95 protein-coding genes, 1 tRNA gene, 5 pseudogenes and 1 riboswitch (1 of these 102 only partly in view) are annotated in these 96,446 nt (G+C 49.8%); of the genes and pseudogenes, 83 read left to right on the top strand and 18 right to left on the bottom strand.

The genetic code is table 11. The features are described 5' to 3' along the window. Positions 1 to 145 precede the first annotated feature (145 nt). Genes B5F07_RS07595 through B5F07_RS07585 form a run of 3 tightly spaced genes read right to left on the bottom strand, consistent with a single transcriptional unit; the run spans position 146 to position 2,411 of the window. Positions 146 to 706 carry a hypothetical protein gene (locus B5F07_RS07595; protein WP_087160661.1) on the bottom strand — a complete coding sequence of 187 codons (561 nt, stop codon included), beginning with the start codon at positions 704 to 706 and terminating at the stop codon, positions 146 to 148. Beyond that, positions 693 to 1,796, bottom strand: coding sequence for a DUF262 domain-containing protein (locus tag B5F07_RS07590; protein WP_087160660.1), 1,104 nt, complete (start codon positions 1,794 to 1,796; stop codon positions 693 to 695). The genes B5F07_RS07595 and B5F07_RS07590 overlap by 14 nt, the downstream gene beginning before the upstream one ends. 36 nt (positions 1,797 to 1,832) lie before the next feature. Then, on the bottom strand, positions 1,833 to 2,411 hold the full coding sequence (locus B5F07_RS07585) for a helix-turn-helix domain-containing protein (RefSeq protein ID WP_087160659.1): 579 nt from the start codon (positions 2,409 to 2,411) through the stop codon (positions 1,833 to 1,835). Positions 2,412 to 2,651: 240 nt separating this feature from the next. Here B5F07_RS07585 and B5F07_RS07580 point away from each other — a divergent pair, with 240 nt between their 5' ends. Both B5F07_RS07580 and B5F07_RS07575 read left to right on the top strand, forming a co-directional pair. Beyond that, complete coding sequence (locus tag B5F07_RS07580; protein WP_044986770.1) at positions 2,652 to 2,840, top strand: transcriptional regulator; 189 nt, start codon at positions 2,652 to 2,654, stop codon at positions 2,838 to 2,840. A gap of 15 nt (positions 2,841 to 2,855) precedes the next feature. Then, a complete protein-coding gene (locus B5F07_RS07575; RefSeq protein WP_330397761.1) occupies positions 2,856 to 3,497 on the top strand; it encodes an Arm DNA-binding domain-containing protein in 642 nt (213 codons plus the stop codon). On the opposite strand, the pseudogene B5F07_RS23545 reads toward B5F07_RS07575, so the two are convergent. Then, a pseudogene (locus B5F07_RS23545) lies at positions 3,430 to 3,600 on the bottom strand (plasmid recombination protein); the annotation flags it as partial. The gene B5F07_RS07575 and the pseudogene B5F07_RS23545 overlap by 68 nt on opposite strands. 13 nt (positions 3,601 to 3,613) lie before the next feature. On the opposite strand from B5F07_RS23545, the pseudogene B5F07_RS23540 reads away from it, so the two are divergent. The 3 genes and pseudogenes from B5F07_RS23540 to B5F07_RS07565 all read left to right on the top strand — a co-directional run. After that, positions 3,614 to 3,769: pseudogene (locus B5F07_RS23540) on the top strand (plasmid recombination protein); the annotation flags it as partial. Then, the gene (locus B5F07_RS23535) at positions 3,755 to 3,931 is read left to right on the top strand and encodes an Arm DNA-binding domain-containing protein (RefSeq protein WP_334293368.1); all 177 of its coding nucleotides are present in this window, start codon (positions 3,755 to 3,757) and stop codon (positions 3,929 to 3,931) included. The pseudogene B5F07_RS23540 and the gene B5F07_RS23535, both read left to right, overlap by 15 nt. A gap of 1 nt (position 3,932) precedes the next feature. Then, the gene (locus B5F07_RS07565; protein WP_087160658.1) at positions 3,933 to 4,112 is read left to right on the top strand and encodes a hypothetical protein; all 180 of its coding nucleotides are present in this window, start codon (positions 3,933 to 3,935) and stop codon (positions 4,110 to 4,112) included. Positions 4,113 to 4,165: 53 nt separating this feature from the next. On the opposite strand, the gene B5F07_RS07560 is transcribed toward B5F07_RS07565, so the two are convergent. Continuing rightward, positions 4,166 to 4,354 carry a hypothetical protein gene (locus tag B5F07_RS07560; protein ID WP_087160657.1) on the bottom strand — a complete coding sequence of 63 codons (189 nt, stop codon included), beginning with the start codon at positions 4,352 to 4,354 and terminating at the stop codon, positions 4,166 to 4,168. A gap of 190 nt (positions 4,355 to 4,544) precedes the next feature. On the opposite strand from B5F07_RS07560, the gene B5F07_RS07555 reads away from it, so the two are divergent. From B5F07_RS07555 to B5F07_RS07530, 6 genes and pseudogenes are all read left to right on the top strand, one after another. After that, positions 4,545 to 5,564: a WYL domain-containing protein gene (locus B5F07_RS07555; RefSeq protein ID WP_087160656.1), complete on the top strand. Its 1,020-nt coding sequence runs from the start codon at positions 4,545 to 4,547 to the stop codon at positions 5,562 to 5,564. Between the two features lie 13 nt (positions 5,565 to 5,577). After that, positions 5,578 to 7,311, top strand: coding sequence for a hypothetical protein (locus B5F07_RS07550; protein ID WP_087160655.1), 1,734 nt, complete (start codon positions 5,578 to 5,580; stop codon positions 7,309 to 7,311). A 32-nt stretch (positions 7,312 to 7,343) separates the two neighbouring features. Then, positions 7,344 to 8,819, top strand: a pseudogene (locus B5F07_RS07545) (DEAD/DEAH box helicase); the annotation flags it as partial. A gap of 64 nt (positions 8,820 to 8,883) precedes the next feature. Further along, entirely contained in the window at positions 8,884 to 9,354 is a 471-nt protein-coding gene (locus tag B5F07_RS07540) for an LURP-one-related/scramblase family protein (protein ID WP_087160653.1), read from the top strand. Between the two features lie 13 nt (positions 9,355 to 9,367). Continuing rightward, positions 9,368 to 9,937, top strand: coding sequence for a class IV adenylate cyclase (gene cyaB, locus B5F07_RS07535; protein WP_162613067.1), 570 nt, complete (start codon positions 9,368 to 9,370; stop codon positions 9,935 to 9,937). After that, positions 9,934 to 10,386 carry an 8-oxo-dGTP diphosphatase gene (locus tag B5F07_RS07530; RefSeq protein ID WP_087160651.1) on the top strand — a complete coding sequence of 151 codons (453 nt, stop codon included), beginning with the start codon at positions 9,934 to 9,936 and terminating at the stop codon, positions 10,384 to 10,386. Before cyaB ends, B5F07_RS07530 begins: the two co-directional genes overlap by 4 nt. A gap of 27 nt (positions 10,387 to 10,413) precedes the next feature. Here B5F07_RS07530 and B5F07_RS07525 read toward each other — a convergent pair whose 3' ends face one another. Beyond that, positions 10,414 to 10,896 (bottom strand): GNAT family N-acetyltransferase, encoded by a 483-nt coding sequence (locus B5F07_RS07525; protein ID WP_087160650.1) that lies wholly within the window; start codon positions 10,894 to 10,896, stop codon positions 10,414 to 10,416. Between the two features lie 270 nt (positions 10,897 to 11,166). Between B5F07_RS07525 and B5F07_RS23530 the strand changes: the two are divergent. After that, positions 11,167 to 11,322 (top strand): annotated as a pseudogene (locus tag B5F07_RS23530) (DUF2992 family protein); the annotation flags it as partial. Between the two features lie 10 nt (positions 11,323 to 11,332). Here the strand turns inward: B5F07_RS23530 and B5F07_RS07515 are convergent. Beyond that, complete coding sequence (locus B5F07_RS07515; RefSeq protein ID WP_087160648.1) at positions 11,333 to 12,202, bottom strand: MerR family transcriptional regulator; 870 nt, start codon at positions 12,200 to 12,202, stop codon at positions 11,333 to 11,335. 201 nt (positions 12,203 to 12,403) lie between these two features. Here B5F07_RS07515 and asnS point away from each other — a divergent pair, with 201 nt between their 5' ends. From asnS to B5F07_RS07415, 20 genes are all read left to right on the top strand, one after another. Then, on the top strand, positions 12,404 to 13,795 hold the full coding sequence (asnS, locus tag B5F07_RS07510; RefSeq protein WP_087160647.1) for an asparagine--tRNA ligase: 1,392 nt from the start codon (positions 12,404 to 12,406) through the stop codon (positions 13,793 to 13,795). A 166-nt stretch (positions 13,796 to 13,961) separates the two neighbouring features. Next, the gene (locus tag B5F07_RS07505; protein WP_087160646.1) at positions 13,962 to 15,044 is read left to right on the top strand and encodes a metallophosphoesterase family protein; all 1,083 of its coding nucleotides are present in this window, start codon (positions 13,962 to 13,964) and stop codon (positions 15,042 to 15,044) included. Next, complete coding sequence (locus B5F07_RS07500; RefSeq protein ID WP_087160645.1) at positions 15,038 to 16,630, top strand: ATP-binding protein; 1,593 nt, start codon at positions 15,038 to 15,040, stop codon at positions 16,628 to 16,630. Before B5F07_RS07505 ends, B5F07_RS07500 begins: the two co-directional genes overlap by 7 nt. A 43-nt stretch (positions 16,631 to 16,673) precedes the next feature. After that, the gene (locus B5F07_RS07495; RefSeq protein ID WP_087160644.1) at positions 16,674 to 18,008 is read left to right on the top strand and encodes a CCA tRNA nucleotidyltransferase; all 1,335 of its coding nucleotides are present in this window, start codon (positions 16,674 to 16,676) and stop codon (positions 18,006 to 18,008) included. 65 nt (positions 18,009 to 18,073) lie between these two features. Next, the gene (locus B5F07_RS07490) at positions 18,074 to 19,084 is read left to right on the top strand and encodes a CotS family spore coat protein (protein WP_087160643.1); all 1,011 of its coding nucleotides are present in this window, start codon (positions 18,074 to 18,076) and stop codon (positions 19,082 to 19,084) included. 260 nt (positions 19,085 to 19,344) lie between these two features. Next, positions 19,345 to 19,617, top strand: a complete 273-nt coding sequence (locus B5F07_RS07485; RefSeq protein ID WP_087160642.1) for an HU family DNA-binding protein — start codon at positions 19,345 to 19,347, stop codon at positions 19,615 to 19,617. 141 nt (positions 19,618 to 19,758) lie between these two features. Then, positions 19,759 to 19,998, top strand: coding sequence for an RNA-binding S4 domain-containing protein (locus B5F07_RS07480; RefSeq protein WP_087160641.1), 240 nt, complete (start codon positions 19,759 to 19,761; stop codon positions 19,996 to 19,998). 76 nt (positions 19,999 to 20,074) lie between these two features. Beyond that, the gene (gene yabP, locus B5F07_RS07475) at positions 20,075 to 20,359 is read left to right on the top strand and encodes a sporulation protein YabP (protein ID WP_087160640.1); all 285 of its coding nucleotides are present in this window, start codon (positions 20,075 to 20,077) and stop codon (positions 20,357 to 20,359) included. Between the two features lie 12 nt (positions 20,360 to 20,371). Next, positions 20,372 to 20,701, top strand: coding sequence for a spore cortex biosynthesis protein YabQ (gene yabQ / locus B5F07_RS07470; RefSeq protein ID WP_087160639.1), 330 nt, complete (start codon positions 20,372 to 20,374; stop codon positions 20,699 to 20,701). A gap of 60 nt (positions 20,702 to 20,761) precedes the next feature. Continuing rightward, positions 20,762 to 21,100 carry a septum formation initiator family protein gene (locus tag B5F07_RS07465; protein ID WP_087160638.1) on the top strand — a complete coding sequence of 113 codons (339 nt, stop codon included), beginning with the start codon at positions 20,762 to 20,764 and terminating at the stop codon, positions 21,098 to 21,100. An 86-nt stretch (positions 21,101 to 21,186) separates the two neighbouring features. Continuing rightward, entirely contained in the window at positions 21,187 to 22,584 is a 1,398-nt protein-coding gene (locus tag B5F07_RS07460; protein WP_087160637.1) for a SpoIIE family protein phosphatase, read from the top strand. A 91-nt stretch (positions 22,585 to 22,675) separates the two neighbouring features. After that, positions 22,676 to 24,184 carry a tRNA lysidine(34) synthetase TilS gene (gene tilS, locus B5F07_RS07455; RefSeq protein WP_242972460.1) on the top strand — a complete coding sequence of 503 codons (1,509 nt, stop codon included), beginning with the start codon at positions 22,676 to 22,678 and terminating at the stop codon, positions 24,182 to 24,184. Beyond that, the gene (hpt, locus tag B5F07_RS07450) at positions 24,096 to 24,623 is read left to right on the top strand and encodes a hypoxanthine phosphoribosyltransferase (RefSeq protein ID WP_087160635.1); all 528 of its coding nucleotides are present in this window, start codon (positions 24,096 to 24,098) and stop codon (positions 24,621 to 24,623) included. The genes tilS and hpt overlap by 89 nt, the downstream gene beginning before the upstream one ends. Before the next feature lie 17 nt (positions 24,624 to 24,640). Then, positions 24,641 to 26,482: an ATP-dependent zinc metalloprotease FtsH gene (gene ftsH / locus B5F07_RS07445; protein ID WP_087160634.1), complete on the top strand. Its 1,842-nt coding sequence runs from the start codon at positions 24,641 to 24,643 to the stop codon at positions 26,480 to 26,482. A gap of 63 nt (positions 26,483 to 26,545) precedes the next feature. Continuing rightward, positions 26,546 to 28,600 carry a glycoside hydrolase family 13 protein gene (locus B5F07_RS07440; protein WP_087160633.1) on the top strand — a complete coding sequence of 685 codons (2,055 nt, stop codon included), beginning with the start codon at positions 26,546 to 26,548 and terminating at the stop codon, positions 28,598 to 28,600. A gap of 48 nt (positions 28,601 to 28,648) precedes the next feature. Next, positions 28,649 to 29,518 (top strand): pyridoxamine kinase, encoded by an 870-nt coding sequence (locus B5F07_RS07435; protein ID WP_087160632.1) that lies wholly within the window; start codon positions 28,649 to 28,651, stop codon positions 29,516 to 29,518. 83 nt (positions 29,519 to 29,601) lie between these two features. Beyond that, positions 29,602 to 30,207: an FHA domain-containing protein gene (locus B5F07_RS07430; protein WP_087160631.1), complete on the top strand. Its 606-nt coding sequence runs from the start codon at positions 29,602 to 29,604 to the stop codon at positions 30,205 to 30,207. Between the two features lie 195 nt (positions 30,208 to 30,402). Beyond that, the gene (locus B5F07_RS07425) at positions 30,403 to 30,780 is read left to right on the top strand and encodes a hypothetical protein (protein ID WP_087160630.1); all 378 of its coding nucleotides are present in this window, start codon (positions 30,403 to 30,405) and stop codon (positions 30,778 to 30,780) included. A 116-nt stretch (positions 30,781 to 30,896) separates the two neighbouring features. After that, the gene (locus tag B5F07_RS07420) at positions 30,897 to 31,415 is read left to right on the top strand and encodes a shikimate kinase (protein WP_087160629.1); all 519 of its coding nucleotides are present in this window, start codon (positions 30,897 to 30,899) and stop codon (positions 31,413 to 31,415) included. A gap of 105 nt (positions 31,416 to 31,520) precedes the next feature. Continuing rightward, complete coding sequence (locus B5F07_RS07415; protein ID WP_087160628.1) at positions 31,521 to 32,813, top strand: UDP-N-acetylglucosamine 1-carboxyvinyltransferase; 1,293 nt, start codon at positions 31,521 to 31,523, stop codon at positions 32,811 to 32,813. Between the two features lie 103 nt (positions 32,814 to 32,916). Here B5F07_RS07415 and metK read toward each other — a convergent pair whose 3' ends face one another. Then, the gene (gene metK / locus B5F07_RS07410) at positions 32,917 to 34,104 is read right to left on the bottom strand and encodes a methionine adenosyltransferase (protein ID WP_087160627.1); all 1,188 of its coding nucleotides are present in this window, start codon (positions 34,102 to 34,104) and stop codon (positions 32,917 to 32,919) included. Between the two features lie 105 nt (positions 34,105 to 34,209). After that, positions 34,210 to 34,307, bottom strand: a riboswitch (SAM riboswitch). Between the two features lie 169 nt (positions 34,308 to 34,476). Between metK and B5F07_RS07405 the strand changes: the two genes are divergently transcribed. From B5F07_RS07405 to B5F07_RS07390, 4 genes are all read left to right on the top strand, one after another. Beyond that, the gene (locus B5F07_RS07405) at positions 34,477 to 35,532 is read left to right on the top strand and encodes a sensor histidine kinase (RefSeq protein WP_087160626.1); all 1,056 of its coding nucleotides are present in this window, start codon (positions 34,477 to 34,479) and stop codon (positions 35,530 to 35,532) included. Next, a complete protein-coding gene (locus tag B5F07_RS07400; RefSeq protein ID WP_087160625.1) occupies positions 35,525 to 36,217 on the top strand; it encodes a response regulator transcription factor in 693 nt (230 codons plus the stop codon). Before B5F07_RS07405 ends, B5F07_RS07400 begins: the two co-directional genes overlap by 8 nt. A 254-nt stretch (positions 36,218 to 36,471) precedes the next feature. Then, positions 36,472 to 36,975: an RNA polymerase sigma factor gene (locus B5F07_RS07395; protein WP_162613066.1), complete on the top strand. Its 504-nt coding sequence runs from the start codon at positions 36,472 to 36,474 to the stop codon at positions 36,973 to 36,975. Beyond that, a complete protein-coding gene (locus B5F07_RS07390) occupies positions 36,972 to 38,360 on the top strand; it encodes an anti sigma factor C-terminal domain-containing protein (protein ID WP_087160623.1) in 1,389 nt (462 codons plus the stop codon). Before B5F07_RS07395 ends, B5F07_RS07390 begins: the two co-directional genes overlap by 4 nt. 112 nt (positions 38,361 to 38,472) lie before the next feature. Here B5F07_RS07390 and B5F07_RS07385 read toward each other — a convergent pair whose 3' ends face one another. Together B5F07_RS07385 and B5F07_RS07380 are read right to left on the bottom strand one after the other, a co-directional pair. Continuing rightward, positions 38,473 to 39,042, bottom strand: coding sequence for a 4Fe-4S binding protein (locus B5F07_RS07385; RefSeq protein WP_087160675.1), 570 nt, complete (start codon positions 39,040 to 39,042; stop codon positions 38,473 to 38,475). Positions 39,043 to 39,053: 11 nt separating this feature from the next. Next, positions 39,054 to 39,263, bottom strand: a complete 210-nt coding sequence (locus B5F07_RS07380; protein WP_087160622.1) for a 4Fe-4S binding protein — start codon at positions 39,261 to 39,263, stop codon at positions 39,054 to 39,056. Between the two features lie 201 nt (positions 39,264 to 39,464). On the opposite strand from B5F07_RS07380, the gene B5F07_RS07375 reads away from it, so the two are divergent. The 16 genes from B5F07_RS07375 to B5F07_RS07300 all read left to right on the top strand — a co-directional run bounded on the left by B5F07_RS07375 (position 39,465) and on the right by B5F07_RS07300 (position 54,547). Further along, entirely contained in the window at positions 39,465 to 40,040 is a 576-nt protein-coding gene (locus tag B5F07_RS07375) for an ECF-type riboflavin transporter substrate-binding protein (RefSeq protein ID WP_204248828.1), read from the top strand. A 9-nt stretch (positions 40,041 to 40,049) separates the two neighbouring features. Then, a complete protein-coding gene (locus B5F07_RS07370; RefSeq protein ID WP_087160621.1) occupies positions 40,050 to 41,762 on the top strand; it encodes an ABC transporter ATP-binding protein in 1,713 nt (570 codons plus the stop codon). Next, positions 41,755 to 42,606: an energy-coupling factor transporter transmembrane component T family protein gene (locus B5F07_RS07365; RefSeq protein WP_087160620.1), complete on the top strand. Its 852-nt coding sequence runs from the start codon at positions 41,755 to 41,757 to the stop codon at positions 42,604 to 42,606. Before B5F07_RS07370 ends, B5F07_RS07365 begins: the two co-directional genes overlap by 8 nt. 65 nt (positions 42,607 to 42,671) lie before the next feature. Beyond that, a complete protein-coding gene (locus B5F07_RS07360; protein WP_087160673.1) occupies positions 42,672 to 43,520 on the top strand; it encodes an SAM hydrolase/SAM-dependent halogenase family protein in 849 nt (282 codons plus the stop codon). Positions 43,521 to 43,535: 15 nt separating this feature from the next. Beyond that, on the top strand, positions 43,536 to 44,486 hold the full coding sequence (locus B5F07_RS07355) for an SAM hydrolase/SAM-dependent halogenase family protein (RefSeq protein WP_087160619.1): 951 nt from the start codon (positions 43,536 to 43,538) through the stop codon (positions 44,484 to 44,486). After that, positions 44,479 to 45,306 (top strand): GNAT family N-acetyltransferase, encoded by an 828-nt coding sequence (locus tag B5F07_RS07350; RefSeq protein ID WP_087160618.1) that lies wholly within the window; start codon positions 44,479 to 44,481, stop codon positions 45,304 to 45,306. The genes B5F07_RS07355 and B5F07_RS07350 overlap by 8 nt, the downstream gene beginning before the upstream one ends. A gap of 12 nt (positions 45,307 to 45,318) precedes the next feature. After that, on the top strand, positions 45,319 to 46,062 hold the full coding sequence (locus tag B5F07_RS07345) for a GntR family transcriptional regulator (protein ID WP_087160617.1): 744 nt from the start codon (positions 45,319 to 45,321) through the stop codon (positions 46,060 to 46,062). A 142-nt stretch (positions 46,063 to 46,204) separates the two neighbouring features. Continuing rightward, entirely contained in the window at positions 46,205 to 47,578 is a 1,374-nt protein-coding gene (locus tag B5F07_RS07340; protein ID WP_242972462.1) for a TrkH family potassium uptake protein, read from the top strand. A gap of 61 nt (positions 47,579 to 47,639) precedes the next feature. Beyond that, positions 47,640 to 48,293, top strand: coding sequence for a potassium channel family protein (locus B5F07_RS07335; protein ID WP_087160671.1), 654 nt, complete (start codon positions 47,640 to 47,642; stop codon positions 48,291 to 48,293). A gap of 50 nt (positions 48,294 to 48,343) precedes the next feature. Beyond that, positions 48,344 to 49,123: a TrmH family RNA methyltransferase gene (locus B5F07_RS07330; RefSeq protein ID WP_087160616.1), complete on the top strand. Its 780-nt coding sequence runs from the start codon at positions 48,344 to 48,346 to the stop codon at positions 49,121 to 49,123. Positions 49,124 to 49,287: 164 nt separating this feature from the next. After that, the gene (gene argF, locus B5F07_RS07325; protein ID WP_087160615.1) at positions 49,288 to 50,280 is read left to right on the top strand and encodes an ornithine carbamoyltransferase; all 993 of its coding nucleotides are present in this window, start codon (positions 49,288 to 49,290) and stop codon (positions 50,278 to 50,280) included. Between the two features lie 481 nt (positions 50,281 to 50,761). Next, complete coding sequence (locus tag B5F07_RS07320; protein ID WP_087160614.1) at positions 50,762 to 51,742, top strand: biotin--[acetyl-CoA-carboxylase] ligase; 981 nt, start codon at positions 50,762 to 50,764, stop codon at positions 51,740 to 51,742. 19 nt (positions 51,743 to 51,761) lie between these two features. Beyond that, positions 51,762 to 52,118, top strand: coding sequence for a DUF6145 family protein (locus B5F07_RS07315; protein WP_087160613.1), 357 nt, complete (start codon positions 51,762 to 51,764; stop codon positions 52,116 to 52,118). Between the two features lie 45 nt (positions 52,119 to 52,163). Further along, positions 52,164 to 52,811: an ABC transporter permease gene (locus B5F07_RS07310; protein ID WP_087160612.1), complete on the top strand. Its 648-nt coding sequence runs from the start codon at positions 52,164 to 52,166 to the stop codon at positions 52,809 to 52,811. Then, positions 52,808 to 53,773 (top strand): glycine betaine ABC transporter substrate-binding protein, encoded by a 966-nt coding sequence (locus tag B5F07_RS07305; RefSeq protein ID WP_087160611.1) that lies wholly within the window; start codon positions 52,808 to 52,810, stop codon positions 53,771 to 53,773. The genes B5F07_RS07310 and B5F07_RS07305 overlap by 4 nt, the downstream gene beginning before the upstream one ends. A 36-nt stretch (positions 53,774 to 53,809) precedes the next feature. Next, positions 53,810 to 54,547 carry an ATP-binding cassette domain-containing protein gene (locus B5F07_RS07300; RefSeq protein ID WP_191403235.1) on the top strand — a complete coding sequence of 246 codons (738 nt, stop codon included), beginning with the start codon at positions 53,810 to 53,812 and terminating at the stop codon, positions 54,545 to 54,547. A gap of 39 nt (positions 54,548 to 54,586) precedes the next feature. On the opposite strand, the gene lon is transcribed toward B5F07_RS07300, so the two are convergent. Beyond that, on the bottom strand, positions 54,587 to 56,857 hold the full coding sequence (lon, locus tag B5F07_RS07295) for an endopeptidase La (RefSeq protein WP_087160609.1): 2,271 nt from the start codon (positions 56,855 to 56,857) through the stop codon (positions 54,587 to 54,589). Between the two features lie 255 nt (positions 56,858 to 57,112). Then, the gene (locus B5F07_RS07290; protein WP_087160608.1) at positions 57,113 to 57,724 is read right to left on the bottom strand and encodes a TetR/AcrR family transcriptional regulator; all 612 of its coding nucleotides are present in this window, start codon (positions 57,722 to 57,724) and stop codon (positions 57,113 to 57,115) included. 228 nt (positions 57,725 to 57,952) lie between these two features. On the opposite strand from B5F07_RS07290, the gene B5F07_RS07285 reads away from it, so the two are divergent. From B5F07_RS07285 to B5F07_RS07265, 5 genes are read left to right on the top strand one after another with little or no spacing between them, the layout of a single operon-like run. Further along, on the top strand, positions 57,953 to 58,285 hold the full coding sequence (locus B5F07_RS07285; protein WP_087160607.1) for an SCP2 sterol-binding domain-containing protein: 333 nt from the start codon (positions 57,953 to 57,955) through the stop codon (positions 58,283 to 58,285). A 29-nt stretch (positions 58,286 to 58,314) separates the two neighbouring features. After that, a complete protein-coding gene (locus B5F07_RS07280; protein WP_087160606.1) occupies positions 58,315 to 59,259 on the top strand; it encodes an alpha/beta hydrolase in 945 nt (314 codons plus the stop codon). Further along, a complete protein-coding gene (locus B5F07_RS07275) occupies positions 59,259 to 60,662 on the top strand; it encodes a condensation domain-containing protein (protein ID WP_087160670.1) in 1,404 nt (467 codons plus the stop codon). The genes B5F07_RS07280 and B5F07_RS07275 overlap by 1 nt, the downstream gene beginning before the upstream one ends. A gap of 12 nt (positions 60,663 to 60,674) precedes the next feature. Then, positions 60,675 to 60,902, top strand: a complete 228-nt coding sequence (locus B5F07_RS07270; protein ID WP_087160605.1) for an acyl carrier protein — start codon at positions 60,675 to 60,677, stop codon at positions 60,900 to 60,902. Positions 60,903 to 60,927: 25 nt separating this feature from the next. Continuing rightward, on the top strand, positions 60,928 to 62,436 hold the full coding sequence (locus B5F07_RS07265) for an AMP-binding protein (RefSeq protein WP_087160604.1): 1,509 nt from the start codon (positions 60,928 to 60,930) through the stop codon (positions 62,434 to 62,436). Positions 62,437 to 62,515: 79 nt separating this feature from the next. On the opposite strand, the gene B5F07_RS07260 is transcribed toward B5F07_RS07265, so the two are convergent. The 3 genes from B5F07_RS07260 to B5F07_RS07250 all read right to left on the bottom strand — a co-directional run bounded on the left by B5F07_RS07260 (position 62,516) and on the right by B5F07_RS07250 (position 65,448). Then, positions 62,516 to 64,231 carry an AAA family ATPase gene (locus B5F07_RS07260; protein WP_242972459.1) on the bottom strand — a complete coding sequence of 572 codons (1,716 nt, stop codon included), beginning with the start codon at positions 64,229 to 64,231 and terminating at the stop codon, positions 62,516 to 62,518. A 187-nt stretch (positions 64,232 to 64,418) separates the two neighbouring features. Next, positions 64,419 to 65,039: a CatB-related O-acetyltransferase gene (locus B5F07_RS07255; protein WP_087160603.1), complete on the bottom strand. Its 621-nt coding sequence runs from the start codon at positions 65,037 to 65,039 to the stop codon at positions 64,419 to 64,421. 145 nt (positions 65,040 to 65,184) lie between these two features. Beyond that, on the bottom strand, positions 65,185 to 65,448 hold the full coding sequence (locus tag B5F07_RS07250) for a CD3324 family protein (RefSeq protein ID WP_191403231.1): 264 nt from the start codon (positions 65,446 to 65,448) through the stop codon (positions 65,185 to 65,187). A gap of 212 nt (positions 65,449 to 65,660) precedes the next feature. Between B5F07_RS07250 and B5F07_RS23670 the strand changes: the two are divergent. Next, a pseudogene (locus B5F07_RS23670) lies at positions 65,661 to 65,741 on the top strand (helix-turn-helix domain-containing protein); the annotation flags it as partial. A 138-nt stretch (positions 65,742 to 65,879) separates the two neighbouring features. Here B5F07_RS23670 and B5F07_RS07240 read toward each other — a convergent pair. Further along, positions 65,880 to 65,951: transfer RNA gene (locus tag B5F07_RS07240), tRNA-Cys, on the bottom strand. Positions 65,952 to 66,271: 320 nt separating this feature from the next. Here B5F07_RS07240 and B5F07_RS07235 point away from each other — a divergent pair. From B5F07_RS07235 to B5F07_RS07195, 9 genes are all read left to right on the top strand, one after another. Continuing rightward, the gene (locus B5F07_RS07235) at positions 66,272 to 67,144 is read left to right on the top strand and encodes a LysR family transcriptional regulator (RefSeq protein WP_087160601.1); all 873 of its coding nucleotides are present in this window, start codon (positions 66,272 to 66,274) and stop codon (positions 67,142 to 67,144) included. A gap of 184 nt (positions 67,145 to 67,328) precedes the next feature. Further along, a complete protein-coding gene (locus tag B5F07_RS07230) occupies positions 67,329 to 67,871 on the top strand; it encodes a flavin reductase family protein (RefSeq protein WP_087160600.1) in 543 nt (180 codons plus the stop codon). A gap of 33 nt (positions 67,872 to 67,904) precedes the next feature. Continuing rightward, the gene (locus B5F07_RS07225) at positions 67,905 to 68,438 is read left to right on the top strand and encodes a flavodoxin family protein (protein WP_087160599.1); all 534 of its coding nucleotides are present in this window, start codon (positions 67,905 to 67,907) and stop codon (positions 68,436 to 68,438) included. Positions 68,439 to 68,501: 63 nt separating this feature from the next. Beyond that, positions 68,502 to 69,506, top strand: a complete 1,005-nt coding sequence (locus tag B5F07_RS07220) for an aldo/keto reductase (protein ID WP_087160668.1) — start codon at positions 68,502 to 68,504, stop codon at positions 69,504 to 69,506. 14 nt (positions 69,507 to 69,520) lie between these two features. Next, positions 69,521 to 70,231: a LytR/AlgR family response regulator transcription factor gene (locus B5F07_RS07215; RefSeq protein WP_087160598.1), complete on the top strand. Its 711-nt coding sequence runs from the start codon at positions 69,521 to 69,523 to the stop codon at positions 70,229 to 70,231. Beyond that, on the top strand, positions 70,232 to 71,638 hold the full coding sequence (locus B5F07_RS07210) for an ATP-binding protein (RefSeq protein ID WP_087160597.1): 1,407 nt from the start codon (positions 70,232 to 70,234) through the stop codon (positions 71,636 to 71,638). Positions 71,639 to 71,705: 67 nt separating this feature from the next. Continuing rightward, a complete protein-coding gene (locus B5F07_RS07205; protein WP_087160596.1) occupies positions 71,706 to 72,440 on the top strand; it encodes a hypothetical protein in 735 nt (244 codons plus the stop codon). Beyond that, complete coding sequence (locus B5F07_RS07200) at positions 72,437 to 75,598, top strand: glycoside hydrolase family 3 N-terminal domain-containing protein (RefSeq protein ID WP_087160595.1); 3,162 nt, start codon at positions 72,437 to 72,439, stop codon at positions 75,596 to 75,598. Before B5F07_RS07205 ends, B5F07_RS07200 begins: the two co-directional genes overlap by 4 nt. A 350-nt stretch (positions 75,599 to 75,948) precedes the next feature. Next, positions 75,949 to 77,313 carry a PD-(D/E)XK nuclease domain-containing protein gene (locus B5F07_RS07195; protein WP_087160594.1) on the top strand — a complete coding sequence of 455 codons (1,365 nt, stop codon included), beginning with the start codon at positions 75,949 to 75,951 and terminating at the stop codon, positions 77,311 to 77,313. Here B5F07_RS07195 and B5F07_RS07190 read toward each other — a convergent pair. Beyond that, positions 77,307 to 78,140 (bottom strand): helix-turn-helix domain-containing protein, encoded by an 834-nt coding sequence (locus B5F07_RS07190; protein ID WP_242972458.1) that lies wholly within the window; start codon positions 78,138 to 78,140, stop codon positions 77,307 to 77,309. The two genes, B5F07_RS07195 and B5F07_RS07190, sit on opposite strands and share 7 nt — an antisense overlap. A gap of 270 nt (positions 78,141 to 78,410) precedes the next feature. Between B5F07_RS07190 and amrA the strand changes: the two genes are divergently transcribed. The 16 genes from amrA (at position 78,411) to B5F07_RS07110 (ending at position 95,129) form a co-directional block, all read left to right on the top strand. Beyond that, the gene (gene amrA, locus B5F07_RS07185) at positions 78,411 to 79,829 is read left to right on the top strand and encodes an AmmeMemoRadiSam system protein A (protein ID WP_087160592.1); all 1,419 of its coding nucleotides are present in this window, start codon (positions 78,411 to 78,413) and stop codon (positions 79,827 to 79,829) included. After that, positions 79,826 to 80,749 carry a radical SAM protein gene (locus B5F07_RS07180; protein ID WP_242972457.1) on the top strand — a complete coding sequence of 308 codons (924 nt, stop codon included), beginning with the start codon at positions 79,826 to 79,828 and terminating at the stop codon, positions 80,747 to 80,749. Before amrA ends, B5F07_RS07180 begins: the two co-directional genes overlap by 4 nt. A gap of 73 nt (positions 80,750 to 80,822) precedes the next feature. Beyond that, on the top strand, positions 80,823 to 81,683 hold the full coding sequence (locus B5F07_RS07175; RefSeq protein ID WP_087160591.1) for an AraC family transcriptional regulator: 861 nt from the start codon (positions 80,823 to 80,825) through the stop codon (positions 81,681 to 81,683). A gap of 109 nt (positions 81,684 to 81,792) precedes the next feature. Continuing rightward, positions 81,793 to 82,866 carry a uroporphyrinogen decarboxylase family protein gene (locus B5F07_RS07170; RefSeq protein WP_204248827.1) on the top strand — a complete coding sequence of 358 codons (1,074 nt, stop codon included), beginning with the start codon at positions 81,793 to 81,795 and terminating at the stop codon, positions 82,864 to 82,866. A gap of 200 nt (positions 82,867 to 83,066) precedes the next feature. Next, positions 83,067 to 83,462 (top strand): hypothetical protein, encoded by a 396-nt coding sequence (locus B5F07_RS07165; RefSeq protein WP_087160589.1) that lies wholly within the window; start codon positions 83,067 to 83,069, stop codon positions 83,460 to 83,462. A gap of 19 nt (positions 83,463 to 83,481) precedes the next feature. Then, entirely contained in the window at positions 83,482 to 84,048 is a 567-nt protein-coding gene (locus B5F07_RS07160) for a flavodoxin family protein (protein ID WP_087160666.1), read from the top strand. A gap of 37 nt (positions 84,049 to 84,085) precedes the next feature. Continuing rightward, a complete protein-coding gene (locus B5F07_RS07155) occupies positions 84,086 to 84,997 on the top strand; it encodes a substrate-binding domain-containing protein (RefSeq protein WP_242972456.1) in 912 nt (303 codons plus the stop codon). Positions 84,998 to 85,086: 89 nt separating this feature from the next. Beyond that, the gene (locus B5F07_RS07150) at positions 85,087 to 85,812 is read left to right on the top strand and encodes an ABC transporter permease (RefSeq protein ID WP_087160588.1); all 726 of its coding nucleotides are present in this window, start codon (positions 85,087 to 85,089) and stop codon (positions 85,810 to 85,812) included. Positions 85,813 to 85,828: 16 nt separating this feature from the next. Beyond that, a complete protein-coding gene (locus B5F07_RS07145) occupies positions 85,829 to 86,533 on the top strand; it encodes an ATP-binding cassette domain-containing protein (RefSeq protein ID WP_162613065.1) in 705 nt (234 codons plus the stop codon). A gap of 1 nt (position 86,534) precedes the next feature. After that, entirely contained in the window at positions 86,535 to 87,761 is a 1,227-nt protein-coding gene (locus B5F07_RS07140; protein ID WP_087160586.1) for a molybdopterin molybdotransferase MoeA, read from the top strand. Continuing rightward, positions 87,758 to 89,683: a molybdopterin biosynthesis protein gene (locus B5F07_RS07135; RefSeq protein ID WP_087160585.1), complete on the top strand. Its 1,926-nt coding sequence runs from the start codon at positions 87,758 to 87,760 to the stop codon at positions 89,681 to 89,683. Before B5F07_RS07140 ends, B5F07_RS07135 begins: the two co-directional genes overlap by 4 nt. Further along, entirely contained in the window at positions 89,670 to 90,362 is a 693-nt protein-coding gene (locus B5F07_RS07130; protein WP_087160584.1) for a HesA/MoeB/ThiF family protein, read from the top strand. Before B5F07_RS07135 ends, B5F07_RS07130 begins: the two co-directional genes overlap by 14 nt. Positions 90,363 to 90,367: 5 nt before the next feature. Then, a complete protein-coding gene (locus B5F07_RS07125) occupies positions 90,368 to 92,320 on the top strand; it encodes an aldehyde ferredoxin oxidoreductase family protein (protein WP_087160583.1) in 1,953 nt (650 codons plus the stop codon). A 21-nt stretch (positions 92,321 to 92,341) separates the two neighbouring features. Next, complete coding sequence (locus tag B5F07_RS07120; RefSeq protein WP_162613064.1) at positions 92,342 to 92,575, top strand: MoaD/ThiS family protein; 234 nt, start codon at positions 92,342 to 92,344, stop codon at positions 92,573 to 92,575. Between the two features lie 2 nt (positions 92,576 to 92,577). Beyond that, a complete protein-coding gene (locus B5F07_RS07115; protein WP_162613063.1) occupies positions 92,578 to 94,095 on the top strand; it encodes an iron-containing alcohol dehydrogenase in 1,518 nt (505 codons plus the stop codon). A 20-nt stretch (positions 94,096 to 94,115) separates the two neighbouring features. Beyond that, a complete protein-coding gene (locus B5F07_RS07110) occupies positions 94,116 to 95,129 on the top strand; it encodes a choloylglycine hydrolase family protein (RefSeq protein WP_087160580.1) in 1,014 nt (337 codons plus the stop codon). Between the two features lie 50 nt (positions 95,130 to 95,179). Here the strand turns inward: B5F07_RS07110 and B5F07_RS07105 are convergent, their stop codons facing one another. Beyond that, a protein-coding gene (locus B5F07_RS07105; RefSeq protein ID WP_087160579.1) for a sensor histidine kinase crosses the window boundary here: on the bottom strand, positions 95,180 to 96,446 show its 3' portion. Its footprint extends 200 nt past the window's final position; 1,267 of the gene's 1,467 nt are visible here — the last part of the coding sequence; its start codon lies beyond the right edge, outside the window; its stop codon occupies positions 95,180 to 95,182.

The raw sequence follows: 96,446 nt of genomic DNA, 5'->3' as shown, positions 1-96,446 counted from the left end.
TGAAAAACTCCAATCTATCAAAAATCGCATGTGAATTATAGTGAATTACTCCAACTCGCAAAGGGATGGAGTAATTTTATATTTTACCGCACTATTATTTGGCGCTTACCTTAGTGTGTGGCGTGATACCTTTTTGATACCTAAATTAGGTGGGAGGGTCAACTAATAAATCCACAATATTCTGAATGATAGTGATATAGTAAGTATAGTATGTATTTCTTGTTGAACGTTCTCTTGTGAGTAAAAAATCGTTAGGCTCTAAAAAATTATTTGCATTTCCACTAAAACATAAATTAATTAATTTTGATTTTGCTTCACCACTTTCATGAGCAATGTAATTTCGCAACGCTTTTAATTGCTCATAGGCGTTTTTATTAGTTACGTCGAGAAAAATAACATCGAAGGGATCGTTTACAAAAATATGTTTTGATAGTTTTTCAATTTTATTCAAATATTCAACATACTTTTTATTACCTTCTCGCATAAATGCATTGAATTGTTCTTCATCTTGAAATTGTATTTTTAATATTGGGGCATATCCTTTCTCGGAGGAATGTCCTGTGGAGTAAGTGATGATCAATTCTGATATAAATCGTTCAAATTGTATCCATATTTTTAATAGGGCAATATCGTATCGCTGAACGTGTGTATCGCTAGCCCAGTTACTCCATGTTGTAATGGCATTTTTAATTTCATTTGTTGTCATTGATTATACTTCCTATATTTGAATTTAAGAAGGTAATACGGCTTAATCTTTCGGATTTGCTAGTAGTTCGTTGTTTGTGGTGTTTTGCAAATTCTGAAAATTCGTAATATAATCCATGAGTATTGTCTTTGTCTGTAATATTGCTATCATAGTCATGGATAAATTGGATTAAAGTATCTATTAAAAGTGGTAAATTTTCTTTAATAGATGTCTGACTAAATACATTGTATCTTGGTAGATTTAAAGATACAATTCCATACATCTGGTTTAAAATAGTGCAATAAAGAGTAAAAAAGTAATTTTTGTTTTCGAAACATCCTAGATTACCGTTTAAGTATTGATAAATGCTTAATAAGATTTCCATTACAGAATTAAATTGATTTTCAATATTGTCTATATCATCAAAATCTTTATCGTATTTTGCATATATACTGTCAACAAAACTAGGAGATTCACTTACGATGCCCTCCTTTAAGACAATAATCATGGAAGTGATCAACTCAGCATCACGCATTCGAGCACAATCATTATCACTTAATAACTTATTTTCTAAGAAAAAATCTCTGTATTGAGATGCAAGACGGTATATAAATACTTTAAAGTCTCCCCAATATTTTGAATTCCGAATTTCTTGCCTGTTGAGTACATAATTATTAGAATTTAAGCGCGCAAACATATCATATATACAACTTTCGTCTTTTTCTGTAACAACTTCTGCCAATATTTCATATTCTAGCATGGCTTCTTGAGCTTCCTCATCTAATTCGGAATATTTTTTTCCTCCATACATTTTGTTATGGGCTTTTTTTATTGAAAAACTTTCATTTACAATAAATTCTAAAATTGCTCGGATTCTTTGTTGTCCATCAATAATTTCACGAGTTGTTGACTTTGTAGTAATATCTGTTTTTTGTCGTAGAAAAATTGGAGGAATAGGTAAACCACGAATTATGGTATCAATTAAGTAGGCTTTAGCCTTTTCGTTCCAAACACTATTACGTTGATATTTTGGTGATAACTCAATTTCATTTTTTTCGTTCCATTGAATAATATCACTGATTTGGATAATTTTAGCAGTTGTTTTTTTCATACAATCACTCCATTTCGTTTTATAAATTATATGTGGTTAAAAAGAAAAACTAGTTTTTTTCCATTGATAACTGTTATTTTTCTTGTCATTCCCTTTTTCATCAACATCACTACTGGTAGCAGGCCAGTTTATCTTCCATTCAAAATATTCGTCCTCTGAAATTTCCCCGTTCTTTAACTGTTCTTTCCGCAGACACCATTCACGCAGAAATTCATTCACAAGACCATAATCGATCCACATTCCTACAGGTGCATGAGCAGGCCAGTCATCACTGTCATTATACCGTACAGTATTATCATCAGAATTGTACTTGCCGGGATTAGGAACAAGCTGAAATAAATGGAAAGTATTACGGTTATCCTCGTCAAGCCAGAAAAACGTCTGCATAATATCTTCAGCGCAGCCGGGAGTCACAGTGATAAAATTGATGTAATTGACATTTAAAATCTTTGCGATTTCCATAAGCGTATCTTTTTTAGGAACACGATAGCCGGACTCATATTGTGCAACACGGACATCGGCATTACGTTCTTCATATCCCAGTTTCAAGCCTAATTCCCGTTGTGTTAAGCCACGAAACGTGCGGATTCGCTTTATTCGTTCACCTAATATCATATTCAGTATCCTTTCTGAAAGATCGAGTAGAAGCAGATTATAGTCTGCTTTTAAAGTAGTCTTTTATCCCTTATAGTCTACCATGTTTTGAATAATACGACAACATAAACTTATCATAAATGCTAAATTTAATAAAAAAGATAAGCTTAACAAATATGCTATTGACAATAACGTAAATGCCAAGTATAATGCGAATATAAAACTTAACAAAAAAGCTAAATAAAAAAGGAGGACATCTATTTGAAGAATGATTTATTTGTAACAGCCGGTGAAGTTGCACAGGACTTGGGCGTTTCCAAACCATTTGCCTACAAATTGGTGCGGCAGATGAATGAAGAACTGGAAGCAAAAGGATTTATTACAATCGCCGGAAGAGTAAGCAGAAAATACTATGAAGAAAAATTCTATGGTATGGCGCAGGCAAATTAAGAGGGAGGTGAAGTCATGGCGGCGTACAAAGATGAAAAGCGTGGAACGTGGTATGTATCGTTTCACTATTATGACTGGACAGGAAAAAACTGTCGGAAAGTGAAAAGAGGTTTTAAGACCAAACGGGAAGCGACAGAATGGGAACGTCATTTCCGTATGAAAGAAGCTGCTGATCTGGATATGACCTTTGGAGAGTTTGTAGAAGCCTACACCAGAGATATGAAGCCGAAACTGAAACACAATACCTGGCTGACAAAGGAACATATTCTGCGGACAAAGTTATTGCCATATTTTAAGGACAAGAAAATGCGTGACATTCGTGCAACAGATATTATCCAATGGCAAAATGAACAAATTTCTTATCGTGATGATAAAGGAAAACCTTATGCTCCTACGTATCTGAAAACTCTGCAATCAGAATTAAGCGCTCTTTTCAATCACGCAGTGCGTTTCTATGAATTGAAAAGTAATCCGGTTGTAAAAGCGGGCCCGCTTGGAAAAGGGAAAGCAGAGGAAATGCTTTTCTGGACAAAAGAGGAATATTTAAAATTTATTGAAGCGGTAAAAGACAAGCCGTATTCCTACCATTCGTTTCCCGCACAGTCTTTGTCTGCTGAATTTGAATATCTTGTAATTCCTTTTTCCCACCGGAAATAGCTTTTTCTAAAGCCGCTACTTCTTTTGCCCTCTCCTGCTTTTCAAAATCCAGAACAGACAAATGCTTCTCATGGGTTCCTTTCTGTTCCCATTCAATACCATGTCATGTCCCTTTTGCGACAAATGATCTACTGCGAGAACAGACGGAAACTTTGGCACAAGATAAAGAGAAGTTGTTATCTGATAATGAAAAATTGGAACAACAGCAGAAAAAGTTACAGCAGGAGATTGGGAAAATGTCTATTTCGAAGACTGTTATGGAGCGGAATATGGGTGAAAAGCAGATTAAAACGAAGAGGGGATTTGCAACGAAGAAAGAAGCGCTTCAATGGGAGAGGGAATTTCTCCAAAAGCAGTCCAAAGACATCAATATGAGCTTTTCTGCTTTTGTAGACATATATAGCTCTTTTGGAAAAGCAGGCTCAGGAGCTTAAAATGGAAGGCAGCGGTGAGACAGCCAGGGCGGTGGAGAAGATTCAGTCCTTTTCAGAGGCTGAGGCTCTGTCTGCCGATGTGGTAAAGGCACTGGTGAAAGAGGTAAGGATAACGGATCGGGAGCATATGGAGATATTGTGGAATTTTAAGGATGAGGTTATGGAGTTTATACAGGGGTAGGCTGAGAGCCGGTTGGAGAGATCTGACCGGTTCTTTTTTGTCGCACAGCCACATCAGGTGGCTCCCTGAGTAGTGGGAGCCTCTGAAGGGGTAGTGGCTTTGATTGCGTAGACCGCAACTCCGGCACAGCATAATGCTATGGCAGTGACGGCTGCAGGCCATCCCTGAAGGGTGACATTAAGATGGGTGTTCTTAATGATGCTAGGGAAAGCGTCTACTACTTCGATGAGTTTGTTTTCCATAGGGGTACCTCCTTTGGTGGTGTTAGTTGATTGATTGTGATTATATAATAACGCAGAAAAAACATGGCGTATAGAAAGTAAGAAATATAATTTCACAGCCCCTTTATATCACGATAATTACGTGATATAATGTCAAAAATAAATAGTTTACAGCCCCAAAAAGGGGACGCGAGAAGAAAGAAAGGCGGCAATGGAGAAAATTAATATATATGTCCCGGATAATGTAGGGCGGATCTTAGAGAATGATGCCAGCCTATTCGAGATATTTAAAAGAGATGGACGTACTGTAAATAAGAACCGATTCCTATCCATGTTGATTACAGGCTTTTATGGGCAGTATGTAAAGGAGTACAAGCAGAAGTATGATGCAGTAAAGACAGAAATGGTTGGTGTTATAAAGTCAGCTGAAAAGCGTGATATCCTAGCAGATAGCATTTTGAAAAATGTAATCTTGCCTGAGGTTCCTACCAGAAAAGGGAAAAACCCAAAGCGCTTATCTCTGAAACCAACCAAGGATACTGAAAGTCTGATTATTAAGATCATGACTGATCTGGGGGATTCAGATTACATATCACAGTACTTTTGTCGATTGCTAATGAGCTATTGCGACAAGCCACTGAATGAACGTGAGCAGATCATATTCCGTGACAATTACGAGTTGTTGGATGAAGCTTGTAAAAGCAATAGACCGGTAGCTTTCACGACGATATGGAATAAGAGCGTGGTGCATGAAGTGATTCCGTATCGTGTGGTAGTAGGTCAGGGAGAGATGTTTAATTATCTAATCTGTGCTGAGACTGATGACAGGAGTGGTGAACAGGTGGCAAAGAGCTATAGGCTTAACAGGATTACTAATCTTAATCGTAGCAATCGAATGGGAACGATATCCGACGATGTTAAAAGGCACTTGGACATGATGCTGCATTATGGACCGCAGTTTGCTATCAATGATGATGAGGAGTCTTGCGTAAGATTAACCGATTACGGGGAAAAATCATTCAGCAGGATTTATTATGGAAGACCTTGTGTTGATCATGTAGAGAACCGTGAAGACGGACATTATTACTACTTCAAGGGCTCTAAAGATCAGATATTCTTTTACTTTAGAAGATTCGGATATGATGATGCAGAGGTGATTGCTCCGGAATCACTGAGACAGAAGATGATTAGTTTTCATAGGGACGCGTTGAGCGTGTACCAGCAAGATTAGGGGGATCTGAGTTATGAATAATGATTACTACGAAAGTATAAAGGAAGAAACCTTGTCGAAAATAAAATCAATGCGATTTAAGAGGGCACCAAGGCCAGAGGTGGTATCTTACGATTTGAATACTGCAAAAAGGCTCTTTGTGTATGAAGACGAGGGGTATAGTTCGTATAAGTTCCTTATAGAACAGGTGAATGAAGAGTCTGTTGCTGTTGTGAGACGTGTAATACGTGATAATCTCAAAGAGCGCGATATAGAAGTAGAACTTGTCCAAATTAGTACACAAGTAATACAGCACAACGGAAAAGATATGATTATACCAGCACCTTTTCTTTCATTTATTAAAAGTGATAATACCGGTAGAATTTTGTATATATTTAAAGAATTCGGCATGCAAAACACTCTGCCCACAAGTTATCTAAATGCAGCGACAAAAGGGTGTAAAGCAGATAATTATAAGATAGTTTCCTTGGTAGAAGGAAGAGCATCAATGGAGAACATTGGGTACCAAAATTTGAGTGAAGATGAAGCATCAGAAAAGACGCATTTGTACTCAATTAGACAGTTTTTTGAAGAGGTTTTTGATAGCGAAGAATATAAAAAATTCATTGAGGTTATACATGAGATAACAGCAAAAGCTAAAGAAGTCTTAGGGTATCGTGTTGTTAAAACACTTACTCCAAGTACGTTATTTAGTTATAAAAAGGCTGTTGAATATAAGATAAAGCATTTTGATTATAAGGATGCAGTATCGGCAGGAATCTCAGATGAACAAATGAAGGAAATGGAAAAGCAATTCTTTGATAAAGATTTTTACAAGGTTATGCTTGGAAATAAAAAGTTTGCTGTCAGTTTCCTTACAGCAGAATGGTTGTATGATTCGCTAGTAAAATCTGGAAAAATTGATTTCACTGCAGTCGCTATGGGGTATCTGAAATCAATGGAGCAGTTCTTGTATGATTTTGCATCATTATCTACCAACGAAAAAGATGGAAGAAATCGACGCATTTTTGCAGGCAGAAATGGTCTTATTGATCTTACTGATAACAACATTGTAAATAAAAAAGAAGATATTACTTTAGGTTGCTTGACTCAATTCTTTCAATTTCCTGGTAACAAGGATCTGCTAAGAATCGAAATTGATGATAATACTTATGAGTATATCAAGAATAAGCTTTATGATATAAAGGAACTTAGAAATGGATATTTCCACAAAGATAATATGGAAGAGTGGGATATCGTAGAGAAGGCCAGAGATAATGCATATGTTCTGTTTTATCTTTTCCTTGGGGCGTATGATGTCCATGACAAAGATGCGATAATCGGAATCCCAGATACAAATAACAGAAATGATTATTATAAGTTGTGTGAGTATGCTAATTACCATGAAACCGTCATATACTATTTGGACTATGGTAAGACTGATGAGAGGACTGGAGCATATTTTTCAGGAATAGATAAAGATATTTCGTTTAATGAGTTTGGAGATGCGGAGTATTCGGGAGTGTATTTCAGAAGAATGCCTGGAATTGATATGGAAAAATGCGAAGTAACAATAGGAGATGTAATTGATGGGAGGATGCGCCCAAAAGAGGCAGAAAAGTACACCGAAGAAGATCTGCCTAAAACAATAAAAATTGGAACGATGAATTTGACTCGTAAAGGTATGGAGATTTCAGGTCCAGAGAGAGCTTTGTATGTTGAGGCGAAGTTTATAGAGCAAGAGGAAATAGCCAAACCGGATTTTTGAAAAAAATGTTTAGTCTACCCTTGACATAAGCTGATGAGTTCCATCATGCGGTAAATGATCAGTACCGGCGGATCGTGGATTATTTTAAACCCAGATTTTTACTGGGGCTTACTGCCACACCGGAGCGGATGGACGGCAGGAATATATATGAGATCTGCGATTATAATGTGCCTTATGAAATTTCTCTCAGGGAAGCGATCAACAAGGGGGTGTTGGTCCCGTTTCATTATTATGGTATCTACGACGAAACGGACTACTCCGGCTTGCATCGTGTAAAAGACCGGTATGATGAAAAGGAACTGACTGAGACTTATATCAGAAATCCGGGCCGGTATGATCTGATCTACCGGTATTACAGAAAATACGGTTCGCAAAGAGCGCTTGGATTCTGCTGTTCCAGGGTACATGCGGAGGAGATGGCAAAAGAATTCTGCCGGAGAGGTGTTGCTGCCGTTGCGGTCTACAGTAATGCCGATGGTGAATATTCCGAGGACAGGCAGGAGGCGGTCCGCAGGCTGAAGAATCAGGAGATACGTGTGATTTTCTCGGTGGATATGTTTAACGAAGGCGTGGATATTGCGTCGGTGGACATGGTGATGTTTTTGAGGCCGACAGAATCGCCGGTCGTCTTTCTGCAGCAGCTTGGCAGAGGATTGCGTATCAGCAAAGGGAAAACATTTCTGAATGTCCTGGATTTTATCGGAAATTACGAGAAGGCAGGGAGAGCGCCGCTGCTTCTAAGCGGAGAAAACAGCTTTTTCGGAAAAGTCGCTGGAGAAGGCGGCCGGATTGCATATCCGGATGACTGTATTGTAGATTTTGATATGAGGCTGATCGATCTGTTCGCTGAAATGAATAAGAAGTCTCTGCCTGTGAAACAACAGATCCGGAACGAATTTTACCGGGTAAAAGATCTGCTTGGGGGAAAAGTGCCGACCCGTATGGAACTGTTTTCCTATATGGATGACGATATTTATCAGTACTGTATGAAACATGCCAGAGAAAATCCTTTCCGCAGATATCTGGAATTTCTGAATGATCTGGATGAATTATCGGATGATGAGAGGGAAGTGTTTTCCGGAATCGGCAGGGAATTCCTTGCTTTGATCGAGACGACAGATATGCAGAAGGTTTATAAAATGCCCATCCTTTACAGCTTTTATAATCACGGAAATATCCGTATGGCAGTGACAGATGAGGAGATGTTGGAAAGCTGGAAGGAATTTTTCAATCATGGCACGAACTGGAAGGATTTCTCAGAAGGTATTTCTTATACGGATTATAAGGCCATGACGGATAAGCAGCATCTGAGTAAGGCTAAGAGCATGCCGGTCCGGTTTTTAAAATCTTCCGGTAAAGGGTTCTTTATCGATAAAGAAGGTTACGCGCTTGCAGTCAGACCGGATCTGGAACCGGTAATTCATAAGGCGGCGTTTAAAGCGCAGATGAAGGATATCCTGGAATACCGAACCATGGAATATTACCGCAGGAGATATGCCAGTGAGTAAGAAGCGGCGCAGCGAATTTGTTCAGGAACCGCTCACAGAAAAATGATTATCGAAGGGAGCACAAATGAGATTATTATTTAAACAAAGATTTTTTTCCTGGCTGGACAGTTACGACATTTATAATGAGAATGGCGATACAGTCTATGAGGTAAAGGGAGAATTGTCCTGGGGGCACTGTCTCAGGATATTTGATGCTGCGGGGCGGGAACTTGGAATGGTGAAAGAACGTGTGCTTACTTTCCTTCCGAAGTTTGAAGTGTATGAGGGGGATCGTCTGATCGGTTCTGTCTGCAAAGAGCTTTCATTTTTTACGCCGCGCTACGACATTGATTTTAATGGATGGCATATTGAGGGAAGCTGGTTGGAATGGGATTATACGATTACAGATGCAGCGGGAAATGACGTGGCGGTTATTTCAAAAGAACTATTCCACATGACAGATACTTATGTTCTGGATATTGTGAATGCAAAGGATGCATTACATGTGCTTATGTTTACCCTTGCGATTGATGCCGAAAAATGTTCCAGGCAGTAAAGGAGAGTCTGCAATGATAGAGGTAGAAGTGAAACTCCCGGTTTCAGAGCCTGACACCATCAAGTCTGAAATACTGAAAATGGGATTTAAAGAGATTGCTTTTATTCAGGAGCGAGATACATATTTTGATAATGCCGGCGGCAACATCAGAGCGAACGACGAGGCACTCCGGGTTCGTGAAACGAAAGATTATCTTACAGGAACGATCCGGGCGCAGATGAATTTTAAGGGCAGGAAACTGGATGACAGGACGATGACACGGAAAGAGTTGGAAACAGGTGTGGAGGACGGCGAAGTCTGCAGAGAGATTCTGCGGGCAGCAGGTTTCGCTCCGGCAGATCCCGAAGTGGTGAAGGAGAGGGTGATGCTTCAAAAGGAGCAGATGACGGCATGTCTGGATTCCGTGCACGGGCTTGGCGAATTTCTGGAACTTGAGATACTGGTTTCTGGTGAAGCGGAGAAAGGTGCGGCGCTTGCTCAGATAGAAGTTATTCTGAACAGATTGGGATACCAGATCTCCGATACAGTCAGAATATCTTATCTGTCCATGCTTCAGGGGAAAAGGAGAAGAGAATTGTCATGAGGGCGGAAGTTGTAACACTTACCAATATGTGTATGATTTATAACGATAAAGGTCAGGTACTGGTACAGGACAGGGTGGATGCAAAGTGGGGCGGCCTTACCTTTCCGGGAGGGCATGTTGAAAAAGGCGAATCCTTTGTGGATTCCGTGATCCGCGAGGTTTATGAAGAAACCGGACTTACGATAAGAAGTCCCAGAATCTGTGGTACAAAAGACTGGGAAAGAGAAGACGGATCAAGGTATCTGGTGCTCCTTTACAAAACTGATCAATTCAGCGGGAACCTTCGGGCATCGGAAGAAGGCGATGTCAGATGGATGACTCTGGAGGAGATGAAGCACGGGAATCTTGCGGAGGACATGCTGGATCTGTTAAAGGTATTTACAGAAGATGATGTGAGTGAGTTCCATTATGTGAGAGAAAACGGGGAATGGACGTATGTGCTGAAATAATATCCGAGACAGCGGTCACATAATATGTCAAATTCTGTCCCTCTGCCACAGCATAATCCATTCTTCACCATTCTCCTTAACAACTTCAAAACCAAGTTTTCGATACATTCTGGCAGCATAGTTCGCCTTTTGCACGGACAGGGAAATGCGCTTATATCCCTGCGATTGGAGAAATGACAGCATTTCCTGCATCAGACAGGTTCCGATTCCCAGACCGCGGTATTCCGGATACAGGGAGATTGCAAGAGAAGGTGTTGTATTATCGATATGTCCATAATCATTCATGATCCGAACCCATACTGCGCCGACGACCTTTCCGTCAGCTTCTGCCACCAGGGCATGATCATCTTTCCGAGTCCCGAACTGGTCAATATAGACCTGCATTTCGGGAGAAGAGGTAATGTCTCTGGATGGCGCTTTGGCGCCGGCCGGGATGAAGATAGCTTCATATAGGAAATCATTCAGCAGGAGATATTCCTGCACGTTCATTTTTCGTATTGTATATTTCATATATTTTCCCTTTGCGATCTATTGAAAATAATCTGCACTGCTTTTATATTGTATCATCTCTTTAATTTTTGCGACAGGGGGAATTATTCAGCCATGTCTTATTTAGCTGTGTAAGTTCGACTGTTCATATCTGCGTTGATTTTTAAAAGGATACCTTGCAGGTATCTGTACAGCAATTTGTAGCTAAATATCCGTTAATATGCTAAACTTAGAGCGCAAAGATAAAAACGCAACGCAGGGGCCTCTCTCCTGCCAGAGCCGGTAGGTAGCGTACTGAAATATTACGATCGGTTGCGATTTAGTCCGGCTGTGGCAGCTGTTGTAGAAGAGGCAGGGCGGAACCCGAAGCGGATGCAGCGGGAAGTGCACAAACAGGTACAGAGTACAGGAACAGGCACAAAGTCCCAACAGGCTTTAAAATTACGACCCCACAGCTTCACAGGCTGTTGCTGTCCATATAATACTGAAAAGCCCTTACGATATAATCACAGCTTCCTTCCCCATGTTTTGTATCAAAGACCCGTCTCAGATAATCGTTGGAATAGCAGTCAATGATCATCCGGCAGTAGCTGCCCTCGTTCCCGACCAGTACGGAAGGTGTATTTCCCCGGACATTGGCAATGATTTCTTTCACAAGGTCCTGAACGGGATCTGAGGAGACGTCTTCTCCTCTGCGCGACGCCAGTTTAAGAAACTTATCCTCCGTCCTCATTTCTTCCGGAACCTGGGCATACCAGTCATCCATGATTTCGGAGAAATGTTCCAGATTGTGTTTCATGGCTTCGGTATATTTTTCAATGCTGCCGAACTGCCGGATGGCAAGCTGTGCCACATGTTCTTCATCGTCTTTGATTTTCTGGATGAACATGTCGAAATTTTCGACGCTGCCCCAGTGCTCGATGACCGTCTCGGTCTGACTGGATTTGAAATCTTCCAGGGCGTTGATATAATCAGACAGGTCAAATTCTTTAAAGCTCATACACGGTTCTCCTTTCTCAAGCCGTTCGAGAAGGTGTATCAGCCTGTCGGTACGGTTCCGTTTTAACAGAAAAAGTTCTTTCTGTTTTTTGAAAGCGGCGATCCGGTCAAAATCCGGATCCTTTAAAATCTCATCGATCTCTTTCAGTTGAAATCCAAGCTCTTTAAAAAATAAAATCTGCTGCAGCGTCTGCAGTGCCTCGTCATCATACAGGCGGTAGCCGGACGGAGTGAGTTTGCTGGGCTTTAACAGCCCGATCTCATCATAGTACTGCAGCGTCCGCACACTGACGCCTGTGAGTCTGGCAACCTGGCTTATACTTTTCATCTCAAAGGCTCCTCTCAATAGAATAAAGGGACGAAAACAGGAGTGACCGGTCAGAGTCTGTTATGCTTCCCTGTAACTAAGCATACACTATCACGCTGCGTGAGAGTCAAGAGTGATAAAAATCCTGTTTACGCCTCCGCCCGACAGTGCTATAATGACAATACTGACAAAAACAGAATAATTTGTTTAAGGAGTTTTATTATGGAACTGACAACGATTCGGGAATTATTTAAAAACAGGGAGGCGTACCTGGATAAGAAGGTGACGGTTGGCGGTTGGATCCGCAGTATCCGCGACTCCAAGACATTCGGGTTTATCGTGCTGAATGACGGCTCTTATTTCCAGACTCTGCAGATCGTCTATCACGACAGGATGGAGAACTTTGCAGAAGTCTCAAAGCTGAACGTAGGCGCGGCTGTCATCGTCACCGGTACGCTTGTGGCGACGCCCCAGGCAAAGCAGCCGTTTGAGATCCAGGCGGACGAGGTGTGCGTGGAAGGAGCGTCCGCTCCGGATTATCCGCTGCAGAAGAAACGTCACAGTTTCGAATATCTCAGGACGATTTCCCATCTGCGTCCGAGAACGAATACATTCCAGGCAGTGTTCCGTGTGAGATCTCTGGCGGCATATGCGATTCATAAATTTTTCCAGGAGAGAGGATTTGTCTATGTGCATACTCCGCTGATCACCGGAAGTGACTGCGAGGGCGCGGGAGAGATGTTCCGCGTGACCACACTGGACATGGAGAATGTGCCGAAGAACGAGGACGGCACGGTAGATTACAGCAAAGATTTCTTCGGAAAAGAGACGAGCCTTACGGTGAGCGGACAGCTCAACGGCGAGACATACGCCCAGGCATTCCGGAGTATTTATACATTCGGACCGACTTTCCGGGCGGAGAATTCCAACACAACGAGGCATGCGGCGGAGTTCTGGATGATCGAGCCGGAGATCGCATTTGCTGATCTGGATGATGATATGGAACTGGCGGAGGCGATGCTCAAGTATGTGATCAGCTACGTTCTGGAGAATGCACCGGATGAGATGAATTTCTTCAATTCCTTTGTGGACAAGGGGCTGCTTGACAGGCTGAACAATGTGGTGAATTCTGATTTCGCCCGTGTGACATATACGGAAGCCATTGACATTCTTGCCAAAAACAATGACAGGTTTGAGTACAAGGTTTCCTGGGGATGTGATCTTCAGACCGAGCATGAGCGCTATCTGACGGAAGAGATCTACAAACGTCCGGTGTTCGTGACCGACTATCCGAAGGAGATCAAGGCATTCTACATGAAGCAGAATGACGACGGAAAGACCGTTGCAGCGGTGGACTGCCTTGTGCCGGGAATCGGCGAGATCATCGGCGGAAGCCAGAGGGAGGATGACTATGACAAGCTCCTTACCAGAATGAGAGAGCTGGGACTCAAAGAGGAAGACTACCAGTTCTATCTGGATCTGAGAAAATACGGATCAACAAGACACGCGGGATTCGGACTTGGATTTGAGCGCTGCGTGATGTATCTGACCGGAATGGCGAACATCCGCGACGTGATCCCGTTCCCTAGAACGGTGAACAACTGCGAGCTGTAACAGTGATCAAAAAGCGACCATCAGACAAAAGAAAAATGAGGAGCGGCACATCCTGTGTGCCGCCCTTTTGGCTTGCAGGGACATTGGAGCTGACAGGATATCAGCCCGTTTCAACGACGCAACTTATTTACAGAAATTGGCTGGCAGGACAGGCCGGGAGGGAAGTATGAAATTTATCCATATTGCGGACGTACATCTGGGGGCGGAGCCGGAAGCAGGCGCTGCGTTAAGGGGGAGACGCGGCCGGGAAATCTGGGATACATTTGAGCATGTGATCGATGTGTGCGAGGAACAGAACACGGATCTTCTGCTTATTGCAGGGGATCTCTTTCACAGGCAGCCTCTTTTGAAGGAGTTAAAAGAAGCGGACAGTATGTTTGCGACGCTGAACCACACGAAGGTTGTTCTGATTGCGGGAAATCATGATTATATCAGGAGTGACTCCTACTATCGGACATTCCGGTGGAGCCAAAATGTATTTCCGCTGTTGGAGGAGACGCCGGAGTACATGGAGTTCCCGGAGCTTGAAACAGCAGTTTACGGGCTCAGTTACCATCACCGGGAGATCACGGAACCGCTGTATGATGATCTGGAGCCGCTGGGAAAGCAGCCCTTTGAGATTCTGCTGGGGCACGGCGGGGATGAAAGGCATATTCCCATAGACCGCAGAAAGCTGGAGCGGTCGGGATTTGCATATGTGGCGATGGGGCATATCCATAAGCCGCAGGCACTGGTAAAAAACAGGATTATCTATGCGGGAGCCCTGGAACCGGTTGACAAAAATGATACCGGTCTTCACGGGTATGTGCAGGGGGAGATTACGGAGAAGGGGGTACGGACCCGCTGGATTCCCTGCGCGCGCAGATCTTACATTCATCTTGAGCTGACTGTGGATGAGACGGATACACAGAGAAGTGTCAGAAACAGGATTGGTCAGGAAATTAACAACTATGGAAATGATAATATTTACAAGATTGAGCTGAATGGCTGCCGGGATGCGGATATCAGCTTTGATACGGACTATCTGCTGCAGCAGGCGGCGGAATCGGGAAACGTGCTTGAGGTTCTGGACGGGTCCGTGCCCGCTTATGATTTTGAGCGGCTTTACAGGGAAAACAGGGACAATCTGCTTGGAAAATATATCGACAGGTTTCGGGGCTGCAATGAGGAAAGCGAAGAATATCAGGCCCTGTGCGAGGGTGTGGAGGTACTGCTTGCATGCCGGAGGGAAGGAGGCGGAGCATGGTAATTACAGAATTGTATCTGAAAAATTTCGGCAAGTTTTCCGAGCGCCGCTTCTATCTGCGGGACGGCGTCCAGGTGATCTGCGGGGAAAATGAGTTCGGCAAATCAACAATCCATGCGTTTATCCGTGCCATGCTCTTCGGGCTGGAAAGAGGCAGGGGAAAAGCGGCGGCGAAGGATGATTTTACCCGCTATGAGCCGTGGGACAATCCCGGCCAGTACGCGGGAGTGATGCGTTTTGTGTGCGGAGGAAGAAATTTCCGCCTTGAGAGAAGTTTTGACCGCTATACCAAACATGTATCCCTCGTGTGCGAGGATGACGGGGAGGAGCTTTCTGTGGAACAGGGAGATCTGGAGATGCTTCTGGGCGGGATCACTCCTTCCGGATTCGACAGCACGGTATCGGTACGGCAGTTTATGGCCATGCCGGGGCAGGGGCTTGCCGACAGCCTGAAAAATTATGCGGCGAACTATTATGAGACGGGAAGCGAGGAAATCGATCTGAGCAGCGCTCTTCAGATGCTCCGTGACCGGAGAAAAGATGCGGGAAGAAGACTGAAGGAAGCGCAGGCGCGCCGGGAAGAAAGGCGCAGAGGAATCGCCCAGGAGTGCCGCTACCTGGAACAGGATATGGCGGGGCTGCAGACGGAATTTGAGGAAAAGGCGGAAGAGCTTCGCGCTGCCCGGGAAGAGGCATATGGCACAGAACAGGAAGAAGCCCGTGGCACAGAACAGGAGGAAACTTCCGTCAGCCCGGACAGCATGGTGAAAGGCGGGATAGCGGGGATTCTGATCGGAATTGCGGGGACAGCATGGGGCACCCTGATCGGCGGACAGAACCTTTCGGGCTCTTCCCTGCCGTTCCTTTTCATCGCAGGAGTCATATTCCTGATCGGTGCAGGGCTTCTTGCCGCGGGGATCTCCGGGACTATCCGCAGGCGCAGAAAAACGCAGAACCATGCGGAAGAAGACGACGGGAAAAGCGCAGCGCGGCAGCCGGATTATGAAGCGCGGAAAGCGTCCGAAAACACAGACCATACGATCCAGAAACTTCAGTGGGAGATGGACCGGATTCAGGCGGAGTGGAAGGAGAAGGAGATCCGTCTGCAGAATCTGAGGGAGGATTATGAGGAGATGCCGGAGGATGAGACGGAGAAGGAGTGCGGGAAGAGAGTGCGCGCTCTGGAAATGGCGGAAGAGAATCTGCGGGAGGCGGCTGCATCACTTGGCAGCAGGACTTCCCGTCTGCTGGACAGGAGAGCCTCCGCAATATTTTCCGAACTGACCGGAGGAAAATATATTTCCATGAATGTAGGCGAGAAGATGGAAATCTCCGTGTGGGACGGCGTCCGGCGCATCCCCGCCGGGGCTCTGAGCAGAGGGACGATTGAGCAGATTTATTTTGCGATCCGTATGGCGGCCGCATCGATCCTGCAGGAGGAGCCCATGCCGGTGATTCTGGACGATACTTTTGCGTTTTATGATGATAAAAGACTGAAATCTGCGTTAAAATGGTTGAGCGGACAGGAAAGACAGGTTATAATATTATCTTGTCAAAAGAGGGAAGAAGAAATGTTGAAAAAATTCTGAGAACGGTTGAAAACCTGTCTCATTTGCAGGAAGGAAGAGATACATGAAGATAACACTGCCAAGAAAGGTGCTGATGATTATCAATAATCTTCAGCTCCACGGCTATGAGGCCTTTGCGGTCGGCGGCTGTGTCAGGGATTCTATCCTGGCGAGACGTCCGGAGGACTGGGATATTACGACTTCGGCCAAGCCCCAGGAGATCAAGAAACTGTTCCGCCGCACTGTGGATACGGGGATTCAGCACGGGACGGTCACGGTGCTTCTTGGAAAGGACAGCTATGAGGTGACTACGTATCGGGTTGACGGAGCCTACGAGGACAGCAGGCATCCGAAAGAGGTGAGGTTTACGAACCGGCTTGAGGAGGATCTGCGGCGCCGGGATTTTACAATCAATGCAATGGCGTACAACGATGAGGTAAGACTGGTGGATGTTTTCGGCGGCATGAAGGATCTGAACCACCATCTGATCCGCTGTGTGGGCGACCCGGAGGAGCGGTTTTCCGAGGATGCGCTCAGGATTCTGCGCGCGGTGCGCTTTTCTGCACAGCTGAATTTCCCCATTGAGAAGAATACTGCGGAGGCGGTGAAGAAGCTTGCTCCCACACTGAAGAACATCAGCGCCGAGAGGATTCAGGCGGAGCTTGTGAAACTGCTCGTCTCCCCGCATCCGGAACGGATTATGGATGCATATGAACTGGGAATCACGAAGGTGATCCTGCCGGAGTGGGATGCCATGGTAGGTGTGGAGCAGAATACACCGCACCACAAATATGATGTGGCGGAACACACGCTTCACGCCCTGAAAAATGTAAAACGGGACAAGATTCTGCGGCTGACGATGCTGTTCCATGATATGGGAAAACCTGCAGTGAGAACAACAGACGAAGAAGGCAGGGATCATTTCAAGGGGCATGCCCTTGTCAGTGAGGAAATCGCCCGCCGGGTAATGCGCCGGCTGAAATTCGATAATGATACCGTTAAGACAGTGAGCAGGCTGGTGTGCTACCACGATTACCGGGTGGAGGCTACCCCGGCAAATGTGCGCCGCGCCATGAACCGGATCGGTGTGGACCTTTTCCCGTATTATCTGGCGGTACGGATGGCGGACGCCAAGGCGCAGAGCCCCTACCGGAGACGGGAGAAAATCGAAAATATTGTCGCCATGCGGGAGCTGTACCATGAGATCCTTATCAACGAGGAGTGTGTGACTCTGCGCCAGCTTGCTGTGGGCGGCAGAGAACTCATGGATATGGGAATGAAGCCGGGAAGGGAGATCGGAAGCATGCTGAGCGAACTTCTGGAATACGTGATCGACGACCCGGAGAGAAACCAGAAAGATATCCTGTGTGATTATGTGAGAAAAAAGCTCGCTTTATAAGCATACTCGGGCTGTCCTCTTCATAAATTAGAAAGAACCAGAATACGAGGAGACAGGGGGCAGCCATGAGAGAGTATGAACTGGAAGTGCTGGAGCGCTATGATGTCGAAGTAAAGAGCACCCGGAAGATAAGGGGTGCGTTTTTTTGCGATACAAATGAGGGGACGATGCTTCTGAAGGAGACCACGGTCTCACAGAAGCGCGCCCCCTTATTGTATCTTGTTTTAAGCCGCCTGGAGACTGAGGAACATATGAAAGTGGATACCCCGGTATTTACCAGAGACGGTGAACTTGTCAGTGCGGCCAGGGACGGGACCCGCTATATGATGAAGAAGTGGTACACGGGCAGAGAGTGCGACATAAAGCGGGAGTCCGAGATCCTGGAAGCGGCTCGGGCGCTTGCGATTCTTCATATTAAAATGCAGCGTCTGGAAGAAAAAGAAATTTTCACGGGAACCGGTATCGGGCAGCGGCGGTCCCCCCTGGAAGAGCTGGGGCGGCACAACCGTGAACTGAAAAAAGTGCGTTCGTTTATCAGAAACCGTGTGGGGAAAAATGAGTTCGAATATCTTTTCCTTGAGAGCTTTGAAAAAATGTTCGGACTGGCACAGCGGGTGGTGACGCGGATGGAAGATTCCGGCTGTCTGCGGCTTTACGAAAAAAGCGCGGCGGAGTGTACTCTTGCCCACGGTGATTACAATTATCACAATGTCCTGATGTGCAGGGACGGAGCGGCAGTGACGAATTTTGAGCATATGTGTGTGGACATCCGGGTGCATGATCTCTATTACTTCCTCCGGAAAGCAATGGAAAAACATCATTGGAAACAAAAACTTGGCGCGGAGATCATTGAGGCATATGAAAGTGTCAGACCGCTTGAGGAGTGCGAGCGGGAATATATCGGGCTGTACCTGGCGTATCCGGAGAAATTCTGGAAGACTGCCAGCAGCTATTACCATTCCAACAAGGCCTGGCTTCCGGAGAAGAACGTGGAAAAACTGCGCCTTGCTGTGCGGCAGGCAGAAGAAAAATACGAGTTCCTGGAGGAAGAGTTTTCTCTGGAGCTGCGGGGATGAAAGCGTCTGCATTATTTTGTCTGTCAGAGCTGCCGGCAGTCCGCGCCGGCGGCTGTTTCTGCCGATATTCTGTGCCGTACTGCCGGGGAGGATGGAAAGCAGTCTGCGGATCACGTAAAAACGTGTAAAAACGCCGAAAAATCTTGACAAAGGGATATGAAACCGGTATAACAATACATAAGGGTGAATTCCTGTGAACGGAGAGGCAGGAACCTTAAAAAGAAAATATTGTATCATGTGCAATAAAGGAGGAAATATCCATGAACAAGACAGAATTAGTAGCAGCAGTTGCAGAGAAAGCAGAGATTTCTAAGAAAGATTCCGAAAAAGCATTAAAGGCTTTTGTTGACGTTGTAACAGAGCAGCTGAAAGCAGGAGATAAAGTACAGCTTGTTGGATTTGGAACATTTGAAGTAAGTGAGAGAGCTGCAAGAGAAGGAAGAAATCCGCAGACAGGAAAGACAATGAAGATTGCAGCATGCAAGGCTCCGAAGTTTAAAGCAGGAAAAGCTTTAAAGGACGCAATCAACTAATCCGTCGGTTCAGAAAAAGGACAGATCCTAACCAGACCGGTTTGAAGAATGGACAGGCACTTACAATGGCAGTCATTGTAAGTGCCTTTATTGATAGGCAAAACCGGAACAGAAAAAGTAACAGGACAGGGGAGAAAAACTATGCGTTTGGACAAATTTTTAAAGGTATCCCGGTTGATCAAACGGCGCACTGTGGCGAACGAGGCGTGCGATGCGGGAAGAGTCACGGTCAACGGTAAAGTTGCCAAGGCGTCGGTGAATGTGAAGGCAGGAGATATCATTGAGATCCAGTTCGGCACGAGAAACGTGAAGGTGGAAGTGCTCCAGATACAGGAGACGACGAAAAAGGAAGACGCCAAAGAGATGTTCCGCTATCTTTGAGTCATAAGTCTGTACAACCCCTCATATAATAAAAAGCAGCAGAGAAAAGCTGCGGTGTGGAGAAAGGGGAGGACGTATGGAAGAGCAGAGGATCGCAAAGGCGCACAAACTGGTTGTAAATAACAGGAAAACAAGTATGGTGACAGGGGTGTTGGACGTCCTTTCCTTTGACCTGAATGAAATACTTCTGGAAACAGAGCAGGGGATGCTGATGGTGAAAGGAACGGATCTCCATGTCAACCGGCTCAGCGTTGAGAAGGGGGAGGTGGACCTGTCCGGAAATATAGACAGCATCGCTTATTCCAGTATATCCCAGACGGGAAAGCAGGGCGGCAGTTTTCTGGCTAAGCTGTTTAAATAGGCGGGAAGTGTTATGCTTGGAATCGAAGCAGAGGCAGCGGTATTTCTCTATGCCGGGCTGTCCGGCATGACCGTGATGTTCGGGTATGATATTCTGATCTGCCTGAGAAAAATAATCCCTCACGGCATGGCAGCGGTCAATGCGGAGGATCTGATTTTCTGGGCGGCAGCGAGTGTCTATCTTTTCGCAAAAATGTATGACACAACATATGGGGCTGTCAGGTGGTTCTTTATACTCGGTGTTGTATGCGGAGCTGCGTTGGGATATCTGGCAGGAACCCTGGGTAAAAAAATATCTGTAAAGTTCAAGAAAAAACTTGAAAAATTCAGGAAAAGCCGATAGAATGTTTTCTATAACAGGGAGCTGTAAACGGGGATTAATTAATAAGCAGGGTGGTTTTATATGAAGAACAAAAAGAAGGCGCCGGCGGCCGCAGGACGCTCCAGAAAGAGGCGCGCGGGGCTGGGACGTCATAAGAGAAGCGTGCTGATGATCTGTCTGGTTCTCGTATTCCTGACAGGCGTGGTGGCTGTGGACTCACTGACGCTTCAGGCGAAAAATGCGGAGTACAAGGCGCAGGAAGCGGAATTGAAAGAACAGCTCAGGGCCGAGGAAGAACGCTCTGAGGAAGTGGATGAGTTCAGGGAATATGTGAATACAGATGAATACACAAAGGAAATCGCAGAAGAGAAGCTCGGACTTGTAGATCCGAACGAGATTGTTTTCAAGCCTGCAAAGTAGATGCGGGTATATGATATGAGTACGAATGAAGACTCCAGGAGAAATTCTCCTGGAGTCTTCGTTTTTGAAGGGAAAAGGTGGTTTCGATGAATGAAGGACAGGCACTGCACAGCAGCCCCTATGTGGACCAGATCGACCGGTTCGCACAGTCCCTGCAGCAGCTCTCCCGGACATTTCTGGCCCTGGAGGAGAAAAAGCAGTCGTTTTCCACGGAGGAGATCGACGGAATGTTTGACCGCGTCAGAGAAAGAGTCTGCTCAAAATGTGAAAAGTGCGGGTGGTGCTGGGGCGAGAATTTTGTACATACCTATCAGATGGGATACGAGATACTTTCCGCGGTGGACCACTATGGGAATGAGCTTAATACGGAGACGAAGAGGAAACTGATGCAGCGCTGTATTATGGCGCCCAGGTTTCTCCGGGAGATGCTGGAGGGATTCCACGAGGCGCGGCAGAACATGATCTGGGTCAACCGGATGGCGAGGAGCCGGGAAGGCTGTGCGATACAGATGGATACTTTCGCGGAAATGATCCGGAATACGGCAAAGGAACTGGAGGACAGCATCTTCACGGACGAGCGTCTGGAAAAAAGAGTGGCGTCAGCCCTGAAGAAAAAGGGAATCCGGGTGCTGTACACGCATTTTTTCATGAACCGGGAAGGAAAGTATGAGGTTCATATTACTGCGCGTACCATACAGAATCAGAAGGTATCTGTAAAGGAGATGGTAAAGACGGTCTCCGCGGTGGTGGGGAGAAAGTTTGTCCCGGAGAGCGACAGCGCCCAGATGCTCGGCCCCCGCTATATGACAGTGGTTTGCCGGGAGGGACCGGCTTTCTATACCATGCAGGGCTCGGCGCGCATCGGCAAGGGATGCAGCCAGATATCGGGGGACAACTTCGCCATGATGGAAATGCCCGGGGGCAGACAGGGCGTAGCGCTCTCGGACGGCATGGGGTCCGGGGAGGAGGCGTGCAGAGAGAGCACTCTGGTGATTGAGCTTCTGGAAGAACTTCTGGAGGCCGGGTTCCCGGAAAAGACGGCGATCCAGATGATCAATACCACCCTGGTCATGGGGCGGGAAGAAATTCATTATTCTACTGTGGACATGAGCGTGTTTGACCTGTATACCGGCGAGTGCGAGATCATCAAGGCAGGGGCGTCATCTACCTTTATCCGGAAGAAGGACAGGGTGGAGCACTTAAGTTCCACGAGCCTTCCCATCGGCGTGATGAATTCCATAGAGATTGATTCCGTGAAGAGACAGCTGGAGGACGGGGATTTCGTTATTATGGTGACGGACGGCGTGCTGGACGCCCTTCCCGTGGGGGAGCAGGATGTTCTCCTGGAGACGATTATCCAGGGCAGTGCGATCACCAATCCCAAAGAACTCGCACACCACGTCCTGGAGCAGGTGCTCAACTGGACGGGGCGCGACCCGGAAGATGACATGACGGTCCTCGCCGTCGGGATCTGGGAGTGTTAAACTGCTTGCACTTTTGGCATGAATTGGGTATAGTTTACATATGATGAAAAAGATAGAAAAAAAGACAGAGGCATTGATCGGCAGATACAGAATGATTGAGAAAAATGATGTGGTAGTCGCAGGCGTATCGGGCGGAGCTGACTCGGTATGCCTGCTTTTTGTGCTCTGCGCTCTCCGGGAAAAGCTGGGGTTTCAGGTGCAGGTCTGCCATGTGAACCATCTGCTCCGGGGGAAAGATGCCGATGAAGATGAAAAATATGTAGAGAGAGTGTGCGCCGGTCTCGGGGTGCCATGCAGGGTTTTCCGCGAAGATGTGGAATTATTTGCCAGAAACGGGAAATACTCACTGGAGGAGGCGGGGCGGCTGGTCCGCAGGAGCGCATTTGAGACCATGTGCAGGGAAAACGGAGGTACGAAGATTGCCACTGCCCATCACAGGGATGACAATGCGGAGACAGTGCTTCTCAATATGGCACGGGGAACGGGGCTTAGAGGACTGTGCGGCATCCGTCCGGTATACGGGAAATGGATCCGCCCCCTGTTGTGCCTGACGAGGCAGGAGATCGAGGAAGGCCTTGCGGAAGAGGGGATTTCCTGGCGTACAGACACGACAAACGAGGAAGATGAATATACGAGAAACCGGATCCGGCACCGGATCCTTCCGGAACTGGAACGGCAGGTGAATGCCGGAACATCCAGGCATCTGGGAGAACTTGCGGAACAGGCCGGAGAGATCTGGGATTACATGCAGGAACAGACGGATGAGGCGTGGAAACTCTGTGTGAAGGAGCTCCCTGCCGTCAACCGGCTCTCCATAGAAGAAGAACCCTTCCGGACGCTGGCGCCGGCGCTTCAGAAAATGCTGATCCACCGGTGTATCTGCCGGGCAGCAGGCAGAGAGCGGGATATCGAATCCGTTCATGTAAACAAGGTGCTGGATCTTTTCTTACGGCAGACCGGGAGGAGGCTTGACCTGCCCGGACGGGTGCGCGCCCTGCGGACGTACGGCGCAGTAGAACTGCAGCGGATATCTGCGGATGCGGCGCGGGAAGAAGGTGGAAAGGCGGATGTTGATATTCCGGAAAGTGCCCGGACAGGGAATCCGCCGATGGGGGAGATCCCCCTGCAGATTCCGGGAGAGACGTATTTCCCGGAAACGGGCGAGCGGATTCTATGCCGTTTCGCGGAACAAGCAGATTACATTTCTGCAAAAGAGATCCCGCAAAAAAGCTACACGAAACTGATTGATTATGATATAATAAAATACAGTCTTTCTGCGAGAACGAGGCAGGCGGGAGACTATCTCACGGTGGACAGCCGCGGGAACCGCCAGAAACTGAAGTCGTATTTTATCAACGAAAAGGTGCCCCGCGAGGAAAGGGAGCATAAGCTTCTGATCGCAGACGGCAGACACATCGTCTGGATACCGGGGATGCGCATGAGCAGTGCATACCAGGTCAGAAAAGAGACAGGGAAAATTCTTGAGATAAAGATAACAAAGGAGAAGAACAATGGCAGAGACGATCAGGGTATTGATTCCGGAAGAAGAAGTGGATCAGAGGATCCGGGAGCTGGGAGAAAAGATCAGCAGAGATTATGAGGGAAAAGAGATCCACATGATCTGTGTCCTCAAGGGCGGCGTATTTTTCATGTGTGAGCTGGCAAAGAGGATCACGGTTCCGGTGTCGCTTGACTTTATGTGTGTGGGAAGCTACGGGAACGGGACGTCGTCCAGCGGCGTTGTCCGTATCGCGAAGGACCTCGATGAATCGATTGAGGACAAAGAGGTGCTCATTGTGGAGGATATTGTTGATTCCGGCAATACACTCTACTATCTCATCGACGTGCTTAAGAAGAGAAATCCGGCGAGCATCCGGCTGTGTACGCTGCTTGACAAGCCGGAGCGGCGCGTGAAGGATGTGAAGGCGGACTATCTGGGATTCGAGATTCCGGATGAGTTCGTGGTTGGGTATGGTCTGGACTATGCCCAGAAATACAGGAATCTTCCTTACATTGGCGTAGTGGAAGGACTGGAATAGGAAGGAGTCAGACAGCTTTGGACGATAACAGAAAATACAGAGGAGTGAGCGGCGCGACGATCTTTACGTTTATCCTGATCGTTGTCGTTGCACTCTGGATGGCGAGCCAGCTCCAGGTACACCGGCAGGAGATGGCGTATACAGATTTTGTGACGCAGGTGGAAAAAGAGAATGTAGCGGATGTTTATATTGAACAGAGCAGCGCGGTGCCCACAGGTACGGTAACCTTTGTGCTTAAGGACGCGGGAACGGCGCGCTCGGTCAATGTCTCCGACGTCAATGAAGTGAAAGATCTTCTGGATGAGAACCAGATTGATTATGCGATGTCGGCAGTGCAGGGAGAGTCGCTGATCACGGTGATCCTGATCCCGCTGCTGATCACTCTGGCAGGCGTGTTCCTGATCTTTTTCCTGATGAACCGTCAGGGAGGCGGAGCCAACGCCAAGGCCATGAATTTCGGCAAGAGCCGGGCGAGAATGACGACCCAGAACGAGATCAAGGTTACGTTTGCCGATGTGGCAGGACTGAAAGAGGAAAAGGAGGAGCTGGAGGAGATCGTGGATTTCCTGAAAGCTCCGAAGAAATATATCCAGGTCGGGGCCAGGATCCCGAAGGGCGTGCTGCTGGAGGGACCTCCGGGAACCGGTAAGACCCTGCTGGCAAAAGCAGTGGCAGGAGAGGCCGGCGTGCCGTTTTTCAGTATCTCGGGTTCGGACTTTGTGGAAATGTTTGTCGGCGTGGGTGCTTCCCGTGTGCGCGATCTGTTCCAGGATGCCAAGAAAAATGCGCCCTGTATCGTGTTTATCGATGAGATCGATGCGGTGGCAAGACGGCGCGGCAGCGGCCTGGGCGGAGGACACGACGAGAGGGAGCAGACGCTCAACCAGCTCCTTGTGGAGATGGACGGCTTTGGCGTCAATGAAGGAATCATTGTAATGGCAGCTACGAACCGTAAGGATATTCTGGATCCGGCTATCTTAAGACCGGGCAGATTTGACCGGAACGTGATCGTGGGACGCCCGGATGTGGGCGGACGGGAAGAGATCCTGAGAGTACATGCCAGGAACAAGCCGTTGGGCGAGGATGTGGATCTGAAGCAGATCGCCCAGACTACGGCAGGATTTACCGGTGCTGATCTTGAGAATCTGTTAAATGAGGCGGCGATTCTTGCGGCAAAGGACAACCGTGTCTTTATTCAGCAGCAGGATATCCGCCATGCATTTGTAAAGGTGGGCATCGGTCCGGAGAAGAAGAGCCGGATCGTGTCTGATAAGGAACGGCGCATCACAGCCTATCACGAGGCGGGGCATGCGATCCTGTTCCATGTCCTCCCGGATGTGGGACCGGTGTACAGCGTGTCAATCATTCCGACCGGCGGAGCGGGCGGTTATACGATGCCGCTTCCGGAACGGGACGACATGTTCAATACAAAGGGACATATGCTTCAGGAGATTACCGTGGCTCTGGGCGGACGTGTCGCTGAGGAGGAGATCTTTGACGATATCACGACGGGAGCTTCCCAGGATATCAAACAGGCGACGGCGATTGCAAAGTCCATGATAACGAAGTTCGGTATGTCAGAACGCCTGGGACTGATCAATTACGACAATGACAGCGACGAGGTGTTTATCGGCCGTGACTTCGGCCACACATCCAGAGGTTACGGAGAGAAAGTGGCGGGAACTATTGATGAAGAAGTGAAGCGGATTATCGATGAGTGTTATCTGAAAGCCCGTGCGATCATCCAGGAACATCATGCGGTTCTGGAAGCATGTGCGCAGCTTCTTCTGGAAAAAGAAAAGATTACAAGAAGTGAATTTGAGGCACTGTTCGAGAGCGATGGAGCGGAGGCTGTATAAGCGTCCGCTCCTCATGACGTTTAGCCGGATTCGGTTTTAACTTTAGTAAGGAGGCTTGGTAGTATGAATAGGGATGCACTGTTCTGTGACGGTACGCAGGATTATGTGATTCCGGCAGAACCAAAAGTAAATGAGAAGATGGTGCTTCGGTTCCGTACCGCTCACAATGACGTGGAGGAAGTAAATGTTCTCACCGGAGGGCGCAGCTATTCCATGTGGAAGACCCGGTCCACCGACGAGTTTGATTTCTATGAGATTGAATGTCAGCTTGGGACGGAACCTTTCCGCTATTCGTTTGAAATCAAGAGCGGAGACCAGCTCTGGTATTTCAACCGGTACGGCGTTTCAGACCATGTTGAGGATTTTTATCAGTTTATTGTTGTGCCCGGCTTTTCCACTCCCGAGTGGGCGAAGGGCGCGGTTATGTACCAGATTTTTGTAGACCGGTTCTATAACGGGGATCCGACCAATGATGTGGTGGATAATGAGTACATTTATATCGGGGCGCCCAGCGCAAAGATAAAAGACTGGAACCAGCCGCCGGCAGCGCTCGATATCCGGAATTTCTACGGAGGCGATCTGCAGGGGGTTATGGATAAGCTGGATTACCTTCAGGATCTTGGCGTTGAGGTGATCTATTTCAACCCGCTGTTTGTCTCACCGTCCAATCACAAATATGATACACAGGATTATGACTACATTGATCCTCATTACGGGAAGATTGTGGCGGACGGCGGCGAGCCTCTGCCGGAGGGGACGCAGGACAACATCAATGCCACCAAATATCAGATGCGAACCGGGGACATCAGAAACCTGGAAGCCAGCAATGAGCTCTTTGCCCGCCTTGTGGAGGAGATGCACAGGAGAGGGATGAAAGTGATTATTGACGGCGTGTTCAACCACTGCGGTTCCTTTAATAAATGGATGGACCGCGAGCGGATCTATGAGCAGCAGCCGGAATACCCGAAGGGAGCGTACGTGAGCGCACAGAGCCCGTACCGTGACTTTTTCCATTTCTATGATAACCGGGACGAGGCGTGGCCGTACAACGGCAGCTATGACGGCTGGTGGGGACACGACACGCTTCCGAAGCTGGCTTATGAGGATTCACCGGAACTTGAGCAATATATTATGGATATTGGAAAGAAATGGGTTTCTCCGCCCTATAATGTGGACGGATGGCGCCTGGATGTGGCGGCTGATCTGGGCTGCAGCAATGAATATAACCATATGTTCTGGAAGCGGTTCCGCCGGGAAGTGAAGAAGGCCAATCCGAATGCACTGATTCTGGCGGAACATTATGGAGATCCTGTGGAGTGGCTCCAGGGAGATGAGTGGGACAGTGTGATGAACTACGATGCATTTATGGAGCCGCTGACCTGGTTCCTGACGGGAATGGAGAAGCACAGCGATGAGCGCAGGACGGATCTGTGGGGCAATCCGGACAACTTTGTGGGCGCCATGCGGCATTTCATGGCGAGCATGCTTACCCCGTCCCTGCAGGTGGCGATGAACCAGCTTTCCAACCACGATCATTCCCGGTTCCTGACCCGGACGAACCATATCGTCGGGCGCGCGGAGCATGTGGGCGTGAAAGCTGCGGAAGAGGGCGTAAACCATGCGGTCATGCGCGAGGCGGTGACGGTACAGATGACATGGGTAGGAGCACCGACCATCTACTACGGCGATGAAGTGGGAATGGTCGGGTTTACCGATCCGGATAACCGGCGGACCTATCCGTGGGGAAATGAGGATAAGGAACTGCTTGAGTTCCACAAAGAGATGATCCGCATACACAAGACGGAGAAACCTCTGAGAAAAGGATCCATCAAGCTTCTGTGCGCGGAAACAAATCTTCTGTCTTACGGCAGATTTCAGGGGGAGGAACAGATTGTTGTGGTGCTGAATAACAGCAAGGAACTGCGGGAAGTGACAGTCCCGGTCTGGCTGTGCGGCGTACCGATGAACGGCAGGATGAAGCGGCTGATCTATTCCTATGAACAGGGATATACGACGGCATATGACGAGTACATTGTAGAGAACGGCGAGCTGGTCCTCAATATGGGAAGACATTCGGCGATTGTGCTCAAACCCATTGAGCCGACATGGAAAATATGACAGCGGCATTCCTTTCTGCTGTAAAAGAACAGAAAGGCGGAGAAGAAAATGACAAAAAAAATAGCGGTTATAAATGACCTGTCAGGATTCGGCAGGTGTTCCCTTGTGGCTGCAATCTCAGTGATATCGGCGATGGGCGTGCAGCCCTGTCCCCTGCCGACCGCGATCCTCTCGGCGCAGACGGGGTATCCGAGCTATTTTTATGACAATTATACAGAACGGATGGAAGAGATACGCAGAGAGTGGAAAAAGATGGAGCCGCATTTTGACGGAATCTATACGGGATTCATGGCCGACCGGAAGCAGATCGGGCAGACGGAGAAGGTGCTGGATACATTCTGCGGAAAAAAGACCTTCCTTCTGGTGGATCCGATCTTGGGAGACGAGGGCAGGCGTTTCGGAATGTGTACGCCGGAGTTCCTCTCTGCCATGCGGGAGCTTGTATTCCGCGCTGATATCATTACGCCGAATCTGACGGAGCTGTGTTTGCTGACGGATACGGATTACCGTCTGATCAATCAGATGACAGATGAGAAACACATGCTCACCATTGTGGAACAGATGGCGAAAAATGTCATGGCAAAAGGTCCTTCGGAGATCGTTGTCACCGGAGTCCGCTATCGGGATGCCGGGGATGGGGAAGAAAAGATCGGAAATCTTGCGGTGAAGAAAAACAAGACCACATTTTCGGCGTTTTCCTTTGTAGGAGAAAGCTTTTCCGGCACAGGGGATCTTTTTGCTTCGGTGATTGCGGGTGCGAAAGCCAGAGGGGATTCCCTTGAGGCGTCCATCGATCTGGCGGGGAGAATGATTGAACAGGCGATGAGAGACTCGGCGGCGGAGAATGTGCCGAGAAATGAAGGCGTGGAATATGAGAAATATCTGTGGATGCTGACCGGGAAAGAGAGAAACAGCTGACAAAATCCAACAAATTTTGTTATTGATGCTTGCCCCCGAGTGAAAAGTATAGTACCATAAGGACTTAAAGGAGTGATATTAATATGTGGTACTGGATTGCAATGATCCTGCTGATCGCCGGGAGCCTGGCTCTTCTTGCAGGATCTTATATCAGGATAAAAAAGGGAGATTCTGAGGTGCCCGGAAAACGGGCATCAAGGCGCAGGGCGAGAGACTACGACGAAGAAGATGAGTATGACTACGACGAACCGGACGATGAGGACTATGACAGGCCGGCGGGCAGGAAAAAACGACAGGCGCCTGCCAGATCGGCAGAGAGGCCGCGCCCGGCAGAGTCACGCAGCCCGAAAAAGAGGAAACGTCAGTGGAAGATTATTCTCGAAGATATTGACAGCTGGGAGAAGTACAGTTTCATTTTCTATGACACTGTCGGTATCGGAAGAGGGAAAGACGGAAGCATGTATGAAAAGTATCTTCCGCTTGTGAATGACGGGCGTGTGTCGAAACAGCACTGTGTGATTGCAAGCAGAGGCGATAAACTGTATCTGCGGGATCAGAATTCGAGAAACGGCACGTATCTGAACGGAGAGCGGGTCTATGATCCTATTGTGATACAGAAGGATGATATTATCGGTGTGGGCGGCACAAGGCTCGAAATTCAGAGGATTATGCGGGAGAGCGATCAATAGAATACAGCAGCGTTAAGACAGCCGGAATTCCCGGAAGGGAATGTCCGGCTGCCGCTGTTTTTCCGGATATCTGTGCTTCTCCGGCTGCCGCTGTTTTACCGGCGCAGGTCCGGATGCGCGGATACGGGCGGATTCACGCCGGCCGCGAAAATGCATATATTACAGTATATAACGTGGGTCTGGGAGTGAGACAGTATGAATCAGAAACTGCCCTATTACATGGCGTATCCGATGCCGCTGGCATTTGATGAGGACAAAACGGAGAGGATGGATTTTGAGTACTTAAAGAGCATGTATCCGGAGGTTCCGAAAAAGATTCTGCCCTATGTGGAGGAGGAATGCGACCGTATGGAACATGCAGGCAGCATGATCTATGACGAGTACCCGGATAAGCTGCAGCTCCGGCTGATGCGCGGGAGGATCTGCAGGAATGTGAGAAAGCAGGAAAAAGGGATTACCGCAGCGGCAAAGGCAGAAGACAGCTGGCTTGAGGACCTGGTGGAAGTCATGCTGTATCAGGAGCTGTATAAACGGCGCTGCGACCACCGGCGCAGGTGCAGAAGGATTTACTGAAGGAAATGGGGTTTCGTGAAAGAAGATTTCATGTTATACTATTCTGGAAAGCGGACGGAAAGTTCCGCTTTTCAATGAGCAGAGATCAGCCTGAACAGAAAAGGACTTAAATACATATGAAAAATAATCTTATTTTTATCGGCATGCCCGCCGTGGGGAAGAGTACGGTAGGCGTTGTCGTGGCAAAACGCCTGGGAATGCGGTTTATTGATACGGACCTGGTGATCCAGGAGCAGGAGAAGAAGCTGCTCCGGGAGATTATCGCGGATGTGGGAAGCGACGGATTCCTGGAAATTGAAAACCGGGTCAATGCGGGGATACAGGCGGAAAATTCTGTCATATCGCCGGGCGGAAGCGCCATTTACGGTGCAGAGGCCATGAAACATTTTAAAGAGATCGGAACTGTGGTATATTTGAAAGCTTCTTATCAAACAATAAAAAGGCGAATCCGCAGTCCGAAAAAGAGAGGAGTCGTCCTCAGAGATGGACAGACTCTGCGGGATCTGTATAACGAACGCATTCCGTATTTCGAAAAGTATGCGGATATTACGGTGTGCGAGGACGGATGCCGGATTGAAGAGACGATCGAGAATGTGATAAGCGCGGTCGAGGAGTATCGGAAAAACCGCCATTAGCGTACAGATGGCAAAAAAGAATTTTACAAATCCTGTTTTTGTGGTATAATATGCCCGGACATAGTGAGAATTTACCGGATAATAAAATCGGGGTCGAGGTGCAAAATGGAGCAATATATAATTAAGGGCGGAAATCCGCTTGTAGGGGAAGTGGAGATCGGCGGAGCCAAGAATGCGGCACTTGCCATTCTGGCAGCGGCGATTATGACGGACGAGACGGTTCTGGTGGAGAACCTGCCGGACGTCAACGACGTCAATGTGATGCTTGAGGCGATCAGCGGGATCGGAGCCATGGTGCAGCGCATTGACAGGCATACAGCGAAGATCAACGGGAGTACGATCGGAGACTTTAACATTGAGTATGATTATATTAAAAAGATCAGAGCGTCTTACTATCTTCTGGGCGCCCTGCTCGGCAAATACAGGCGCGCGGAGGTAGCGCTTCCGGGAGGATGCAATATCGGCAGCAGGCCGATCGACCAGCATCTCAAAGGATTCCGGGCGCTCGGTGCGGATGTGGATATCGAGCATGGGAAGATTGTCGCAGAAGCGGAGAATCTCCATGGGACGCACATCTATTTTGATGTGGTGAGCGTAGGAGCTACGATTAACGTTATGATGGCGGCGGCCATGGCAGACAGCCTCACCATTATGGAAAATGTTGCGAAGGAGCCGCATGTCGTGGATGTGGCGAACTTCCTTAACAGCATGGGCGCGAATATCAGAGGTGCGGGAACGGATGTGATCCGCATCCGCGGCGTGAAGAAGTTCCACAAGACGGAATATTCCATCATTCCGGATCAGATCGAGGCGGGAACGTTTATGTTCGCTGCCGCGGCGACGAAAGGCGATGTTACGGTGCTCAATGTGATTCCGAAGCATCTGGACGCCACGATTTCCAAGCTGATCGATATGGGATGCGAGGTGGAGGAGTTTGATGATGCGGTTCGCGTGGTGGCGAAAGGGCGGCTGAGAAGCACACAGGTGAAGACCCTTCCCTACCCGGGATATCCTACGGATATGCAGCCGCAGATCGGCGTGACACTCGCTCTGGCAAAAGGAACCAGCACGATTACGGAGAGTATTTTCGAGAATCGTTTCAAATATCTGGGCGAACTTGCCCGCATGGGCGCGGTGACGAAGGTGGAAGGAAATTCAGCTACCATCGAAGGCGTTGAGAAGTTCTCGGGAGCTCGTGTGAGCGCTCCGGATCTTCGCGCAGGAGCAGCACTCTGTATTGCGGGACTGGCAGCAGAGGGAATAACGATTGTGGATGATATCGTGTATATCCAGCGTGGTTATGAGCGCTTTGAGGAGAAACTGAGAAGCCTCGGAGGCATGATCGAGAAAGTATCCAGTGAGAAAGAGATACAGAAGTTCAAACTGAAAGTCGGCTGAAGTTAAGAGGAAAATATAAACTGCGCCGGCAGTCACAGAACAACGGATGATGTGACTGCCGGCGCAGTTTTTTTGGTGCCCGTTGGGGGCGTGGGTTATTCTTTTACAGATACTTCTTCAGTGCATCCACTTTATCCAGTTTCTCCCACGGAAGATCCAGATCATGACGGCCGAAATGTCCGTAAGCTGCTGTCTGTTTGTAGATCGGTCTTCTCAGGTCAAGCATCCGGATGATTCCTGCCGGACGGAGGTCGAAGTTCTCGCGGATGATCTCCACCAGTTTAGTGTCGGAAACTTTTCCGGTTCCGAATGTCTCAACGGAGATCGAAGTCGGCTGTGCTACGCCGATAGCATAGGAAAGCTGGATCTCACATTTCTTTGCAAGACCTGCGGCAACGATGTTCTTTGCTGCATAGCGGGCAGCGTAAGCCGCGGAACGGTCAACTTTTGTGCAGTCTTTGCCGGAAAATGCGCCGCCGCCGTGGCGAGCCATTCCTCCGTATGTGTCTACGATGATCTTGCGGCCGGTCAGTCCGCTGTCGCCGTGAGGTCCGCCGATGACGAATCTGCCTGTCGGGTTGATGAAGAATTTTGTTTCATCATCCACCATCTCTGCCGGGAGAATCTCATCGAATACATATTTTTTGATATCTTCATGGATCTGTTCCTGTGTTACTTCCGGATCGTGCTGGGTGGAGAGAACAACCGCATCCAGGCGCTTTGGGGTGCCGTCTTCATTATACTCTACCGTAACCTGTGTTTTGCCGTCGGGACGAAGGTAAGGAAGCGTTCCGTCCTTTCTGACTTTGGTAAGCTGGCGGGCGAGCTTGTGAGCCATGGCGATGGGATAGGGCATATACTCTTCGGTCTCATCGGAAGCGTATCCGAACATCATTCCCTGATCTCCGGCGCCGATTGCTTCAATGTCATCCTCTGACATGGTATGCTCTTTTGCCTCCAGAGCCTTGTCAACGCCCAGGGCAATGTCTGCCGACTGTTCGTCAATAGTGGTGATCACACCGCATGTGTCAGCGTCAAAGCCGTATTTTCCGCGTGTGTATCCGATCTCGCGGACGGTATCGCGCACGATTTTCGGGATGTCTACATAAGCTTTGGTAGTGATCTCACCCATAACCATAACCATTCCGGTTGTACAGCATGTCTCACATGCAACACGGCTCATTGGATCCTGCTCCATAAGAGCGTCCAGGATCGCGTCGGAAATCTGGTCGCACATTTTGTCCGGATGGCCTTCGGTTACTGACTCTGAGGTAAATAAAATTTTTTCCATAGGAATCTCCTTTCTTCACTTTCTCTTCTGAGGCTGCTTTCAGTATACCTTTGGTAAAAATGAAAACAGCCCGCGAAAGCGGACTGTCAATCTATCGTAACAATCCTCTTATTGTTCGAATTACTCGCTCAGGTTGGCACCTTCCTGAAAGGGGTTGCCGCAGCTTCACAGATCCTTTGTATCTCCACTGCTCTGAATAAGAGAAAGTTTCCATTATTAATTTGTATTAGTTCCAGTAAAGACTCTACAACGGATAGAGAAAAATGTCAAGAGTGTAATCATAAAATCTGTATAAACAAACCCCGCATAAGGTTGACGCAACGCAGAAATATTTGTAAAATATTCTGAAACGGAAAGGAGCTGCAATAATGAATGAAGCTTAGAACAAAACTGATCATTGTATTTCTGGCGGCGATTATCCTGTCAACGATCTTCACAAGTGCGGCGATGCACATGCTCGCTCCCCAGAAAGCGAGCGAGATGCAGCAGCTGTCGCTGATTGTTGTATTTATCACGACGGCGATCCTGACATGGTGGATATACAGGACGATCTCGGTGCCACTGGCGAAGCTTCAGAAAGCAGCCAGAAATATCAAGGAAGGCAATCTGGATTTCGAGATCAGGCAGGATACGGACGATGAGATCGGGCAGCTCTGCCAGGATTTTGAGGAGATGCGTCTGAGGCTGAAGGCAAACGCGGAGGAGAAGGTGGCGTTTGACCGGGAAAACAAGGAACTTATCAGTAATATTTCCCATGATCTGAAGACGCCTATCACTGCGATCAAGGGCTATGTGGAAGGAATCATGGACGGAGTGGCGGATACGCCGGAAAAGATGGACAGATACATCCGTACCATTTATAATAAAGCTAATGAGATGGATCTTCTCATCAACGAGCTGACACTGTATTCCAAGATCGACACGAACAGAATCCCGTACAATTTTACGACTATTTCCGCAAAGGAATATTTTGCGGACTGCGCGGAGGACCTTCATATGGAGCTGGAGGCGAAGAATGTTGAGTTTACCTACCGCAATTTTATGGAAGAGGACTGTAAGGTGATCGTGGATCCGGAGCAGCTCCGAAGAGTTATCAATAACATTGTATCCAACTCGCTGAAATATATGGACAAACGGCAGGCGAAGATTACAATGGACCTGAAGGATGTGGGTGATTTTATCCAGGTAGAACTGGGCGATAATGGAAAGGGAATCGCGGCAAAGGATCTGCCTTTCATTTTTGACCGTTTCTACCGGACGGACGCTTCCCGGAATTCTTCCAAGGGAGGAAGCGGAATCGGGCTTTCCATCGTCAAGAAGATCGTGGAGGAGCACGGCGGCAATATCTGGGCCACCAGTGAAGAGGGTGTCGGGACGACAATGTATTTTGTAATCAGAAAATATCAGGAGGTACCCATTGATGAGTAAGCGTATTTTGATTGTTGAAGATGAAGAAAGTATTGCAGATCTTGAGAAAGATTATCTGGAGCTGAGCGGTTTTGAAGTGGAAGTCGCAAATGACGGCGAGACCGGGCTTGAGAAAGGGCTTCAGGAAGATTTCGACCTGATCATTCTTGATCTGATGCTGCCGGGGGTGGACGGATTTGAGATCTGCCGCCAGATCCGGGGACAGAAGAATACTCCGATTATCATGGTTTCCGCGAAGAAGGATGATATTGACAAGATCCGTGGGCTGGGACTCGGCGCGGATGATTATATGACAAAGCCTTTCAGCCCGAGCGAGCTCGTTGCCCGTGTGAAGGCACATCTGGCAAGATATGACCGCCTGATCGGCAGCAGCGCGGAGGTCAATGAGGTGATTGAGATCCGCGGGCTCAAGATTGATAAGACGGCGCGCCGTGTCTGGGTGAACGGAGAGGAACGGTCGTTTACGACGAAGGAATTCGATCTGCTGGCATTTCTCGCCAGCCATCCGAACCACGTTTATACGAAAGAACAGCTTTTCCGTGAGATCTGGGATATGGAATCCATCGGGGATATCGCCACGGTTACGGTGCATATCAAGAAGATCCGGGAGAAGATCGAGTACGATACGTCCCATCCGCAGTACATTGAGACGATCTGGGGTGTGGGATACCGGTTTAAGGTATAAGAAGAAAAAAGACTGCCGCGCAGTATCTGATGAACACCATCTTCCGGTGAGAACCGGAAAGAGATCAGAACTGCCGGCAGTCTTTTTTGTGTTTCTGAGGTATTTGAGATTTTTAAGATTTTTAAGATTTTTATTCCGGAGGTGTAACAGTCCGGCTTTGTAAAATGTTATATTATTGAAAGAAGAATCAACGGAGCAGGAATCAGCGCAGGACGCAGAAAAAAAGCGCAGCAGCGCGAGGGGGGGTGAGGCATGTGGAAAGTGATCTGTTAAAAGAACTGTATCAAATATACGGACAGGAACTGTACCGCTATCTGTATACCCTCTGCCGTGACAGGATGATGGCTGAGGACATCCTGCAGGAAACTTTTTGCAAAGCGCTGCTGGCTCTCCCTGCCTCCCATCCGAACATACGGGCATGGCTGTATCAGGTGGGGCGCAACCTGATGCTCAATGAGATGAAGCGGAAGAAACGGGAACTGCCGGAGAGCGGCACGGATCTTCTGAACCGGGAAGCATGCCGGACGGACGGCGGAGAAGATGCGGTGCTGCGCCGGGAGGAAAGAGAACAGGTGAAGCGTGCCTTGCAGGAACTGGAAGGGAGAAAGCGGGAAGTGCTCCTCCTTCAGTATTTTGAAAATCTGACTCTGCGCGAAGCCGCGGAAAGAATGGGAATCTCCCATGAAAATGCGAGAGTATTAAGCTGCCGGGCGAAAAAGGAACTGCGCAGAATTATGGAACGGGGTGAACAGATATGAAATACCATGAACTGATCGAACTGTATAAGAAAAAAGAGTTGAGCGAGGAAGAGATGCATCGGGTTGAAAAGGATATTGAGCGCCAGGAGGCGATCAGCGAATATCTCTTCGACCGGGATGAAGCGGAAAATGAGGCAATTCGCGGGCTGGGGGGAGATGACCGGGAGATGAGAGGAGAGGAAGCTGATTCTGAAAAAGCAGCAGATCCGGATCTGAGAATACCGGACAGCGAAGAATTTACCCGCAGGGTGAACCGCTCCATCCGCAGGGCTTTTATTAAAATGGGCACAGTTGTGGGGGCTGTAGTACTGGTGGTTGTGCTTCTGGTTATATTTGTGCTGCCTGAGGCGGTTTCCCTGTTCTACTACGATCCGGGAAAGACGGCGGGGAAGGATGAATATGGGACAACGAACCAGATGAGCCTGGATATGGCGGTGTATTCGGAGCTGATGCTTCCCGGATACTACCGGACAGAGGTGCAGGTGGAGGACCGGGGCTATGGGGATTATGATATTCTGATTCAGCAGACCTTAAGCTTCACAGGACGCTTTAACAATGTTGCGGGGCGGGTGGAAAAAGGAAAATTAAATCTGTATGATCCCGGTCAGCTCCAACTCCCCACCGGAAATGCTTTCGGGTGGTTCCAGATGTCTCCTCAGGACGGGAAAAGCCTGTCCCGGCTGATTGAAGAAAACAGCGGACATTTCTTCGGCGCGGCGGGGGACCGGGAACAGTCCACGGAGACGCTGAATGCCCTGGATGATGATGCCAGATATCTGGCTTACGTGACTCTGGATAATCTGATGCCTTATGAAGATTACATTGCATTTGCAGAGCAGGTTGAAAATCTGGAAGATGGACAGGGGGCAGGACTGGCGGATCTCTGGTGTGCTCCGGTGACGGAAGCCTGGGAAAACGGCGCGGAAGAAGATGCAGAGGCAGGAGATGCAGAGACAGAGGATGCAGGAATCAGCAATATGTTGAGGATCCGGAATCTGGGATTCTACACAGACCTGAGTGTGGGAGCCCTCTCACTGGATTGGAACAGGGAAAAATATCCGGATCTTGTGCTCTGGGCAAACGACGCAGACGGAGAGTACCGCTGGGACGAGGTGCGGGAGAACATGAAAGATGAGGATTTCGCTGCGGAGCACTTTGCAGTGATGCTGGATTATATGTCTGAACAGGATGAATTTCTGGAGATGCTGGGTGGCATGAATGGAATCGGTACGACAGCGCCGGAGACTCTGGCTGCGGCGGCAGATTACGTGCGGGAGAACGGACTGACGGTCTATGGTTTCGCCTGCCAGGGGACGAAGGAGGCGCTGCTTGAATTGAATGAGATGGAAGAGGTGTATGGGATTTATGCGGTGGAGATGAGGTGAGACAGGATATATGTTTGGAAAAGTCTGAGAGAATAGTATGAACGTGTAAAATAGTAGATCTGTGGATAAAAGGCCGGGAGAGATAGCAGCTTCCGGCCTTTTAACTATATAATTATCGATTTTTCGCTTTGCAGATCAGATGTGTCATCGTACCCATGGGACAGTAGACGCACCAGCTCCGGGGCTTGAACAGTACCATGGTGATCAGCCCGAGTAGGGTTGATGTGAGCATGACGCTGTAAAAGCCAAAGGCAAACTGAGCCACGCCCGCATGAAACAGTGTGCCGTGATAAGCCCACTGCCAGGGTACCTTGAAGGTCCACAGTAATGTCACTGCCTGTTTCAGACCCTGTGCTCCTGCAAATACCAGATAAGTATTCCACAGCATCAGGAAGAACATTACAAAAAAGAATGCTAAGAAGCCATATCGGAACCAGTTGCTTTTCATCCATACCGGAATATCTTTTTTGCGGGAAAGCCCGAACCGGCCGCCCAGTAGTCCAAATAACTGACCTCTTCCGCAGTAACGGTTGCAGTATCCTTTTGTCCCTTTTACAAGTGAGATAAGCAGAGGAACAAAGAAGCAGATCAGGCCCAACCAGGCGAACAGGATGTTGAAGAATCCCAGAATCAGATAAGTCAGGGAAAAGATCCACAAATAATCATACCAGTGTTTTTTCATACTTTTCATGTTCAATCTTCCACCTCCTGGATCTCGATCACGCTGGCAGGACACTCCTTAGCACATTTCCCGCAGCCTATACATGTTGACGGATCTGCCTGAGCTGTTATGCCATTCATTATCTGGATTGCTCCTACCGGACATACTTTGACACAGCAGCCGCAGGCAACACAGTATGACTGTTGGACAAGCGCTTTTCGCTTTTTTCTGTTTTTGACCATAGTAATTTTCCTCTCGATTTGTTTATCTGATAATACATCAAAAGAAGGAGAGTGTCTGTGATCAAATCACAGAAGGTATTAGTGTAATTTCACAAAGATTTTACAATTACCGACAAATTAATTGACATCTGCCCTGAAAGTGAATACAATGAAGGTAACTTATTAAACATGTTCAACAACATGAAAGGAAGGTGCATTGAAATGAAAAAAGGAATTGGGAAAGCGCTCGTAGGTGAATGGAGTACAAAGACAATCGTCACCATGGCTGTGGGGGCAGCACTGTTTGGAGTGCTGATGGTTTATGGAGGAATTCCGATCTTCTCCATGACAAACCTCTCAACTGCAATGATCGTGCCGGTTGTCGTAGGAGCGATGTACGGGGCGCTGCCATGCAGCCTGACACTTCTGATCGGCAACATTATCGCTGATTTGATCGCAGGTAACGGGATGTGGTTTGACTGGTCTATCGGAAACGCGGTGCTCGGCTTCTTTGTAGGGCTGCTTCCGGTATACGGGGCTTACATTACAGAGGGAATCTTTAAAGTGAAACACGCTGTGATCTATGCGGTTCTCTGTATTATCGGAAACATCATTGCCTTTGGAGTTGTGACGCCGATTTTCACGTACCTGTTCTACGGCGGCGAGCTGAAAGTGACCTTTATCATGGCGGGATTTGCCTGTGCCGGAAATATTGCTGTGCTTCTGATTGTGGGAATCCCGGTGCTGTTCCTCCTGGCAAAACGGTATGCATCCAGGACGAACCTGACAGAAGAATAGGAAACGGATATGGAGAAAACAGCGGTTATAGAGTTTAAAGATTTTAGTTTTCAGTACAAAAGCCAGTCAAAACCGACGCTTCATGACATTAATCTGACCATATATGAGGGGGAGAAGGTGCTGATCTTAGGACCCAGTGGAAGCGGAAAATCTACGCTTTCCAACTGCATCAACGGGCTGATCCCGTTTTCGGAGAAGGGGACCATCAAAGGCTCCCTGAAAGTGGACGGGATGGAGACGAAAGAGGCAAGCATCTTTAAGCTTAGCAAAAAAGTGGGAACCGTGCTGCAGGATTCGGACGCCCAGTTTGTGGGTCTTTCCGTGGGCGAGGACATTGCCTTTGCCCTGGAAAATGAAAACATGCCCCGCAGCGAGATGATCCCCCGGGTGCAGGAAGCTGCGGATCTGGTAGGAATGGGAGAATTCCTTGAACATCTTCCATATGCGCTCTCCGGAGGGCAGAAACAGAAGGTAGCTCTGGCGGGCGTCATTCACGATGATGTGAAGGTGCTGATCTTTGACGAGCCCCTTGCGGCGCTGGATCCGCATATGGGAATGGTTGCGGTTGACCTGATCGACCGGATCTGCCGTGATCAGAACCGGACGGCGCTCATTATCGAGCACCGCCTCGAGGACGTCCTCTACCGCCCTGTGGACCGTGTGATCCTGATGGCGAAGGGACGGATCGTAGCGGATACGAAGCCGGATGAGCTGCTTCGGTCCGATCTTCTCAAAGAGCACGGAATCCGGGAACCGCTCTATCTGACAGCCATGAAATATGCCGGGTGCCGCCTGGAAGAACAGGAGAATCTGGCGGATCTGGAGCACATGGAACTGACGGCTGAAAATAAAGAGTGTCTGGAGCGGTTTTTCCAGGAGGAAGTTATGGAATATGAACCGGTTCCGGGCGAGCCGGTGATCGAGGTGGACGATGTGACGTTCGCATACGAGGATAAGCCGGTTCTTAGAGACGTGAACTGCACGATACGAAAAGGAGAGAGAATTGCTCTGATCGGGAAAAACGGAGCAGGAAAGACAACTCTTGCCAGGCTGATCTGCGGAGTGAACCGTCCGGTCAGCGGACAGATCCGGCTTAGGGGACAGGATTACTCGGTACTCTCCATCAAGGAGATCGGAGAGTTCATCGGATATGTAATGCAGAATCCGAACCAGATGCTTGTAAAAGATGTGATCATCGCGGAAGTGAAGATGGCGCTGGAACTGCGGGGCTACAGTCAGGAGATCGTTGAGGAGCGGGCAAAGAAGGCGCTTGAGATGTGTGACCTGTATTCGATGAGAAACTGGCCGGTCAGCTCTGTGAGCTACGGACAGAGAAAGCGGATTACGATCGCTTCTGTACTGGCTCTGGAACCGGATGTGATCATTCTGGATGAGCCCACTGCAGGACAGGACTACAGGCATTATGTGGAGATCATCGAGTTTATTAATGAACTGAATTCACGTTATGGGAAAACCGTGATTCTGATCACCCATGATATGCATCTGGCCATCGAAAATACAGACCGGGCAGTTGTGTTCTCGGACGGTGAGCTGATCGCAGACGACAGAGTGTTCCGGGTACTTTCGGATGATACTGTAATCAGCAGGGCGAGCCTGAAGCAGACCTCACTCTATACACTGGCGTGTATGATCGGCGTCTCTCCGGAGGAATTCATCGCTCACTTCATTTCCTGCGAAAGGAGGGGCAAAGCGGGTGAATAACAAATTTATTATTAATTTTCAGCCGGGAAGCACGATGCTGCATAAGCTGACCGGGACGACGAAAGTAAGGATGTTTATCATTTTTACGGTATATTTGATCATGTCCTGGGATCTGCGGCTGATCCTTCCGGTAACGGTGGCGGGGATCATTGGGATTATCTCTATGAAGCCGAACTGGAAACCGATTAAGTTCATGCTTGCTTTTGTGATTATTTTAAACCTGTTCAATCTGTTCCTGTTTTTTATTGCAGATCCGGATATCGGAACAAAATTCTGTAATTCCAGGACGGTGCTTGCGGATCTTCCCGGATATCTCTACTTGAGCGGGGAGACGCTCTGGTATCTTTTTACCCGTTTTATTAAGATCCTTTCATCATTTCTGATCTCGATTATTTTTATTCTCTCGATCACGCCGTCGGAGTTTGCAGCGGGACTGAATTCGGTGAAAGTGCCTTACAAGATCTGTACAGTGGTAGAACTTGCCTACCGCTGTATCCCGGACATTGTACGGGATTATCAGAATATTTCCACAAGTATGCAGGCAAGGGGTGTGGAGATGGATCCGAAGAAGGTGTCGGCATTTAAGCGGCTTAAGCAGATGGTGATGATTATCGTCCCGCTGCTTCTTTCGTCCTTTGACAAAGTCGGGAATATCGCCAACGCCATGGACCTGAGAGGATACGGAAAGAAGAAGAAACGTTCTTATTATGCGGAACATGAGATGACAAAAGCGGATAAAGTTTTCCGGGTGGTATACATCGTGATAGCGCTGATATGTGTCGCGTATATTGCGTACAAGATGCTTGCGCCGGGATATCTGCAGCTCTGGTATCCGTTTGCATAAAGCGGAGTATACCAGGCGGATTACATATGCCGCAACAGGCGGCGGAAAAAGGAGGAGATTATATTATGAAACCGGCAATTGTAATGCAGACAGATTTTACAGCGGACACCAGTGCGGTATGTACCATGTACGGAGTCTGCCAGATGGTGGATCCGGAGCTCAGGATATTTAATAACAATCACGCGATCCCAAGTTTTGATATCTTCTGCGCGTCCTGTAATCTGGACTATGTGGTGGATTTCTGGCCTGAGGGAACCGTATTTGTATCCGTTGTGGACCCGGGAGTGGGGACATCGAGAAAAGCATGTGTGGCAAAACTGAAAAACGGACAGTATGTGGTGACACCGGACAATGGGACACTGACTCATGTAGCGAAAAAGCCGGGAATTGAGGAAGTCCGGGAGATCGATGAGACGATTAACCGTTGGAAACCGACAGTGGCATGCAGTATCTTCCACGGAAGAGATCTGTTTTCCTACTGTGCGGCGAGACTAGCGTCCGGGATTATCAGCTATGAGGAAGTGGGACCGGCGTATCCGGTGGAGGAGGTCGTGCAGATTCCTCTGGTGGAACCGGTATGTGGTGAAGATGGAACCGTGTCCGGTATGATTCAGGGATCCGGAGAACATTTCGGACTTGTATCCTCAAATATCCCTTATAAAATGCTGGAGGATACCGGGGTGAGTTATGGAGATACCCTGGAGGTTGTCATCCGGCATAAAGAGGAAGAAAAGTATCATGGCGAGGCGAAATATTTCAAATCTTTTGGTTTTGTGCCTGAGGGAGATCCGGTGGTGATGACCAGTGAATCGCTGACTGTGCAGATTGCCCTGAATCTGCGGAATTTTGTGAAAGTGTACGGGATCGGACAGGGACCGGACTGGAAGATCTCCTTCCGGAAGGTGAAGAATTAGGGAGGAAGGCGGCCTATGAGCAGAGAAAGAGAAACAGGTGGCGGAGTGCTGCGGGAAAATGATACAGGAAGAGCTTTTGTTGTGCTGCAGACCGATTTCGGGCTGAACTGGGGAGCCGTGGCATCCATGTACGGGGTGTGTAAGCAGGTGGATCCGCGCCTTGAGATCTTTGATCTTTCGCATACGATTGAACAGTTCAATACGATGGCAGCGTCCGGATGCCTGCAGTATACGATAAAATACTGGCCGGTGGGAACCGTGTTTGTTTCGGTTGTGGATCCCGGGGTTGGCACACCGAGAAGGGCATGTGTGGCAAGGACTTCCAATGGCTACTATATCGTTACGCCGGATAACGGAACGCTGACTCATGTGAAGGCAATGTACGGGATTGATGAGGTGAGGGAGATCGATGAGAGCGTGAACCGTTATCCAGGCTCAGAGGGGGTAAATGTTTTTCATGGGAGAGATCTGTTTGCCTACTGTGCAGCGCGTCTGGCTTCCGGAATTATTACTTTTGAGGAGGTCGGTCCGGCATATCCGACGGAGGAGATTATTGTACATGAGCTGGTTTATGGAACTGTCAGTGAAGGCGTAGCAGAAGGTCAGATTGATGAGGCGCTGGAGAAATTTGGAAACATCAGTACCAATATTCTGATCGAAGATTTCCGGAAAACAGGAATCCGGGAAGGGGAGACGGTGCGTGTCAGAATTTATCATGATGGAACTGCAGTATATGATGACTCTGTATTGTATCACAGATCTTTCGGTTTTGTAGAAATCGGGAAGCCGGTGCTCTTCAACGGACTGGCATCGTTCATGGCAGTTGGGCTGAACCAGAGAAGCTTTGCGGAAAAATACGGGATCAAAGGCGGAGCGGGCTGGACGATCCGGATAACGAAAGAAGGATATGCGGAAAAAGAAAGCCGTATGGAGGAAAGACAGATAGAGAGGGAAGAGGATGCTTAAGAAATGTGGAAACCGGGATGAACAGATGCTGACGGAATATCTCGGTGCGGAGAAAGAGTACAACACGTTTCTGCTTGCAGATCTGAAGACCTATGGATTTGACAGTGAATGTCAGGATGTGTGGATGGACTGGGAGGATGGCCGGTGTACCTGTGTATATCTGCGGTTTTACAATAACCTTCTTGTTTACAGCAGGGAAGGAGCTTTGAATCCGGAAAGTATGGAATACATTTTGAAAAACTGTCAGATCTTTGTTATAATGGGAAAAAGTGGACTGCTCTCAGAAATGGGAGCAGTATTCGGAGACAGGTATAAAAGCAGCAGTAAACAGTTATACAGATTGGGAACGAGAGAGAATCTCTGTGGTACGGACAGAAGAGAAAGACAGCAGGAAAGTGCAGACCATGAGGAGCACTGCAGTGTGGTTCAGGCGGGTCTGGAAGATGTGGATGATATTTATGAATTTCTTGGAAGTATTCCTCAGATCCGTGGGTTGTACCGTTCAAAGGACATGATCCGTGACAGAATTGCCAGCCGGGACGGAACGCATCTTATCATACGTCGGGGCAGTCGGATTGTTTCGCACGGAAACAGTACAACCGGTTCCGATGATACGGTAATGATCGGCGGAGTGGCGACAGATCCTGCTCACAGAAGGAACGGCTATGCTTCAATGGTGGTGTCCCGTCTTGCGGAGATGATCCTCGAACAGGGAAAGATTCCCTGCCTGTTCTCGGGAGAAGGAGCGCATGCATTTTTTGAGCGTCTTGGATTTGAAAGTCTGGGAGGATGGATGACGCTGGAAAGAAATTCAGGCTAGGAGCAGTAATTGATGGAACATTACCAGATTAATTCATTTGCAAACAGCAAAGTGCCGTCTTATGTGCCGATCTATGACAGGCTTTATTCGGATATTATGAACGGTGTATATGAAAACGGTTCAAAGCTGCCGGGGGAGGCTGTGCTGGCGGAAAAATATGATGTGAGCAGAAATACGGTTCGTCAGGCACTGACCGTTCTCGTAGAGGACGGTCTGGTGGCGAAAGTTCAGGGGAAGGGAACTTTTGTTACCTATGACGGAAACAGAGCGGAGGAGCCTCAGGGACTCTATAACCCCATGATTGCCTGCTGCAGGTCTGCCGTTGACAAGATCGATATATATTACAATTTCGGACCTGCAACAGAGATCGGGCAGAGAAAGCTGGGACTGCGGCCCAGCGAGATTGTTCTGGCGGGAAACAATGTGTACTATACGGGTGGAAAACCTGTGGGGCATTCTTTTATGCAGATTCCGGTTAAGTTTATCGATGGACTGAACGTGGATCTGAATATGGAAGAAGATGTAAAAGATCTGCTGAACCGTCAGATTTTTCAGATGTCGGAGCGGGTTCAGATGGCAATCAAGCTCGTCTGTGCGGAGGATTATATCACTGCCTATCTCAAAGTGCCCCGGGAGACGCCACTGATATTTATAGAAGAAATTTTTTATGACAAAGAGAAAAATGCGATTGCCAGATGCAAGTTTTACTTTCTCCCGGATGAATATGATATTGTGTTTAAAGAAAACGGAATGTGACCTTCGGGACACGTTCCGTTTTCTTAACAGGATTGTTACTTTACTATTCCACCTCTCCGTGTTAGGATAGCCTTACGGCAGAAAATCAGCCGAAATTTTAATAGAAATGAAAGACAGGAGAGGCATTGTGAGAAGAGAGAACATGAAAAGTACGAGAAAGGTCAGTCTGAGTACCATGCAGATCGTAGCGCTTGCTTTTTTTGGAGTGATCTTCCTGGGAGGCATCATCCTTTATCTTCCGTTCTGCAATCAGAAGCCCATTGAATTTCTTGATGCGTTGTTTACATCCGTTACCTGTGTCTGCGTGACAGGGCTCGTGACGGTTGTGCCGGCAGAGCAGTTTACGCTGGCAGGACAGATTGTCATGCTGATTCTCATCCAGATCGGCGGTCTGGGTGTGATCGCCTGTACGGTATCCTTCTTTCTCCTGCTGGGAAAGAAGATCACGATGAAAGGAAGAATACTGATCCAGGAGGCATATGGCCTGGATACCCTGTCCGGAATGGTAAAATTTATCATCCGGATTCTGAAGGGAACGTTCCTTGTAGAGGGAATCGGCGCAGTGCTGTTTGCGTTTCAGTTTGTTCCGGAGTATGGATTTGTCCGGGGAATCGGTTACGGCATATTCCATTCTGTTTCTGCGTTCTGCAACGCGGGGATTGACATTCTGGGAAGCACCAGTTTCATAAAATATGCGGACTCCCCCCTGGTGAATTTTACTACCATGTTCCTGATTGTCATGGGAGGTCTGGGATTTCCGGTCTGGTATGATCTGTTCCGCAATACAAAAGAAGTTGTGCGCGGGAAGCGCCCGAAGAGATGGCTGCTCAGCAGACTGGGGCTGCAGAGCAAGATCGTGCTGACCATGACGGCAGCCCTGATTCTTCTGGGCACACTCGGTTTTTTCGTAATAGAATACGGCAACCCGGCAACCATGGGAGATATGAGTGTTCCGGAAAAACTCATGGCGTCGGCTTTCCAGTCGGTTACGACGAGAACAGCGGGCTATGCTACAGTGTCCCAGTCCGGGCTGTATGAGAACTCCAGACTTCTGGGGTGTATCCTGATGTTTATCGGCGGTTCACCGGCAGGTACGGCAGGCGGTATCAAGACGACCACAGCGGCGATGCTGATCCTCACTGTCGTGTGTGTGCTCCGCGGCCGCAAGGACACGGAATGTTACGGGCGGAGAGTGGAGAATGATATTGTCAGATCAGGAATCACGATTTCGCTGATCACGTTTACATGCTGGCTGATCGGAGTGGCGGCGGTTACAGCGTTTGATCCGCAGGCAGAATTCCTGAATGTGATGTACGAGGTCTCGTCGGCGCTTGGTACAGTAGGTCTGTCCGCAGATCTCACGCCGGTGCTGAGCAGGGGAAGCCATATCGTGCTCATGCTCCTGATGTATATCGGGAGAATCGGGCCTCTGACGATGGCGCTTGTATTTTCCGGGAAATCGGAGAAATTCTCTCAGTTCCGTGATTTACCGGAGAAGCGGATCATGATCGGATAAAAAACAGACAATAACCGGATAATGCCGGATGAATGTATACGGGAAAGGAAGTAAGATTATTATGAATAAGCAGTTTGCAGTTCTGGGACTTGGAAGTTTTGGATGGAGTGTGGCGATGACCCTGACGAATATGGGGTGCGATGTGCTCGTGGTAGATGATTCCTATGAAAAGATTCAGGAGATTTCGGAGAATGTATCCTACGCGATCAAAGCTGACGTGACGGATCCGGAGGCACTGGAGGCCCTGGGAGGAAGGAATCTGGACGGCGCGATTGTGGCTGTCTCGGAAAATTTTGAGGCAAGTGTCATGGCAACCATGCTCTGCAAGGAGATGGGGATCCCGAAGGTTGTAGCAAAGGCAAAGGATGACCTTCAGGGGACAATTCTCGAGAAAGTGGGAGCGGACTCGGTTGTATATCCGGAGATCGAGATGGGGAGCCGGGTGGCGAAGAATCTGGTGGCAAGAGAGTTTACAGACTGGATTGCCCTGTCAAACGACTACAGTATGGTGGAGACGGTCGTCCCGGAGAAATGGATCGGAAAGAGCCTGGCGGAGTTAAAGATCCGTGAGCGGTTCGGGATCAATGTGGTGGGTATGATCTTCGGCGGCGAGGTAGATGTGACACTGGATCCGCTGAAGCCCCTGCCCCGTGGCGGGATACTGATTATGATCGGCGCGGATAAGATACTGGAGAAGTTTGATTCTACAAAATAGCAGTCCCGCGGAATGGAGAGGGGACCGAAGAGGATGGAAGAAGGTTTGAAATGATTACAAGTACATCGAACGCGCAGGTCAAAGACCTGATGCGACTTATGAAGAAAAGCCGCGCCCGGGACGAGGCGGGAGTGTTTATTATTGAGGGAATCCGTATGGCGGAGGAGATCCCCCATGACAGGCTTGAGAAGCTCTATGTCTCAGAGAGCTTTGCGGAGAAAAACGGAGATTTCCTGAGTGGGATGAAAGCCAGGTATGAGATCCTTTCAGATCAGGTGTTTGCACATATCTCGGATACAAAGACTCCTCAGGGAATTCTGGCGGTTGTGCGGCGGATGGAATATGGTTTCGGGAATATTCTCGGAAGCGGCACGCCCCACGTTCTGGTACTGGACTGTCTCCAGGACCCGGGCAATCTGGGAACCATTTTCCGGTCAGCGGAGGCTGCCGGGGCTACGGGCATTCTGCTTGGAAGAGAGTGCGTAGATATATATAATCCCAAAGTGATCCGTTCAACTATGGGGGCGGTGTTCCGTCTGCCCTTTCTCTATGTGGAAGACCTGACTGCGGGGATCGAGGAGCTCAAGAAAAATGGACTGCGTATTTATGCAGCGCACTTGGAGGGAAAGAATCCTTACGACAGGGAAGATTACCGGTCGGGATGCGCCTTCCTGATCGGCAACGAGGGAAACGGACTCCGGGATGAAGTTGCGGCGTGTGCGGACTGCCGGATCCGGATTCCCATGGCAGGGCAGGCAGAGTCGCTGAATGCGGCTGTGGCGGCGTCAGTTCTCATGTTCGAGGCAGCAAGACAGCGGCGAAATGGCTGATGAATGCGAAGCCGATTAGACAAATGAATAAGAAATATGCATAATTTTTCATAAAACTTGCATTTTTATGCAAGAAGTAGTATACTTAACTGCGACGTACCAAAACAGGAATTAACGGAGTTTGTGTATACGATATATTTATGGAAATGGAGTGAAACAGAGAAATGAATTTAAAAGGAAGGAATTTTCTGACGCTGAAAGATTTTACACCGGAGGAGATTGCCTATCTGCTTGATCTGGCGGCAGATGTAAAGGAAAAGAAGAAGAAGGGGATCCCGGTGGACAATTATCACGGGAAGAATATTGCCCTGATTTTTGAGAAAGACAGTACGAGAACGCGCTGTGCATTCGAGGTGGCTGCCAGTGATATGGGAATGGGCTCCACGTATCTGGGGCCTTCCGGATCCCAGATCGGGAAGAAGGAGAGCATCGAGGATACGGCACGGGTTCTGGGAAGAATGTATGACGGTATCGAGTACCGCGGATTCGGTCAGGAGATTGTGGAGGAACTTGCTAAATATGCGGGAGTTCCGGTGTGGAACGGCCTGACAAACGAATACCATCCTACCCAGATGCTTGCAGACCTTCTGACCATCCGGGAGAATTTCGGAAAGCTGAAAGGCATCAAGCTGGTATACATGGGAGATGCCCGTTACAATATGGGAAATTCCCTGATGATTGCCTGCTCCAAGATGGGGATGGATTTCGTTGCCTGCACGACGAAGGAGTATTTCCCGAATGAGGAACTGGTGGAGATATGCCGGGGATATGCGAAGGAATCGGGCGCCACGATCACGCTCACTGAGGATGTAAAAGAAGGCACGAAAGATGCGGATGTTATTTATACCGATGTGTGGGTTTCCATGGGGGAACCGGATGAGGTATGGGAGAAGCGGATCCGCGAGCTCTCTCCCTACAAAGTGACAAAAGATGTCATGGCAAATGCAAAGAAAGAGGCGATCTTCCTGCATTGCCTGCCGGCGTTCCACGATCTGAAGACAAAGATCGGAAAAGAGATGGGAGAACGTTTCGGTATTACGGATATGGAAGTGACGGACGAAGTGTTCGAATCAGAACAGTCGAAAGTGTTTGACGAGGCGGAAAACCGGATGCACACGATCAAGGCTGTGATGATGGCAACTCTGGGAGAGAATTAAGCAGCAGGAAATTCCCGGAGAGTCAGATATCCGGGGATTCAGGATGAATTCTTACGGCACACAAAGATAAATAAAAACAGAACAGGGGCAGAATTGTACGGGAACCGGCATTTTATGCCGGACCCCGTGCAGACTGCCCCTGTTTTCATGACTGCTTACCTTTCCTCTCACTTTTGCTCCTGCCCGAATCCCGGCATACTTTTCACTCCCCCGCCAGTTCCCAGGCTGTGCCGCCCCCTGCTGCCACGAAGACCCGTAGTGGAACGCCGGTTCTTAGGCTGCGTCCTTTGCAGCCTTAGCACCGCTGCGTTCCACTCCCGAGCGAAAGCGCGGTCGCCGTGGCAGCAGGGGGCGGCACAGCCGGACGACCGACAGAACTGTGACAAGTAACTGCCGGTATTCGGGCAGAAAAAATTTTTTCAGTCTGTACCGGAAAGTGGGGATGGTGTATAATGAAGAACCGGGAGGCTGAAAGAGGAAGATGAAAGCAGAGGTTTTGAAAATGCTCCGCGAAAGCGGCGGATATATCTCGGGACAGCAGATCTGTGAGAAATTCGGCGTATCCAGAACTGCGGTCTGGAAGGTGATCCGGCGTCTGCAGGAGGAAGGATATCAGGTGGAGGCTGTCCGGAATAAAGGATACCGTATCGTGGACAGTCCGGATGTAATGACGGAGGAAGAACTGAAAAGCCTGATGAGAACCCGTTGGGCGGGAAGAAATATTGTATATTATAAAGAAACCGATTCCACTAATCTGAGGATCAAGCAGCTCGGAGATGAAGGCGCGCCGGAGGGAACCCTTGCCGTGGCGGACAGCCAGAGCGCCGGAAGGGGAAGAAGAGGAAGAACCTGGGACTCCCCGGCGGGTTCGAGCATCTATATGTCAGTGCTGCTGCGCCCCCGGATTCTGCCGGACAGAGCTCCCATGCTGACGCTTGTCATGGCGTGCAGCGTGGCGGAGGGGATCATGGACTGCGAGGATGTAAAAGTTCAGATCAAGTGGCCCAACGATATTATTATCAACGGCAGGAAACTGGTGGGGATCCTGACGGAGATGAGCACGCAGATTGACTATATCAACCACGTTACTGTGGGCGTGGGCATTAATGTGAATATGACGGAATTTCCCGAAGAGATCCGCGGCACCGCTACGTCTCTGCGGCTGGAGACGGGGCATGTAGTAAAACGGGCACGGCTGATCGCCGCGATTATGGAGCGGTTGGAGCAGAATTACGGGATATTCCTGCAGACGGAGGATATGTCGGGGCTGATGGAAAAGTACAGCAGCCTGCTTGTAAATCAGGGCAAAGAAGTGATGGTTCTGGGAGCAAAGGAAGAATATAAGGCATATGCTGTCGGAATCAACAATACAGGTGAGCTGATCGTGCGCCGCGAGGATGGAACGGAAGAAGCGGTGTACGCGGGCGAGGTCTCCGTGCGCGGCGTGTACGGATATGTGTAAGAAGCAGGAGGATGGATGAATGGCAGGTTTTACAGATGAGAATGAAGAGATGGTATTGTGCGGCGCCAATGCTTATGAACAGAAATATTATCTGAATCCGGAATTTGAAGGGCTTCCGGATTCCGTGAAGGAAGAGCTGCAGATTATGTGTGTGACGTACACGGAAGACGTGGGCGGTATTCTGCTGCTTGTATTTGATGAGGAGGGCAATCTGGAGCTGAAAGTGGATCATGAGGAGGGGGATTTCTTCTTTGACGAGATCGGAAGCGTGCTGAAGATCAAGCAGCTTCAGCAGACCAAGATGGAGCTGTTCGAGTCGCTGGAGCTGTTCTTCCGGGTGTTTTATCTGGGAGAGGACGTGCCGGAGGAGAATTGAACCGTTTAGACGGAAAGACCTTCAGATGGAAAGGATAATACAAAAGTGGAGTTTTTTACAAAGGTTTTCAATCTGTATATTGAGAGGAAAGACTGGTTCCTGGAGCTGATCCTTGCCCATATCGGGCTTTCGGCTGTGGCGGTCTGCCTTGCGGGAGTGATCGGGCTGCTTCTTGGAATCTGGATTTCCGAGCATAGAAGGGCGGCGGCTCCCGTGCTGGCTGTGGCAAATGTCTGCTATACGATTCCGTCCATATCCCTGCTGGGAATGCTGATTCCGGTGCTGGGAATCGGAAACAACACGGCGATTGTGGCGCTGACGATTTACGGGATTATGCCCATGGTGCGCAATACATATGCGGGAATCACGGGAGTGAGCCCGGAGATTGTCATGGCGGCAGAGGGAATGGGAAGCACCCGCTTCCAGATTATGACAAAGATCAAGCTGCCTCTTGCCCTCGGGGTGATCATCGCCGGAGTCAGAAATATGGTGGTTATGACGATTTCCACAACGGCGATCGCTTCATTTATCGGGGCGGGTGGCCTCGGAGTGGCGATATACAGAGGAATTACGATTTATGATACGGCAATGACGTTCAGCGGGAGCCTTCTGATCGCACTGATTGCGCTGATCAGTGATCTCCTGCTCGGACTGTTGGAGAAAAAGATAAAAAAAGGGAGACACGAGTTATGAAAATGAAACAGTTTATGGCAGTACTTCTTGCAGGCGCGATGATATTTACCATGGCGGGATGCGCCGGCGGAAGCGGAGCGAATACGGGCAATTCCGGAAACGGGAGCGGGAGCAGTGCGGAAGGGGACGGCGCGCCGGATGAACCGGTGAAGATCGCCACAAAACCCATGACGGAGCAGTTTATCCTGGGAGAGATGCTGAAGAAGCTGATCGAGGATCACGCGGGATACAAGGTAGAGCTTACAAAAGGAATCGGCGGAGGAACGAGCAATATCCAGCCCGCCATGGAAGCAGGGGAATTTGACCTGTATCCGGAGTATACTTCAAGCGGATGGGTGCTTGTGCTTGGGCATAAAGCCGGCGAGGTGAGTGATGATGAGATTCTGGCGAAGCTTCAGGAGGAATATCAGGAAAAATTCGATATGACATGGATCGGGCTTTACGGACAGAACAATACCTACGCAGTGGTCGTGCGGACGGATACGGCAGAGGAGTATGGACTTGAGACATGCTCGGATCTGGCGAAAGTGTCGGATCAGCTTGTGTTCGGAGGAAATCCGGACTATATTGAGCGGGCGGACGGCCTGCCGGGCCTCTCCGAGGCTTACGGGTATGAGTTCAAGGATATTGTGGATATTGATATCGGACTGAAATACGAAGCGCTCCGGAGCGGGGACATCGATGTGACCAACGGATATACGACGGACGCCCAGATCAGCAGGGATGACCTGAAGGTTCTGGAGGACGATCTGGGGTATCAGGTGAATTATTACTGCTCTACGGTTGTAAGGGAAGATGCCCTGGAGAAGTATCCGAAACTGGAGGAGACTCTGGAAATGATGGATGGAATCCTCACGGATCAGAAGATGGCGGAACTGAACTATCAGGTGGAAGTCGAAGGCAGGGATGAGGCTGACGTGGCGGAAGAGTTCCTTGTATCCGCCGGGCTGATTGAGGAATAGCGTTTTACGGAGAATTGTTTTACGGAGAAGATACAGATGGAAATCATTCGATTTGAACATGTGACAAAATCCTTCGGGGATCAGAGAGTGCTTGACGATTTTTCCCTTGCGGTAAACGAGGGAGAGATCCTTACGGTGATCGGGCGCTCCGGCTGCGGAAAGACCACCATGCTGAAGATGATCAACGGTCTGGAAATGCCGGACTCCGGGAAGGTGTATGTGGAAGGGGAAGAGGTCGGAAGTACGGATCTGACCGCCCTGCGCCGCAGGATCGGATATGTGATCCAGAACAAGGGGCTGTTCCCCCACATGACTGTGGAGAAGAACATTACTTACGTTCCGGTTATCAGCGGGAAAAAGAACAAAAAAGAAAACCGTCAGACGGCGCTCCGCCTTCTGGAACTGGTAGGACTTGACGCGTCCATGCTCGACCGCTATCCGTCGGAGCTTTCCGGCGGGCAGCAGCAGAGAGTAGGGATTGCCAGGGCACTGGCGGCAGAGACAAAGCTTCTGCTTATGGATGAACCGTTCGGCGCTCTGGACGAGATCACGAAGCGGTCCATGCAGAAGGAAGTCCTCAATCTTCAGAAAAAACTGCAGATGACGATCGTGTTTATCACTCATGATATCCGGGAGGCAATGCGTCTGGGAAACCGGGTGCTCGTCATGGAACAGGGCAGGATCGCCCAGCTGGATACGCCGGAGATGATCCGGAGCCACCCGGCGGATGATTTTGTCCGGGAACTGACGGGAACAGAGGAGGAGCCGCACTGATATCAGTGCGGCTCCCTGTATAATCCGTTTTTTTACTGCTTACTTCAGCACTTTTTTCAGCACCTCGGTGACTTTCTTCACCGGGATGATCTCCAGCTTCTCTTTCACCTCATCCGCCACATCTTCCAGATCCTCTACATTATCCGCGGGAATCAGTACTTTTGTGATGCCTGCCCTCTGGGCTGCCATCAGTTTCTCCGGCAGTCCTCCGATGGGCATGACTCCTCCCCGCAGGGAAACCTCGCCGGTCATGGCATACTCCGGGCTGACAGCCTTCCCGGTGACTAGGGAGGCAAGCGCAGTGGTCAGCGTGATGCCGGCGGACGGACCATCTTTCGGAACGGCTCCGGCAGGCACGTGGATATGCAGGTCATGATCCGCAAAGACTTTGCTCTCCTCCGGATAGAGTGACTTGACAAGGCTTAAGGCAATCTGTACAGATTCCTTCATCACGTCGCCGAGCTGTCCGGTGATGAGCACATTGCCCTTTCCGTTTGTCAGCTTGCTCTCGATAAAGAGGATCTCTCCTCCGGCTCTTGTCCAGGCGAGTCCGGTTACGACGCCCGGCGTGGCGGACTCCAGTTTCTGGTCGTGGTGGAGCTGTCTCCTTCCCAGGTAATCTGCTACGTTATTCTTCGTGATGGAAAGAACTGCCCCTTCTTTTTTCACCAGCTTCACGGCAGCGGTGCGGCAGAGCGTATCGATCTGCTTTTTCAGATCCCGGACGCCCGCTTCCATGGTATATTCGGCAATGATTTTTTTCAGCGCGCTGTCGCTGACTTTCAGCATTCCCTTTTTGATTCCCATGGTGTCCATGGCGCGGGGCAGCAGGTGCTTCTTTGCAATATGGTATTTCTCCACAGCGGTGTATCCCGGGAAATTGATGACCTCCATACGGTTCAGGAGAGGTTCCGGGATGGTATCCGTGGTGTTTGCCGTGCAGACGAAAAGGACGTTGGAGAGATCATATGGCACGTTCATATAGTGATCTGTGAATGTGCTGTTCTGTTCCGGGTCAAGCACTTCGAGCAGTGCACTTGCCGGATCTCCGCCGTAATCCTTGGCGAGCTTGTCCACCTCGTCAAGGACCATAACCGGATTGGAAACGCCGCTGCGCTTCATTCCCTCCATGATCCTTCCGGGCATTGCGCCGATATAGGTGCGCCGGTGTCCGCGGATCTCCGCCTCATCCCGGACGCCGCCCAGGCTGATCCGCACATATTCTCTCCCCAGCGCCCGGGCGATGCTCTGTCCGATACTGGTTTTGCCTGTGCCGGGAGCTCCCACAAAGAGCAGGATGGAGCCGTACTGTTTGCGGTTCAGAGCCATGACTGCAAGCTGCTGGATGATTCGTTCCTTTACTTTCTTCAGCCCGTAATGGTCTTCATCCAGAATCTTCTCAGCCTTTTCCAGATCAATGGGCGTAAATTCCGGAGCCTTCCAGGACAGGCTGGTAACAAAGTCCAGATAGTCGTAGAGCAGTCCGTACTCATGGCTCTCGCTTCCTTCCTGGCGCATGCGGTTGAGCACTTTCTCCGCTTCCCGGCGTGCTTCTTTGTTCATGCCGGATTCTTCGATCTTCTTCTCGAATCTGCGGACATCGGAAATATTTTCCGGGTGCATCTCATCCAGTTCCCTCTGCAGGTAATCGATCTGCTTTTTGATGGCAGCTTCCCGGTAGAGCTGTTCCTGATCGCCTTTCTGTGCTTCCTGCGCTTCTTCGGAGACACGCGCCACCTCCATAAATTCGCTGATGGCTTTCTCGATCAGAGTACAGCGCTCACGCCGGGAATCTGCGGCGATAATGGCATATTTTTCCTCCGCGGTTAAGTTCAGATAATCCGAGAGCGCGGAAGCCATATCATATATATTCTTCCTCTGGAGGATGAAGCCGCGCGCCCAGAGACCCCACTGGTAACCCTGGACGAATTTGAGCAGGGCAGCTCTCAGCCGGTTAAAGAGCTCTTTTTCTTCCTCTTCAGAGATATCCTCAACTTCGGGACGAATGGAAGTCTCTGCGGTGAGCTGGCCGTTCTCTACAGATGCGCCTGTAATATCGATCCGCTCCAGCGTGCGCACCTGGATGGTATCTTCCTCGCCCGGAGCTTCGACCCGTGCGGAGATACCCACCGGGCAGAGATCGTCCGGGCTGATCTCCGTGCCTTCATTTATCTCATGCTTCAGAAATACAAAAAGGATCTGCGTGCCTGCCTCGATCGGCTCTTCGGCAAAATCGGCAAAAAACTCTTTCCGGAAGTAATAGGATACATCCGGGAGGAGCAGTATATTATAAATGGGACGTACAATCATCGTAGCTCATTCTCCTTCCTTTTATATTTGTTCAGGTTTGCTGACCTGCTTTTATCAGCACTCGACAAAAACGAGTGCTAAGACATCTGTAAAAATATAGCGAATAAGCCCAGTTATTCGCTATAAGAAAATTAGCATAAAAAAGGTTCTCTGTCAAGTGCCGCGGGATGGAATCTCCGGTATGCATAAAAATTTTATAATTCCCCGCAGCGGATCTGCTGTCTGGCGCCAGGGCTCCAGAAGACCCGTCAAAGGTCAGTAGGACATCAGGAAATTCAGAGATCCCGGGGGATTCTCCGTCCCTTTTTCCAGCAGGCTGATCAGGCCTGCAATGGTGTCCTCGATTTCTTCTTTGGAGGATGGAATCAGGGTGTTGTCCATCTTTATGGTAAGAACGATCAGTACAATCTCCGCAAGGGCGTCCGGCCGGTCAAAATGAATCTCTCCGCTGTCGATTCCCTGGCGGATAATCTCAGCCAGAACAGGCTTCAGTTCAACGATCAGGTGGTTGATATATTTCCGGTGCAGATATGCCTCCTCCTGCGCCCCTGCGACCGACCCCTCTTCCGACTTCATGTATTCGGCGGAAGAATTCCGGCAGGCCTGGAAGATCATTGCCATCCTTGTAAAAGGGGAGATCTCTGTCTGCGAGGAAAGGTTCTGCGCAGTCTTAAGCGGTTTCTCGTAATTGCGCTCCACAAGCGCTTCATAGATCGCGTCCTTGGAAGGAAAATAATAGTAGATGCTTCCTTTCCCGATCCCGGCGGTGTGGGCGATTTCGCTGACGGATATGGTCTGTACGCTCCGGTTTTTCAGCAGTTCCTGCATCGCGTCCAGAATCCGGTTGTATTTCAGTTGATTTGCCATTGTTAATGCCTTTCTTTTCTGTATCAGATTCAATATGTTTCACAGGAAATTATAAAACAGTATAGCACACCGGGCAGAAAAGAACCAGAAAGAAAATCTGCCAAAAAAAAGAAAATTTCGGGACCGCTTTTTGATAGGAACGACGATTGACCATCGGTCGAAATAGTGTTAATCTAACAGAGTAAACGATATGACCACTGGTCGAAATAGGTCGAAAAGGAGGATTTTATGACGTACGCGGATATGTTTTCAAAGGTAAAAGGCATGCTGGTGGGGGCGGATGTGAGCGATATCCATGAACATCTGGCATACCAGTTTAATGTGACAGGCGAGGCGGAGGGCATCTTTTATGCAGAAGTAAAAGACGGCGAGCTGTTTGTGGAGCCTTATGAATATTTCGACAGAGATGCGATGTTCACCTGCTCTGCGGAGACCCTGTTCAAGATTGCAGATGGAAAGATGGACCCGATCCTGGCAGTGACTCTTGGAAAACTGAAAGTGGAAGGAAATATTGACAAGGCTCTGAAACTGAAAGAGCTGATAGCGAGCAAGAGAAAATAACCGAAGACTCAGAAACGGAGGCGGAAGGCATGAGCAGAATTTTAAAAGGCGCGGCGGCTCTCCTCGGACTGGCGGCAGCGGCGGAGGCCGGCGGAACCGCATATTTCTACAGAAGAACCATGATGCGCTACAATGCGAAGACAGAGCGGACCATCAAGATGTCCGGAGTGGACTGGGAAAAGTATTTCCCGCTGATGCATGAGAGAAGCGCCTGGATGATGGAACAGCCCCATGAAGATGTGTGGATTACTTCCCATGACGGGCTGAAGCTCCACGCTACATATTTCAAAGGAGACGGAGGAAACAAGGCGGTCATCTGTTTCCACGGCTACACGAGCAAGGGACTCAATGATTACGGCAGCCTTTCCTGGTATTACCTGAAACACGGTTTCCGGATGCTTCTGATCGATGAGCGGGCGCACGGAGAAAGCGAGGGAACCTACATCGGCTTCGGCACCATGGACCGGCTGGACGGAATGGAGTGGATCCGCTGGATGATTCAGGAGGCGGGAGAGGATGTGCAGATCCTTCTCCACGGTAATTCCATGGGAGGCGCCACTGTCTGCATGATGAGCGGACTTAAGCTTCCGGAACAGGTGAAGGGAATCGTATCTGACTGCGCGTTCACCTCTGCGAAGGATGTGTTTACCCACGTGCTTCACAGCATGTACCATCTTCCGGCATTTCCGATGATCCAGATCGCAGATAAGCTGAACCGGAGAAATGCAGGGTATGGTCTGGATGAGTGCAACGCAGCCAGAGAAGTAAGAAAGGCAAAAGTGCCGATCCTGTTTATCCACGGAGACAAAGACATCTTTGTTCCCTGCTGGATGTGCGAGGAGATCTATAAAAACTGCGCATCGCCGAAAACGAAACTGATTGTCAAGGATGCGGGCCACGCTGAGAGCTACTACAAGGATACGGAGGCATATGAAGGGGCCCTGGACACATTTATCGGAGGAATAATGAAATGATGAAGACAAGAAAAGGTTACAAAGTGTATCCGCTGACCGTAGCACAGAAGTTCCACCTTTACTACCTGCCGTTCTGTCCGAGCGCGGCGGTGCTCAACATCGGAACAAGCCTGACCATCGAGGTGGAACTGGACTGGGATCTGCTGAAGAAATCCATCAATAAGGCATATGAGAGAAGCGAAGGAATGAGAGTCCGCTTTGCAAAGGACAAAGAGGGCAATTATTATCAGTACGTTGTAAAACATGAGGATCAGGACATTGAGTTTGTTGATTTTTCCAATGGAACCATGGAAGAAGCCGAGGCGAAGATGACGGAGTGGACGAGAGTGCCGTTCAAACTGGAAGATACCCAGCTGACAAGAATCGTCATGATCAGAATGCCGGATGGATTCAACGGCGTTTATTTCCTGGGGCATCACATGATCGTGGACGCCCAGTCGTTGATCTGTTTTCTGAAAGACATCATCGAGCTGTACTGTAATGCAAAATACGAAGGTGTGCCTTATCCGAAGGATATGTGCTCATACATCGAGCAGATTCAGAGAGATCTGGCATACGAGGCGGGAAGCAGGGCGCAGCAGAGAGATACCGTATACTTCCAGAAGGAGATCGAGTCTTCCGAGCCGATTTACAACGGTATTCACGGAACGGACAAGCTGGAGGCTGCCCGTAAGATGTTTAAAAACCCAAATCTCCGGACTGCATTCAACGCGTCGGACGATACCACGTCTGCCCTGGATATCTTCCATCTGGAAGCGGAGCCGACGAAACGCCTCATGGATTTCTGCGAGAAATATCATGTATCCCTGGCATGTCTGCTCCTCATGGGACTGCGCACATACTTCCAGAAGATGAACGGATTCGAAGATGTATCGATCAACACAGCGATCGCAAGACGGGCGACATTGAAGGAAAAGAAATCCGGCGGCACAAGGATCCACTCCTTCCCGTTCCGCACGATTTTCCCGGAGGATATGAAATTCATCGATGCGGTCTATGCGATCCGCGACAAGCAGAATGAGTATTTCCGTCATGCAAACTATGATCCGACGGCATATTTTGCATACCGGTCAAAGACCTATCCGCAGCCGCACGCAGGCCTGACTTATGAGCCGATCTCTCTGACCTACCAGCCGCTGACACTCAAGGAGAAAGGACTGGATCAGCTCGGAGATATCCGCTATAAGACGAAGTGGTATCCCAACGGCATGACCGCACAGGCAATGTACCTGACCGTTATGCACCGCCCGGAAGACAACGGACTCGACTTTAACTTTGAACACCAGATCAAGGCGGTTTCCAGGGATGAACTGGAGTATCTGTACTACTATCTGTGCAAGATCATGTTCAAGGGCGCGGAGAACCCGGACCTGACAATCGGAGATATCATCAAGTTAGTGTAAAGGAGAAGAATCATGTTTGAGAAATTGGTAAATATTATCTGCAACTATGTGGAAGTAGAGCCGGAGAACATTCATCCGGAATCACGTTTTATGGAAGATCTCGGATTTACATCTTTTGACTTCATGAGCATGCTCGGAGAGATCGAGGATGAGTTCGATGTGGAAGTGGAGCAGACTGAAGCTGCCAATATCCGCACGGTACAGGAAGCGGTTGACTATCTGGAAAAACTGACGGCGTAAGTCGGCCGGGAAAGGAATGTGGAGTATGCTTTGCAGCACAGTTCGAGAGATACTGACAAATACAGAGAAGAAATACGGTCCGGAGGACGCCATCCGCTACAAGATCAGCAAAAATGAGATCGAAGCAAAATCTTATACCCGGTTAAAGGAAGACAGCGAGAGCTTTTCCCGCGTCCTCGCCGATCTGGGAGAGCAGGGAAATCATATCGCGGTGATCGGTATGACCTCCTATCCGTGGCTTGTGTCCTATTTCGGCACCGTGAACAGCGGCAGCGTGGTGGTGCCTCTGGATGTAAACCTTCCGGCGGAGGATGTGTGCGATCTGATCGCCCGTTCGGATTCCACGGTCCTTGTCTATGACGAGGTGAGAAAAGACGTGGCTGCCATCGCAAAAGAGCGCTGCCCGCAGTTGAAATACATGATTTCCATGCAGCAGGAGGCGCACGATGATCATGCGTATGCTTTCTGGAAACTGCTTGAGGAGCATGGGGGAAGCTTTGACTATGAGCCGCAGCCGGATCAGCTCTGCACGATCATGTTCACTTCCGGTACGACCGGAAAGAGCAAGGGAGTTATGCTGACCCACCGGAATGTGGCGGAGAATGCGACCTGCCTTGATATGAAGATTCCGGAGCGCATTGTCATTATGACAGTGCTTCCGATCCATCACGCATACTGCCTGAGTATGGACATATTAAAAGGTGTGTCCCTGGGAGCAGTGATCTGCATTAACGATTCGCTCATGCGTGTGGCGAAGAATATCAAGCTCTTTAAGCCGGAGATGATCCTGATGGTGCCGCTGATGATCGAGACCATGGCGAAGAAACTGGAGGAGGCATCCCTCCTGCCGGCAAAGATCGTGAAGAACCAGGTGTTCGGCAAACAGTTCCACACGATCTGCAGCGGAGGCGCATACCTGGATCCCAAGTATATCGACATGTTCCGGAAATATGACATCGTGATCCAGCAGGGCTACGGCATGACCGAGTGTTCCCCGGTTATCAGCATTTCCCAGAGATGGAATATCCGCAAAGATTCTGTGGGACAGCTTGTGCCCAACTGCGAGGCAAAGACGGTGGACGGCGAGCTCTGGGTGAAGGGCAGCAGCGTCATGCAGGGATATTATAAGATGCCAGAGGAGACCGCCGAAACTCTGGAGGACGGCTGGCTCAAAACCGGAGATCTGGGATACGTAGATGAGGAAGGCTTCGTCTACCTGACCGGAAGAAAGAAGAATCTGATTATCACAAAGAACGGTGAGAACGTTTCCCCGGAGGAACTGGAGAATGCCCTGAGCTCCAACCGCCTGGTGGGAGAGGTGCTTGTCCGTGAACATAACGGTGTGATTGAGGCGGAGATCTATCCGGATCAGGATTACGTGAAGAAGAAAAAGATCAAAGATGTGCGCGCGAAGCTGCAGGAGGTTATCGACGAGTACAACCGCACTGCCGCACCGCAGAAGAAGATATACAGCCTGATCGTCAGAGACAAAGAGTTCGAGAAGACAACGACAAGGAAGATCAAGAGATTTTAAGAAAAGTGCCGGCGTGCAGGAGGGATGCTGCCTTCTGTATGCCGGCATTTTTTGGGGGATGTCAGGTCAAATGTATATGCTATTCCTCTTTTAGAATAATCCTGCACTTTTTCCTGTAACATGCAACGCCATATTTCAGGATCTTCTGCATTCCATCCTCGCGGAGCTGTTCTTCATAATGGCGTTCCTCGATCTGTGAGAGCGCCTTTTGGCACGCTTTATCAAGATCTCCGTTTTCTGCATACTTTACTTCTATGACGATTCCGATTTCTTCTGTATCAATCTCCATCAGAATATCACAGTAACCGTCTCCGGATTCTCTGTTTGAAGCTACATACCAGTTATCTTTATAGCTGAGCAGGCCAAGAAGAAGTCCGTGAAAATAGTTTTCTTTCATTTCCTTTCTTACTGCCGTATCACGGATGCTGATCGTGCGGCTCAGATATTCGTTGAATTTTTTTTCGGCGCCTGCAGGATCTCCATTTTTAAAAGACTCACAGAAGGCGTCCAGGGATGTCCCGTCTTTGCGTGCGGTGGTCTGAAACCACTCGGTTATCTGTTCCTCAAAGATATTTTTGATCTCGCGGTTGGGGATGGAAAGTCTGATCCTGTTTCCTTCCGGTTCTCCTCTCTGGGTCAGATATCCTGTAGTAAAGAGCAGGCTCCAGATATTATCCACGGAAGCATACATATCCTTATATGTCAGTTCCTGCCGGATTGTTTTCACAATGCTTTCGCCGGAGATCAGACGCTCTATCTCCTGCTTGGTAATCGACCGCGCATCTTCGAGAAAGTGGCGGATCACAGAGTTGTCACTTGTATTAGACCAGAAAGATTCCGGCTGAGCACCGGGATTCAGCCGTGCCTTGTCTACATAGCAGATTACATCCCAGGGACAATATACGTCTACATTGCCGAAGCGGTATCCATCATACCATTCCTTTACTGTGCCGTAGAGTCCTGAAAGACCAAAATAATTCAGAAGTTCCAGTACCTCTTTATCTGTAAAACCGAAATATTCATTAAAACGCACGTCCATAATGGAGAGAACTTTAAAATTATTTAATCCGGTAAAAATGCTCTCTTTGGCTACGCGCAGGCACCCTGTCAGCACGGCAAAGTGGAGATTATCATTTGTCTTAAGTGCGCGTTCGAATATATTACGGATCAGCAGTACCATCTGATCGTAATATCCGCCTTCATTTGCTTTTGCGAGCGGTACGTCATATTCGTCAATCAGAATGATCACATTTTTGTTATAATGCTTTTTCAGCAGCGAAGAAAGTGTATAGAGACTGCCCATCAGTATGCCGTCCGACATGATAAAAGCATCCTCATCAGCTTTCCCTATCGTAGTGAGCTGATTATACATTTCCTTTTCCTTCGCTGTAAGGCGGTTGCTTTCAAGAAGAAACTGGAAACGCATGGCCTCATTGCCGATCACAGAACACATCATCTCCCGGGCAGTCCCGTAGTCAAGACCATTTACACTTTTCAGGCTGACAGAGATCACCGGAAATTTTCCCATATATTCTTCACACAGTTCTGTCTCTTCCGCTATTGCAAGCCCATCGAATAACTCTTTCTTTACGCCGATCTCGAAGAAGCACTTCAGCATGCTCATATTCAGAGACTTACCGAATCGCCTCGGACGGGTAAACAGATTTACTTTGCCCCAATTGTACAGCAGATCCCGGATCATTCCAGTCTTATCTACATAGTAAAATCCTTCTGTCATAAGTTCATCAAAGTTTTCTATTCCGATTGGAAGTTTTTTATCCATGATCCCCGGCATATTCTCAAGCTTCTCCTTTCCCCGGCTGCAAAGTATCTGCCGTTTCGACAGCAGGTCGGAAACCGGTAAATTGCTGTTGCTTATCTATATCCTAGATTTTACCATCGGATCAGGGAAAGGACAAGGGGCACAGGAGAAAACAGGTTCGTAAAATCAATGAAACTTTCTTTTGATGTCATGCAGCAAATTAGCGTAAATGGTCAAGCTTTCCAGACTGTATTTCGCCTATATGCTGTCGGATGAGCTCTTCTGACCAATTCCACCACTTCATTTTCAGCAGAGAATCTATGGTTTCCTGAGAAAAACGCTTTCTTATAGGCTTTGCCGGAACACCGCCGACGATTGTATATGGAGGAACATCTTTGGTAACAACAGCGCGGGTCCCGATTACAGCGCCGTCTCCAATCGTAACACCTGCTAAAATGACTGCTTCATAACCGATCCAGACATCATTCCCGATAACAATATCACCTTTGTTATCCCACGCTTTTTTAATATCCTTTATATCCAAATCCCACTCTTCGAAAAAAATGGGGAATGGATAGGTAGAAAGCGAAGATAAGCTGTGGTTTGCACTGTTGAACAGGAATTTTGCTCCGCAGGCAATCGAGCAAAACTTACCGATTATCAGTTTGTCCTGGTTGATCGGGTACTGATACAGAACATTATTTTTCTCAAAATCTTGCGGGTCCCTGACAAAATCATTATATATTGTGTAATCGCCGATTATGATACTGGGATTGTTAATGACATTTTTCAAGTAAACAGTTTCTTTGTCTTTTGAGCGGGGATAAATTTTCTGTGGCATGGCTGCTCCTTTCATGTTATGCAAATGGAAAAGCAAATTTCTGATATTTATCAGTTTACAGGCATCCGGGCAGACCGTCTATACACTGTATAATACCGAAATGATTGGTATAAAATAAGAGGCTGCACCTGGCAGCCCCTTACAGTTACTTTTGATATATAATTTTCCGGACAGCATATAAAGATAAGCAGTATTTTTCAGACAGACACTCCATGGAAATACCACGTTGATACTCCGCTTTTATCTGTTGATTGCGCTGATCTAATTCCTGGCGATAGCCGGAAACTTCTCCCCAGTGTTTTTGCTGTTCCTGTTTGACAGGAACATAGATATATCCGCCCTGGACATAGGTTTGCAGCTCTTCTACCAATGCCTCCGGAAGAATAACCTGTGCATTAAGATATTTCATGCGGGCTTCCTCCTTGATATGATAGTCAGGCAGCAAAGCCGGCATTTTTATTTTGCGACTGTTTTTTACTCCATGCAATTGTCGCAATCTGCTGGCTTTGCATGGAGAGAAGCTTTATTCCTTTTTTGCGTGTTGATACACATACAGATCACTTCTTTCTTCACTTCCTTTTATCTGATACGATAATCTGAGACGGATACCGTTTAACATTACTTACTCTCGAAAAGCTCTGCCGTCTTTTGGACTGTACGCCAAATGACATAGTTGCTTTTCGTGAAGATGATCAGCCCTGAACACGGGCTGTTTTTTCTTTTATATAGATGTATATTTTTCGATTTATTGTAACAAATGGAGCGAAAACAATTGATATTCTGAAAATAAAAACACCCCATAGTGCTTGAAAAAAGCATTATGGGGAAGTCTTTCGCAAGAGGCGCAGACCGGATTTGAACCGGTGAATCAGGGTGTTGCAGACCCACGCCTTACCACTTGGCTACTGCGCCTGGCTACAAGCACTTAGCGACCGTCTTTTGGTCGCTTACGTGCGATGCATAGATATTATATTCACACATCTCCTGCATTATACCAGAATTCTTCGGATTCGTCAAATTTTTTTCAAACTATTTTTCCATTATTTTCCCCGGCAGTTTTCCCGGGGCTGAAATTCCAAAATGAGACAAAATGCGCAAAAAGTCTATATAGAGAACCTGAAAAAATATTGTAATTTGATACTGTGACGCGATGATGATATAATTTATCTAATTGGTTATATATCATGCACTCATTCATTTACGGGAGATATTGGCAGGAGGAAATAAGCAAGATGGAACTGCGTGTACTGAAATATTTTTTGACAGTAGCGGATGAAGGCAATATTACGAGAGCCGCAGATATTCTTCATGTTACCCAGCCCACACTCAGCCGTCAGCTGATGGAGCTGGAGGATGAAATGGGGACGTCGCTGCTGATCAGGGGAAAGCGTTCGGTTACACTGACGGACGAAGGTTTTTTGTTTAAACAGCAGGCGGAAACAATTGTGGAACTTGCAGACAAACTGGAGCATACATTTACAGATCAGAAGGATGTCGTATGTGGCACGATCCGGATCGGCGCCACGGAAGCGGTGGGAGGCAGGACGCTGGCAGCGCACATGAAAGAATTCAGGGAGAAATATCCGGACGTTCAGTTTGATCTTTATAATGGAATGGCAGATGATGTAAAAGAGATGATTGAGCGGGGGCTGCTTGATCTGGGACTTGTGATGGAGCCTATCGATACTGTAAAATTTGAATATGTAAGACTTCCCCAGAGGGAAACCTGGGGTATTCTGATCCGCCGGGATCATAAGCTCGCAGAAAAAGAGACAGTAACGATGGATGACATAAAGCAGTATCCCCTGATCATGCCGGGAAGAGAAAATGCAAAAAACGAGATTCTTCACTGGATGCAGTGCGAAGAAAGCCAGCTGAATATCCCGGCATATTATAATATACTTTCCAACGCAGCACTGCTTGTGGAAGCGGGAATGGGATGTGCGGTCTGCCTGGATGGGGCCCTGTCCATACACGCGGATCCGGAACTCTGCTTCCGGCAGATCCTTCCGGCACATATCACCAGGAGTGTGATCCTGTGGAAAAAGAATCATCTGTTTTCCCGGGCAGCTTCACTTTTCGTACAGACAATACAGGAACATTGAAAATGGTTATGGCATCAGCAGATACGGCTGATGCCATAACCATTTTCATCATACGGAGAAGGTATGATCTTTCATAATGAACAGGCATTAGACGCAGGGGCTGATTCATCTTACAATATACATGAAAACAAAAAAGAACGGCGAAATGCCGAAATAAACAGAAATTGAGAGGAAGGAAAAGACCATGAAAAAGAATATAGGAAAAAGCCTTGCACTTTATCCCACTCCGCTTGTTGTGGTAGGAACTATGGTAAATGGAAAACCGAATTACGTACTGGCAGGACATGTGGGAATTATCGGCCACGACCGGATTATGGTGAGCCTTGCAAAACCGCATTATACGAACCAGGGGATCAAAGAGACCCACGCCCTGACTGTAAATATCGTAGATGAGGCAATGCTGGAAAAGGCAGACCGGGCGGGATGCGTCAGCGGCAACAAGGTAGATAAATCCGGCATGTTTGCTTACCACACAGAGGGGACCGGAGCGCCGGTGATTGGCGAGGCGCCGGTTGTGATGGACTGTGTGGTGGATGATATTTATGAGACGGAAGGATTTGAGAGCTTTATCTGCAAGATCGACGGCGTTTATGCGGAAGAGAGCGTATTAAACGAAGCGGGAAAGATTGATTACCATATACTGAAACCGGTTCTTTTTGAGATGCCCACTTATGAATATCTCCGCACAGGCGATGTGATAGGAAAATGCATGAACATCAGCAAATAGCAGAAAGTCAGGAGAAAAAGGAGAAGAGGCCGGATGAAGATTGTAATATTACAGGGGAGTCCAAATAAAAAGGGCTCCACAAATATTTTGGCTGAGAGTTTCAGCCAGGGAGCGGAAGCGGCAGGGCACAGCGTCGTAAGGTTTGATCTTGCGGAAATGAATATCCGTCCATGTACCGGATGTGTGGCATGCGGATATGAAGGCCCCTGTGTGCTGCATGATGACAATCAGAAAATAAGGGAGGCCGTCCTGGGCGCTGATATGATCGTCTTTGCGACACCGCTTTATTATTATGGAATGTCGGCGCAGCTTAAAACCGTGATTGACCGGTTCTGCGCCTATAACAGCAGCATCACTGCAAAGCATATGAAGTCAGCTCTGCTCGCGGTGGCATGGAACAGTGATAACTGGACATTTGACGCGCTGGAAAGTCATTACCGCACGCAGGTCAGATATCTGGATCTGCAGGATCAGGGAATGATACTTGGAAGAGGATGCGGAACTCCGTCGATGACAAAGCACAGCAAGTATCCGGATCTGGCGTATAAACTCGGCAATCAGCTGTAGAACCTGCAGCTCTGGAAACAATTTTACAGAATGATGGCAATTATGGCAAAGGAGCGGGTGAATATGGAATATGCAAAACTTGGAAACACGGATATCGAGGTGTCGAAACTCTGCGTAGGCTGCATGAGCTTCGGAAAACCGGGAACGCTGCATGACTGGACACTGGATGAAAAGGGGACAGAGGAAATCGTAAAACATGCGCTTGACCTGGGAATTAATTTTTTTGATACTGCAAACGGATACTCGGAAGGAACCAGTGAGGAATATCTTGGAAATGCACTCAGAAAAAATGTTTCAAGAGACAAACTGGTTATTGCTTCTAAAGTCTATTTTAATCCCGGAAGGCTTTCTTCTGAGGCAATCCACCGGGAAATCGAAGGCAGCCTGAAAAGGCTTGGCACAGACTATCTGGATCTGTACATCATTCATCGTTTTGACTATGATACGCCGATAGAGGAGACTATGGAAGCCCTGAATGACCTGGTGGTATCCGGAAAAGTACGTGCCATTGGCGCGTCGGCCATGTACGGCTACCAGTTCTATAATATGCAGCTTGCTGCACGGGATCACGGATGGGCACAGTTTGTGGCCATGGAGAACCATTACAATCTTCTTTATCGGGAAGACGAGCGTGAGCTGATTCCCATCTGCCGTCAGATGAATGTATCCCTCATGCCCTACAGTCCTCTGGCAGCAGGACATCTGACCCGGCCGGAATGGAATTCGGATTCGCTCCGCAGCCGGACAGACCGGGCGGCGATGGGAAAATATGACCGGACTCAGGAGCAGGACATGGAAATTGTCCGCAGAGTTCACTCCCTGGCAGAAAAATATGGCGTAAAAATGCAGCAGATCGCTCTCGCATGGGAATGGGCAAAAGGGGTGACGGCGCCGATTATCGGAGCTACGAAAGCCTCCCATTTTGATGATGCCGCCGGGGCGTTTTCGGTGAAACTGACAGAGGAAGACATTGCCTTTCTGGAGGAGCCATATCTGCCCCACAGGATTGTAGGCGCGATAGACTCCAATCCTCCGGAGGGAACGAAGCTGCTGGATGTGAAGAAATAATACGGGGAGAAAAAATGATACGTTTGGCGATTGTGGAAGATGAAGATATCTATGCGGAGAAACTGACGGAGTATCTGGAGAAGTACCAGAAGGAAACGGGAAAGACCTTCCGGATCGACAGATACACGGACGGAGCGGAACTGGTGGAGAATTACCGGGGAGACTATGACATTATCCTGATGGACATTCAGATGAAGCTGATGGACGGAATGTCCGCGGCGGAGGAGATCCGGGCCCTGGACCGGCAGGTAGTCATACTTTTTATCACCAACATGACACAGTATGCCATCCGGGGATATCAGGTGGACGCTCTCGATTATATGGTAAAACCGGTGGAGTACTTTTCGTTTTCCCGGAAAATGGACCGGGCTGTCAGCAGAATAAAACGGGAGGAACATTACTGGCTCTCAATTCCGCTCAGGGAAGGAATGCAGAAAATAGATCTGAATGATATCTACTATGTGGAGAGCCGGGCGCACAGTATGGTATACCACACGGAAGACCGGGAGTATGCATCGCGGGGGACAATGAAAGAGCTGGAAAAGATGTTTGTCCCCTATGATTTCTTCCGGATCGGAAACAGTTTCCTCGTGAATATGAAATATGTGGACGGAGTTCAGAGCAACTGCTGTGTCATCCGCGGAGAGAGCCTGCCGGTAAGCAGAGGGAAGCGGAAGAAATTTATGGATGCGCTTCTGGAACATATGAGTGAGGTGATCCGCTGAATGAACGAAATGTATATGGATATCCCGAGAGTTTATACAGCGCTTGCGGAATGGGCGGCATGCTGCTCCTGGATCTTTGTATCGCAGAGGCGCTTCTCCGGGAAAATTACAGCGGCAACGGCGGGCAGCTTTCTTGCCGCCCAGACAGTGTTTCTTGTGGTAACGGATGACCTTCCCATTGCATGGTGGATTCCTTGTATGGCCATGGCGGTGGGCCTGATGTATCTGCTGATTCTGTGTATCTGTGAAATGCGTCCTCTGGAAGCAGGATATTGCTGTGCATGGGCGTTCCTTGTGGCGGAATTCGCGGCGTCTCTGGAATGGCAGATACAGGTCTGGCTGTTCTCTGTGGGGATCAGCGAATGGCAGTGGATGATTCTGGTTCTTCTGGCAGTCTATATATCGGTAATGGCCGGAGCGGTCCGGCTTACGAAGTCTTTTTTTGCAAATGAGTACCTGTCGCAGATTTCCCTGAAAGAATTTGTGTCCGCTGCGGGCATCGCAGTGGTAGTCTTTACATTCAGTAATTTTGCCTTTGTCGTGAGAAATACGCCGTTTAACAGCGAGTTTCAGTCCGATATCCTTGTGATGCGGACGGTGGCGGACATGGGCGGGCTTGCGGTACTCTGTGCGTTCCAGAGCCGGGTGTGCGAGTGTCTTGCGGAGAAGGAAGCGGATGCAGTGCAGGCGGCGCTGAACATGCAGTACGAACAGTACAGAAGCTATCAGGACAGTCTGGAACTGCTTCACATAAAGTATCATGATCTGAAGCATCAGATTGCAATGCTCCGGTCACTGGGCAGTGAGGACGAGCGGAGCCGGTGGATTGATGCCATGGAGAACGAGCTGGAGATGAGCGGACCGCTTCTGCATACGGGAAACCGGGTGCTGGACGCCCTGATAGGGAGAAAGATCCTTTACGGCAGAAAAAACGGCATCCGTTTTACAACGGTGATCGACGGCGCACTTCTGGACTTTATGCATGTGACGGACATCTGTTCGATCTTCGGAAATGCCCTGGACAATGCGGTGCTCAGTGTGATGATGACAGCGGATCCCCAGAAAAGACTGATCGATATATCTGTAACGGCGCAGAGAAATTTCATTTACATAGAAATCACAAACTACTGCGAGGAGAATCTTGAATGGGAGAAGGGAAAACTTCCCGAATCCACAAAGAGCGACCGGAAAAATCATGGATTCGGCCTTAAGAGCATCTGTTATTCAGCGGAAAAATACGGAGGGAGAGCATCGGTGAGCCTGAAGGAGAACTGGTTTGAACTGCATGTTCTGATCCCGGGGAAACAGGATGTCCCGGAACATGAGAAACAGAGGGATGCAGATGCAAAGTATGCAGGAAAAGTGCAAAGTATGCCAGAATCCGCACAGACAGAAAAAGTATGTTAACGTATGAATAAATCAAAAATCATTCGGACAGGCGCGCAAAGTGAATGAGAAAAGAAGGAGGATATTTATGAAAAAAAGAATCGTATCAGTTATGGTCGCATTTCTGACGCTGACTGCCATAACGGGATGCGCGAGCACACGTCTTGCACAGGTCGGAAACGGCGGCAGGACAGACAACAGAAGTGAGACACAGGCAGAGGGCGGAAGTCAGACAGCAGCGGGGGATGAAGGAGATTTCTCTGTCCTCGGACATTATCATCAGCATCTGGATGCGAATGATCTGATGGGAACAGTAACTTCCCTTGTAATGCTGTATGGTGATATCGATACGCTGTGGGAGGACAATACGCTGATTCTCTATGACAACGGAGACACGTCCAACAGAACGGGCAATCTCCCGTATGTGGATGGAAGTTCCCAGAGATATGAGCTGGTGAAAGAGATGTACATTTCTTCACGAGGCATTCACCACTGGGGCGCATTCTACGGATCATTCACCTATGACGGGGATGTGATTACCCTGAATTCTCCGGACTGGGCTTCCTACGTGCTCTTCTACGGCGATGGCTACGAGCACTACAATTATACGGAAGAAGGCGGTGTTGTGGATCCGGAGAGTCCGGCTCTTGGTACTTTCTACGGACCGATCATGGATTACCATTTCAATACCGGAACCCAGGCGCAGCAGGTACAGATCAACAGAGAGGACGGATCTTTTGAGTTCCTGATGGATACATCCGACGATGTTGAGACTGACACATCTGCTGACGACAGTACAGAGAGTGAGGAGGCGGCAGAATGAGAAAGACAAAGGTAAGGTTTGCGTTATTTAATATCCTGTTTGCCATTATACTTGTGGCTGTGATTGCCATCAATGTGGTGGCTGTGAACTACAGCACGGCGCTGGAGCTGTTCTTCGGAAGCGTCGGCGGCGAACAGGGCGAGAGCTATGAAAATGAAGACGAACTTCTTGCGGCAGAGATCGCATTTACAGATACGGTAGTAGACGAAGGCTCCGTACTGATGTACAACAATGAGAATGCGCTGCCTCTGGATTCCGGAGCATCTGTGAGCATTTTCAGCCAGTCGTGCCGTGAATGGATCACGAATGGTACGGGCTCCAGCTCTGTAGCTACAAGCGAGTATTCTGACAGAAACCTGAAAACATCTCTGGAAAGTGCAGGGTTTACCGTGAATGAAACACTGTGGGATTTCTACGGTGAGAACGGACAGGGAAGAGGAACCGGCGGAAGCGGACAGGCTGCGGACTGGTCACTGAATGAAAATCCCTGGTCAGAGGTAGAGGCTGCCTGCGGTGATTCCTTTGCAGATTACAGTGATGCAGCGGTGATGATCATCTCCCGTACCGGCGGCGAGGGCGCGGACGTGCCCAGAGAAATGTCCCGTTACGACGGAACTGCAGACGAGCATTACCTGGAACTGAGCTCCACGGAGAAAGAGATCTTAAGAGGAATCCAGGATGCAGGATTTGAGAAGACTGTTGTGATCATCAACGCGGGAAATGCCATGGAGATGTCTTTCCTGGATGAAGAGGATCTTGGTGTGGATGCAGTCCTCTGGGTAGGAGGAACCGGATACAACGGCGTGGAGGAAGTCGGTAAACTGCTCTCCGGCGAGGTCAATCCGTCCGGACATCTTGTGGATACTTATGTAAACGACAGCTTTTCTTCCCCTGCCATGCAGAACTTCGGGGATAACCGTTATATGTCCACAAGCGGGGAAGTACTGGATTCCGGTTACAGCTACGTCAATTACGGGGAAGGCGTGTATGTGGGATACCGCTACTATGAGACACGCTATGAGGACGTTGTGATGGGAACGCCGAATGTGGGCGAATACAATTACAGCGAGGTAGTGCGGTTCCCGTTCGGATACGGACTGTCCTATACAGATTTTACATGGAGTGATTTTACCTTTACGGAAAATGAAGACGGCACGGTGACTGCATCTGTCAATGTGACAAACAGCGGCGACCGCGCGGGAAAAGACGCAGTGGAAATTTATTTCCAGGCTCCGTATACACAGTATGACCAGGAAAACGGAATCGAGAAACCGGCAGTGGTACTGGGCGGATTTGCCAAGACGGGAATGCTGGATCCGGGTGCGTCCGAGACGGTGGAAGTGACCTTTGATGCACAGGATGTGATGAAGTCCTACAGCGTGGCGGACGGGGCGTACATCCTTGATGAAGGCGACTACTACATCACTGCGGCACAGGATGCCCATGAAGCGGTCAACAATGTACTGGCTGCAAAGGGATATACGGCAGCGGACGGCATGGACGCGGATGGAAATGCGGACATGACGGCAGTCTACAATGTGGGCGAGACGCAGATGATCACCACAGACCTTGCCACAGGAGCGGAGATCGCAAACCGTTTCGATGATGCTGTGGCAGAGGGCGCGACATATTTAAGCAGAATGAACTGGTCTGTCATGGACAACGGCGGACTGACTTACGGAACCGGCACGGCAGAGGGCGTTTCCTATTCCACGGACGCAGCCGGTACGGTAAATACAGTTGAGGCGAGCGATGAACTGATCGGCCAGATCGACGCCACAGGATGGGATGCATCCGGACGTCCGGAGGAGGCAAATGATACGTCACCCGCAACGGTTGATACAGACAGCGGGCTCACCCTGGAAGATCTGGCAGGAGCAGACTACGACGATGAAAACTGGCAGGCGCTCATCGAGCAGATGAAAGTCAGCGAACTTCATCTCCTTTACCAGAAAGCAGGATTTGTGACCCAGGAAGTGGAGTCCATTGACAAGCCGAAGACAACCGACAGCGATGGACCTCACGGTATCACAAACTTTATCAGCGGCTATTCCTGTTTCGGTTACCCGATCGAGGAAATGCTCGCCAGCACATGGAATGTGGATCTGGCAACCCGGTACGGAGAGTTCATCGGCGAGGATGGAATTCGTTCCAATACGCAGGGATGGTATGCGCCGGCAATGAACATTCACAGAACTCCGTTCAGCGGAAGAAACCACGAGTATTACTCGGAAGATCCGATTCTGTCCGGAAGGATGGGAGCGGCCACTGTCCAGGGCGCTATGTCAAAAGGAATGTACTGCTATATCAAACATTTCGCAGTCAACGACCAGGAGACGAACCGTTCCTCCGTCTGCACATGGGCGCAGGAGCAGGCAATCCGCGAGATTTACTTAAGACCGTTTGAAATTACAGTGAAAGACGGCGGGGCTACCGGAGTGATGGCATCCATGAACCGTATCGGTTTCCGCCAGACAAAAGGAAGCTATGCTCTGCTGACCGAGACGCTCCGGAATGAATGGGGCTTCCAGGGAGCCGTAATCACAGATTACACTTCTGAGGGTGATGCGGTTGCAGATCAGTGTCTGGCAGCAGGAACGGATCTGCAGCTCAATACAGGAAGCAACCGCCTGACAGATACGGCAAGCGACTATGTGCGCCATGCCCTTCAGGATGCGGCACACCATGTCGGCTACATGGTTGTCAACAGTACGGCGCTCACTACAGCAGCGGCATCCGGGTTCCCGGTATACATCCTGATTCTGATTGCCCTTGACGTTGTTGCCGCACTGGGAATCGCCGGAGGCGAGGTTCTGGTTATCCGCTCCAACCGCAGGATTATCAGAGGGCTGGATGCAGGAATCGTGACAAATGCACCGCTGACAGGAACCGTAAGGATCTTAAGCATCGCCGCACTGGTGGTGGATGTCATCGGGCTTGTCATCGAGATCTGGATCTCCCCGGCAGGAATTGCCATTGCGGCTGTGGGTCTGATCTGCGCGATCATCGCCAAAGTGCTGGCAAAGAAACAGGGATCTTCCGGCAATCTTCTTGTGAGGATCACCTTTATCGTGGCAGTGATCTGCATGATCCTTGTACTGGCGTATGAGCTTGCGATTGTTGTGGCAACTATATTCAGCGAGAGAGATTTCGGATAAATTTCAGAGGTGTTGGTGTTGATAAGATACCAACGCCTCTTTTTTTATACAAAAATAAAGCTGTTCGTCCGTCAGCGCATATGTTGTAGTACCGTTCTGTTCTGCATTTCGCCATAATGCACAATGCGAAGAGACAAAGCAAGTCTCCTTGCCAATTTGTCCTTTGCATATTAGAATGTAGAAAAACAGAAAAATCTTTGTAGGACAGATTTGATGAATCATGCGGCAGGGAAAGGAGCGTGCTGGAAGATGAATGTTGGAGAGCAGAAAAAGCTTCCGGTAGGAATAGAAAATTTCAGTAAAATCCGTGATGAGGGGTTTTACTATGTTGACAAGACAGGAATGAAGCAATGCGTTTTTCGTTTCTGCTGGAGAGCGGCAGGATCACGGCGGAAGAAAAGGAAACATACCGTCATCTGATTACAGTCGATCCGACCGGACAGAGCCTTTTTTCTATGTCTGACCCGGTGCTGATGGGCAGTCTGAAAACGCTCTCTGAACTGCTTTACAAGCATTATGGAACGAAGGTTATCATCCTGATCGACGAGTACGATGTCCCGCTGTCAAAAGCAAACGAGCGGGGATACTACGGATCGATGGTAAGTCTGATCCGCGGCATGTTTGAGCAGGCGCTTAAGACGAATGACAGTCTGCATTTCGCCGTGCTGACAGGATGCCTGCGGGTTGCAAAGGAATCTATTTTCACAGGACTGAACAATCCCAAGATCCTTTCGATTACGACAGTACGTTTCGATGAATATTTCGGATTTACGGATGACGAAGTCCGGAAGATGCTGGAGTATTACGGCCTGGAAAGATATTACGGGGAGATAAAAGAATGGTATGACGGATATCGTTTTGGAAATGTTGATGTGTACTGCCCATGGGATGTGATCAATTACTGCGATGAGCTGTTGGACGATCCGGAAGCGCAGCCCAGAGATTACTGGCCCAATACAAGCGGTAATGAGGTAGTCAGGCATTTTCTGGAAAATGTGGGCGACGGGCTGACGAAAAGTGAGATTGAAGCGCTGACGGCAGGAGAGACGGTAACAAAGGAAATTCACGAAGAACTGACTTACAATCACCTCTATGACTCTGTGGATCATGTATGGAGCGTGCTGTTTATGACGGGGTACCTGACGCAAAGGGGAAAACCGGATGGAAAACGGTATAATCTGACCATTCCGAACAGGGAGATCCGCAATATTTTTACCGAGCAGATTATGGTCATGTTCCGGGAAAATGTGGCGCGGGATGGAGAAATGCTCCGCGCGTTCTGCAGTGCCCTGGAAAATGGCGACGCTGGGGAAGTGGAAAGGTTGTTTGCGGATTATCTGAAGAAAACAGTCGGGATACGAGATACTTTTGTGCAGAAACCGACAAGAGAAAATTTTTACCACGGAATCCTTCTTGGGATCCTTGGGCTTAAGAATGGCTGGTATGTGAAGTCAAACCGGGAATCCGGAGATGGATACAGCGACATCATGATCCGGATCGAGGATGAGGATATCGGGATCATCATTGAAGTGAAATATGCTGAGAATGCTGCGTTGGAAGAGGCATGCAGGGATGCCCTGGAACAGATTGAAACGAAGGAATATGAGGCGGAACTGGAGGCGGAAGGGTGCCGGGAGGTTCTGAAATACGGAATCGCCTGCTTCCGAAAGAAGTGCCGGGTTATGGTGCGCAGAGAAGCAAAAAGCATTTACTGAATACTGAGGCGCACGAACAGCAGAATCGCGATGATCCCGATCAGAAAGAACGCGCACCATATCCGGAATTTTCTCGAGCGGAGAACCGGGCGCTCCACGCCCAGCTTCTCCAGGATGATTCCCATCACAATGGAGAAGAGGAAAGTGGAACCCCAGACCGCCCAGCCGTAATGCCCGTGACCATATGCAGCCCCGGCGGGATTCCCGCCGAAGAGTTCTCCGAAAAGCAGTCCGGCGCAGAATCCGGCAAATGTGCTCAGGGAGAAACAGGATTTTCCAAAGAGTGCCGGAAGCGCGGAAATGAGCAGGGCGATCCAGAACAGGCGCTGATGCACAAGCCATCCGAACAGATAGGGAAAACGGTTCGGGCTGGTATCAGTCAGTAACCCGATGATGGGGTATGAGCTGAAATCTCCGGCAAGAATAATCTCAGCCAGATAGATCAGGAGAAATCCGGCGGCAACGAGCAGAGCGGAGAGCAGATTATGCTTCCCGCGTGCGAGGAGCCGTGCGGATTTTTTCTGTTCCGCATTTTGTTCCCCTTTTATATTTTCCTGTTTCGTATTTTGCTCCTCTTCAATATTTTTCTGTTTTGTATTTGATATTCCTTCAATATCCGTATTTTGTTTTTCTTCGGGCTTCAGAAGAAGATCCACAGTAGTCCCGAAGATTTCTGCCAGACGGAAGAGATTTTCCGTACTTGGCGAGGACTGACCGTTTTCCCATTTTGTTACTGCCTGACGGCTCACCCCTGCGAGCTCGGCAAGCTTCTCCTGGGAGAGACCATTTCCTTTTCTGTGTTCTTTTATCCTTTCCCCGAGTGTCATAACCGGCACCTCCTCTTTTTCGTGCAGAACTGAGTCTGTCTTTTGCGCCCTTTTACATTCAGATGTATTTTCAGCCTCATTTTTGTTTCTGTCCATGTTTTTGCCTCTGAGCATATTATAATAGAAGGACGATGAGAATACCAGAAACTATCCGGCAACTATCGGTTGCGGGGAAGGTTTCTTTGTACGAATGGTTGAAAAAAGAGTATCCCCCGTATTATCATGAAAGAAAAAGCATCAGCTGTTCACAGAGATTCAGGAGGGATGCATATGGCAGTGACAGGAGCAGTTATGGTTCCCCATCCGCCCATTATAGTACCGGAGATCGGGCGAGGGGAAGAGAGAAAGATTCAGGCAACAATCGATTCCTACCGCAGGGCGGCAGAGCGGATCGCACAGTGGAAGCCGGATACGGTGGTGGTGATTTCGCCCCATGCGGTGATGTACGCCGATTATTTCCACATAGCTCCGGGAGCCGGGGCAAAAGGGGATTTCGGACAGTTCCGTGCGCCCCAGGTGAAATTCCGGGTGGATTATGATACCGAGTTTGTCGGACTTCTGTCCCAGGAAGCCCAGGCGCGGGATATTCCGGCGGGAACTCTGGGAGAGCGGGACAGGAGACTGGATCACGGGACGATGGTGCCGCTTTATTTTCTCAACCAGTATGATACCGATTACCGGCTGGTGCGCATCGGGCTGTCGGGGCTGCCTCTTTCGAAACACTATGAACTGGGGCAGTGCATACAGAAGACAGCAGAAATTCTCGGAAGAAATACCGTGGTAATCGGAAGCGGAGACCTTTCCCATAAGCTGAAGGAGGACGGGCCGTACGGATTTCAGAAAGAAGGTCCGGAATATGACGAGCGGATTATGGATGTCATGGGAAGGGCTGCCTTCGGGGAACTCTTTGATTTTCCGGAAGATTTCTGCGACAGGGCAGCAGAGTGCGGACACCGTTCCTTTGTCATCATGGCGGGGACACTGGACCGCCGGGCAGTAAAGGCGGAACGGCTTTCCCACGAGGGCACATTCGGAGTGGGATACGGCATCTGTATCTATGAAGCTGGGGAGAAAGCGCAGGGAAGGGATTTCCTGCGGAAGTATGAGGAAAAGGTAAAGAAAGAGGCGCAGACCAGAAAAAAATCGGAGGACGCATACGTAAGCCTTGCACGCAGGACTGTGGAAATGTATGTGAGAACAGGGAGAAAACTCCGGCTTCCGGAGGACCTTGCCGGGGATAATTGTCCGGCGGACAAACTTCCGGACGAAATGTACGAACGCCAGGCGGGCGTGTTTGTCTCTCTAAAGGAAGAAGGCAGGCTGCGGGGCTGCATCGGCACAATATCAGCCACGCGGAAGAACATTGCGGAGGAGATCGTGGAGAATGCGATAAGTGCGGCTTCGAAGGATCCCAGATTCCACCCGGTGGAGCCGGATGAACTGGACCGGCTTGTGTACAGTGTGGATGTGCTTGGAGAGACGGAGGAGATCTCGTCCCCTGACGAACTGGATGTAAAACGTTACGGGGTTATCGTCAGCCGGGGATATAAAAGGGGGCTTCTTCTTCCGAATCTGGAAGGCGTGGACACGGTGGAAGAGCAGATCGCCATTGCAAAGAGAAAAGCAGGGATTCCGGAGGATGCAGAGGACATCCGTCTGGAGCGGTTTGAGGTGGTGAGACATTTTTGAACGGAAAATCGGAAAACAGCAGAAATAATGGGAAATGCGTCTGCCATGTCTGCCTGCATCACTGCGCCTTAAAGGAAGGTCAGTATGGTCGGTGCGGAGCAAGAAAAAATGAAAACGGGAAAATTGTCTGTGATATTTACGGAAGAATTACGGCGCTTGCTGTTGATCCCATCGAGAAAAAGCCGCTCCGGCATTTTTATCCGGGCAGCAGGATTCTTTCTGTGGGCAGCTACGGGTGCAATCTGTCCTGCCCCTTCTGTCAGAATCATGAGATCTCCATGGCAGGGAGATCTCATGCCGGGAGAGGAGAAGCGGCTTCAGAGAGCGGAGAAGCGCCTCCGGAGAGCGGAGAAGCGCCGTCTGATTATGAAGAAATATCTCCGGAGAAAGTTGCCCTTCTGGCAGAACACTATAGAGAGTACGGGAATATTGGCGTGGCATTTACCTACAATGAGCCTCTGGTGGGGTATGAATTTGTGCGGGATACGGCGCGGATTGTCCGGGAGCGGGGAATGAAAAATGTGGTGGTCACAAACGGAAGTGTGACTCTTCCGGTTTTGGAAGAGATCCTTCCTTATGTGGATGCCATGAATATTGACCTGAAAGGCTTTTCGGAAGAATATTACCGGAAGCTTGGCGGCGATCTGGAGACGGTGAAGACGTTTATCGTCCGGGCAGCACAGTCCTGCCATGTAGAGCTGACGACGCTGATCGTTCCGGGAGAAAATGATTCGGAGGCGGAGATGGAGGAAGAGGCACGGTGGATCGCATCGGTCGGCCCGGATATTGTCCTCCATGTGACAAGATTTTTCCCCGCTTACCGGATGGAGGACAGGAATCCCACGAGGAAGGAGACGGTATACCGGCTGCGGGATGTGGCAGGGAAATATCTGAAATATGTTTATACGGGGAACTGCTAAAGTATAAGCGGATATATTTTCTCATTAAAATGACGGCAGATAATTCGGAAAGAAAGATCAGAGGAAAAATCTTATGTCAAAATACTATAAAAATATTCTGCTGAACTGCGGAAAGGAAAAGATCATAGACAGCGCTGAGATCCAGGAACTTCCGGCAGGTTATCATTTCGGCCCTCATATGCACCCGTCGGCAGAATTGTTCGTCTGTATGGAAGGGCGGATTATAATGAACGTGCGCCAGTCGCAGGTTGAGATCGGAAAGGGAGAATATATCGCAGTGCTCCCGGATCATCCCCACAGCTGTGATGTTCCGGCGGAGGAAAACTGTGCGATCCTTCAGCTCCATTTCAGGAGAGACGCTTTTTGCGATCTGTTCAGTGACACTCTGCAGGAGAATCAGCTGTTTTTTCTGATCGACCTGAACCTGGGGCAGAAAAATTATATCCTTGGAAAATGTTCTGATCAGCTGTACAGCAGTATTGAGTACCTCTATGAAGAGGCTGTGGAAAAGCAGACGAATTACGAGAAGCTCATTGATCTCTATTTCACCCAGATCCTGCTTCTGCTGTCCCGGGATATCGGAGATTCCGGGCATGGTGGGATTCGGGAAAACCGGCATCTGCTCAGCGCCCTTGAGTATCTGAAAGCGCACTGCGCGGAGAAGATCACAGTGGGAGACATAGCGGAGTACTGCGGAGTCTCGCAGCGCAGGCTGGAGCAGATATTCCGGGAAGTGCAGGGAATCAATGTTTCTTCTTATATCACATATTTCCGAATTAACCGCGCCATTGAGCTGATGAACAGGGGGGAGGGAAGATATTCCCTGACAGATATTGCAATGGAATCAGGATTTGGGAGCCTCCAGCATTTCTCGAAAGTTTTCAAAAAAATAATGGGCGTGCCTCCGTCAGGATATTTTTCGCAAAAAGGATAAAATCCGGGAGCGGATTTCGGTTTTGGCATAGCGATTTCCGGGAAATAAGTATACTGTAAAGACAGCAAAATAAACTGTCCGGAACAGCCGGAAAGAGAGGAGACTGATAATGACACCGAGAGAAAATCTGCTTCACTTATTAAGAAGGGAAGGCTACGAGTCTGTTCCTGTAGAATTTTTCCTCTGCCCGAGCCTGGAGAAAAGTTTCCGGGAACAGATCGGAGGAGAGGACAGTGATTATATGGAATATTTTCAGATGCCCTGGAGAAGAGTTGGAGAACTTCTCCCTGATGATGAGGACCGTAGCCGGTTCCTCCCCTATTACGGCGGGAAAGTTGGGGATAATGTGGAGATTGACGAGTGGGGCGTAGGGCACGAGTCAACGCCTACATCCATGCACATGACAAAGATGCTCCATCCCCTGGAAGACGCGGAGACAGTGGAAGAGATTCAGGCATATCCGATTCCTGTGTATTCCCGGGAAAAGAACGAATGGCTGAAAGACAAGGTAAAAGAACTGCACAGCCGGGGGCTTGCTTCCGTGGGAAATATGCAGTGTACGATCTGGGAAACCGCCTGGTATATCCGGGGGATGGAAAACCTGATGATGGATATGTTAAGCGATGAGGAGATGGCGGACGCCATGCTTAGCATGATTGAGAAAATGTCCACAGACCGGGCGCTGCTCTACGCGGAGGCAGGAGTGGATATCCTCTATCTGGGGGATGACATCGGTATGCAGCACAGTATTATGATGAGTGAGGAACTGTATGTGAAATGGCTGTTCCCGCGTCTGAAAAGGCTGATCGGTAAAGTGAAGGAGATCCGTCCGGATATCATCGTCTTCTATCATTCCTGCGGTTACATTGAACCCTTTATCAAGTACCTGATCGAGGCGGGCGTTGATGTGCTCAATCCCATTCAGGCAGAGTGCATGGAATTTAAGGAAATCTATGAGAAATACGGGGATCAGATCTCCTTCCACGGAACAATCGGAACCCAGACCGTGATGCCTTTCGGAACCCCGGAGGAAGTAAAGGAGAATGTGCGGGGAAATCTGGACATCGCAGGGGCAAAGGGCGGACTGTTCGTCGCGCCCACCCATCTTCTCGAACCGGAAGTACCCTGGGAAAATATCCTGGCGTATGTGGAAGCGTGCAGGACATATCAGAAGAAAGTGTAAAACAAATCCGTCCAGAGATGTGAGGCTGCAGATAACAAAATAAATTTCTGGAAGTTGCTTTTTATAACAATATGTTGAATTTATATTTATGCGCCGGAGACTATTGCACTCCGGCGCAACGCTTTTTATAGAATCTGGTCGATGCGGGGAATGTAGAGGACGAAAAACGCTTTCACACAGATTTACAGCAGGTTTTCGGTATGTTAAAATACAGGGGACAGAAGGAAAAACTGCGGCAGTATATGCAGGAGAACAAGGCATATTTCGGACAGGTGGATGTGGAGACTTATCAGGCTTTGAGGGTATTTCTGCATTCGGAAAAGATGCTTAAGGATATGAAAAAAACAGAAAGAGAGGAGCGGAACGATATGTGCCAGGCACTGGAAGATATTTATACAGATGGGGTAAAAGCGGGAAAGCTGGAGGGCGAAGCAGCTGGAAGGCTGGAAGGCGAGCGCCGGGAAAAACAGTTGATCATTACGAAAATGCTCCGGGACGGTCTGCCTGTATCTGCAATCCGGAAATATACAGATGCAACGGATGAGGAGCTGAAAATTGCCGGGACAGCACTTGCCGCCGCTCAGGAAAAAGAATGAACAGAAAGAAGGATGGATCATGAAAGTATTACTTTTAAACGGAAGCCCCAGAAAAGAAGGATGTACATTTACAGCTCTGGGGGAAGTTGCCAGAACATTAAATGAAGCGGGAATTGAGACGGAGATTTTCCAGGCAGGGAACCCGGATAAGGAAAATGTAAAAGCTGCGGTACAGAAGATGAAGGTGGCGGATGCACTGGTTGTGGGATCTCCGGTATACTGGGCGTCTCCATCCGGACAGATCATCGAATTCATGGATCAGTTCGTATCCATGGCGGGAAACGACCTGCTCTATAAGCCGGCAGCGGCGGTTGCTTCTGCACGTCGCGCAGGAACAACAGCAACTCTGGAAGTGCTGACAAAATATTTTTCTTTCTATCAGATGCCGATTGTGTCATCCAATTACTGGAATATGGTTCATGGAAATACACCGGATGAAGTACAGCAGGATGAGGAGGGGATGCAGATTATGCGGATCCTGGGAAGAAATATGGCGTGGCTGCTGAAATGTATCGAGGCGGGCAGAAAGAATGGCGTAGATATGCCGGAGACGGAGGAGAAGATCAAGACGAATTTTATAAGATAGATTTTAAAGATGCAGGCTGAAATAAGGAGGAGATAGTGTGAAAAAGTTATGTGCGGCGGCACTCTGCGCGGGAGCATTTTTCCTTTGTGCCTGTTCTGCGGGAGAGACACAGAATCAGGGAGAAGTGCAGAATCAGGGAGAAGCACAGAATCAGGAAGAAACAGAAGCAGGCTCCGGCAATGGAGAGGAGATCATCCTTGCCACTACGACGAGTACCCAGGACAGCGGTCTTCTGGATGCGATCCTGCCGGTTTTCGAGGATGAGACCGGATACAGCGTAAGTGTGGTTTCCGTAGGTTCGGGAGAGGCGATGACCATGGGAGAGAACGGGGAGGCGGATGTCCTTCTGGTACATTCCCCTGCGGCGGAGGAAGAATTCGTAGCCGGCGGACACGCAGATGAAGACGGCAGGATGGATGTGATGTACAACGATTTTGTCCTTGTCGGGCCGAAGGATGATCCTGCGGGGATTGCCGCGTCGGCGCCGGATGATGCTGTGGAGGCTTTCCGGAAACTTGCGGATACCCGTTCCACGTTTATTTCCCGAAGCGATGAGTCGGGAACCCACCAGAAAGAACTCGCGATCTGGGAAGCCTGCGGCATACAGCCGGAAGAAGACTGGTACGTGGAGGCGGGTACAGGAATGGGCGCTGTCCTGGAGATGACCAATGAGATGCTGGGATACACCCTGTCGGACAGGGCGACCTGGCTGAATCTCGGCCTGGACGAGGATCTGATGATTGTGTGCGAGAAGGATGAAAGCGGAATCCTTTACAACCAGTACGGTGTGATCTGCGTTAATCCGGAGAAGAATGAGAATATCAACCATGAGGGCGCAAAGGCGTTCCAGAAATGGATCGTGTCGGAAGAGACGCAGGAACTGATCGGCCAGTACGGTGTGGAAGAGTTTGGAAGTCCGCTGTTTACGCCTGATGCGCAGCAGGGCTGAACCAGGCGCGGCAGGCTGCAGATACCCGGAATGACGTGCCGGGCGGATGACGCTGCCGGAAACAGTGCGGAGAATGGAGAACAGTACAGATGAAAATAATTATGGAGGGTGTGGCGGAGGCTTTCCGGCTGATTTTTTCACTGGATGAAGAGGTGTTTGAGGTGGTCGGACTGTCTCTGCGGGTATCCCTTTTATCCCTTCTGATCGCAGGAGTTCTCGGGATTCCTGCCGGGATTTTTATCGCAGGTCACAGATTCCGGGGAAAGCGTTTGCTGATGCGCCTGATCTACACGCTGATGGGGATGCCACCGGTGCTGTGCGGTCTTCTCGTATATATTGCTCTTATGAGGAGGGGGCCGTTGGGAAGCTTAAGGCTCAACTATACGGTCACAGCCATGATTATCGTTCAGACCCTTCTGATTTTCCCGATTATCACAGGCCTTACTGTCAGTGCGGCAAGGGACCGGCAGGGGAAGATCCGCCGCCTGGCACGGACGCTGGGGGCGGACAGGAGGCAGACGATGCAGCTGCTCCTCTTTGAAATGCGTTTCGGGCTGATCACTGCGGTCATAACCGGATTCTCCCGGGGAATCTCGGAGGTCGGTGCGGTTATGATCGTGGGAGGAAATATTGACGGTAAGACCCGGACCATGACGACCTATATCTCCCAGCTCAAGGGAATGGGAGAATTTGAGCGGGCGGTGGCGGTGGGAATCATCCTGCTGATCATTTCTTTCACTGTGAACACGATTCTCTGTTACCTGCAGAAAGATCCGGGGGAAGAGCTGCGGGGCGGACATGCCGGCGGCATATGAAACAGAAAGGTACGGAATGGAACTTCAAATACAGAATCTGAGAAAGTCATATGGAACGCATACAGTGCTCGACATCGGCAGCCTTACAGTTCATGACGGCGGGATTACGGCTGTGGTGGGGCCCAACGGCGCGGGCAAATCCACGTTGCTCAATATTCTTGCCGGGCTTATGAAGAGCGATGACGGCGAGGTGTATTACGGCGGGAGCAGGGAGATCCCTTTTCAGAAAATGACCATGGTGTTTCAGGAGCCCTGTCTGATCTCGTCCACCGTGGAGAAAAATATAGCCTATCCCCTGAAACTCCGGAAGTATTCTGGGAAGGAGATCCACAGCAGGGTCGGTACACTGGCGGCAGAGCTGGGACTGACGCATCTCCTTGGAAGGAGGACAGAGGGGCTCTCTCTGGGGGAGGTGCAGAAAACAGCGCTGGCAAGGGCGCTTTCCTTTGAACCGGAGCTTCTGTTTCTGGATGAGCCCTGCGCCAGTATTGATCCTCACGCCACTCTGGAGATAGAGGAGATGCTGCTGAAACGAAAGCGGGAGAAGGGGACGACTATCCTGATTATCACCCATGATCTCGCCCAGGCGGGAAGACTGGCCGATCAGGTTGTCCTCCTGAAGGAAGGAAAAGTAGTGGAGGCGTGCGGGGCGGAAAAGTTTTTTTCGCATCCGGACAAAGAAGAGACGAGAAAATTCACAGGAGGGGAGCTGTTGGTATAAGATGGAACTGCTGCATACGGATACCCTGGCGGAAGCGCGGAGAAAGCTGCTTGCCGCCACGGAAGAGATGGAAATTGATCCATGTATGGTAAATCTGGAAGAAGCCCGGGGCAGAATCAGTGCGGGAGACCTGATTTCCGGGGAAAATATTCCGCCTTTTGACCGTTCCACCATGGACGGCTATGCCCTGGCGGCACAGGAGAGTTACGGAGCCGGGGAGTCATCCCCGGTTTTTCTGCATATATGCGGGCAGGTGGGAATCGAGGAGAAAGCAGAGATCATCCCCGGTCCCGGCGAGGCGGTCCGGGTACAGACCGGCTCCATGATTCCGGAAGGTGCGGATGCGGTAGTGATGGCGGAGTATACAGAAGAGTACGCGCCGGGGGAGATGATATGCTGCCGTCCGGTCAGCCCGGGAGAAAATGTGATTCATGCGGGCGAGGATGTCGGGAAAGGCGAGACGATCCTCTGCCGGGGGCAGAAGATCGGGACTGGTGAGACCGGAATGCTGGCAGGACTGGGAATCCGGGAGGTGGAAGTATACCGGCAGCTCTCTGTGACAGTGATATCCACAGGGGATGAGCTGGCTGCTCCGGGAGAGATCCTGACGGCGGGGAAGATCCGGGATATCAATACCGATACGCTCTCTGCCGCTGTGAGGGACTGCGGAATGCAGGTGTCAGCCCGGATGCGGACCGGGGATGACGAAAGGCAGATCCTGCAGGCAGTGCGCGAAGCCTCAGAGGAGAGTGACATCGTCCTTCTCTCCGGGGGAAGTTCCAAGGGAAATAAGGATTATACAAAGCAGGTGCTTGAGCAGGTTACGGGGAATGTATTTACCCATGGCCTTGCGCTGAAGCCGGGCAAACCGACGATTCTTGCATATGACAGGGAGAGAAAGACGCTGATCGCCGGACTGCCCGGGCATCCCCTCGCCGCGGTGCTTGTGTTCCGTCTGCTGATTGCCTGGTGGCACCGGAGAAAAACGGGGATGAAGGATCCCCTTCATGTTCCGGCAGTGATGGGAAACAATGTGTCGAGCAACCAGGGAAGAGAGACATGCCTTCCCGTCCGGCTGGTCCCGTCGGAGAACGGGTATGAGGCGGTTCCCGTCTATGCAAAGTCGGGAAGCATTTCGGCGCTTGCGAGGGCAGACGGGTATGTGCTGATTCCCAGGGACAGGGAAGGGCTGAAAAAAGGAGAAAGGGTCTGGGCAGAGCTGTTATGAAACGCAATCTTTATCTGAATATGCAGGATCGGGAAACTGCACTGAAAAATTATCTGGAGTCTCTGGAAAACGTGAAACCGGGGCGGGAGAATATCCCTGTCACGGAGAGTCCGGGCAGGTTGACTGCGGAGGCGGTTTTCGCACGCTGGTCCAGTCCTTCCTATAACTCCTGCGCCATGGACGGGATCGCGGTGATCAGCAGCCATACAAAGGGAGCGTCGGAGAACAGCCCTCTTCTGCTGCGGGAGGGAGAGGACTATCTGGAAGCGGACACCGGAGACAGGATTCTGCCGCCCTATGATGCAGTGATTATGGCGGAGGATCTGATCGAGACGGAGGAAGGATATCAGATCATCGCACCCACGCATCCTTTCGCCCATGTGCGCGCAGTAGGGGAGGATATTGTGGCGGGGGAGATGGTGCTCCCCTCCTGCCATGAGATCCGTGCAGTGGACGTCTCTGTACTCCTGGCAGCGGGAGTGGGGAGGATCGATGTGGTGAGAAAGCCTGTGGTGGGAATTATTCCCACAGGGGATGAGATGATCTCTTTTGAGGAGGCATCCGGAGGTGCAGACGGACCAGAAGACGGGCGTATCGTGGAGACCAACTCCCGGATGTTCGAAGGACTGGTCCGGGAGAACGGCGGTGAGGCCAGAAGGTACGGGATTGTCCCGGATTCGCCGGAACTTCTGGAGCAGGCACTGCTCCGGGCTGCAGATGAGTGCGACATGGTGATCATCAATGCCGGTTCCAGCGCGGGGCGGGATGACTATGCGGTACATGTGATCCGGAGCATCGGAGAGGTGCTCACCCACGGAGTGGACATCAAGCCGGGAAAACCGGTGATCCTGGGCAAAGTAAAAGAACGGCCGGTGATCGGGCTGCCGGGCTACCCGGTGTCTGCATGGCTGACCTTTATGGAATTCGCAGTACCGGTGATGAACCGTTTCCTTCTTCGCGGAGAGAAGCAGGGGGAACGGGTGCGGGCGAAACTGACGAAAACCGTCATGTCCGGTCTGAAGTATGAGGAGTATGTCCGTGTGAAACTGGGCGTCGTGGATGGAGAGATGATCGCCGCGCCTTTAAGCAGGGGAGCGGGGGCATCCATGTCTCTGGTAAAAGCAGACGGTTTCTGCGTGATCCCGAAGAACAGCGAGGGTGTCATGGCTCACGGGGAGGTGGAGGTCAGGCTTCTGGAGAAACCGGAACAGATCGAAAAGACTCTGGTGGTGATCGGCAGCCACGATATCATCCTGGATGTGCTGAATGATATGATGACAGAAGAACATTCGGGAATGCGGCTTTCATCCACCCATGTGGGTTCCATGTCCGGACTGATTGCCCTGAAGAGAAGGGAGACACACCTGGCGCCGTCCCATCTGCTCTGCGGGGAAGACGGCAGTTACAATGAGGCGGTGATCCGGCAGATGTTTCCCGGAGAGAATATCGTTCTCATCAAAGGAGTGCGCCGCAGGCAGGGATTCATCGTGAAAAAGGGCAATCCCCTGAATATCCGGAGCCTTGCCGACATTACCCCGGAGGTGCGATATATCAACCGGCAGAAGGGCGCGGGAACCCGGGTGCTTTTCGACTATCTCCTGAAAAAAGAGGGGATCCCCGGGACGGCGGTCTGCGGTTATGAAAATGAAGCAGCCACCCATATGAGCGTGGCGGTGGCTGTGAAGAAGGACAATGCAGATGTGGGAATGGGAATCTATTCCTGTGCCCGCGCCCTGGATCTTGATTTTATCGATGTGGCGTTTGAGGAATATGATTTTGTGACCCGGGCGGAGTATCTGGACCTGCCCCTTGTGCAGGAGTTCCTGCGTGTGCTGAAAAGCCCGCAGTTCCTGCGGAAGCTGGAAGAACTGGGAGGATACACGGCGGAGGAGATTGGAGAGATCCGGTATGTCATTACCTGAAAAGACGGCTTTGGGAAGAAACGCTGAAATTTTCACCTCAGAGCAGACTGCGCGGATCCGCGCAGCCACGGCAGCGGTTGTAGGACTGGGGGCACTGGGGCAGCTCGCGGCGGAGGAACTGGCGAGGAGCGGCATGGAACGGCTCATTCTCATAGACGGAGACCGCATGGAGCCGGGCAACTTAAACCGGCAGATCTGTGCGGATGTGCTGACCATGAATCAGTTCAAGGCGGAAGTCCTATCCGTTCGACTGGGAGATATCAGCCCCCGGATGAAACTGAAAGTGTATCCGGTGTTCCTGAACCGGGAGAACGGGAAAGCTCTTCTGGATGGGGCGGATCTTGTACTGGACTGTGTGGACAACATTCCCGCCAGGCTCTGTCTGGAAGAGCTGGCGGAACAGGCGGGGATCCCGCTGATACACGGCGGTGTGGAAGGCTGGTGCGGACAGGCGGCGGTGGTCTTCCCGGGAGATGGAATCCTTAAAATGATGTTTGGAAACCGGGAGGCAGAAGAGACGGCAGTTTCGGTGCTCATGTCTGCAGCGGGAACCGTGGCGTCCATACAGGCGGCGGAAGCGCTGAAGATAGCCGCGGGACTGGAACCGTCTCTTCGGAATATACTGCTCTCGATTGACATGAGAAACGGGGAATTTGAACGAATCCCGATCAGGAGGTGAAGAATATGGCAACAAAATACGGCGGCTATATGGGGAAGGTACTGAAGATCAATCTGACGACCCGGGAGGTGTCGGAGTATCCTTTCTCCGATGAGGAAAGACAGCTTTTTATCGGAGGAAAGACCATGGCGGCAAAGATTCTGGGAGATCATCTGACAGGAAAGGAAAAGGCGTTTTCCGAGGAGAACCTTCTTGTGGTTACAACGGGACCGATGACCGGATCCGGAGCTCCAAGTTCCAGCCGTTTCAATATTTCCACCCTGTCGCCCCAGACCGGGTATATCACATCGTCCAACTGCGGCGGCCATTTCGGGTATTATCTGAAGAAATCAGGACTGGACGCCCTCATCCTGACCGGGAGATGCGAGACGCCGTCCTGGATTGAGATCAATAACGGAAACGTCATTTTCCATGACGCACAGGATATCTGGGGGATGAAGACCGGGGAGACCCAGCAGGCGCTGGACGGGAAAATGCGCCTGAAAAACGGACGGGTGCGCAAAAACGGGAAAATCTGTATCGGTCCGGCAGGGGAGAATCTGGTGCTCTATTCCTGTATCGTATCCAACGAGCGGGTCTCCGGGCGCGGCGGAACCGGGGCGGTGATGGGATGGATGCGCTTGAAAGCCGTGTGCGCGTCGGGAAATAAAGAAGTACCGGTCTACGACAGGGAGAAGATGGTGCGGCACACGCAGAAATGGTTCCGGTATCTGAGAAAACACCCGCTGACCGGCAGCCAGCTCCCGAAGCTTGGCACGGCAGGGCTTGTGAGCGCCATGCAGATGAAGCATATTCTTTCCACGAAGAATTATACCTATGGGCAGTATGATGAGTTTGAAAAAGTCAGCGGCGAGGAGCTGGCGGAGAAATATAATATTGTAAATAAGGGGTGTCTTACCTGTCCGATCCGCTGCGCCCGCACGGTAGAGGTGAACGGGCAGCAGGTCAAGGGACCGGAGCTTGAGACCCTGGTTCTTCTCGGCGGGGGGATCCTGAATAATGATCTGGAGTCTATCCTGAAGTGGAACTATGAGCTGGACGAACTGGGAATGGATACCATCTCCTGTGCCAACACCATCTCCTACGCCATGGAGGCGAACGAGAAAGGGCTGTGGGACAACGGACTGAAATTTTCCGAAACCGGGGAACTCTCGAAGATTTTCGAAGATATCGCGTACCGCCGCGGAATCGGTGACGAGCTTGCGTTAGGGAGTAAGCGGCTCTCGGAGAAATACGGAGGGAAAGAGTTCGCTGTCCACGCGAAAGGAATGGAGCTTGCGGCGTACGAGCCGAGAAAAGCCGTGGGACTGGGGCTGGGCTATGCCACCAGCAACCGGGGAGGATGCCATCTGAACGGCGGATATCTGGTGATTCTGGAAGGACTGGGACTGTCCATGAACCAGACCACTTATCACAGCAAGGCGGATCTGACCATGCTTTTCCAGGATCTGATGGAGATGATCTCTGCGTCCGGCCAGTGTCTGTTCACCAGCTACGCCTTCTTCCCCACGCCGCTGATGAACCACCCCAACGCCTGGTATACGAAGCTGGTCAACAAGGTGCTGCCATTTACCGGTCCTGTGGTGCGGATTATCAATAAATTCCCGGAGATCGCCTGTTTCCATCTTCCGGTGTTCCACCACACGAAGGGATTTGAATACACTACGGGGATGAAGATGACGTTCGGCAGGTATATCCGCTGCGGGGAACGGGGATTTAACCTGGAGCGTGAGGTGAACCGCAGATTCGGTGTGAATGCCAACAAGGACGCTCTGCCCAGGCGGCTCACGGAGACGCTGCAGGATCCGAAAGATCCGGATTCGAAAGTGCCTCTGGAGAAGCTGAAGAAAGTCTACTATCACGCAAGAGGGTGGAACAGGGACGGACTGCCTGCAAAGCGGATCCTTGAGAAACTGAAGATTGCAGATCAGGCGGAAGGTCCGAAAAGAAAGGCCTGAGAAATGAGCGGAGGTGGGTGCATGGTTACGGTAAAAATATTCGGTGTCGCCCGGCTGCGGGCCGGGACCGGAACATTCCGGTGTGACGAGAATGAAGTGAAGAATATTGACGGACTGTTAAACCGGATTCCCAATACGACCCGGAAAGAGGCAAAAGATCTGGTTGTTCTTGTAAACGGGAACCCGGCAGGCAGACACAGATCCTTAAAAGACGGGGATGAGGTGGCACTGCTGGCCCCGGCGGGAGGTGGATGATTATGAAGAAAATAAAAGAAATACCCTGGATTCATGAAGAAGAATGCGCCGGCTGTTCGGTCTGCGTGGAGAACTGCCCGATGGACTGCATTGCCATAGAAGAGCCGAAGTTCCATGGAGATATCCGCACTGTGGCGCGGGCTGACACGTCGAAATGTATCGGATGCGGGATCTGCGCGAAGGTCTGTCCCATCCGGGCGATTGAGATGAGGAGGGAAGGAAGTATGGGAGGTGGAAGCATGGAGAAGGAAAGATGTGAAAGCGGTGTGTCCCGGAATGGACTTAAGACAAGGTGGACGGGGAAAAAAGTGCTCTGCCGGATCTTCCAGTACGGCATGAAATATGCCATGTATGTCCTGCCGTGGAGGGTGCCGAAGGTTTTAAGGGGACCCGGCTGTGTGAAGAAGCTGCCGGAGGCTGTGAAGCGCCGGAAGTTTAAGAAGGTGCTTATTGTCACTGACGGAACCCTGATGGAGCTGGGACTTCTTCAGGGAATGCTGGACGCCATGGAAACAGCGGATCTCCCGTATGTGATCTATGACGGTGTGGCTCCGAATCCTACAGATGAAAATGTGGAGGAAGGAGTCCGCCTCTTCCGGGAAAACCACTGTGACTCTATGATCGCGTTCGGCGGCGGTTCTCCGATGGACTGCGCGAAGGGGATCGGCGCCCGGATTGCCAGACCGCGGAAACCGGTGAGAAAACTTCAGGGACTGTTCCGGATTCTCCGCCCTGTTCCTATGATCTTTGCAGTGCCGACCACAGCGGGAACCGGTTCGGAGACGACCATTGCGGCGGTGATCACGGAGGCCGCCACTCACCACAAGGCGTCCATGAACGATCTCTGCCTGATGCCGAAGTATGCAGTTCTGGATCCGGAGCTGACGAAAGGGCTCCCTCCACGGGTTACATCTACGACGGGAATGGACGCTCTCTGCCATGCGGTGGAAGCGTATACGAACAATACATACAACAGCAGGCTGGAAAAAGAAATGTGCCGCAGGGCGGTCCGCCTGATTTACGACAATCTGTACAGAGCATATACGGACGGCTCGGATATGGAGGCGAGACAGAACATGCAGGAGGCGGCATTTCTGGCGGGCAGGGCATTTACCCGCGGATCGGTGGGATATGTCCATGCCATCGGGCATACACTGGGCGGACTGTACGGAACACCTCACGGGCTTGCCATGGCGGTTCTTCTGCCTCACGTTATGAGGGCGTTCGGGAAGGCGGCCCACAAAAAGCTTGCCGAACTCAGCGATGTATGCGGGCTGACAGGCGCGGACGAGAGCATTCCGGAAAAGGCAGAGGCATTTATCCGCTGGATAGAAGATCTGAAGATAAAAATGGAGATCCCGGACCGACTGGACATGATCCGGGAGGAAGACCTTGACCAGATCGTGGAGTGGGCGGAGAAGGAAGGCAATCCTCTCTATCCCGTGCCGGTGATCTGGACCAGGGCAGAATTTAAGGAATTTCTGAAAACGTGTATGGAAACCGGGGACAGTGACCGATAATAAGAGCGGAGGTGAAATCCATGTGTACATGTATAACCTGGGAAAACGGGAGTTTTTATTTTGGACGGAACCTGGATCTGGACAGTTCTTTCGGGGAAAAGGTGGTTGTGACGCCGCGGAATTTTTCCCTCCGGTTCCGGGAAGGCGCGGGAGCGTCCCGGCATTATGCCATGATCGGTATGGCTTCCGCCAATGACAGCTTTCCTCTGTATGCGGAGGCGGTGAACGAAAAGGGACTTGGCATGGCGGGGCTTAACTTCCCGGGAAATGCAGTTTATCAGGAGCCGGCGGGGCAGCAGGAGACAGAAGCCGGACCGGGAAAGAATGGACGCGCCGGCACGGCGGAATCATCAGCGGCCGCTTTAGTCTGCGTGGCGTCCTTCGAGATCATCCCCTGGATTCTCTCCCGGTGCGCCTCTGTTGACGAGGCGGAGCCGTATCTGAGGAAAATGATTGTGACGAACCGGGCCTTTGCAGAAAACATGCCGCCTGCACCGCTTCACTGGATGCTTGCGGACCGGAGCCGGTGCCTTGTCATTGAAGCGGTGGAAGAGGGGCTGATGATTTATGACAATCCCTTCGGCGTGCTGACGAATAATCCGCCTTTTGCGTATCACCGTATGAATATGAACAATTACCTGAATCTTACGGCGGAAAGTCCGGCGAACCGTTTTGCCCCGGGGCTCCCGCTGAAGACTTACGCCCAGGGAATGGGAGGACTGGGGCTTCCGGGAGATGCCTCTTCCGCTTCCCGGTTTGTGCGCGCCGCCTTTCTGAAATGGAATTCCAGAGCGCCGGAGGATGAGAAGAGCAGCGTCGCCCAGTTTTTCCACATCCTGGACGGAGTGGCGATGGTGCGGGGAACCGTGATTACGGAGGCGGGGACTTATGATATCACTACTTATTCCTGCTGTGTGAATACGGAGACCGGGGTGTATTATTATAAGACGTATGATGACAGCACAGTCCGCAGCGCAGATATGCGGGCACAGGATCTGGATGGGGATCGGTTGGTTTTACTTGATCTGCTTTGAAATGATCTGTATCGGGGGAACGCCCGTTTCTTATTAAGGTGCTCAGGTTGTCATAAAGGCAGCCTGAGCACAAAGCTTTTTTCGCCCTCTTTTTCCTCTCTCAGAAATACATCTCCCCCATGTTTCCCTGCTACTGTCCGGCAGATGCTTAGACCGAGGCCGCTGCCGTTTCTGGTCTGTCTGGACCGGTCGCCGCATACGAAAGGCTCGAAGATGGAATCCTGGATCCCGGGAGGAATGGGAGTGCCGTTGTCCCGGACTTCAAAAATACACCAGTTTTCGACTTTTTTCGTCCTTATATGGACCTTTGTGCCGGGCGGATTGTGGACAATGCTGTTGTTCAGCAGGTTCAGGAGCACCCTGCGGGTCTCGGTGGGGTCGATATTCAGCAGAATCTCTGCGTCGGGAATGTCCACGTCCAGAGTCATTTCATTTTTCTCAAAGGCGTCGTAGCAGTCGATCACGCAGCTGCGTGCCAGTTCAGCGAAATCTGTTTCCTGCAGTGTCAGGCGGAAACTGTCGTTTTCCAGGCGGCTGTATTCCAGAAGCTTATTGACCAGTTCCGTCATATGGGCGGATTTGCGGCAGATGGCTTCCAGATACTCTTCCTGTTGCTCCGGAGAGGATACCATGTGGTCGGCGAGGGCGCGGGCACAGCCCTGGATTGTAGTGATAGGGGTCTTCAGGTCGTGGGCGATACTGCTTAAGAGATGCTGCCTCTCCCGGTTCAGCCGGTCCCTCTCCTCTGTTGCCTGTCTCAGTTCGTCCGCCAGAAGGTTGAAGGAATCCTCGATCTCCCGGTATTCGTACTCGGCATTCAGTTCAAGGTGACAGGAGTAGTTCCCTGCTGTGATCTCCCGCAGACCTTCCACGAGACGGGCGTTTGGAGCTGCCAGGTGGACCCGGATGACATGGGAATAGCGGAGCAGGCAGGCGAGCAGAAGAAGTATCACAGAGGCGGCAAGCACCAGCGCCGTCAGGTGCCAGCGGGCAGCAAGCTCTCCCCGGGGATTGATAAATGTGATTCCTGCGGATACATTTTCTGCGGGAAATTTGACGATTCCGGTCAGCGTTTTGCCGTCCCGTTCAAAGGCAGTGTAGGTGGCGGCGTATTTCTGCCGGTTAGCGGGATCCCCTTTGTAGGTGATATTGATCACTCCCGCAACGGTGAAACTGTCCGCCCGGAGCAGGGAGCCCAGGGCGTTCTGGGTGAGAAGCTCAGACTGTGTGTAGCTGTCTTTCGGCTCCGGAACGGTCCCTTTTGTGTAGATCACCTGATTGTTTTCATCCAGAATCTCGATCCACCCGCCGATATCA

Origin of the sequence: Lachnoclostridium sp. An169, from assembly GCF_002160525.1 — a bacterium.
Classification (GTDB): domain Bacteria; phylum Bacillota; class Clostridia; order Lachnospirales; family Lachnospiraceae; genus Mediterraneibacter; species Mediterraneibacter cottocaccae.
Note: the sequence above shows the minus strand (reverse complement) of the source record. Positions and strands in the feature narration are given on the sequence as shown.

Bases quoted from the DNA above. Each gene is read 5' to 3' on its own strand.
- B5F07_RS07595 (WP_087160661.1), bottom strand. From the start codon at position 706: ATGACAACAAATGAAATTAAAAATGCCATTACAACATGGAGTAACTGG.
- B5F07_RS07590 (WP_087160660.1), bottom strand. From the start codon at position 1,796: ATGAAAAAAACAACTGCTAAAATTATCCAAATCAGTGATATTATTCAA.
- B5F07_RS07585 (WP_087160659.1), bottom strand. From the start codon at position 2,411: ATGATATTAGGTGAACGAATAAAGCGAATCCGCACGTTTCGTGGCTTA.
- B5F07_RS07575 (WP_330397761.1), top strand. From the start codon at position 2,856: ATGGCGGCGTACAAAGATGAAAAGCGTGGAACGTGGTATGTATCGTTT.
- B5F07_RS23535 (WP_334293368.1), top strand. From the start codon at position 3,755: ATGGAGCGGAATATGGGTGAAAAGCAGATTAAAACGAAGAGGGGATTT.
- B5F07_RS07565 (WP_087160658.1), top strand. From the start codon at position 3,933: ATGGAAGGCAGCGGTGAGACAGCCAGGGCGGTGGAGAAGATTCAGTCC.
- B5F07_RS07560 (WP_087160657.1), bottom strand. From the start codon at position 4,354: ATGGAAAACAAACTCATCGAAGTAGTAGACGCTTTCCCTAGCATCATT.
- B5F07_RS07555 (WP_087160656.1), top strand. From the start codon at position 4,545: ATGGAGAAAATTAATATATATGTCCCGGATAATGTAGGGCGGATCTTA.
- B5F07_RS07550 (WP_087160655.1), top strand. From the start codon at position 5,578: ATGAATAATGATTACTACGAAAGTATAAAGGAAGAAACCTTGTCGAAA.
- B5F07_RS07540 (WP_087160653.1), top strand. From the start codon at position 8,884: ATGAGATTATTATTTAAACAAAGATTTTTTTCCTGGCTGGACAGTTAC.
- cyaB (WP_162613067.1), top strand. From the start codon at position 9,368: ATGATAGAGGTAGAAGTGAAACTCCCGGTTTCAGAGCCTGACACCATC.
- B5F07_RS07530 (WP_087160651.1), top strand. From the start codon at position 9,934: ATGAGGGCGGAAGTTGTAACACTTACCAATATGTGTATGATTTATAAC.
- B5F07_RS07525 (WP_087160650.1), bottom strand. From the start codon at position 10,896: ATGAAATATACAATACGAAAAATGAACGTGCAGGAATATCTCCTGCTG.
- B5F07_RS07515 (WP_087160648.1), bottom strand. From the start codon at position 12,202: ATGAAAAGTATAAGCCAGGTTGCCAGACTCACAGGCGTCAGTGTGCGG.
- asnS (WP_087160647.1), top strand. From the start codon at position 12,404: ATGGAACTGACAACGATTCGGGAATTATTTAAAAACAGGGAGGCGTAC.
- B5F07_RS07505 (WP_087160646.1), top strand. From the start codon at position 13,962: ATGAAATTTATCCATATTGCGGACGTACATCTGGGGGCGGAGCCGGAA.
- B5F07_RS07500 (WP_087160645.1), top strand. From the start codon at position 15,038: ATGGTAATTACAGAATTGTATCTGAAAAATTTCGGCAAGTTTTCCGAG.
- B5F07_RS07495 (WP_087160644.1), top strand. From the start codon at position 16,674: ATGAAGATAACACTGCCAAGAAAGGTGCTGATGATTATCAATAATCTT.
- B5F07_RS07490 (WP_087160643.1), top strand. From the start codon at position 18,074: ATGAGAGAGTATGAACTGGAAGTGCTGGAGCGCTATGATGTCGAAGTA.
- B5F07_RS07485 (WP_087160642.1), top strand. From the start codon at position 19,345: ATGAACAAGACAGAATTAGTAGCAGCAGTTGCAGAGAAAGCAGAGATT.
- B5F07_RS07480 (WP_087160641.1), top strand. From the start codon at position 19,759: ATGCGTTTGGACAAATTTTTAAAGGTATCCCGGTTGATCAAACGGCGC.
- yabP (WP_087160640.1), top strand. From the start codon at position 20,075: ATGGAAGAGCAGAGGATCGCAAAGGCGCACAAACTGGTTGTAAATAAC.
- yabQ (WP_087160639.1), top strand. From the start codon at position 20,372: ATGCTTGGAATCGAAGCAGAGGCAGCGGTATTTCTCTATGCCGGGCTG.
- B5F07_RS07465 (WP_087160638.1), top strand. From the start codon at position 20,762: ATGAAGAACAAAAAGAAGGCGCCGGCGGCCGCAGGACGCTCCAGAAAG.
- B5F07_RS07460 (WP_087160637.1), top strand. From the start codon at position 21,187: ATGAATGAAGGACAGGCACTGCACAGCAGCCCCTATGTGGACCAGATC.
- tilS (WP_242972460.1), top strand. From the start codon at position 22,676: ATGATTGAGAAAAATGATGTGGTAGTCGCAGGCGTATCGGGCGGAGCT.
- hpt (WP_087160635.1), top strand. From the start codon at position 24,096: ATGGCAGAGACGATCAGGGTATTGATTCCGGAAGAAGAAGTGGATCAG.
- B5F07_RS07440 (WP_087160633.1), top strand. From the start codon at position 26,546: ATGAATAGGGATGCACTGTTCTGTGACGGTACGCAGGATTATGTGATT.
- B5F07_RS07435 (WP_087160632.1), top strand. From the start codon at position 28,649: ATGACAAAAAAAATAGCGGTTATAAATGACCTGTCAGGATTCGGCAGG.
- B5F07_RS07430 (WP_087160631.1), top strand. From the start codon at position 29,602: ATGTGGTACTGGATTGCAATGATCCTGCTGATCGCCGGGAGCCTGGCT.
- B5F07_RS07425 (WP_087160630.1), top strand. From the start codon at position 30,403: ATGAATCAGAAACTGCCCTATTACATGGCGTATCCGATGCCGCTGGCA.
- B5F07_RS07420 (WP_087160629.1), top strand. From the start codon at position 30,897: ATGAAAAATAATCTTATTTTTATCGGCATGCCCGCCGTGGGGAAGAGT.
- B5F07_RS07415 (WP_087160628.1), top strand. From the start codon at position 31,521: ATGGAGCAATATATAATTAAGGGCGGAAATCCGCTTGTAGGGGAAGTG.
- metK (WP_087160627.1), bottom strand. From the start codon at position 34,104: ATGGAAAAAATTTTATTTACCTCAGAGTCAGTAACCGAAGGCCATCCG.
- B5F07_RS07405 (WP_087160626.1), top strand. From the start codon at position 34,477: ATGAAGCTTAGAACAAAACTGATCATTGTATTTCTGGCGGCGATTATC.
- B5F07_RS07400 (WP_087160625.1), top strand. From the start codon at position 35,525: ATGAGTAAGCGTATTTTGATTGTTGAAGATGAAGAAAGTATTGCAGAT.
- B5F07_RS07390 (WP_087160623.1), top strand. From the start codon at position 36,972: ATGAAATACCATGAACTGATCGAACTGTATAAGAAAAAAGAGTTGAGC.
- B5F07_RS07385 (WP_087160675.1), bottom strand. From the start codon at position 39,042: ATGAAAAAACACTGGTATGATTATTTGTGGATCTTTTCCCTGACTTAT.
- B5F07_RS07380 (WP_087160622.1), bottom strand. From the start codon at position 39,263: ATGGTCAAAAACAGAAAAAAGCGAAAAGCGCTTGTCCAACAGTCATAC.
- B5F07_RS07375 (WP_204248828.1), top strand. From the start codon at position 39,465: ATGAAAAAAGGAATTGGGAAAGCGCTCGTAGGTGAATGGAGTACAAAG.
- B5F07_RS07370 (WP_087160621.1), top strand. From the start codon at position 40,050: ATGGAGAAAACAGCGGTTATAGAGTTTAAAGATTTTAGTTTTCAGTAC.
- B5F07_RS07360 (WP_087160673.1), top strand. From the start codon at position 42,672: ATGAAACCGGCAATTGTAATGCAGACAGATTTTACAGCGGACACCAGT.
- B5F07_RS07355 (WP_087160619.1), top strand. From the start codon at position 43,536: ATGAGCAGAGAAAGAGAAACAGGTGGCGGAGTGCTGCGGGAAAATGAT.
- B5F07_RS07350 (WP_087160618.1), top strand. From the start codon at position 44,479: ATGCTTAAGAAATGTGGAAACCGGGATGAACAGATGCTGACGGAATAT.
- B5F07_RS07345 (WP_087160617.1), top strand. From the start codon at position 45,319: ATGGAACATTACCAGATTAATTCATTTGCAAACAGCAAAGTGCCGTCT.
- B5F07_RS07340 (WP_242972462.1), top strand. From the start codon at position 46,205: ATGAAAAGTACGAGAAAGGTCAGTCTGAGTACCATGCAGATCGTAGCG.
- B5F07_RS07335 (WP_087160671.1), top strand. From the start codon at position 47,640: ATGAATAAGCAGTTTGCAGTTCTGGGACTTGGAAGTTTTGGATGGAGT.
- B5F07_RS07330 (WP_087160616.1), top strand. From the start codon at position 48,344: ATGATTACAAGTACATCGAACGCGCAGGTCAAAGACCTGATGCGACTT.
- argF (WP_087160615.1), top strand. From the start codon at position 49,288: ATGAATTTAAAAGGAAGGAATTTTCTGACGCTGAAAGATTTTACACCG.
- B5F07_RS07320 (WP_087160614.1), top strand. From the start codon at position 50,762: ATGAAAGCAGAGGTTTTGAAAATGCTCCGCGAAAGCGGCGGATATATC.
- B5F07_RS07315 (WP_087160613.1), top strand. From the start codon at position 51,762: ATGGCAGGTTTTACAGATGAGAATGAAGAGATGGTATTGTGCGGCGCC.
- B5F07_RS07305 (WP_087160611.1), top strand. From the start codon at position 52,808: ATGAAAATGAAACAGTTTATGGCAGTACTTCTTGCAGGCGCGATGATA.
- B5F07_RS07300 (WP_191403235.1), top strand. From the start codon at position 53,810: ATGGAAATCATTCGATTTGAACATGTGACAAAATCCTTCGGGGATCAG.
- lon (WP_087160609.1), bottom strand. From the start codon at position 56,857: ATGATTGTACGTCCCATTTATAATATACTGCTCCTCCCGGATGTATCC.
- B5F07_RS07290 (WP_087160608.1), bottom strand. From the start codon at position 57,724: ATGGCAAATCAACTGAAATACAACCGGATTCTGGACGCGATGCAGGAA.
- B5F07_RS07285 (WP_087160607.1), top strand. From the start codon at position 57,953: ATGACGTACGCGGATATGTTTTCAAAGGTAAAAGGCATGCTGGTGGGG.
- B5F07_RS07280 (WP_087160606.1), top strand. From the start codon at position 58,315: ATGAGCAGAATTTTAAAAGGCGCGGCGGCTCTCCTCGGACTGGCGGCA.
- B5F07_RS07275 (WP_087160670.1), top strand. From the start codon at position 59,259: ATGAAGACAAGAAAAGGTTACAAAGTGTATCCGCTGACCGTAGCACAG.
- B5F07_RS07270 (WP_087160605.1), top strand. From the start codon at position 60,675: ATGTTTGAGAAATTGGTAAATATTATCTGCAACTATGTGGAAGTAGAG.
- B5F07_RS07265 (WP_087160604.1), top strand. From the start codon at position 60,928: ATGCTTTGCAGCACAGTTCGAGAGATACTGACAAATACAGAGAAGAAA.
- B5F07_RS07260 (WP_242972459.1), bottom strand. From the start codon at position 64,231: ATGCCGGGGATCATGGATAAAAAACTTCCAATCGGAATAGAAAACTTT.
- B5F07_RS07255 (WP_087160603.1), bottom strand. From the start codon at position 65,039: ATGCCACAGAAAATTTATCCCCGCTCAAAAGACAAAGAAACTGTTTAC.
- B5F07_RS07250 (WP_191403231.1), bottom strand. From the start codon at position 65,448: ATGAAATATCTTAATGCACAGGTTATTCTTCCGGAGGCATTGGTAGAA.
- B5F07_RS07235 (WP_087160601.1), top strand. From the start codon at position 66,272: ATGGAACTGCGTGTACTGAAATATTTTTTGACAGTAGCGGATGAAGGC.
- B5F07_RS07230 (WP_087160600.1), top strand. From the start codon at position 67,329: ATGAAAAAGAATATAGGAAAAAGCCTTGCACTTTATCCCACTCCGCTT.
- B5F07_RS07225 (WP_087160599.1), top strand. From the start codon at position 67,905: ATGAAGATTGTAATATTACAGGGGAGTCCAAATAAAAAGGGCTCCACA.
- B5F07_RS07220 (WP_087160668.1), top strand. From the start codon at position 68,502: ATGGAATATGCAAAACTTGGAAACACGGATATCGAGGTGTCGAAACTC.
- B5F07_RS07215 (WP_087160598.1), top strand. From the start codon at position 69,521: ATGATACGTTTGGCGATTGTGGAAGATGAAGATATCTATGCGGAGAAA.
- B5F07_RS07210 (WP_087160597.1), top strand. From the start codon at position 70,232: ATGAACGAAATGTATATGGATATCCCGAGAGTTTATACAGCGCTTGCG.
- B5F07_RS07205 (WP_087160596.1), top strand. From the start codon at position 71,706: ATGAAAAAAAGAATCGTATCAGTTATGGTCGCATTTCTGACGCTGACT.
- B5F07_RS07200 (WP_087160595.1), top strand. From the start codon at position 72,437: ATGAGAAAGACAAAGGTAAGGTTTGCGTTATTTAATATCCTGTTTGCC.
- B5F07_RS07195 (WP_087160594.1), top strand. From the start codon at position 75,949: ATGCGTTTTTCGTTTCTGCTGGAGAGCGGCAGGATCACGGCGGAAGAA.
- B5F07_RS07190 (WP_242972458.1), bottom strand. From the start codon at position 78,140: ATGACACTCGGGGAAAGGATAAAAGAACACAGAAAAGGAAATGGTCTC.
- amrA (WP_087160592.1), top strand. From the start codon at position 78,411: ATGGCAGTGACAGGAGCAGTTATGGTTCCCCATCCGCCCATTATAGTA.
- B5F07_RS07175 (WP_087160591.1), top strand. From the start codon at position 80,823: ATGTCAAAATACTATAAAAATATTCTGCTGAACTGCGGAAAGGAAAAG.
- B5F07_RS07170 (WP_204248827.1), top strand. From the start codon at position 81,793: ATGACACCGAGAGAAAATCTGCTTCACTTATTAAGAAGGGAAGGCTAC.
- B5F07_RS07165 (WP_087160589.1), top strand. From the start codon at position 83,067: ATGTTAAAATACAGGGGACAGAAGGAAAAACTGCGGCAGTATATGCAG.
- B5F07_RS07160 (WP_087160666.1), top strand. From the start codon at position 83,482: ATGAAAGTATTACTTTTAAACGGAAGCCCCAGAAAAGAAGGATGTACA.
- B5F07_RS07150 (WP_087160588.1), top strand. From the start codon at position 85,087: ATGAAAATAATTATGGAGGGTGTGGCGGAGGCTTTCCGGCTGATTTTT.
- B5F07_RS07145 (WP_162613065.1), top strand. From the start codon at position 85,829: ATGGAACTTCAAATACAGAATCTGAGAAAGTCATATGGAACGCATACA.
- B5F07_RS07140 (WP_087160586.1), top strand. From the start codon at position 86,535: ATGGAACTGCTGCATACGGATACCCTGGCGGAAGCGCGGAGAAAGCTG.
- B5F07_RS07135 (WP_087160585.1), top strand. From the start codon at position 87,758: ATGAAACGCAATCTTTATCTGAATATGCAGGATCGGGAAACTGCACTG.
- B5F07_RS07130 (WP_087160584.1), top strand. From the start codon at position 89,670: ATGTCATTACCTGAAAAGACGGCTTTGGGAAGAAACGCTGAAATTTTC.
- B5F07_RS07125 (WP_087160583.1), top strand. From the start codon at position 90,368: ATGGCAACAAAATACGGCGGCTATATGGGGAAGGTACTGAAGATCAAT.
- B5F07_RS07120 (WP_162613064.1), top strand. From the start codon at position 92,342: ATGGTTACGGTAAAAATATTCGGTGTCGCCCGGCTGCGGGCCGGGACC.
- B5F07_RS07115 (WP_162613063.1), top strand. From the start codon at position 92,578: ATGAAGAAAATAAAAGAAATACCCTGGATTCATGAAGAAGAATGCGCC.
- B5F07_RS07110 (WP_087160580.1), top strand. From the start codon at position 94,116: ATGTGTACATGTATAACCTGGGAAAACGGGAGTTTTTATTTTGGACGG.